This window comes from uncultured Roseobacter sp. (assembly GCF_947495025.1).
GTDB lineage: Bacteria > Pseudomonadota > Alphaproteobacteria > Rhodobacterales > Rhodobacteraceae > Roseobacter.
The window spans coordinates 1010798-1126140 of the sequence record NZ_CANLXG010000002.1 but is presented as its reverse complement, the minus strand read 5'-3'; the positions used below and the strand labels follow the sequence as shown (position 1 = coordinate 1126140).

Annotated in this window: 112 protein-coding genes (2 of these 112 running past the window's edge); 65 read left to right on the top strand and 47 right to left on the bottom strand. The window is 59.7% G+C overall.

Annotation, left to right across the window (positions count from 1 at the left end; translation table 11 throughout):
• The 3 genes from purH to Q0792_RS13680 all read right to left on the bottom strand — a co-directional run.
• On the bottom strand, window positions 1–1338 hold the 5' portion of the coding sequence (gene purH / locus Q0792_RS13690; protein WP_298841520.1) for a bifunctional phosphoribosylaminoimidazolecarboxamide formyltransferase/IMP cyclohydrolase. The gene continues 249 nt to the left of window position 1, outside the view; 1338 of the gene's 1587 nt are visible here — the first part of the coding sequence; its start codon is at window positions 1336–1338; its stop codon lies beyond the left edge, outside the window.
• 12 nt (window positions 1339–1350) lie between these two features.
• Window positions 1351–3120: a heparinase II/III family protein gene (locus Q0792_RS13685; protein ID WP_298841518.1), complete on the bottom strand. Its 1770-nt coding sequence runs from the start codon at window positions 3118–3120 to the stop codon at window positions 1351–1353.
• Window positions 3121–3212: 92 nt separating this feature from the next.
• Window positions 3213–4478 (bottom strand): transcription antitermination factor NusB, encoded by a 1266-nt coding sequence (locus Q0792_RS13680; protein WP_298841516.1) that lies wholly within the window; start codon window positions 4476–4478, stop codon window positions 3213–3215.
• Between the two features lie 84 nt (window positions 4479–4562).
• On the opposite strand from Q0792_RS13680, the gene Q0792_RS13675 reads away from it, so the two are divergent.
• On the top strand, window positions 4563–4751 hold the full coding sequence (locus tag Q0792_RS13675; protein ID WP_298841514.1) for a DUF1674 domain-containing protein: 189 nt from the start codon (window positions 4563–4565) through the stop codon (window positions 4749–4751).
• Between the two features lie 12 nt (window positions 4752–4763).
• On the opposite strand, the gene Q0792_RS13670 is transcribed toward Q0792_RS13675, so the two are convergent.
• Together Q0792_RS13670 and dapB are read right to left on the bottom strand one after the other, a co-directional pair.
• Window positions 4764–5120 carry a dihydrodipicolinate reductase gene (locus Q0792_RS13670; protein ID WP_298841512.1) on the bottom strand — a complete coding sequence of 119 codons (357 nt, stop codon included), beginning with the start codon at window positions 5118–5120 and terminating at the stop codon, window positions 4764–4766.
• Window positions 5121–5198: 78 nt separating this feature from the next.
• Window positions 5199–6017 carry a 4-hydroxy-tetrahydrodipicolinate reductase gene (dapB, locus tag Q0792_RS13665; RefSeq protein ID WP_298841511.1) on the bottom strand — a complete coding sequence of 273 codons (819 nt, stop codon included), beginning with the start codon at window positions 6015–6017 and terminating at the stop codon, window positions 5199–5201.
• A gap of 86 nt (window positions 6018–6103) precedes the next feature.
• Between dapB and rbfA the strand changes: the two genes are divergently transcribed.
• From rbfA to Q0792_RS13605, 12 genes are all read left to right on the top strand, one after another.
• Window positions 6104–6529 carry a 30S ribosome-binding factor RbfA gene (gene rbfA, locus Q0792_RS13660; RefSeq protein WP_298841893.1) on the top strand — a complete coding sequence of 142 codons (426 nt, stop codon included), beginning with the start codon at window positions 6104–6106 and terminating at the stop codon, window positions 6527–6529.
• Window positions 6526–7269: a phosphodiester glycosidase family protein gene (locus tag Q0792_RS13655; protein WP_298841509.1), complete on the top strand. Its 744-nt coding sequence runs from the start codon at window positions 6526–6528 to the stop codon at window positions 7267–7269. Before rbfA ends, Q0792_RS13655 begins: the two co-directional genes overlap by 4 nt.
• 80 nt (window positions 7270–7349) lie before the next feature.
• Window positions 7350–8261 (top strand): tRNA pseudouridine(55) synthase TruB, encoded by a 912-nt coding sequence (truB, locus tag Q0792_RS13650; protein ID WP_298841507.1) that lies wholly within the window; start codon window positions 7350–7352, stop codon window positions 8259–8261.
• 186 nt (window positions 8262–8447) lie between these two features.
• Window positions 8448–8936 (top strand): hypothetical protein, encoded by a 489-nt coding sequence (locus tag Q0792_RS13645; RefSeq protein ID WP_298841505.1) that lies wholly within the window; start codon window positions 8448–8450, stop codon window positions 8934–8936.
• Between the two features lie 96 nt (window positions 8937–9032).
• The gene (locus Q0792_RS13640; RefSeq protein WP_298841503.1) at window positions 9033–9554 is read left to right on the top strand and encodes a DUF1643 domain-containing protein; all 522 of its coding nucleotides are present in this window, start codon (window positions 9033–9035) and stop codon (window positions 9552–9554) included.
• 84 nt (window positions 9555–9638) lie between these two features.
• Entirely contained in the window at window positions 9639–10316 is a 678-nt protein-coding gene (locus tag Q0792_RS13635; protein ID WP_298841502.1) for a hypothetical protein, read from the top strand.
• A 167-nt stretch (window positions 10317–10483) separates the two neighbouring features.
• On the top strand, window positions 10484–10753 hold the full coding sequence (gene rpsO / locus Q0792_RS13630; RefSeq protein WP_298841500.1) for a 30S ribosomal protein S15: 270 nt from the start codon (window positions 10484–10486) through the stop codon (window positions 10751–10753).
• 117 nt (window positions 10754–10870) lie between these two features.
• Window positions 10871–11461, top strand: a complete 591-nt coding sequence (locus Q0792_RS13625) for a LysE family transporter (RefSeq protein ID WP_298841498.1) — start codon at window positions 10871–10873, stop codon at window positions 11459–11461.
• A gap of 64 nt (window positions 11462–11525) precedes the next feature.
• Window positions 11526–11951 (top strand): ion channel, encoded by a 426-nt coding sequence (locus Q0792_RS13620; protein WP_298841497.1) that lies wholly within the window; start codon window positions 11526–11528, stop codon window positions 11949–11951.
• An 82-nt stretch (window positions 11952–12033) separates the two neighbouring features.
• Window positions 12034–12852: a polyhydroxybutyrate depolymerase gene (locus Q0792_RS13615; protein WP_298841494.1), complete on the top strand. Its 819-nt coding sequence runs from the start codon at window positions 12034–12036 to the stop codon at window positions 12850–12852.
• Between the two features lie 179 nt (window positions 12853–13031).
• Window positions 13032–15170 (top strand): polyribonucleotide nucleotidyltransferase, encoded by a 2139-nt coding sequence (gene pnp / locus Q0792_RS13610; protein ID WP_298841492.1) that lies wholly within the window; start codon window positions 13032–13034, stop codon window positions 15168–15170.
• 176 nt (window positions 15171–15346) lie between these two features.
• A complete protein-coding gene (locus Q0792_RS13605) occupies window positions 15347–16600 on the top strand; it encodes an SGNH/GDSL hydrolase family protein (RefSeq protein WP_298841489.1) in 1254 nt (417 codons plus the stop codon).
• 60 nt (window positions 16601–16660) lie between these two features.
• Here the strand turns inward: Q0792_RS13605 and Q0792_RS13600 are convergent, their stop codons facing one another.
• Window positions 16661–17314: a peroxiredoxin gene (locus Q0792_RS13600; RefSeq protein WP_298841486.1), complete on the bottom strand. Its 654-nt coding sequence runs from the start codon at window positions 17312–17314 to the stop codon at window positions 16661–16663.
• Window positions 17315–17464: 150 nt separating this feature from the next.
• On the opposite strand from Q0792_RS13600, the gene Q0792_RS13595 reads away from it, so the two are divergent.
• Complete coding sequence (locus Q0792_RS13595; protein ID WP_298841484.1) at window positions 17465–18892, top strand: aldehyde dehydrogenase family protein; 1428 nt, start codon at window positions 17465–17467, stop codon at window positions 18890–18892.
• A 62-nt stretch (window positions 18893–18954) separates the two neighbouring features.
• Here the strand turns inward: Q0792_RS13595 and Q0792_RS13590 are convergent, their stop codons facing one another.
• The 11 genes from Q0792_RS13590 to Q0792_RS13540 all read right to left on the bottom strand — a co-directional run bounded on the left by Q0792_RS13590 (window position 18955) and on the right by Q0792_RS13540 (window position 29781).
• Window positions 18955–19380 (bottom strand): SRPBCC domain-containing protein, encoded by a 426-nt coding sequence (locus Q0792_RS13590; protein WP_298841482.1) that lies wholly within the window; start codon window positions 19378–19380, stop codon window positions 18955–18957.
• Window positions 19377–19694, bottom strand: coding sequence for a metalloregulator ArsR/SmtB family transcription factor (locus Q0792_RS13585; RefSeq protein ID WP_298841480.1), 318 nt, complete (start codon window positions 19692–19694; stop codon window positions 19377–19379). The genes Q0792_RS13590 and Q0792_RS13585 overlap by 4 nt, the downstream gene beginning before the upstream one ends.
• 270 nt (window positions 19695–19964) lie before the next feature.
• Window positions 19965–20612: an RluA family pseudouridine synthase gene (locus tag Q0792_RS13580; RefSeq protein ID WP_298841478.1), complete on the bottom strand. Its 648-nt coding sequence runs from the start codon at window positions 20610–20612 to the stop codon at window positions 19965–19967.
• Window positions 20613–20663: 51 nt separating this feature from the next.
• On the bottom strand, window positions 20664–23108 hold the full coding sequence (locus Q0792_RS13575; RefSeq protein WP_298841475.1) for an FAD-dependent oxidoreductase: 2445 nt from the start codon (window positions 23106–23108) through the stop codon (window positions 20664–20666).
• Between the two features lie 12 nt (window positions 23109–23120).
• Window positions 23121–24011, bottom strand: coding sequence for a homocysteine S-methyltransferase family protein (locus Q0792_RS13570; RefSeq protein WP_298841891.1), 891 nt, complete (start codon window positions 24009–24011; stop codon window positions 23121–23123).
• Entirely contained in the window at window positions 24008–26455 is a 2448-nt protein-coding gene (locus Q0792_RS13565) for an FAD-dependent oxidoreductase (protein WP_298841473.1), read from the bottom strand. The genes Q0792_RS13570 and Q0792_RS13565 overlap by 4 nt, the downstream gene beginning before the upstream one ends.
• A 2-nt stretch (window positions 26456–26457) precedes the next feature.
• A complete protein-coding gene (locus tag Q0792_RS13560; protein ID WP_298841470.1) occupies window positions 26458–26832 on the bottom strand; it encodes a GFA family protein in 375 nt (124 codons plus the stop codon).
• Window positions 26832–27452 carry a LysE family transporter gene (locus Q0792_RS13555; RefSeq protein ID WP_298841467.1) on the bottom strand — a complete coding sequence of 207 codons (621 nt, stop codon included), beginning with the start codon at window positions 27450–27452 and terminating at the stop codon, window positions 26832–26834. The genes Q0792_RS13560 and Q0792_RS13555 overlap by 1 nt, the downstream gene beginning before the upstream one ends.
• A gap of 2 nt (window positions 27453–27454) precedes the next feature.
• Window positions 27455–28027, bottom strand: coding sequence for a helix-turn-helix domain-containing protein (locus Q0792_RS13550; RefSeq protein ID WP_298841464.1), 573 nt, complete (start codon window positions 28025–28027; stop codon window positions 27455–27457).
• Window positions 28028–28123: 96 nt separating this feature from the next.
• Entirely contained in the window at window positions 28124–28612 is a 489-nt protein-coding gene (locus Q0792_RS13545; protein ID WP_298841461.1) for a GAF domain-containing protein, read from the bottom strand.
• Window positions 28609–29781 carry an acetyl-CoA C-acyltransferase gene (locus tag Q0792_RS13540; protein ID WP_298841458.1) on the bottom strand — a complete coding sequence of 391 codons (1173 nt, stop codon included), beginning with the start codon at window positions 29779–29781 and terminating at the stop codon, window positions 28609–28611. The genes Q0792_RS13545 and Q0792_RS13540 overlap by 4 nt, the downstream gene beginning before the upstream one ends.
• An 83-nt stretch (window positions 29782–29864) precedes the next feature.
• On the opposite strand from Q0792_RS13540, the gene Q0792_RS13535 reads away from it, so the two are divergent.
• The 3 genes from Q0792_RS13535 to Q0792_RS13525 all read left to right on the top strand — a co-directional run bounded on the left by Q0792_RS13535 (window position 29865) and on the right by Q0792_RS13525 (window position 32514).
• On the top strand, window positions 29865–30203 hold the full coding sequence (locus tag Q0792_RS13535; protein WP_298841454.1) for an STAS domain-containing protein: 339 nt from the start codon (window positions 29865–29867) through the stop codon (window positions 30201–30203).
• Between the two features lie 25 nt (window positions 30204–30228).
• The gene (locus Q0792_RS13530; protein WP_298841451.1) at window positions 30229–30678 is read left to right on the top strand and encodes an ATP-binding protein; all 450 of its coding nucleotides are present in this window, start codon (window positions 30229–30231) and stop codon (window positions 30676–30678) included.
• A 258-nt stretch (window positions 30679–30936) separates the two neighbouring features.
• The gene (locus Q0792_RS13525) at window positions 30937–32514 is read left to right on the top strand and encodes a gamma-glutamyltransferase family protein (RefSeq protein WP_298841449.1); all 1578 of its coding nucleotides are present in this window, start codon (window positions 30937–30939) and stop codon (window positions 32512–32514) included.
• A 10-nt stretch (window positions 32515–32524) separates the two neighbouring features.
• Here Q0792_RS13525 and hspQ read toward each other — a convergent pair whose 3' ends face one another.
• Window positions 32525–32851, bottom strand: coding sequence for a heat shock protein HspQ (gene hspQ, locus Q0792_RS13520; protein ID WP_298841447.1), 327 nt, complete (start codon window positions 32849–32851; stop codon window positions 32525–32527).
• 84 nt (window positions 32852–32935) lie between these two features.
• Between hspQ and Q0792_RS13515 the strand changes: the two genes are divergently transcribed.
• Entirely contained in the window at window positions 32936–33817 is an 882-nt protein-coding gene (locus Q0792_RS13515) for an AEC family transporter (protein WP_298841444.1), read from the top strand.
• 72 nt (window positions 33818–33889) lie between these two features.
• Entirely contained in the window at window positions 33890–34477 is a 588-nt protein-coding gene (locus Q0792_RS13510; protein WP_298841442.1) for a lytic transglycosylase, read from the top strand.
• Window positions 34478–34480: 3 nt separating this feature from the next.
• Here Q0792_RS13510 and Q0792_RS13505 read toward each other — a convergent pair whose 3' ends face one another.
• The 4 genes from Q0792_RS13505 to Q0792_RS13490 all read right to left on the bottom strand — a co-directional run bounded on the left by Q0792_RS13505 (window position 34481) and on the right by Q0792_RS13490 (window position 40610).
• Window positions 34481–35080 carry an outer membrane lipoprotein carrier protein LolA gene (locus tag Q0792_RS13505; protein WP_298841889.1) on the bottom strand — a complete coding sequence of 200 codons (600 nt, stop codon included), beginning with the start codon at window positions 35078–35080 and terminating at the stop codon, window positions 34481–34483.
• Between the two features lie 104 nt (window positions 35081–35184).
• Window positions 35185–37971, bottom strand: coding sequence for a DNA translocase FtsK (locus tag Q0792_RS13500; protein ID WP_298841439.1), 2787 nt, complete (start codon window positions 37969–37971; stop codon window positions 35185–35187).
• Between the two features lie 19 nt (window positions 37972–37990).
• Window positions 37991–39175: an aminotransferase class I/II-fold pyridoxal phosphate-dependent enzyme gene (locus tag Q0792_RS13495; RefSeq protein WP_298841436.1), complete on the bottom strand. Its 1185-nt coding sequence runs from the start codon at window positions 39173–39175 to the stop codon at window positions 37991–37993.
• A gap of 106 nt (window positions 39176–39281) precedes the next feature.
• Complete coding sequence (locus Q0792_RS13490; protein ID WP_298841431.1) at window positions 39282–40610, bottom strand: amidase; 1329 nt, start codon at window positions 40608–40610, stop codon at window positions 39282–39284.
• Window positions 40611–40700: 90 nt separating this feature from the next.
• Between Q0792_RS13490 and Q0792_RS13485 the strand changes: the two genes are divergently transcribed.
• On the top strand, window positions 40701–41927 hold the full coding sequence (locus tag Q0792_RS13485) for an FAD-dependent monooxygenase (RefSeq protein ID WP_298841428.1): 1227 nt from the start codon (window positions 40701–40703) through the stop codon (window positions 41925–41927).
• On the opposite strand, the gene Q0792_RS13480 is transcribed toward Q0792_RS13485, so the two are convergent.
• The 5 genes from Q0792_RS13480 to Q0792_RS13460 all read right to left on the bottom strand — a co-directional run bounded on the left by Q0792_RS13480 (window position 41924) and on the right by Q0792_RS13460 (window position 45490).
• Entirely contained in the window at window positions 41924–42109 is a 186-nt protein-coding gene (locus Q0792_RS13480) for a Trm112 family protein (RefSeq protein ID WP_298841425.1), read from the bottom strand. The two genes, Q0792_RS13485 and Q0792_RS13480, sit on opposite strands and share 4 nt — an antisense overlap.
• Window positions 42106–42750 (bottom strand): LON peptidase substrate-binding domain-containing protein, encoded by a 645-nt coding sequence (locus Q0792_RS13475; protein ID WP_298841887.1) that lies wholly within the window; start codon window positions 42748–42750, stop codon window positions 42106–42108. Before Q0792_RS13475 ends, Q0792_RS13480 begins: the two co-directional genes overlap by 4 nt.
• Window positions 42751–42777: 27 nt before the next feature.
• Complete coding sequence (trxA, locus tag Q0792_RS13470) at window positions 42778–43695, bottom strand: thioredoxin (protein WP_298841420.1); 918 nt, start codon at window positions 43693–43695, stop codon at window positions 42778–42780.
• 53 nt (window positions 43696–43748) lie between these two features.
• Window positions 43749–44537, bottom strand: a complete 789-nt coding sequence (locus Q0792_RS13465; RefSeq protein ID WP_298841418.1) for an exodeoxyribonuclease III — start codon at window positions 44535–44537, stop codon at window positions 43749–43751.
• 266 nt (window positions 44538–44803) lie between these two features.
• A complete protein-coding gene (locus tag Q0792_RS13460; protein WP_298841414.1) occupies window positions 44804–45490 on the bottom strand; it encodes a response regulator transcription factor in 687 nt (228 codons plus the stop codon).
• A 162-nt stretch (window positions 45491–45652) separates the two neighbouring features.
• Between Q0792_RS13460 and ribA the strand changes: the two genes are divergently transcribed.
• A complete protein-coding gene (gene ribA / locus Q0792_RS13455) occupies window positions 45653–46741 on the top strand; it encodes a GTP cyclohydrolase II (RefSeq protein ID WP_298841411.1) in 1089 nt (362 codons plus the stop codon).
• Complete coding sequence (locus tag Q0792_RS13450) at window positions 46738–47232, top strand: L,D-transpeptidase family protein (RefSeq protein WP_298841408.1); 495 nt, start codon at window positions 46738–46740, stop codon at window positions 47230–47232. The genes ribA and Q0792_RS13450 overlap by 4 nt, the downstream gene beginning before the upstream one ends.
• On the opposite strand, the gene Q0792_RS13445 is transcribed toward Q0792_RS13450, so the two are convergent.
• Both Q0792_RS13445 and Q0792_RS13440 read right to left on the bottom strand, forming a co-directional pair.
• Complete coding sequence (locus Q0792_RS13445; protein ID WP_298841405.1) at window positions 47229–47882, bottom strand: YggS family pyridoxal phosphate-dependent enzyme; 654 nt, start codon at window positions 47880–47882, stop codon at window positions 47229–47231. The two genes, Q0792_RS13450 and Q0792_RS13445, sit on opposite strands and share 4 nt — an antisense overlap.
• A 104-nt stretch (window positions 47883–47986) precedes the next feature.
• Complete coding sequence (locus Q0792_RS13440) at window positions 47987–48931, bottom strand: porin (RefSeq protein ID WP_298841402.1); 945 nt, start codon at window positions 48929–48931, stop codon at window positions 47987–47989.
• Between the two features lie 245 nt (window positions 48932–49176).
• On the opposite strand from Q0792_RS13440, the gene Q0792_RS13435 reads away from it, so the two are divergent.
• The 4 genes from Q0792_RS13435 to holA all read left to right on the top strand — a co-directional run bounded on the left by Q0792_RS13435 (window position 49177) and on the right by holA (window position 53767).
• Complete coding sequence (locus tag Q0792_RS13435; protein WP_298841400.1) at window positions 49177–49671, top strand: DUF3576 domain-containing protein; 495 nt, start codon at window positions 49177–49179, stop codon at window positions 49669–49671.
• 94 nt (window positions 49672–49765) lie between these two features.
• The gene (gene leuS / locus Q0792_RS13430; RefSeq protein ID WP_298841397.1) at window positions 49766–52303 is read left to right on the top strand and encodes a leucine--tRNA ligase; all 2538 of its coding nucleotides are present in this window, start codon (window positions 49766–49768) and stop codon (window positions 52301–52303) included.
• Window positions 52290–52769, top strand: coding sequence for an LPS assembly lipoprotein LptE (gene lptE / locus Q0792_RS13425; RefSeq protein ID WP_298841394.1), 480 nt, complete (start codon window positions 52290–52292; stop codon window positions 52767–52769). The genes leuS and lptE overlap by 14 nt, the downstream gene beginning before the upstream one ends.
• Entirely contained in the window at window positions 52766–53767 is a 1002-nt protein-coding gene (holA, locus tag Q0792_RS13420; RefSeq protein WP_298841391.1) for a DNA polymerase III subunit delta, read from the top strand. The genes lptE and holA overlap by 4 nt, the downstream gene beginning before the upstream one ends.
• Here the strand turns inward: holA and Q0792_RS13415 are convergent.
• Window positions 53764–54195 carry a GFA family protein gene (locus tag Q0792_RS13415; RefSeq protein WP_298841389.1) on the bottom strand — a complete coding sequence of 144 codons (432 nt, stop codon included), beginning with the start codon at window positions 54193–54195 and terminating at the stop codon, window positions 53764–53766. The two genes, holA and Q0792_RS13415, sit on opposite strands and share 4 nt — an antisense overlap.
• 124 nt (window positions 54196–54319) lie before the next feature.
• Here Q0792_RS13415 and Q0792_RS13410 point away from each other — a divergent pair, with 124 nt between their 5' ends.
• Window positions 54320–54904 (top strand): glutathione S-transferase family protein, encoded by a 585-nt coding sequence (locus Q0792_RS13410; protein WP_298841386.1) that lies wholly within the window; start codon window positions 54320–54322, stop codon window positions 54902–54904.
• Here the strand turns inward: Q0792_RS13410 and Q0792_RS13405 are convergent.
• Together Q0792_RS13405 and Q0792_RS13400 are read right to left on the bottom strand one after the other, a co-directional pair.
• Window positions 54883–56067, bottom strand: a complete 1185-nt coding sequence (locus tag Q0792_RS13405; RefSeq protein ID WP_298841384.1) for a TIGR03862 family flavoprotein — start codon at window positions 56065–56067, stop codon at window positions 54883–54885. The genes Q0792_RS13410 and Q0792_RS13405 overlap by 22 nt on opposite strands.
• Complete coding sequence (locus tag Q0792_RS13400; protein WP_298841382.1) at window positions 56064–57398, bottom strand: mechanosensitive ion channel domain-containing protein; 1335 nt, start codon at window positions 57396–57398, stop codon at window positions 56064–56066. Before Q0792_RS13400 ends, Q0792_RS13405 begins: the two co-directional genes overlap by 4 nt.
• A 72-nt stretch (window positions 57399–57470) precedes the next feature.
• Between Q0792_RS13400 and Q0792_RS13395 the strand changes: the two genes are divergently transcribed.
• A complete protein-coding gene (locus tag Q0792_RS13395) occupies window positions 57471–57764 on the top strand; it encodes an HNH endonuclease (RefSeq protein ID WP_298841379.1) in 294 nt (97 codons plus the stop codon).
• Window positions 57765–57770: 6 nt separating this feature from the next.
• On the opposite strand, the gene Q0792_RS13390 is transcribed toward Q0792_RS13395, so the two are convergent.
• Window positions 57771–58520 (bottom strand): SDR family oxidoreductase, encoded by a 750-nt coding sequence (locus Q0792_RS13390; protein ID WP_298841377.1) that lies wholly within the window; start codon window positions 58518–58520, stop codon window positions 57771–57773.
• 131 nt (window positions 58521–58651) lie between these two features.
• Here Q0792_RS13390 and Q0792_RS13385 point away from each other — a divergent pair, with 131 nt between their 5' ends.
• From Q0792_RS13385 to lpxK, 6 genes are all read left to right on the top strand, one after another.
• The gene (locus tag Q0792_RS13385) at window positions 58652–60154 is read left to right on the top strand and encodes a DUF2125 domain-containing protein (RefSeq protein WP_298841374.1); all 1503 of its coding nucleotides are present in this window, start codon (window positions 58652–58654) and stop codon (window positions 60152–60154) included.
• Between the two features lie 121 nt (window positions 60155–60275).
• Window positions 60276–61622, top strand: a complete 1347-nt coding sequence (locus Q0792_RS13380; RefSeq protein WP_298841371.1) for a TldD/PmbA family protein — start codon at window positions 60276–60278, stop codon at window positions 61620–61622.
• On the top strand, window positions 61609–62385 hold the full coding sequence (locus Q0792_RS13375; RefSeq protein WP_298841367.1) for a 3'(2'),5'-bisphosphate nucleotidase CysQ: 777 nt from the start codon (window positions 61609–61611) through the stop codon (window positions 62383–62385). The genes Q0792_RS13380 and Q0792_RS13375 overlap by 14 nt, the downstream gene beginning before the upstream one ends.
• An 81-nt stretch (window positions 62386–62466) precedes the next feature.
• Window positions 62467–62709 (top strand): DUF4170 domain-containing protein, encoded by a 243-nt coding sequence (locus tag Q0792_RS13370; protein ID WP_298841364.1) that lies wholly within the window; start codon window positions 62467–62469, stop codon window positions 62707–62709.
• A 6-nt stretch (window positions 62710–62715) separates the two neighbouring features.
• Window positions 62716–63963 carry a glycosyltransferase N-terminal domain-containing protein gene (locus Q0792_RS13365; protein WP_298841361.1) on the top strand — a complete coding sequence of 416 codons (1248 nt, stop codon included), beginning with the start codon at window positions 62716–62718 and terminating at the stop codon, window positions 63961–63963.
• The gene (gene lpxK / locus Q0792_RS13360) at window positions 63950–64954 is read left to right on the top strand and encodes a tetraacyldisaccharide 4'-kinase (RefSeq protein ID WP_298841358.1); all 1005 of its coding nucleotides are present in this window, start codon (window positions 63950–63952) and stop codon (window positions 64952–64954) included. The genes Q0792_RS13365 and lpxK overlap by 14 nt, the downstream gene beginning before the upstream one ends.
• Window positions 64955–64959: 5 nt before the next feature.
• On the opposite strand, the gene Q0792_RS13355 is transcribed toward lpxK, so the two are convergent.
• The 3 genes from Q0792_RS13355 to Q0792_RS13345 are packed head-to-tail and all read right to left on the bottom strand — an operon-like array spanning window position 64960 to window position 67276.
• A complete protein-coding gene (locus Q0792_RS13355; protein ID WP_298841353.1) occupies window positions 64960–66078 on the bottom strand; it encodes a CaiB/BaiF CoA-transferase family protein in 1119 nt (372 codons plus the stop codon).
• Window positions 66078–66755, bottom strand: coding sequence for a DsbA family protein (locus Q0792_RS13350; RefSeq protein ID WP_298841351.1), 678 nt, complete (start codon window positions 66753–66755; stop codon window positions 66078–66080). Before Q0792_RS13350 ends, Q0792_RS13355 begins: the two co-directional genes overlap by 1 nt.
• An 11-nt stretch (window positions 66756–66766) precedes the next feature.
• Window positions 66767–67276, bottom strand: a complete 510-nt coding sequence (locus Q0792_RS13345) for a DUF721 domain-containing protein (RefSeq protein ID WP_298841348.1) — start codon at window positions 67274–67276, stop codon at window positions 66767–66769.
• An 87-nt stretch (window positions 67277–67363) separates the two neighbouring features.
• Here Q0792_RS13345 and mutY point away from each other — a divergent pair, with 87 nt between their 5' ends.
• From mutY to Q0792_RS13330, 3 genes are all read left to right on the top strand, one after another.
• Window positions 67364–68431, top strand: a complete 1068-nt coding sequence (gene mutY / locus Q0792_RS13340; protein WP_298841345.1) for an A/G-specific adenine glycosylase — start codon at window positions 67364–67366, stop codon at window positions 68429–68431.
• A gap of 53 nt (window positions 68432–68484) precedes the next feature.
• A complete protein-coding gene (locus Q0792_RS13335; protein ID WP_298841342.1) occupies window positions 68485–69606 on the top strand; it encodes an alkane 1-monooxygenase in 1122 nt (373 codons plus the stop codon).
• Between the two features lie 86 nt (window positions 69607–69692).
• Window positions 69693–70124, top strand: coding sequence for a response regulator (locus Q0792_RS13330; RefSeq protein ID WP_298841336.1), 432 nt, complete (start codon window positions 69693–69695; stop codon window positions 70122–70124).
• A gap of 101 nt (window positions 70125–70225) precedes the next feature.
• On the opposite strand, the gene Q0792_RS13325 is transcribed toward Q0792_RS13330, so the two are convergent.
• The 3 genes from Q0792_RS13325 to Q0792_RS13315 form a co-directional block, all read right to left on the bottom strand.
• A complete protein-coding gene (locus Q0792_RS13325; protein WP_298841335.1) occupies window positions 70226–71326 on the bottom strand; it encodes a site-specific DNA-methyltransferase in 1101 nt (366 codons plus the stop codon).
• An 87-nt stretch (window positions 71327–71413) separates the two neighbouring features.
• On the bottom strand, window positions 71414–72043 hold the full coding sequence (locus Q0792_RS13320) for a ribonuclease HII (RefSeq protein ID WP_298841332.1): 630 nt from the start codon (window positions 72041–72043) through the stop codon (window positions 71414–71416).
• 171 nt (window positions 72044–72214) lie between these two features.
• Window positions 72215–72688, bottom strand: a complete 474-nt coding sequence (locus tag Q0792_RS13315) for a hypothetical protein (protein WP_298841329.1) — start codon at window positions 72686–72688, stop codon at window positions 72215–72217.
• Between the two features lie 175 nt (window positions 72689–72863).
• Between Q0792_RS13315 and Q0792_RS13310 the strand changes: the two genes are divergently transcribed.
• Entirely contained in the window at window positions 72864–73151 is a 288-nt protein-coding gene (locus Q0792_RS13310) for a hypothetical protein (RefSeq protein WP_298841325.1), read from the top strand.
• A 1-nt stretch (window position 73152) separates the two neighbouring features.
• Window positions 73153–73827, top strand: coding sequence for a hypothetical protein (locus Q0792_RS13305; protein WP_298841885.1), 675 nt, complete (start codon window positions 73153–73155; stop codon window positions 73825–73827).
• Between the two features lie 39 nt (window positions 73828–73866).
• Here the strand turns inward: Q0792_RS13305 and Q0792_RS13300 are convergent, their stop codons facing one another.
• From Q0792_RS13300 to Q0792_RS13290, 3 genes are read right to left on the bottom strand one after another with little or no spacing between them, the layout of a single operon-like run.
• Window positions 73867–74598 (bottom strand): DUF4157 domain-containing protein, encoded by a 732-nt coding sequence (locus tag Q0792_RS13300; protein ID WP_298841323.1) that lies wholly within the window; start codon window positions 74596–74598, stop codon window positions 73867–73869.
• A 52-nt stretch (window positions 74599–74650) separates the two neighbouring features.
• Window positions 74651–75184, bottom strand: a complete 534-nt coding sequence (locus tag Q0792_RS13295) for a hypothetical protein (RefSeq protein ID WP_298841320.1) — start codon at window positions 75182–75184, stop codon at window positions 74651–74653.
• Between the two features lie 7 nt (window positions 75185–75191).
• Window positions 75192–77699 carry a hypothetical protein gene (locus tag Q0792_RS13290; RefSeq protein WP_298841317.1) on the bottom strand — a complete coding sequence of 836 codons (2508 nt, stop codon included), beginning with the start codon at window positions 77697–77699 and terminating at the stop codon, window positions 75192–75194.
• A 233-nt stretch (window positions 77700–77932) separates the two neighbouring features.
• Between Q0792_RS13290 and Q0792_RS13285 the strand changes: the two genes are divergently transcribed.
• From Q0792_RS13285 to Q0792_RS13185, 21 genes are all read left to right on the top strand, one after another.
• Window positions 77933–79225 (top strand): transporter substrate-binding domain-containing protein, encoded by a 1293-nt coding sequence (locus tag Q0792_RS13285; protein WP_298841310.1) that lies wholly within the window; start codon window positions 77933–77935, stop codon window positions 79223–79225.
• Window positions 79222–80028 carry a bifunctional 2-polyprenyl-6-hydroxyphenol methylase/3-demethylubiquinol 3-O-methyltransferase UbiG gene (locus tag Q0792_RS13280; protein WP_298841307.1) on the top strand — a complete coding sequence of 269 codons (807 nt, stop codon included), beginning with the start codon at window positions 79222–79224 and terminating at the stop codon, window positions 80026–80028. Before Q0792_RS13285 ends, Q0792_RS13280 begins: the two co-directional genes overlap by 4 nt.
• On the top strand, window positions 80022–81668 hold the full coding sequence (locus tag Q0792_RS13275) for a transporter substrate-binding domain-containing protein (protein WP_298841305.1): 1647 nt from the start codon (window positions 80022–80024) through the stop codon (window positions 81666–81668). Before Q0792_RS13280 ends, Q0792_RS13275 begins: the two co-directional genes overlap by 7 nt.
• Window positions 81665–82279, top strand: a complete 615-nt coding sequence (locus tag Q0792_RS13270) for a hypothetical protein (RefSeq protein WP_298841302.1) — start codon at window positions 81665–81667, stop codon at window positions 82277–82279. Before Q0792_RS13275 ends, Q0792_RS13270 begins: the two co-directional genes overlap by 4 nt.
• Window positions 82280–82452: 173 nt before the next feature.
• Window positions 82453–83028 (top strand): DUF4255 domain-containing protein, encoded by a 576-nt coding sequence (locus tag Q0792_RS13265; protein WP_298841299.1) that lies wholly within the window; start codon window positions 82453–82455, stop codon window positions 83026–83028.
• Entirely contained in the window at window positions 83028–83762 is a 735-nt protein-coding gene (locus Q0792_RS13260; RefSeq protein WP_298841296.1) for a hypothetical protein, read from the top strand. The genes Q0792_RS13265 and Q0792_RS13260 overlap by 1 nt, the downstream gene beginning before the upstream one ends.
• Window positions 83763–83777: 15 nt before the next feature.
• A complete protein-coding gene (locus Q0792_RS13255) occupies window positions 83778–86120 on the top strand; it encodes a phage tail sheath C-terminal domain-containing protein (RefSeq protein ID WP_298841292.1) in 2343 nt (780 codons plus the stop codon).
• Between the two features lie 25 nt (window positions 86121–86145).
• Window positions 86146–86604, top strand: coding sequence for a phage tail protein (locus tag Q0792_RS13250; protein ID WP_298841289.1), 459 nt, complete (start codon window positions 86146–86148; stop codon window positions 86602–86604).
• A 4-nt stretch (window positions 86605–86608) separates the two neighbouring features.
• On the top strand, window positions 86609–87064 hold the full coding sequence (locus Q0792_RS13245; protein ID WP_298841284.1) for a phage tail protein: 456 nt from the start codon (window positions 86609–86611) through the stop codon (window positions 87062–87064).
• Window positions 87064–87243, top strand: a complete 180-nt coding sequence (locus tag Q0792_RS13240) for a hypothetical protein (protein WP_298841282.1) — start codon at window positions 87064–87066, stop codon at window positions 87241–87243. The genes Q0792_RS13245 and Q0792_RS13240 overlap by 1 nt, the downstream gene beginning before the upstream one ends.
• A 3-nt stretch (window positions 87244–87246) precedes the next feature.
• Window positions 87247–87930 carry a peptidoglycan-binding protein gene (locus Q0792_RS13235; RefSeq protein WP_298841279.1) on the top strand — a complete coding sequence of 228 codons (684 nt, stop codon included), beginning with the start codon at window positions 87247–87249 and terminating at the stop codon, window positions 87928–87930.
• 6 nt (window positions 87931–87936) lie between these two features.
• Window positions 87937–89703 (top strand): type VI secretion system tip protein VgrG, encoded by a 1767-nt coding sequence (gene vgrG / locus Q0792_RS13230; RefSeq protein WP_298841276.1) that lies wholly within the window; start codon window positions 87937–87939, stop codon window positions 89701–89703.
• A 32-nt stretch (window positions 89704–89735) separates the two neighbouring features.
• A complete protein-coding gene (locus Q0792_RS13225; protein WP_298841274.1) occupies window positions 89736–90026 on the top strand; it encodes a PAAR domain-containing protein in 291 nt (96 codons plus the stop codon).
• Between the two features lie 3 nt (window positions 90027–90029).
• Complete coding sequence (locus Q0792_RS13220) at window positions 90030–90467, top strand: GPW/gp25 family protein (RefSeq protein ID WP_298841271.1); 438 nt, start codon at window positions 90030–90032, stop codon at window positions 90465–90467.
• Between the two features lie 6 nt (window positions 90468–90473).
• Window positions 90474–91466, top strand: coding sequence for a hypothetical protein (locus Q0792_RS13215; RefSeq protein ID WP_298841270.1), 993 nt, complete (start codon window positions 90474–90476; stop codon window positions 91464–91466).
• 1 nt (window position 91467) lies between these two features.
• The gene (locus Q0792_RS13210; RefSeq protein WP_298841268.1) at window positions 91468–95469 is read left to right on the top strand and encodes a hypothetical protein; all 4002 of its coding nucleotides are present in this window, start codon (window positions 91468–91470) and stop codon (window positions 95467–95469) included.
• Window positions 95466–96329: a hypothetical protein gene (locus Q0792_RS13205; RefSeq protein ID WP_298841265.1), complete on the top strand. Its 864-nt coding sequence runs from the start codon at window positions 95466–95468 to the stop codon at window positions 96327–96329. Before Q0792_RS13210 ends, Q0792_RS13205 begins: the two co-directional genes overlap by 4 nt.
• Window positions 96326–98452 (top strand): hypothetical protein, encoded by a 2127-nt coding sequence (locus tag Q0792_RS13200; RefSeq protein ID WP_298841262.1) that lies wholly within the window; start codon window positions 96326–96328, stop codon window positions 98450–98452. Before Q0792_RS13205 ends, Q0792_RS13200 begins: the two co-directional genes overlap by 4 nt.
• The gene (locus Q0792_RS13195) at window positions 98452–101862 is read left to right on the top strand and encodes a contractile injection system tape measure protein (protein ID WP_298841261.1); all 3411 of its coding nucleotides are present in this window, start codon (window positions 98452–98454) and stop codon (window positions 101860–101862) included. The genes Q0792_RS13200 and Q0792_RS13195 overlap by 1 nt, the downstream gene beginning before the upstream one ends.
• Complete coding sequence (locus Q0792_RS13190) at window positions 101855–103198, top strand: ATP-binding protein (protein WP_298841259.1); 1344 nt, start codon at window positions 101855–101857, stop codon at window positions 103196–103198. Before Q0792_RS13195 ends, Q0792_RS13190 begins: the two co-directional genes overlap by 8 nt.
• The gene (locus Q0792_RS13185; RefSeq protein ID WP_298841256.1) at window positions 103195–106512 is read left to right on the top strand and encodes a hypothetical protein; all 3318 of its coding nucleotides are present in this window, start codon (window positions 103195–103197) and stop codon (window positions 106510–106512) included. The genes Q0792_RS13190 and Q0792_RS13185 overlap by 4 nt, the downstream gene beginning before the upstream one ends.
• A gap of 83 nt (window positions 106513–106595) precedes the next feature.
• Here the strand turns inward: Q0792_RS13185 and Q0792_RS13180 are convergent, their stop codons facing one another.
• Both Q0792_RS13180 and Q0792_RS13175 read right to left on the bottom strand, forming a co-directional pair.
• Window positions 106596–107012 carry a VOC family protein gene (locus tag Q0792_RS13180; protein ID WP_298841254.1) on the bottom strand — a complete coding sequence of 139 codons (417 nt, stop codon included), beginning with the start codon at window positions 107010–107012 and terminating at the stop codon, window positions 106596–106598.
• A gap of 202 nt (window positions 107013–107214) precedes the next feature.
• The gene (locus tag Q0792_RS13175; protein WP_298841252.1) at window positions 107215–107841 is read right to left on the bottom strand and encodes a LysE family translocator; all 627 of its coding nucleotides are present in this window, start codon (window positions 107839–107841) and stop codon (window positions 107215–107217) included.
• A 132-nt stretch (window positions 107842–107973) separates the two neighbouring features.
• Here Q0792_RS13175 and Q0792_RS13170 point away from each other — a divergent pair, with 132 nt between their 5' ends.
• Together Q0792_RS13170 and Q0792_RS13165 are read left to right on the top strand one after the other, a co-directional pair.
• Window positions 107974–108843 (top strand): DMT family transporter, encoded by an 870-nt coding sequence (locus Q0792_RS13170; protein WP_298841249.1) that lies wholly within the window; start codon window positions 107974–107976, stop codon window positions 108841–108843.
• Window positions 108844–108907: 64 nt separating this feature from the next.
• Entirely contained in the window at window positions 108908–109891 is a 984-nt protein-coding gene (locus tag Q0792_RS13165; protein ID WP_298841246.1) for a GlxA family transcriptional regulator, read from the top strand.
• A gap of 3 nt (window positions 109892–109894) precedes the next feature.
• Here Q0792_RS13165 and Q0792_RS13160 read toward each other — a convergent pair whose 3' ends face one another.
• Together Q0792_RS13160 and Q0792_RS13155 are read right to left on the bottom strand one after the other, a co-directional pair.
• Complete coding sequence (locus tag Q0792_RS13160) at window positions 109895–110524, bottom strand: class I SAM-dependent methyltransferase (RefSeq protein WP_298841243.1); 630 nt, start codon at window positions 110522–110524, stop codon at window positions 109895–109897.
• 29 nt (window positions 110525–110553) lie between these two features.
• A complete protein-coding gene (locus Q0792_RS13155) occupies window positions 110554–111081 on the bottom strand; it encodes a glutathione peroxidase (protein WP_298841240.1) in 528 nt (175 codons plus the stop codon).
• Window positions 111082–111215: 134 nt separating this feature from the next.
• Between Q0792_RS13155 and msrB the strand changes: the two genes are divergently transcribed.
• The 3 genes from msrB to Q0792_RS13140 all read left to right on the top strand — a co-directional run bounded on the left by msrB (window position 111216) and on the right by Q0792_RS13140 (window position 114380).
• Window positions 111216–111665, top strand: coding sequence for a peptide-methionine (R)-S-oxide reductase MsrB (msrB, locus tag Q0792_RS13150; protein WP_298841237.1), 450 nt, complete (start codon window positions 111216–111218; stop codon window positions 111663–111665).
• Window positions 111662–112174, top strand: a complete 513-nt coding sequence (gene msrA / locus Q0792_RS13145) for a peptide-methionine (S)-S-oxide reductase MsrA (RefSeq protein ID WP_298841234.1) — start codon at window positions 111662–111664, stop codon at window positions 112172–112174. The genes msrB and msrA overlap by 4 nt, the downstream gene beginning before the upstream one ends.
• Window positions 112175–112310: 136 nt before the next feature.
• Complete coding sequence (locus tag Q0792_RS13140; RefSeq protein WP_298841231.1) at window positions 112311–114380, top strand: PAS domain S-box protein; 2070 nt, start codon at window positions 112311–112313, stop codon at window positions 114378–114380.
• Here Q0792_RS13140 and Q0792_RS13135 read toward each other — a convergent pair.
• A protein-coding gene (locus Q0792_RS13135; RefSeq protein WP_298841229.1) for a hydantoinase/oxoprolinase family protein crosses the window boundary here: on the bottom strand, window positions 114353–115343 show its 3' end. It continues 1049 nt past the right edge of the window; the window shows 991 of its 2040 coding nt (coding positions 1050–2040); its start codon lies beyond the right edge, outside the window; it ends in the stop codon at window positions 114353–114355. The two genes, Q0792_RS13140 and Q0792_RS13135, sit on opposite strands and share 28 nt — an antisense overlap.

The window sequence follows — 115343 nt, the reverse complement described above, 5'->3', positions numbered from 1 at the left end:
TGTGCTGTCGACGCGGCTCATCTGACCTGCGCCCACGCCTACGGTTGCGCCGTCCCTGACGTAAATGATGGCATTGGATTTCACGTGTTTCGCCACCGTCCAGGCAAAGAGCATATCTGCCATTTCCTGCTCGGACGGCGCACGTTCTGTCACCACTTTCAGGTCGTTCATGGTGATCCGGCCGACATCCTTGTCCTGGACCAGGTAACCGCCCGATACCTGCCGGACAGCCGTCTGTGCAACTGATGGATCGGCCAGACCGTCTGTCGTCAGCAACCGCAGGTTTTTCTTTGCCGCGAATACTGCGCGCGCGCCGTCGTCCGCCCCGGGTGCAATGACAACTTCCGTGAATATACCCACGATCTCTTCGGCCGTTGCGGCATCCAGCGGCTGGTTCAGCGCGATAATGCCCCCAAAGGCGGACGTCCGGTCACAGTCAAACGCGCGGGAATAGGCCTCGGCCAGCGTCGCGCCACGCGCAACGCCGCAAGGATTTGCGTGCTTGATAATGGCGCAGGCCGGCCCGTCTGCCGGATCGAACTCACTCACCAGTTCAAAGGCTGCATCCGTATCATTGATGTTGTTGTAGCTCAGTTCCTTGCCCTGATGCTGGGCTGCTGTCGCGACGCCTGGCCGGGCAGAACCGTCGGTGTAGAATGCCGCCTGCTGGTGCGGATTCTCGCCATAGCGCAGGGTCTGCGCGAGCTGACCGCCAAACGTCCGCCGGCGCGGTGTTTCGCCGACCTGTTCTGCCATCCAGGTGCTGACGGCCGTGTCATAGGCAGCGGTCCGCGCATAGGCGGTCCGGGCCAGGCGCTGCCGCAGCGCATAAGAGGTCTTGCCGTCGTTATCTGCCAGCTCTGCCATCAGCGGCGCGTAATCCGCGACATCCACGACGACAGATACGAAACCGTGGTTCTTGGCGGCTGAACGGATCATCGCCGGACCGCCGATGTCTATGTTTTCGATCGCTTCGGCGTATTCTGCACCCTTCGCGACGGTCTCTTCGAACGGATAAAGGTTCACAACCACCAGATCGATGGCGCCGATGTTGTGTGTGTTCATGGCCGCGACATGTTCACCATTGTCCCGCAGGGCCAGAAGGCCACCATGCACCACCGGATGAAGGGTTTTGACCCGACCGTCCATCATTTCGGGAAACCCCGTTGCCTCGGATACGTCCATGACGGTCAGCCCTGCCTCGCGCAGCGCGCGTGCCGTACCGCCGGTCGACAGCAGCTCGACACCTCTGTTAGCCAGCGCCTGCCCCAGTTCAACCAGCCCGGTTTTATCGGATACAGAAAGCAGCGCGCGGCGCAGCGGTACAAGATCGGTCATCGGTCGGGGTCCTTATGGCAGCAGTTCAGTCAGATCGGGCATATCGAGGCTGAGATCCCGCACGCCAATGGCAGTTTCCTGCGCCTTGGACAAGGACCAGCGGATACGCGTCGCATATGACATAGCCCGCCCGGAAAGGACAATCTGATTTGACCCACGTGGCTTGAGACGCCCGGTTTCCAGATAAACCGATGGCTCAAGCGACAGTTTCTGTGTGCCATCATGCCGGAAAACCCAGATTTCGCCGCTCTTGAGCGCCATAGAGACCGCCGCCCCCCCCAGATCAATAGTAACATCGACCTCAGGGTGCAGGTGAAACCGGATGTCAAAGGCGATACCGCTCAGACCCGCGGCATCCATCGTCCGGTCGAAACGGCGCTTTTCACTGTCCTCGAGCGCCAGCAGCATATCCTCGCCGGCCAGGCCCCGGCCATCGAACGTCATCTCAAGGGTGCGCGCATGTGTCAGACCGTGCGTTGGTACGAAACCGTTGTGACCACTCTGAAACCGCAGACCGTCGCTGGCATGACCCACTTCGATCGGGACGCGCGTTGGCCCCTCGATAAGCGGCTCGCGCCCGGTTTCAGCATCCTGCTCGCCCAGCCGCGCGCTGGAATAGCCATCCAGCGCCAGTGTTGAATGAGAGGGGGTCGCCCGCCCCGCACGCCGCCACTCAGCACCAAACGTCCGACCAGAACCACAGTTCACCACAAGCGGTCTGCGCCCGGAGGTCAGCTCGAACGCAAGCGTCGAGGCATGCGCATTATAGGAGGCCGCGCCTGACGGGGGCACCGAAGCATCGACGACAACACTTGTCCGTCCGGCAGACAGACGCGCATAGCCCATCGACAGGCCGTCAGGCTGGCTGTTCCGGATCCGTGCCTGCGCCAGCGCATGGTCCAGCCAGCCCTCTGCACCACGACCGCCTCCATGAAACCGCGCGAGCCCGCCGTCGGCATGCCGCAGGGTTCTGAGTGTCGGTGCGATCCGTTCAATCGCAGCGGTGTGTTCGTCCGGGACAGACTGCCCGGCCTCCTCCAGCGCAGCTGCCGTCCAGCACAGCAGGGTGAACACGTCGAGCAGTTCTTCAGGGTTACGCGTTGGCAGGCCGCCCTGATCGTCGATGCGCGCCCGGCACTCTCTGGCCAGCGCCCGTACCGCAGGCTGCGCCATCGCTTCCATACCCTCCAGCGCCAGGCCCGCATAGACCAGACCACAAAGCGCCTCGATCCTGGGCAGGCCCGGGGCTGCCCCGTGCCAGCGCTTTGCCAGAAAGTGAGTCTGGCGAAAAAGGCTGCCATAAAATGCGTGGCTTTCTTCTGACTCGGCGCCCCGCAGAACAAAAATCGCGTGGTTAATCCAGCGGATCAGCCGGCGACCGGTCAGATCCGGCGTCCAGCCAGGCCCCCGACCCCGGCCATAGCGGTCAATCCAGCTCCACAACCATGTCTGTGCTGCGGCGCGCGCAGGCCCGTCTCCGACGGCAGCCAGATCATCCAGCCATGAAAAACCGTTCAGTTCCTGACCAAATTCTGCAGTGGGAACCGGCAGATCCCAGAGCTCGGCATCCTTTTGCTCCAGCAGGTGGCCTGCGAACAGGAAATTTCCGGCCATAAGCTGGCGCCCACGTGCAAAGCTTCCGATGGTGCGTGGTTCTGGGGAAGAAACGAAGCCAACTGCGCGCGTTTTCATCCGTCCGGCACGCGATGCGTGCCAGCGGTTCAGAAACTGCACCTTTCTTGCGGCGAAACTGCGGGCTCCGGACATATGATACTCTGCCATGGTGCGCTCTGCCGGCGCGTTGCCGCAATGATAGCCTGCGCCCGCCTTTGAGTCACCGGGTTTGTCGCTGCACGATTGCGCGCGTTGTTTGATCAGGCAGTTTTCCGCAGACAAGCAATATAGAACCCGTCCATTCCGCCGGCATCCGCCCAGTAGTCCGGGCGCAGTCTGATACCGCCTTCTTCGGTCTGCCAGGCCGGGTCGATACCCGCCGGGATAGCTGTATCGCATGACATATCAGCGTGACGGGCCAGTGCTTCCTCGACCTGCACTTCGCCTTCGTCTGGCAGCAGAGAACAGGTACAGAAAACCATCCGGCCACCCGGTTTCAGCAACTTCCAGGCGTGGTCAATGAAATGCTCCTGCAATTCGATCAGTTCGCCAAATTCTGATCCGTCCTTTGCGTGCGGCAGGTCGGGGTGCCGGCGGATCGTGCCGGTTGCAGAACAGGGTGCATCAAGCAGTATGGCGTCGTATGTGCCCGTCATTTTCCGCACATCACTGGTAACCAGTTTCGCTTTCAGCCCCGTCCGCTCAAGGTTTTCACTCACCCGCTGCATCCGCGAGGCGGAGTCGTCCACGGCCGTCACAGCAGCACCTGTCGCAGCGATCTGCATCGTCTTGCCGCCAGGGGCGGCACAAAGGTCGAGTACGCTTTCGCCTGCCTGCGGGTCCAGGACGCTGACCGCAACCGACGCGGCGGCATCCTGCACCCACCAGTCACCGTCAGAAAAGCCCGGCATTGCCGAAACCTGACCGGCGTCTTTCACACGCACCGACCCATTGGGCAGCAGCACGCCACCCGTTGCCTCTGCCACCGCTGCCGCGTCTGTTTTAGCTGTCAGATCGAGCGGTGCCCCGGCAAAATGTGCAGCCTCCATCGCAGCCATGGCATCGGCACCCCAGGCCTCTGTGAGCGGGCCGCGCAGCCATTTGGGCAGGCGTGGTGCCCTCAGGGCGTTCCAGGCCTCGGGCCCGTCTGCTGCAACTTTACGCAACACGGCATTGGTCAGCCCTTTGAGGTGCGCGTAGCGGTTATGGCGCGAGACAAGCTCGACCATTGCGTTTACCACCCCGTGCCCCGCGGCACCGTGGCACAGCTCGACAGTAGCGACACGCAAAGCATTGCGCACCGTCAGCGGAGGGTACTTTGAAAGGTGCTTTTGCAGAATGCGGTCCGCGCGTTCGAGGCCGCGCAGCGTGTCCTGGGCCAGGCGCGCAGCACGGGCGCGATCCTCCGGCTCCAGCCTGTCGAGCACGCCCGCGCCAAGCAGTTCTGACATCAGGCGTCCTTCGCCCAGCAGCTGGTCCAGCAGGTAAACTGCGCTTCTGCGCGCGGGAAGGCCGGTCTGTGACATTTATGGGCTCGCATCTGGGAAATCTGACGGGTTGTCTGCGCCAAAGGACGGCGTATATCAAGACCAGTACGAGGAAGATGCTCTATGACTGACAAGAAAGCGTCCAACCAGGACACTCTGCCACCCGCAGCGCAACGTGCGCTTGCAGAGGCGGAAGCGCGCCGCAAGGCTGCCGGAGATCTCGAACTGCCGACCGAGCTTGGCGGACGGGACGGGCCGGAACCAGTGCGTTTTGGCGACTGGGAGAAAAAAGGGATCGCGGTCGATTTCTGATCGCCGAGCGGGTTACCTCAACCGGAACTCGGCCGAATCGCCCTGTCCCTGGTCCGAAGTAAAGCGGATGCGGCCGTCGCTGGCTTTTACTTCCTGACAGTTATAACCCAGCGCATCGCCGCCCCAGTAAAGGTCGCGGCAGAAATACCCGTCTTTCCATGTCCAGTTCCCGGTTACCGGCCATGCGGCACCACGACCCGATATCTGACCGTCCGCAGTCACCTCAAGGTTCACAAACGGTCGCTTCAGTTCTTTGCCGGTGACAAGCTTCATAAACTCCGACTGATCATCGATTTTCGCGAATTCAGCAAAGGCCGGTGCACCCGAAAAGGCGGCAGCGGTCAGCAATGAAACAAAAAAAGCGCGCATGTTTGTCTCCGGTAATCGGGTACTCGTGAGTAATACGCATCAGAAGCGCAAACGGTTTCAAAAAAGTTTTGCCGCGGATTATCCGGACGAAAGCCCGAGAACATCAAGCATATCGTATGCTCCGGGTGGCCGGCCTTTTGTCCAGAGCGCCGCCTTGAGCGCGCCTCTTGCAAAAACCGACCGGTCCGAGGCCACATGGCGCAGCGTGATACGCTCGCCAGTCGCGGCAAACAGCACGTCATGCTCGCCGATGATGTCCCCGCCCCGGATTGCGGAAAAACCGATGTCACCGCGCCGGCGGGCGCCGGTGATGCCATCACGACCCCGGTCGGAAACATCCCGCAGCGATACGCCGCGCCCTTCGGCAGCGGCCTCGCCCAACATCAGGGCCGTGCCGGATGGCGCATCAACTTTCTGATTGTGATGCGCCTCGATCACCTCGATGTCGTAGTCATCATCCAGTGCCGCCGCGACGCGCTTCGTCAGCTGGACCAGCAGATTTACGCCGAGGCTCATGTTGCCGGCGCGTACGGTCACACCACCTGCTCCGGCTGCCGACAGCGCATTGAGCTCCTGCTCCGTCATGCCCGTTGTTCCGATCACATGCGCAGTACCGGCGCGCACGGCCGCTGAAGCAAAGGCGATCGTTGCGGCTGGCGCGGTGAAATCAACCACGACATCGGCAGCGGCAAATGCCGCATCCACATCATCGGTCACTGTAATTCCGGATGGCTGACCGCCTGTGCACAGGCCGAGGTCATTGCCGATCCAGTCATGCCCCGAGCGCTCCAGTGCAGAGACGACCACCGCCTTGTCCGAGCCACCGATTGTCCCGACCAGCATGCGGCCCATGCGGCCTGACACGCCGGTAATTGCGATCTTCAGCTGTTCTGACATCTCTGGCTCCCGGTGGATGATCCGCCGCTCTCATAGCGCGCGCAGGCCTTCTTGGCAAAGGGCAGCGAAGGGCGTACATGATGCGCATGGGAAAGAACAAGTTTCATGATGGTCCGGGGCCGTCGCAACGTCAGCTGCGTGTGGGCGAGCTCATCCGCCGGTCACTGTCCGAAGTGCTGGCCCGTGGTGATGTGCATGATCCGGATCTGAACCGGATGTCCATCACTGTGGGCGAAGTGCGGACATCACCTGACCTGAGGATCGCCACCGCCTATGTACTGCCGCTGGGCGGAACCGGGCGGGACGACGTCATCGGCCTGCTGGCGCGCAACAAGGGCGAGTTGCGACGCCTTGTTTCCAAAAAACTGGCGTTGAAATTCGCCCCGGATCTGCGTTTCCAGCTTGATGAGACTTTTGACCGGATGGATGAGACCCGCCGGATGCTGAACCGTGACGATGTCCGGCGGGACACCGCTGCTGATCCCGACAGCGGGGAAAGCGGGGCGGAATGATCCGGGCAGCATTGCTGGCTCTGGGCCTTGGCGCTGCAGGCACAACTGCAGCAGCGGTCGATTGTGAAAGCGTCGATTTTGACGGTGCGACATATACCGTCTGCGAGGTAGATGCCGCCAGGGATGATCTGCGGCTTTTTCTGCGAAACGAGGACGGCGCAGTTTATGGCCAGTTTTTCGCCATAGACCGTGCCCTGGCGCAAAACGGTGAGCGTCTCGTATTTGCCATGAATGCCGGCATGTATCACGATGACCGCGCGCCGGTCGGTCACTATGTCGAAGACGGTGTCGAACAGATGCGTGTCATTCCCAACGCCGGACCGGGCAATTTCGGTCTTCTGCCAAACGGGGTTTTCTGTCTGCGAGAAGACCGGGCTGATGTCATTGAAACGCTGGCTTATGTGGCGCGTGCGCCGGGATGCCGGGACGCCACGCAGTCCGGTCCGATGCTTGTGACGGACGGTGAACTGCACCCGCGCTTTCTTGCTGACAGCACGTCGCTTTATATCCGCAATGGCGTCGGCACATCGGCGGACGGCCAGCGTGTGGTCTTTGCCATTTCGGACGACCCTGTAAATTTTCATAGCTTTGGCAGGTTGTTCCGCGACGCCCTGCAGCTTCCGAACGCGCTCTTTCTCGATGGCAATATTTCACGGCTTTATGCTCCGTCGATCAGGCGCAATGACCTGGGCTTCAGACTTGGGCCGATTGTCGGTGTTGTGAGCCCCGTCGCGGAATAGGCGCAAAAAGGACTTTCCGGGTCTGGGCAGCAGGACCCGCCTGAGGTAAGAGCCGCGCGACAGTAACCATCGGAGTTTCTATGGGACGCAGGCGCAAAGGACGCGACATTTCGGGATGGCTGGTGGTGGACAAGCCAGCGGGCATCACATCGACCGCCGTCGTGAACAAGGTCCGCTGGGCGATGGATGCGAAAAAGGCAGGTCACGCCGGTACTCTGGATCCCGAAGCGACCGGTGTTCTGGCTGTGGCACTTGGCGAGGCAACCAAGACAGTACCCTACATCACCGATGCGCTGAAGACCTATGAATTCACCGTGCGCCTGGGCCAGGCGACCAATACGGATGACGCCGAGGGAGAAGTTATCCAGGAAGCGGATACGCGCCCGGAAGACAACGCCATCAAAGAAGCCCTGAATGCGTTCATCGGTGACATTGAGCAGGTTCCGCCTCAGTTCTCGGCGGTCAGAATTGACGGAGAGCGCGCATACAAGCGCGCACGGGACGGGGAGGCAATGGACATCGCCGCGCGACCATTATTCGTTGAAAGCCTCCTGATGCTGGAGCGTCCCGATGCCGATCACGTCACACTGGAAATGGTCTGCGGCAAAGGCGGGTATGTCAGGTCAGTTGCCCGCGACCTTGGCGAGGCGCTGGGGTGCTTCGGCCATGTGCGGGAACTGCGCCGCATCTGGTCGGGACCATTTGAGGCAGCCGACGGGTTGAGTATTGCCGAGATCGACAGGATGGCAAAGTCGCCGGAGCTGGACGAACATCTCATTCCACTGGAGGAGGCGCTGGCAGATCTGCCGGAACTGCGTGCCACTGCCGAGGGTGCCACGCGGCTCCGGAACGGCAATCCCGGCATGGTCATGGCGGGAGACGCGGAATACGGAGACGAGGCCTGGGCCTCATATGACGGGCGCGCAGTCGCGATCGGCATCTACAGATCCGGGGAACTGCATCCATCCCGCGTACTGAATATTGGGAACTGACCGGTTTCTAATGTTACAGGACGTTGCAATTCTCTCGGTTACGTCATCGGTGACGCGGGGTTTATTACAGGAATTGTTACGGTTTCGGTGCGCGGGGTAAGACCGGCGTGATATATCTGGCGCGCCGCAACGCGCACCTTCATATCGGGGTCAGACGCAATTCTGATCCAGCATGGAGACCCTGATATGAAACGCACCGCACTCACCATTCTTACGGCAGGCGCATTCGCAACGATTGCATTCGATACATTCGGCCAGTCGCTGAGCCCACTCTTCGGATATGCAAAGCTCGCGCCGGTCGGCCTCGCCGGGGCAACTCTGAAATCTGTCTTTGGCGCCAGCCCTTCCGGGGCCGCGCATCTGCTGCATGTTCTGACCGGCCTGGTCTTTTACGTGGTCGGCTATTACGCCGTCGCACGTCCGCTTCAGCGCGCCGTCCTGCCGCAGCTGCCCTGGGTCATAACGGCCACAGTTTATGGCGCGGCGCTCTGGGTATTCGCGCTCTACGGCATGGCACACCTGGTGGCTGGCATGAAACCGTTTCTGGGGTTCACCGGCATCACCTGGGTCGCCCTGTGGGGGCACATTCTTTATGCGCTCGTCGCAGCAGCCATTCTCGAGGTCCGCGGTGAAGTTATGGATCTGCCCCGCCGGCGGATTGCCGCTGCCGCCTGATCCACCCGCGTGAAAGATGAACTGCCGCCCTTCCCACGGGGCGGCAGTTTTGTTATTCTGGGCGAATAAAAGTTAACATTTATAAAAGGTTAACACGTGTTTATCCGCACACACAACACCGAGGACACACATTCCGAAGCAGCCTATTCGGACTGCGGTGCCTACCGGTACAAACTGAAACGCACATGGGACAGTGACGGCCGGACGGTGAACTTTATCATGCTTAATCCATCGGTTGCCGATGAGATGCACAACGACCCGACAGTGGCCCGCTGCGAGGCCCGTGCGCGCGCGCTTGGGTATGGCGCCTTCTGCGTTACCAATATCTTCGCATGGCGCGACACAGATCCACAGAAAATGCGCAAAGCGAAACATCCGGTCGGGCCGGAAAACGACGAAACCCTGATCTCGGTAGCAGAATGGGCCGATAACGTCATCGCCGCATGGGGAGTACACGGCGCGCACCGGGAACGCGGCACAGAAGTCGCACGCATGCTCACCGGTGCCGGCATCACACTGCACCACCTGGGCCTGACCCAGCAGGGTCACCCGCGGCATCCACTTTATCTGCCCTATTCGGAGCAGCCCCGTCTCTGGGTGTCCGAGGCCAGAAGTTAACAATCAGGTAGCCTTTTCCCGTTAAACCCGGTTCGGTGGCAGCTCTTTGCGGGCTGTAGTTAAACAGTCCGGGAATGTACCGATATGCTCTGGTTGGCAGGTCTGATGGGAATGGTCGGTGTTGGCGCCGCAGCCTTCGTGGTCACACAGGACGACCTCGAGGATGACACAGACGACAGCCTGCCCGAAGACGAAAGCCCGTATATTACCGGCGAGGGACTGAACCAGCAGATCGACGACATCTTTTCCGGACGCACTGTCGGTGAGGAAGTTCTGGGATACGGCGACGATGATGGCGACGACTATCTCTACGACTTTATCTCGGACAATGATCATGACGACCCCGCGGTTACGATCAGCGGCTTTCCCGGCGATGCTGATGTATTTGAGGACAGTGACGGTTTCAGCACCTGGCCTGGCGATATCGAATTCGCAACCGACAGCTATGCCGAGCTGCCCGCGGATAATGCGCTCCCCCCCTGGCTGGCACTGGCCGAGTGGGTCAGTGAAGGTCCCGCCTCAGAACCGATGGACTATGACGCCACCCGCGACAGTCTCGTACTTGTATGGGACGACACCGACGCCAGCGCGACTGAACCCGAAGTGACCGTGGCACCGGACGGGCATGACCCCGAGGTGATGCACGTCATGATGAACGGCGAGAGCGTTGCCGAAGTGTACGGCGATACCGGACTGAGTGCGGCCGATCTGACAGTTGTGCCCCTGAGCTCAGCAATGATTGTGGGACTTGAGCCTGCCTGAGCGCTGACCGGGCATGAGCCCGCTGAATTCTGTATTTGCCATTCCCAGACAGGATGATTATACGCGCGCAGCGCAACAGAGAATCTGTCTGCGCTTTCTCCATGGGCCTGAGCTGGACGACATCCCGGCCTGCGCCATTCTGAAACCCTTTTGAAAAGGAGCCCCCGATGTCGATCACGCTTGAAGAAAAAGCACGCATCATGAAGGAATTCGCGATCAAGGAAGGCGACACAGGGTCGCCCGAAGTACAGGTCGCCATTCTCAGCTCGCGCATCGCAACGCTGACCGAGCACTTCAAAACACACAAAAAAGACAACCACGGTCGCCGTGGTCTGCTGAAGATGGTGGCCAACCGCCGCAAGCTTCTGGACTATGTCAAAGGCAAGGATGAGGCCCGTTATCAGGACCTGATCAAACGCCTGGGCCTGCGGAGGTAATCCGCACCTTCCCGCAGCGCCGGGACCGGAAAACAGGAAACCGCGCCCTTATCGGCGCGGTTTTTTGTTATGTCGCAAGCTGCTTTACCCGCTGCAACCGGCAGATATGATAGCCCGATGCTGACTTTTGCCGCTGCTGTCTTCTTTCTGATCATAACGCCGGGCCCGGGTGTCCTGTCCACTGCGGGTGTCGGAGCTGCATTCGGTGCCGCTGCGGGGACGCGCTATGTTCTGGGGCTCTTTATCGGTACCAACCTGGTATGCCTCGCGATTGTGAGCGGTCTTACGGCCGTTCTGTTCGCCGACGAACGCCTGCGTGTTGTCCTGTTCTTTGCGTCTCTTGCCTATCTGGCATGGATTGCACTCAGCATCGCATTCGCAGGCAGTCGCCTTGCATTTATCGAACGCACCCGCCCTCCCGGCATTACCGGCGGCATTATGCTTCAGGCCATCAATCCGAAAGCCTACGCAGTAAACACGACTTTGTTCACCGGCTTCGGCTTCCTGCCATCGGATATTGCAACAGAAATTGCGCTGAAGTTTCTGATCGTCAATGCGATCTGGATACCCATCCACTTCGCCTGGCTGTGGATGGGTATCTCGCTTCAGCGTATGAACCTGCCAGACCGTGTCCAGCGTCGGATCAACATTGCCATGGCGGTATCGATGATGCTGGTTGTTCTGCTCGCCGCGACTGCCAGCGCCTGAAACATTGGACATCGCCCGGACCGGTTTATACACCTGAGGCAGACGCGATGGCTTTGGAGTTCAGATGCCCGTTATCCTCCAGATCACCCTCGGCAGTATTGTACTGCTGGCCTGTGCGATGATCCACATTCTGATTATCGCCCGCATGATCACCCACCTGCGTGGCCATGACCATTTCGCAGCGCACAAATCCGGACGGCATCAGCTGATTTCGATCTGCGGGCTTTTTCTGGTCACTCTGATTTCGCATACGATCCAGCTTTATGTCTGTGCCTTCATTCTGTGGCTGGTTGGTGCACTGCAGGGCTATGAAGAGCCGATATACTTCGCTCTCGTAACCTATACGACACTCGGCTACGGCGACGTTGTACTCAGCCCGGACTTCCGCATTCTGGGTGCGATGATTTCTGTGACCGGTATTGTGATGTTCGGGATGACCACCGCCTTTCTCGTGGGCCTGTTTGGCAGGATACTGGGCGAAAGTGACTGATAGCGCGGGGCAGAGGCGCACAGGAATGTGACTTGCCGTTTCGCCTGCCACATCGGAGCTTTGCGGCAGCGGAGAATTTTCAATGCGGTTTTTCCTTATCCTCCTTTTCTGTACGGCACTCCCGCTGATTCTGGCCGGCAAGGCGCAAGCCTGTGGCGAAGACACCCGCTGCATGATCGGCGACCGCCACTATTACATTGCGATGCCCGCCGGTCATGACGGCCGGTCCAGAATTCCTGCGCTGATCTTTGCACATGGCCTGCAGGGCACAGCCGAAGGCACGATGCAGAACCCGCGGCTGCGCAGGATAGCCGATGATCTTGGCGTTGCCTTTATTGCGGTAAAGTCAGCCGGGGTCTCATGGTCGCAGGAAAACGCGCCACGCACGGCACGTGGCGACGGAGTGAAAGCCCTCGCGTATTTCGATGCCGTCCGCAAAGACGCGATCAGACGCTTTGCGATTGATCCGGACCGAATTGTCGTCAGTGGAGCCTCTACCGGCGGGATGATGACCTGGGGTCTCGCATGTCACCGGAGCGGCGATTACGCGGGCTTCATTCCGATGTCCGGCACGTTCTGGGCGCCGGTTCCCCGGACCTGTTCAAGGCCCGTTGCCAGCATCATTCACTTCCACGGCGACAAGGACCAGACCGTGCCGCTGGAGGGGCGTGCGGTCGCCGGTACGCGTCAGGGCAGCGTGCCTGATGCACTGGAGATGTACCGGCAGTTCGGGCGGTTCAAGGCTGCGAAAACAGTCGCCAGCGCAGACCTGCGCTGTCAGAACAGGCGCAATAACGGCGGAGATATTCTCGGTTTCTGCCTCTATGACGGGCGGCATTCTTTCCGGTCCGAAAACATACGGATTGCCTGGGAAATGCTGCGGGCCGCTGGCCGCCTCTGAGCCTTAAATTACAGGGACCAGCAACAGTCACAGCGGCCTTTCCAAATCACCCCATCTCGTGTATGCCCCGGCAATCTGAAAGCCGGCGCCCGGACCTCAGCGCCGCCAAAAGAAGATACCGGGGTCAGGGGGAATTCGCCCTCTATGAAATGGCCAAAGGGCCGAAACAGGAAACGTAGATGTTTAACGAAACGAAAAAGTCGATGCAGTGGGGCGAAGAGACGCTCACGCTGGAAACAGGAAAAGTGGCCCGTCAGGCGGACGGGTCGGTGATTGCAACGCTGGGTGAAACCAGTGTCATGGCAAACGTCACCTTTGCCAAAAAACAAAAACCCGGTCAGGATTTCTTTCCGCTGACCGTCCACTATCAGGAAAAATACTATGCCGCGGGTAAAGTGCCCGGCGGTTTCTTCAAGCGCGAGGCGCGCCCGACCGAAAAAGAAACGCTGACCGCGCGTCTCATTGACCGTCCGATCCGCCCGCTGTTCGTCCCCGGCTTCAAAAACGAAGTGCTGGTTATGTGTACCGTTCTGTCGCACGACCTGGTCAACGACCCCGATATGGTTGCGATGATCGCAGCCTCTGCGGCGCTCACCATTTCCGGTGCTCCTTTCATGGGCCCGATTGCCGGTGCCCGCGTTGGTTTTGAGGATGGCGAATACATCCTGAACCCGACCGTGGACGACATGCAGGACCTGCGCCTGAACCCGGACCAGCGTCTGGACCTGGTTGTTGCCGGCACCAAAGACGCCGTGATGATGGTCGAATCCGAAGCCTACGAGCTGACCGAAGAGGAAATGCTGGGCGCGGTGAAATTCGCGCATGAGCAGATCCAGCCGGTGATCGACCTGATCATTTCGCTGGCCGAGGATGCCGCGAAAGAGCCGTTCGACTTCCAGCCAGCGGACTACTCCGAGCTTTCCGCTGCCGTGAAAGCCGCCGGTGAGACCGAGATGCGCGCCGCTTTCGCCATCACGGACAAGCAGGAACGCACCAGTGCCGTTTCCGCAGCCCGTGAGACCATCATGGCCGCACTGTCAGACGAGCAGAAAGAAGACTCAAATCTGGGCTCTGCGATGAAAGGTCTTGAGGCCTCCATCCTGCGCGGCGACGTTGTGAAAACCGGCAAGCGTATCGATGGCCGCAAAACGGACGAGATCCGCGATATTGTCTGTGAGACCGGCATGCTGCCGCGGACACACGGTTCGGCACTCTTTACCCGTGGTGAAACACAGGGCCTCGTGGTCACGACGCTGGGCACCGGTGACGATGAACAGTTCATTGACGCGCTGCACGGCAACTTCAAATCCAACTTTCTGCTGCACTATAACTTCCCGCCCTATTCGGTCGGCGAAGCCGGTCGTGTGGGCCCTCCCGGACGTCGTGAAATCGGTCACGGCAAGCTGGCATGGCGCGCACTCCAGGCCGTTCTGCCCGCAGCAACGGATTTCCCCTACACCATCCGCGTGGTCTCCGAGATCACCGAATCCAACGGCTCTTCGTCGATGGCATCGGTCTGCGGTGGGTCGCTGTCCATGATGGACGCAGGTGTCCCGCTCAAGAATGCGGTGGCTGGTGTCGCCATGGGTCTGATCCTCGAAGACGACGGCTCCTATGCGATCCTGTCGGACATTCTGGGTGACGAAGACCACCTGGGCGATATGGACTTCAAAGTGGCTGGTACCGAAAACGGCATCACGTCGCTGCAGATGGACATCAAAGTCGCGGGCATCACGCCCGAGATCATGGAGAAAGCCCTGGCACAGGCGAAAGACGGCCGGATGCACATCCTTGGTGAGATGAACAAATCGATCACCGGTGCGGCAGACTTCTCTGTGCACGCGCCACGTATCGAGACAATGCAGATCCCGACGGACAAAATCCGCGAAGTCATCGGCTCCGGCGGCAAGGTTATCCGCGAGATCGTCGAGGTGTCCGGCGCCAAGGTCGACATCAACGACGAGGGCACGATCAAAATCGCGTCCCCGAACGGCGACTCGATCCAGAAGGCCTATGACATGATCCACGCCATCGTGGCCGAGCCCGAAGAAGGCGCGATCTACACCGGTACGGTTGTGAAAATCGTCGACTTTGGTGCCTTCGTGAACTTCTTTGGCAAGCGCGACGGCCTGGTGCACGTCTCCCAGATCGAAAACCGCCGCCTGAACCATCCGTCGGATGTTCTGAAAGAAGGTCAGGAAGTGAAAGTCAAACTTCTGGGCTTTGACGACCGCGGCAAGGTGCGCCTGTCGATGAAAGTCGTCGATCAGGAGACCGGCGAGGAAGTCAAAAAAGAACAGGCACCCGCAGAAGAGTAAGTCTCAGAAGCAACTGCTGATTCGGGCCCCGGGAGTGTTTCCGGGGCCCTTTTTCGTGTCCGGGCTGAATTTTCGCCACCTGCCGCTGGGTAACCCGATTAACCGTCGCCACGTCACAGGCCGAAAAACCGATCAGAAGGCTAGGGTGTCGCAATATCTTTGGGAGGAGAGTAACAATGATCAGAACGCTGGCCGTCACCTTCAGTATCGGTGTCGCATCTGTCGCCGCAGCTGACCCTGGCGCAGAACCATTCACCAGCTATTACGCTTTTGGCGACAGTCTGAGCGACGATGGCAAGCTGGGCACCCTGACGCCGCCAAGCCTCGGTGGCCGGTTTTCAACCGGACGCGTCTGGACCGAGCTGCTGGCAGATCGCTTTGCGGCCGCTGGTCGTGAAACGCAGAACTTTGCGCTGGGTGGTTCAACAGCAGGGCCGGTAAACACGACGGATTACCGCGCCAGGCTTCCGGAAGATCCAGGCCCGGAGCAACTGGCAGCTGTCGCTCAGCTGGAGGCCATTTCCACATTTGGCGGTCAGGTCGCTGTATCCCAGGCTGTTGTACGGGATCCCGGTGAGAACCCGCTTGTTTCGGTCCTCTTTGGTGCCAACGATCTGTTTCAGCAACTGCCGGCACTTGTCGGGGGTGTTTTTGGCACGTCCGAGCCTTCCAACCTGCTTCCGAACCTGCAGCAAACCGTAACAGAGCTGGCGGAAAGGACAGCAGCGGCAATTGCAGACAACATTACCGCGCTGAATGCCGGCAACAGCAGCTTTGATGATTTTCTGGTCGTAAACCTCGCAGATTTCAGCCAGACGCCCGCTTTTGGCCCATGGGGTATTGCCGCGGCTGAGGCACAGCTGAACGCGCTTCTCGCGCAGGTAACCGATCCTGATAACATTCCTCAGGAGCTTGCGGACCAGATCGCTCTTGCAGAATTTCAGCGGCTGTATCTGACATTTGATCCAACACCCGGTGTGGACGGCGCGGACAGCTTTGCTCAGCTGGCCACGCTCGAATTCAATAGTGCGCTGGAGAATGAACTGGCGTCACTCAGCGGTGATATACACACAACGCTGTTCCGTCAGGATCTCTTCTTCGAAGAACTCCTCGCTTCCGCAGCGGCGGATGGCATCAATATATTCGAGCCCTGTACCCCGTCATTCACCACCAACACAGGGATCAGCTGTGCTTTTGTCCGGAATGATGCAGGCCAGATCATCGGAATCGATCCGTCCGCGGCCGATGGCTTTTTCTTTGGCGACAGCGTGCACCCGACCGGTTTCGTACAGCGCGCATTTGCCGGGAGTGTGATCGAAACACTTGTGGATCAGTTACCGCCCGTACCTGTCCCGGCGGGTTTCCCGCTGCTTGCTGCAGGACTGGGCGCGCTGGGTCTCATTGCGAGACGCAAAAAACGCCAGGCCTGAAAATCAAAGCCCCGGGAAACACCCGGGGCTTTTCTTTATTGTTTGCAGGATCGGGCCCTGTCAGCCCGGCGCTTTTGTTTTGCGCAGATAGGGCAGTACCGTCTCAAACTCTCCGAATTTTGCCGCGGCATCTTCGTTTGAAACGGTTGGCGGGATGATCACATCTTCACCCGGAACCCAGTTGGCCGGTGTTGCAACACCGTTGCCCACAGACATCTGTAAGCCATCCAGCGCGCGCAGCACCTCTGCAAAGTTACGCCCTACCGTCATCGGATAGGTCATCGACAGTTTCAGCTGTTTGTCCGGCCCGATGATAAAGACCGAGCGCACGGTGGCACTGTCGGCCGGTGTGCGGCCATCGGGCAGGTAGGCTTCGGCCGGCAGCATGTCAAAGGCCTTGGAGACTTCAAGGCCCGTGTCCGCGATAATCGGGAAACCCGCTGTGGTACCGGCGACCATTTCGATGTCGCCCTTCCACTTTTTGTGATCCTCTACGCCGTCGACTGAAACGCCAATCACCTTGGTGCCGCGTTTTTCCCACTCATCCGCCAGCTGCGCCACTGCGCCGAATTCGGTCGTGCAGACGGGCGTAAAGTCCTTGGGGTGGGAAAACAGAATGGCCCAGCTGTCGCCGATCCAGTCATGAAAACTGATCGTGCCGTGGTCTGTTTCGGCGGAAAAGTCGGGAACAGTGTCGTTGATGCGCAAGCCCATAATGCACTCCTGAGCGATCTTGGTTGAGATTCGGATGAACCTTAACGATTAACATCCTCGCTGACATCCCCTCTCTTGTCCCCTGTCACGGCTGGTGACACATTGCACGCGACGGCACGACAGGCCCACAGATACATACGGAGACACCACATGCTCGACCACCGCAATTTCTATATCAACGGGCAGTGGGTCAAACCTGCTGCTGCCAACGACTTTCCGGTCATCGACCCATCGACCGAAGAGCAGTGCTCTGTCATCTCTCTGGGAGATCAGGCAGACACGGACGCAGCAGTTGCAGCTGCCCGCGCCGCCTTTGACAGCTGGTCCCAGACACCACGCGAAGAACGTGTGGCGCTGATTGAAAAACTGCTCGAAGTGTACAAAGCGCGCGCAGACGAAATGGCAGAGGCGATTTCTCTGGAAATGGGTGCCCCGGCAGAGCTGAGCAGAGCGCAACAGGTCGGTGCCGGAACCTGGCACATGAACGGCTTTCTGAAGGCTTTCGAAGGCTTTTCCTTTGAGCGCGACTTTACAGCGACCGAAAAGACACTGCTGGAGCCAATCGGCGTCTGCGCGCTTATCACGCCGTGGAACTGGCCAATGAACCAGATCATTCTCAAGGTCATTCCGGCGATTGCCACAGGCTGTACCGTAATTCTCAAACCGTCTGAAGTTGCACCGCTTTCCGGCCTGCTGTTTGCAGATTTCATGCACGAAGCGGGGTTCCCGGCCGGCGTCTTTAACATGGTCAACGGAGACGGAGCGGGCGTGGGCAGCCAGCTGTCCGCCCATCCCGGCGTCGACATGGTCAGTTTTACGGGTTCAACGCGTGCCGGTATCGCAATCTCCAAGGCAGCGGCAGACACGCTCAAGCGCGTCAGCCTGGAACTTGGGGGCAAAGGTGCCAACATTATCTTCGAGGACGCGCACCCCAAGGCAGCAAAGGCGGGTGCGATCCGCTGTTTCCGCAACTCGGGCCAGTCGTGCAACGCACCGACGCGGATGCTCGTACACCGTTCGCGCTATGACGAGGCCGTGGAAATGGCAGCGGAAACCGCGAATGCCACTCATGTTGGCCCTGCGTCAGAAGAGGGCAAACATATGGGCCCTGTCGTTTCTGAGCTGCAGTTCAACAAGATCCAGAAGCTGATCGAAGTGGGCATGGGCGAAGCGCGCCTCGTTGCCGGCGGTACGGGCCGTCCGGATGGCCTGAACCGTGGCTACTACGTGAAACCCACCGTCTTTGCGGATGTCACCAACGACATGACCATCGCACGCGAGGAAATCTTTGGACCGGTCCTGTCGATCATCCCCTTCGATACCGAAGAAGAAGCCATCGCGATCACCAATGACACGCCTTACGGTCTGACCAATTATATCCAGACCGAAGATGACGACAAACGCCGCCGGGTGGCCCGCCGTCTGCGCTCTGGCATGGTGGAAACCAACGGCCAGGGGTTTGCCATGGGCTCCCCGTTTGGCGGGTACAAGCAGTCAGGCAATGGCCGCGAGGGCGGCGTTTTCGGTCTCGAGGAATTCCTCGAAATCAAAGCTGTCTCCGGATGGGCGGCTGAATAACCCGCACGGAAAACCACTGCCACCCGGGCGAAACCGGGTGGCAGATCATGATCACCGAAAGATCACGCAGGCACAGGATCGTGCAATGCGTCGCGCATCTGCATAAAGTGATTGTCCCAGCCTTTATCCAGCGCCAGCACCAGATCAAAGGCCTCTGCCACTTCGGGCAGTCCGCTGTGCTCAAGACAGAGCTCTGTGCCGCCGGGCACCTCTTTCAGCGTCCATTTCACCAGGCTTGATGCCTCCCCCATCGGTTTGACGGTAAAGGTATATTCCAGATACTCGGGAGCCCGTGCCTCGATCACATCGCCCCAGATCAGAAGGTCGCCGCTGGTGGTGCCATACATTTTCAGATCCTTCCCGGTTGCGAGCGTCTCGCGCGGCGCGTGAAACCATTCAGCCAGCCGGTCAGGTTCTGTCAGAAACGCCCAGACCTTCTGCCGTGGCGCTTTGAGGAAAATCGTTTTGTTCAGAGTACGTCCCGTCATTCTGTGTCCTTTTCAATTGCATCTTTGAGTGCGGCAAGGCGGGTGTCCCAGAAGCCTTCGAAAAAGGCGAACCAGTCACAGACCGGTGCGATACCTTCGGGATTGAGGCTGCTGATCCGCTCGCGGCCACGGGTCACGGTTGTGATCAACCCGCCATCAGACAGCACCGTCAGGTGCTTTTTGACCGCCGCCCGCGTCATATCGAAATTTTCTGCCACCTCTCCGATCGACAGATCACGGCCGCGCAGCATGACAAGGATGTCGCGGCGCGTCGGGTCGGCCAGAGCGCGGAAGGCAGATTGGGGTGTGTGCATATCAGATCCTTATAATACCATATGGTATCACTTTTATAAAACCACATGGTATCATGTCAAGCCTGTCCTCAATGCCGCAAAGAAATGCAGAACGTCAGGGTCATCCCTGCACGGGACACGCGCCGGAAAACGGGTCTGGGTTTTACCAAGCCTTAAATCGTCATGCGAAACCCGGGATCACGTAACGCTACTAAAATTCATATATTTCAAAATATTACGTGATGTTTGTTGCTGCGGACATTTCGTCAGACGCTATCGCAGGCCCGTTCGTCAGAACGGCGCTTTGGCCCGCACCTTAACCGACCGGCCACCCTGCGGATGTTTAAACCGCAACTCTTCGCTGTGCAGCATCAGGCGGGGAAAGTCCCGCGCGGGGCCCGTGGCATAAAAGGGATCGCCCAGAATCGGATGCCCCAGAGACAGCATATGAACACGCAGCTGGTGGCTGCGCCCTGTGCGCGGCTGCAGGCGCATGCGCGACGTCTGACCGTCCGTTTTCAGCATGCGCCAGTCGGTTTGCGCAGGCTTGCCATTCTCGTGATCCACCATCTGGCGTGGACGGTTCGGCCAGTCCACGATCAACGGCAGGTCGACCGTTCCCGTTTTTTCAGGCGGTACACCCCAGACCCGCGCGACATAGGTTTTTTGTGTCATACGCTTTTCAAACTGCAGACCCAGGTGCCGCTGGGCGTGCGGGGTCAGGGCAAAGATCATCACGCCCGATGTGTCCCGGTCCAGCCGGTGCACCAGCAACGCGTCCGGAAACGCGGCCTGTATCCGGCTCAGCAGACAGTCGGCCAGATGCGGCCCCTTGCCCGGCACAGACAACAGCCCTGCCGGTTTATCGACCAGCAGGACCTCTGCATCCTCGTGCAGAATGACCAGGGGTTCCCGGGGCGGGCAGTAAGCATTATCCATGCGCTCACGTGGCAGATGCCCGCCCGGGTTTCAAGCCGGACGCTGCAGTGATCAGGCCTTCACACGCTCGGATTTTGGGTCATACATGGGCCGCAGCGAGGCCTCGGCCTCTACGCGGACGCCCGCAACGTCGATGTGATACTCTGACGCCAGCACCTCGGCAGCAGTTTCCCCCGCACAGGGCACATAGCCCAGGCCCATTGCTGCGCCCAGGCTGTGGCCATAAGCGCCTGACGACAGATAGCCCACGATCTCGCCGTCCCGGATCACCGGTTCGTTGTGATAGAGCAGCGGCTCGGATTCCGTCAGCCTGAACTGCAACAGACGGTTCTTCAGCCCTTCTTCCTTCTTGCGCAACACCGCGTCGCGCCCGATGAAATCCGGTTTGTCCGTCTTGACGGCAAAGCCCAGGCCCGCCTCCAGCACGTGATCCTCGCAGGTGATGTCGTGGCCAAAGTGGCGGAAGCCTTTTTCAATGCGTGCGCTGTCCATCATATGCATGCCGCACAGCTTCAGATCCATCTCCTGACCCGCCGCATGCAGCACCTCGAACGCATGTGCTGCCATGTCCGAACTGACATAAACCTCCCAGCCCAGCTCGCCCACATAGGTCACCCGGTGTACCCGGGCCATCCCCATGCCCAGCTCGATCTCCTGCGCGGTGCCAAAGGGGTTCACATCGTTGGTAAAATCGTTGGGCGACACCGACTGCAACAGTTTCCGCGCGTTCGGCCCCATGATCGCCAGCACGCCCTCGCCCGCGGTGACATCCGTTATGACAACATTGAAATCGCCCACATGGCGCATCATCCACGTCTGATCTGCCAGACGCGTCGCCGCCGGGGTCACAACCAGATAGGCGGTTTCCGACAGACGCGTCACAGTGACATCCGCCTCGATCCCGCCAGTGTTGTTCAGAAACTGGGTGTAGACAATCTTGCCCACCGGCACGTCATACTGACCACCGCCGATATAGTTCATAAAGGCGGTCGCATCGCGCCCCTCGACCCGGATTTTGCCGAACGACGACATGTCGTACATGCCCACATTGGTGCGGATCGCGTTAACCTCTTCGGCCACGTTGTCAAAAAAGTTCTGGCGCTTCCATGAATACGCATAGGCCGCGTCCTGGCCCGGTTTCGCAAACCAGTTGGCCCGCTCCCAGCCTGCCAGTTCCCCCATGACCCCGCCATGATCAAGCAGGTGCTGATGGAACGGCGTGCGCCGCACGCCCCGCGCCGTCTCTTTCTGGCGGAACGGGAAGTGATCGGCATAAAGAAGGCCCAGCGTCTCTTTTGAGCGCTCAAAGAGATAGGTTTTGTTGCCCTGGAATGGCTGCATGCGGCTGATGTCCACATCGCCGAGATCAAAGGGTTTGTCACCGTCCTCCATCCATTGTGCGAGCGCCATACCGGCACCCCCCGCAGACTGGATACCGATGGAGTTAAAGCCCGCAGCGACCCAGAAATTATCCATCTCCGGTGCCAGACCCAGATGATAGGCATCATCGGGGGTGAAACTCTCGGGACCGTTGAAAAACGTATGGATGCCCGCTTCCGCCAGCATGGGCAGGCGCTCGACAGCGGCCTCCAGGATGGGCTCGAAATGGTCGAAATCCTCGGGCAGCTGGTCGAATTCGAAATCCGCCGGAATACCGTTCATCGCCCAGGGTTTTGCATTGGGCTCAAACGCGCCCAGCAGCATCTTGCCCGCGTCTTCCTTGTAGTAGGCGCATTCGTCCGGCACCCGCAGCACCGGCAATTGGGTCAGCCCGGCAATCGCCTCGGTCACAATGTAGAAGTGCTCGCAGGCATGCAGCGGCACATTCACACCGGCCATGCGGCCAACCTCGTGGCCCCACATCCCTCCACAGTTCACCACCATATCCGCTTCGGTGAAACCGCGCTCATCGCCCTGCTCCCAGTCAACACCAGTGACTTTGCGACCCTCCTTACGGATGCCCGTAACGCGCGTGCGCTCGATCACCTGCGCACCGCGCTGACGGGCCCCCTTGGCCAGTGCCAGGGCGATGTTCGCCGGATCGCCCTGCCCGTCCTTGTCCAGATAGACCGCACCGGTCACACCATTGATGTTCAGATGCTCATAGCGTTCCTTGACCTCAGTGGGCGAAATCTCCTCGACCTCAACACCAAAGGCACGGGCCATCGCGGCCTGGCGGTAAATCTCTTCGCGGCGTTCCCCGGTCAGCGCCACGGTGATCGACCCACAGCGTTTAAAGCCTGTCGCGACACCGGTTTCGGCCTCGAGGCTGCCATAGAGCTCCTGACTGTATTTCGCCAGTTTCGTCATGTTGGCGGTCGCACGCAGTTGCGCGATCAGGCCCGCAGCATGCCATGTTGTACCGGATGTCAACTGCTTGCGCTCCAGCAGCACCACGTCTTTCCATCCCAGTTTCGTCAGGTGATAGGCGACCGAACAGCCGATGACGCCACCACCGATGATGACGACGCGCGCGTGAGAGGGAGGCAAAGCCATGTGCGTTTTCCTTTAAACGATTGTGTGTCCGGCGGCCCGCAGCCGCCGTGCGATTTCTGCGATGTGTCCGGGGCTGACCTCACAGCAACCACCGACAATCGTGGCACCCTTGCCAACCCATTCCATGACGTAGCCGGCATAGGCGCGTGGCCCCATATCCCGCCGCATACGCAAAGCATCGACTGTGGGTTTTGATTTCAGAAAGCCTTCTGTGATCTGCTCGAAAGCATTGGCATAGCCGCCAAACGGCTTCCCAAAATCCCTGACGATATCAAGGCCGAGGGTCACAGCTTCAGGCGCGGAACAGTTTATCAGTACCGCATCCGCTTCCGCCGCCACAGCGCGCGCTTCTGCGACAGGTTCGCCGGAGCGCAGACGTGTGCCATCCGTGTCAGATACAGTCAGCGACAGCCATACCGGCAGGTCGCTGGTCCGCGCAGCTGCCAGAGCGTCGCGGGCATGCGCAACACTGGAAACTGTTTCGAGCAGCAGCAGGTCGCATGTGCCGGTGAGTTGTTGCACAACCTCGGTAAACAGCGGTACCGCAACATCGGCAGTGGGATGCAGATCGGGCCGGTAGCTGGCACGTAACGGACCAACCGACCCCGCAATAAGGCCGGAACCGTGTTGCGCCCGGGCCGCGGTGGCTTCCGAGAGCGCGGCCGCATGGAGTTCTGAAAACCGACTCTCCATTCCCGTGCCTTCCAGCCTGTCGCGGTGAATGGCATAGGTATTGGTCGTCGCAATGGTTGCACCGGCGTCGAAAAAATCCGCATGCACCCGTCCGACCAGCCCGGGATGATCGACCATGACCTGCGTGGACCACAGCGGCGTCGGGCGGTCACCGGCGCGGTGCACCAGTTCCTGCCCCATGCCTCCATCGAGAAGGGTGACGTCCATCAGGCACGGATCCTTTCGTTGGCCGGATCCCAGAGCGGCTGATCTTCCTGAACGACCGCCGTGCAGCGCGTACCAAAGATTTCAACCTCGACCTCGGTGCCAGCCACCGTCAGGTCTTTGCGCAGCATGCCAAGGGCGATGGATTTGTTCACCCGGTAACCCCAGTCGCCCGAGGTGGTCTCGCCCACGACCTCACCATTGTGATAGATCGGGGCCATATAGGGCGCGTCCTGGTCACCCGCATTCACAACCAGCGTCACGAACTGCTTTTTCACGCCCTGCTGCTTTTCATTCAGCAGCGCCTGTTTGCCGGGGAAGTCCTGCGGTTTGTCGAACCGGATGAACCGCTCCATACCGCCTTCCAGCAGCGAATAATCCGTCGACAGATCACCCTTCCAGGCGCGATAGCCCTTTTCGATGCGCATGGAATTCAGCGCGAACATCCCAAAGGGCACAGCCCCGCCGCCACGCACAGCGTCATAAAGGGCGGGGATGGCGTCGTTGGTTGCATGGATTTCCCAGCCCAGCTCGCCGGCAAAGGAGACCCGTGCCAGCATACAGTCGAGACCGGCAACCTTTGCGGGCTGAATGGACAGCCAGCTGGCACTCAGGTCTGCCTCTGTGCCCATGCTTTCAAACAGCGCGCGCACTTTGGGGCCAGTGACGATCAGGGTGCTGTATTCGGTCGTGTGATCGGTGAGGCTCAGCCCTTCGGGCAGATCTTTGCTCAGAACCTCGAAATCATGCCACTGCGCCGGGGCGGCGGTGATCAGCGTGAATTCATCCTCGCCGTGACGCATGACAGACATCTCGGTCAGGATGCGCCCGCGGCTGTCCGGGAAATAGGCGAGGTTCATGCGGCCCGCTTTAGGCAACGCACCTGCGATCATACCGCGCAGGTATTCTGCAGCTCCCTCGCCGGACAGGCGGAACCGGGAAAAGCCGGGCAGGTCCAGCACGCCAACACCATCGCGCACGGCCTCGACCTCTTCTTTGACACGCTGTGTCCAGGGGCCCTGGCGCCCCCATGTGTGCGTTGCCTCCTCGGAGGTGTCATCGCCCGGTACGGCGAACCAGTTGGCGCGCTCCCAGCCGTTATAGGCGCCCATCTGACCGCCCTGCTCGCGGATTTTCGCGTCCACCGGCGACAGTTTCTTGTCACGGCCTGCAGGCCATTCGTGATGCGGGAAATGCATCGCATATTCGTGGCCATAGGTTTCCAGCGCCTTGGACAGGCAATAGTCGTGATCGGTGTAATCGGTATAGCGACGCGGATCGACGGCCCACATATCCAGCTCGGTCTCGCCGTGCATGATCCATTCCGAAAGCACCTTGCCCGCGCCGCCGCCCTGGGCGATGCCAAAGGTAAAGGAATGCCCCTCAAACGCGTTTTTCACACCCGGCATCGGGCCGATCATCGGCAGACCATCGGGCGCATAAGGAATAGGACCGTTGATATTGCGCCCGACACCGGAAGTGCCGAGCAACGGCAACCGCTCCATCGCATCCTCGATGTAGAATTCCAGCCGCTCCAGATCGTCCGGATACAGCTGAAAGGAGAAATCCTCGGGCATCGGATCATCCGGTGTGACCCAGTGGGCCTTGCAGTTCCGCTCATAGGGGCCAAGGTTCAGGCCGGTTTTCTCCTGGCGCAGATAGTAGGAAATATCCACGTCGCGGATCATCGCAACCTTTTTGCCGTTCTCCTTTGTCCAGGCTTCCAGCTCGGCGATCGGCTCGGTCAGGAAGTACTGGTGCGACATCACAACCATCGGCACGGTACGTCCGCCAAAGGGTTTGAACATCTCGCCCACGCGCTGCGCATAGTAGCCCGCACAGTTCACGACCTTTTCGCAGCGGATGTCGCCTTTTTCAGTTTTTACGATCCATTCATCGCCATCACGGTCGATGCCTGTGACGGGGCAGAACCGCTCAATCCGCCCACCGGCATCGCGCGCACCCTTGGCCAGGGCCTGGGTCAGCTGCGCGGGGTCAATATCGCCATCGAGCGGATCCCACATGCCACCCGCCAGATCGTGCGTCGACATAAAGGGGTTGTACTGCAGCAGTTCCTCGGGTGTGCAGATGTCCATCTGCAGCCCCTGTGCATGGCCCATGGCAGCCACTTTCTCAAACTCCTGCATCCGCTCTTTTGAATGCGCCAGACGCACAGCACCGGTAACGTGGTAGTTCATCGGATAGTCCACGTCTTCGCCCAGCGTACGGTACATCGAAGCCGAGTAGCGCTGCATGTTCATAACGGCCCAGGACCCGGCAAAGTTTGGCACGTTGCCCGCCGCATGCCATGTGGATCCGGCGGTCAGTTCGTTCTTTTCGACCAGCACACAGTCTTTCCAGCCCGCTTTGGCGAGGTGATAGAGTGTCGAGGTGCCGACGACCCCACCGCCAATAATGACGACCCGCGCCGTTGTTGGAAAATCAGCCATGTTCAGTTCTCCCTTTGCGGCTCGTCGGCCGAGATTGTGTAGTAGTCGCCTTTTTCAGCGGTATGGATATGGCCGCGCAGGCGCAGCCCCGTCGGCCCGTCAATCGAGCCGGTTGAAAAACAGATGAACGGATCATCCTCATGATCCCAGAAAAGCGCCGAGCCACAGGCAGGGCAAAAGCCACGCCGCGCCTTTTCAGATGACTGAAACCAGCGCACCGGCCCGGCGATCTCCAGGTTGCCGTCTTTGACATATGACGATGCCCAGACGTGACCTGACTGTTTCCGACATTGTCCGCAGTGGCAGGCCGCCGGTGCACCGGGGTCTCCGTGGGCCGTGTATGTGACAGCACCGCAAAGGCAGCTTCCTCTGACCATCATGTCCTCCCCGGGGTCGAAGAGGCGCCCAGAAGCACGCCATAGATTACAAAACAGGTCGCAAGCGCACGCCGCACCCAGACATTGAACACAGCCCCCAGCGCCGCACGCCCGAGGCCGGCACCGAGTGCGGTGAACCCTGTGTAGCTGAGCGCGGTCAGGGTCAGCGCTGTCGGGACAATAACAATCATCTGCTGCATCACCGGCACATCCGGCTGCACAAACTGTGAAAAGGCGGCCAGATATCCGGCGACGCTTTTGGGGTTTATCGTCGCGACAGCCAGCGCCCGCATGTAGACAGACCGGGCGGGCTGCGGCGCAAGCCTTACGGGCTTTGTCGCATGCATCCACCCGCGTACGCCCATCCAGATCAGAAATGCGGCCCCGAGCAGTTTTGCCACGAAAAACCCTGTCGGTGAGGCCGCAATCAGTGCCGTGATGCCGAAAGCGGACAGAGTCAGAAACAGACCGGCCTGGGTCAGGATAGCCAGGACACCGACGAGTGACTTCCGAAACCCCAGCGTCATTCCGTTGTTGATACAGTTAACGGCGTTGGGTCCCGGCGTCGTAACAAAGACAATCCAGAACAGGGCGAAGATGGTCCAGGCCTCAAAACTCATGGTCAGTACACCGGTGGGGCGATCACCCAGATCGCCTCTGCGGGTTCGGTATAAGGGTTCGACCAGCGAAAGGGTTCTCCGCGGATGCGAAAGCTGTCTCCCGGACAGACTGTGTGTGTCTGCCCGGCGATCCACAGGTCCAGCCTGCCGGAGATCATATAGCCAACTTCCTGCGTCGGCCGTGTGACAGTTTCCGTGATCCCGCTGGCTGGCTGAAAGGTCGAGTGAACCATCTCAAAATCATCTGTGAGGTCGGGGGACAGGAGTTCCTCGACCAGCCCTGCAACAGAAGATCCGATGGGCCGCCGCGCATTGCGGCGGACGATATGTCCGGCCTCATGTGCTGGCGCAGCCGAGTGTCGGAACAGCATCGACACTGAAACTCCGAGCACGGCAGCAATAAGCCGCAGGTCTGATATCGACGGCTCGGATTTGTCGCGTTCCACCTGGCTGAGCCAGCCAACGGATCGGCCAAGCGCCCCTGCCAGGTCAACAATCGTCATGCCGCGCGACTTGCGCAGGGCTCTCAGATCGGCGCCCAATGTATCTGGTTGAGTTGGCAGGCTGTGACGCATCGGTGATTCATGAAATTCTGTCGGATTTTTTCACCATGTCGGAACAAAATGAAAAAAGCCAGAAATTTTTCACGACCTGATCCGGAAAACTCCGGCCTACAGGCGGCGGAATACACTGTCCAGCAGAGCTTCAATCGCCGCTGCGTCCTCATGGGAAAAAGCGTCGGGCAGATCACTATCGATGTCAAATACTGCGATGATATCGCCAGAGCCGTTGCGCACCGGTATCACAAGTTCCGAACGGGTCGACGACGCGCAGGCTATATGATCCGGAAAGGCATCGACATCCGCGACCAGCTGCGTCTCACCACTGCGCGCTGCTGCACCGCATACGCCCCGCGAAAACGGGATCACAAGGCACCCGTGCCCGCCCTGATACGGGCCGATCTTCAGCAGCTCCGGTTCGGTGACCCGATAAAAGCCTGTCCAGTCAAAGCGACTGTCCGAATGATGCACCTCGCAGACAACTGTCGCCATCAGCGCGATCTCATCCGTCTCCCCTTCGGTCAGTGCGGCGACAGATCGTGCAAGCTCTTTATAGTCCGCGCGACCCGGAATTTTCCTGTCAGAAACAGACGTGGTCATACCCGTTCAATCGCAATTGCGGTGCCCTCGCCCCCCCCGATGCAGATTGCTGCGATTCCACGGTTCAGGTTCCGTTTCTCAAGCGCATTCAGCAGCGTGACGATGATCCGCGCACCCGACGCGCCGATCGGATGCCCCAGCGCGCAGGCACCGCCGTTCACATTAACGATGTCATGGCTCAGGCCCATTTCCCGCATAAAGGCAAGCGGCACCACAGCAAAGGCCTCGTTTACTTCCCACAGGTCAACGCTGTCCGCAGACCATCCGATCCGGTCCATCAGGCGCTTTGCAGCGGGCACCGGCGCTGTGGTAAACAGTCCCGGATGCTGTGCGTGGCTTGCATGGCCGATGATGCGGGCGCGAACGTTCAGGCCCTGATCCCTGGCCGCTGTGCCGGAAGCTACGATCAGCGCCGCGGCCCCGTCCGAGATAGAAGATGAATTCGCCGCTGTCACGCTGCCACCCTCACGGAAAGCAGGTTTCAGGTGCGGAATCTTCCCGGGCTTCGCCGTGCCTGGCTGCTCATCTGCAGAAATGGTGATGGTACCTTTGCGAGATTTCACGTCGACGGGTGTGATTTCGCCATCAAACGCGCCTGATTCCGCAGCCTTAAGCGCCCGAGACAGCGAAGACAGCGCGTATTCATCCTGAATTTCGCGGGTGAACTGAAAAGTTTCGGCGCAGTCTTCGGCAAATGTGCCCATCAGCCTGCCTTTGTCATAGGCATCTTCAAGGCCGTCCAGGAACATATGATCAACAACCTGCGTGTGCCCGAGGCGCGCGCCGCCCCGCATTTTGGGCAGCACATAAGGCGCATTCGTCATGCTTTCCATGCCACCCGCAGCGATCACGTCACTCTGTCCCAGTGCAATCTGGTCAAAGGCTGTCATGGTCGCCTTCATGCCCGATCCGCACATCTTGTTCAGGGTTGTCGCCGGAACCTCTTCCCCCAGTCCGGCCAGAAAACCAGCCTGACGCGCGGGCGCCTGGCCCTGGCCTGCGGGCAGGACGCAGCCCATCAGAATTTCCTGAACGGTCGTGGTACCCGCATCCTTCAGAGCTGCTGCGACAGCCGCGCCGCCGAGGTCTGCGGCCGTCAGATCGGACAGCACACCCTGAAACCCGCCCATCGGAGTCCGTGCCGCCCCGGCAATCACCACTTCGCGCATCCCTGAACCTCCTCGCGGCCTAAAGGGTTTCGTAAGACTTCACGACTACACAACAAGCCGATCATATTTCCGGGGACTTTACTATGGAACTCTCCACAAAAACAGAAGATCAGTTGCGCATAGTGTCCGTACAGGATGCCAGGATTGACGCCGCTGTGGCGCTGGAATTCAAGGACGCCATGCGGTCCGAGACGGACGACGGGCCAGACCTGGTTGTACTTGACCTCAGCAAAGTGGAATTCATCGACTCCAGTGGCCTCGGCGCAATTGTTGCCGCAATGAAGAACATGGGGGCAGACCGCAAACTGGCACTGGCCGGGCTGACCCCGACGGTCCAGCGCGTGTTCCAGCTGACCAGGATGGATTCTGTCTTCAGCGTATTCCCGACCCTTGACGGCGCTCTCGCCGAACTGCGTAACTGACGAGCCTACGGAAAGGACCGAGCCAATGGCTGCGGAAATCCTCCCCCCCTTTGAAGTTTCGATCATGAGCAGCGAAATGGCTGTGCGCGAAGCGCTGAGCCGGTTCCTTTCTGCCCTTGGCCCGATCGGGCTTGATGTCGAGGAATCCGGAACGATCGAACTGGTTCTGGCAGAAGTTCTGAACAACATCGTCGAGCATGCGTATCCCGAAGGCAGTCCCTCAGGGCCGATCGATATCCGCTGTGTACACAAAAAAGACGGGCTGCATGTGAGCATCACCGATGCAGGACTGGCGATGCCTGACGGGCAGCTGCCCCTGGGCAACCAGGTTTCCGTTGATGTTGACCTGGGCGATCTGCCCGAGGGTGGATTTGGCTGGTTCCTTATCCAGGACCTGGCCAAGGACGTTCATTATGCCCGCAACGCAACGCAGAACCGGCTCACGCTGCGTCTGCCGGTTGGAATTATCATGTAAAGACCCTGTTAAGACCTGAGGCGGCCGGTCTTACTTTCTTCTCAATTATTCCCCAAACGAACAAAATCACTTCATAATGCGGCCTTGTTCGACCGGCATAACTGCTCCTGTAGCTGCATATAGCTTCCCTCGGCGCCGCGTCTAATAGCCCCCACCCAGTGCGCGGCGTCGAGGAATTCCTCCCCTATCCCTGTTCTGGCTCGTGGACATCCGGCATCATCGCACTAATGTGCACTGTGCCTGTCGACGGGGGAATATATGCGCGATTTTCACTTTCCGGGCCGGTCCCCGGTCCTTGCCACCAACGGTATGTGCGCAACGTCGCACCCGCTGGCCACAAAAACAGCCATCGATATTCTGGAACGCGGTGGAAACGCCATGGATGCGGCAGTTTCCGCATCGGTCCTGCTGGGCATCTGCGAACCCCAGATGACAGGAATAGGCGGCGACTGCTTTGTGCTGTGGTCTGAAACGCCAGACAGTGAGGTCAAAGCTTTGAACGGTTCGGGCCGCGCGCCCGCTGCATCCGACGCCGCCCTGCTGCGACAGGCCGGTCACAGCAGGGTGCCGGTAAACAGCGCGCACGCCGTAACCATTCCGGGAGCCGTCGACGCATTCTGTTACCTGTCAGAAAATGTGGGTCGCATCGGCCTCGACGCGATACTGGAACCCGCAATCAGATATGCAGAGTCCGGTGTGCCGGTCGCTGACCGCGTCGCATTCGACTGGGAAAGAGATGCCTGGGTACTGCAGGGCGTCGCAAAAGACCGCTTTATGATCAACGGCGCTGTCCCCAAGGGCGGTGAAATTTTTGCAGCACCCGGTCAGGCCGACGTTCTGCGCCGTATCGCACGGGACGGGCGCGACGCCTTTTATACCGGCGAAATCGCGGAAGACATGGTCAGTGCACTGACCGCGCTTGGCGGCACACATACGCTCGATGACTTTGCCAGGGTGTCTTGCACGCCGACAATACCTGTTTCCGGAACGTACAGGGATCTGGAGGTTGTCGAACATCCGCCAAACGGTCACGGCGCCACCGCGATTCTGATGATGAACATCCTGGCGCAGTTCGACATTTCAGCAATGGATCCGTTTGGAACGGAAAGAACGCATATCGAGGCCGAGGCCGCCAAACTGGCATATGACGCACGTAACCGCTTTGTCGCGGATGCGGACTACATGACGCGGCTGGATCACATGCTCAGTATGGATACTGCCCGTCAGCTTGCCGATCTGATTGACCCGCGCACGGCGATGGCATCGGCGATGACACTCAGCGAAACGGTGCACAAAGAAACCATCTATATCACGGTGGTCGACCGCGACGGCATGTCGGTTTCGCTGATCTATTCGATTTTTAACGGGTTCGGTTCGGGGATTGCATCGGACAAATACGGGATACTGCTGCAGAACCGTGGTGCAGGTTTCACGCTTGAAGAGGGCCACCCGAACGAAATGAAGGGTGGCAAGCGACCGCTGCATACCATCATTCCGGGCATGATCCGCAAGGGTGGCCGCGTCGTCATGCCCTTTGGGGTCATGGGGGGCGCATACCAGCCCCACGGACATGCGCGTTTTGCGTCCAATCTGTCCGACTTCGGAATGGACCCGCAAACGGCGATCGATGCTCCGCGCTCGTTCCCGGACCAGGGGAATATGAAGGTCGAGCGCGGTTTCTCTGATACTGTCCGACAGGAACTCACCGATATGGGCCACAACGTCACAATCCCCGACACTGCCATTGGCGGCGCCCAGGCGATTCTGATCCGTGACGATGGTGTGCTCGAAGGGGCCAGCGATCCGCGCAAAGATGGATGCGCGCTCGGATACTGAGCCCCCTGGCTCAGTTCATCTGGAAGTGCAGTGGATATGTGCCGTTCTGAAACGGACCAAAGAGATCAGGGATGTCCGGATGATCAACAGGTTCGCCTGAATAGTCCGCGACAAGGTTCTGCTCCGACACGTATGCTACGTAATAGCTCTGCTCATTTTCAGCCAGAAGGTGATAGAACGGCTGTTCTTTTGCAGGGCGGCTGTCCTCGGGAATTGCCTCGTACCATTCGTCGGTATTTGCAAATTCGGGATCCACGTCAAAAATCACACCGCGGAACGGATGTTTCCGGTGCCGGACGACCTGTCCAAGGTGGTATTTCGCGCGTGTACCATTCATAACAATGCTGCCTCTACCGCCCGTTATTAAACGGTTCAATAGCCATTTGTCCATTTCCTGGACCGCAATTTCGGGAAACAGATTGTGAACCTTGCACTTACAGTGCTGGAAATTGTTGCTCCGGTCTTTTTGCTGGCGGCTATCGGCTATACGTGGGTGCGGTGCGGGCTGGAATATCGCCTGCAGTTTGTCACTCAGCTGGCCATGACACTGTCTTTGCCTTGTCTGATTTTTGTTTCGCTTATGGAAACAGAGATTGACGCACAGGCACTGACGGCGCTGTCGCTGGCGTCCGCGGCTGCCTATGGGGCGGTAACGCTGGTGGTTCTGGTCCTTGTCCGGGTTATGCGCCTCGACAACCGGACGTTTACCAGCCCTCTTATCTTTGGAAATACCGGCAATCTGGGGTTACCGCTGGCGCTTTTTGCCTTTGGAAACGAAGGGCTGAGCTATGCGATTATCGTGTTTGCTGTCATGCTGGTCTGGAATTTCACTTTCGGGATCTGGATGGTTGCCGGCCAGGGTTCGTTGACCAAAATTCTGCGCGAACCTCTGTTTGGCGGTACGGTACTTGGACTTCTGTTCATGTGGCAGGGCTGGCGCACACCGGAATTTCTGACCAACACGCTGAGCCTGGTGGGGCAGATCGGCATTCCTCTGATGCTGATCACCCTTGGTGTCGCCGTGGCGCGGCTTCGTGCCGGCGGGATGCTGCGCGCAGTGTTCCTCAGCGCAGTCAAACTTATCATCTGCACCGGTATCGCATGGGTCGCAGCCCGTGGTTTTGACCTTGATCCGGTTGCCTTCGCGGTGCTTGTTCTGCAGGTGGCAACCCCGGTTGCTGTGACCTCTTATATGCTCGCCGAAAAGTATGGTGCGAAATCTGATGAGGTCGCGGGGCTTGTCGTCGCCTCAACCCTGATGTCGGTGGCAGCGCTGCCTGTTCTGCTGGCAGCTCTTCTGTAGAAAACGTGATTTCCCTGAGCACTTTTTTCAGCTACAGTAGGCTCAATAAAAATATAAAAAAGCGAGAGGCAGATGAGCAGAACTCTTCGCGCTTTGGGACTGATTTTACTGGTGGCCTCGTGTGGGGGTGGCCAGTCGTCGGCGCCGCGTAATCTGGATAACGCGTGCCGTCTGGTTCAGGAGCGCCCGCAGTACATGAAGGCATTCCAGGAAACGGAACGCAAATGGGGCGTGCCCGTGCATGTTCAGATGGCTACGATTCATCAGGAGAGCCGTTTTGTGTCCAATGCGCGCACGCCACACAAATACGCGCTGGGTGTGATTCCGATGGGGCGTCAGTCCAGCGCTTATGGCTATGCACAGGCGCTTGATGGCACGTGGGAGGACTACCAGCGTGCCACTGGTAAGCGCTTTGCCCGGCGAGACCGCATTCGCGATGCCAGTGACTTTATGGGCTGGTATATGAACATCAGCCGCGAGCGAAACGGCATTTCCCTTTATGACACGCGCAACCAGTACCTTGCCTATCACGAGGGCCACACAGGCTATGCCAGAGGGTCCTATAACCGTAAGTCCTGGCTGCTGAACGTGGCGAACAGGGTAGACGCCCGTGCGGACACCTATCAGGCGCAGCTGGCGGCCTGCAGCGTCGGACGATAAGGCTCAGCGATCGCGCTGGGTGACAGCGCGATCAGCACTGAACAGGGATGACGCAAGGTTCATCCCTGTTTCGAATTCACCCAGAATAACCGTTGTCGTCCCACCGTTAGCGTCGTTCACAATCCACTGGCGCAGCTGGACCGGGTTCTCGGTGAAACTCATCTGTATGTTGCCGTATTCCGGATTTTCCGGGTCCCGTGCCGTCACGATTGTGGCGGTGCCATCAAAAGTATGGTTTGTGACCATGCTGGCGCGCGCCAGATTGATATTGCGGGCAAGGATCAGTGACAGCGGGGTGCGCCTCAGCGGATAAGTCTCCGGCGGCTGATTGGATTTCTTGTCGATAATAAAGACAGCGTTGGCCTCGGCAATGACCAGCGCCTGCTCGGGCGGGTCATATTCAAAGCGCATCTTGCCCGGGCGGCTGATGTACAGCCGGCCGGTGCTCAGCGACCCGTCATCATTGATCTGCGTGAACGATCCCTGCGCCGTTTTCAGACCATTCAGGTAGTTTGAAATCGCATTCAGCGACAGCTGATCTGCTGCTGCCGGACCAATGCCTGCCGCCATCAGGCAAATGGCCAGAAAACTCCGTCGGATCATCGTCATCGCGGCTTCCTTATTGCGTCATTTCTGCCCTGTGATGTAGGGCGCCGGGCTCTGCTATGCGATAGCAAACACCCGTTATGCGCAAATTGTTCCGCAGATCAGCCCTGCTCCGGCACCAGAATTTCGCGTTTACCCACGTGATTGGCCGCCGAGACAAGACCCTGCTCCTCCATCTGCTCAACGAGGCGCGCCGCCTTGTTGTAGCCAATGGCCAGTTTCCGCTGGATGTAGCTGGTGGAGCACTTGCGATCGTTGATCACCACCTGCACGGCGGTATCATAAAGCGCGTCTTCACCATCTGTGTTGCCACCCAGACCCAGAACCGCGTCAATGCTGCTTTCGGTGTCCTCAGACGGCCCCTCGACCACGCCCTTGACGTAGTCTGGTTCGCCAAAGGCTTTGAGGTGGTTGACGATTTCCTCGACTTCCTCATCGGACACGAACGGGCCATGGCAGCGCGTGATCTTGGCGCCACCGGCCATGTAAAGCATGTCGCCCATACCCAGCAGCTGTTCAGCGCCCATTTCACCCAGGATCGTCCGGCTGTCGATTTTCGATGTCACCTGGAAGGAAATCCGCGTCGGGAAGTTCGCTTTGATCGTACCGGTAATTACGTCAACAGACGGACGTTGCGTGGCCATAATCAGGTGGATACCGCTGGCACGCGCCATCTGTGCCAGACGCTGGATGCAGGCTTCGATTTCTTTGCCCGCAACCATCATCAGGTCGGCCATTTCATCGACGATCACCACGATATAGGGCAGCGTTTCGGGCGTGTTCTCTTCTGTTTCAAAAACCGGCTCGCCCGTGTCCTCGTCAAACCCTGTCTGCACTGTCCGGCTGAACAGTTCGCCTTTGGCCAGAGCCTCGCGCACGCGGCCGTTGTAACCTTCGATGTTACGCACGCCCATTTTGGACATCTTGCGATACCGTTCCTCCATTTCACCTACGACCCATTTCAGCGCAACCAGCGCCTTTTTGGGGTCTGTCACCACCGGAGACAGCAGGTGCGGAATACCGTCGTAAACGCTCAGTTCGAGCATTTTGGGGTCGATCATGATCATCCGGCATTCTTCGGGTGTCAGCTTGTAGAGCAGCGACAGGATCATGGTGTTGATCGCAACGGACTTACCCGAACCGGTCGTTCCCGCGATCAGAAGGTGTGGCATCTTGGCCAGGTTGGCGACCACCGGATCGCCGCCGATGTCCTTGCCCAGCGCCAGCGGCAAACGGTGATTGCCGTCCCCGAAATCGCGCGCGGAAAGGATTTCTCTGAGCACAACCTTTTCGCGGTTTTCATTGGGCAGTTCGATACCGATCACAGACCGGCCCGGCACCGTAGAGACACGTGCGGAAAGTGCTGCCATTGACCGTGCGATATCATCTGCGAGACCAATAACACGGCTCGCTTTGAGGCCGGGCGCGGGTTCAAGCTCGTACATGGTCACAACCGGACCGGGGCGCACGGCCACGATCTCGCCCTTAACCCCGTAATCGTCCAGCACGGATTCGAGCATGCGGGCGTTTTCTTCGAGTGCCTCATCACTGAGGTGCAGGCGCGGGATTTCCACCGGGTTCTCAAGCAGGCTGAGCGGTGGCAGCTCAAAGCCCGGGTGAGATTCGTCGAAAGACAGTGTGGGTTGCGCCTCTGCCTGTGCACGGCGCGATGGCTGAACAGGTTTGCGGGCGGGCTGCTGTACAACCCGGCGCGGTTCGGCTGCCGGGACGACAGGTGTCTGGACAGGTGGTTCCGGCGCGATGTCAGTTTCCTGAAGTGCGACCTCAGGAGCTGGTGGCACAGCCGGAGCCGCGGCCGTCAATGGCGGTTCTGCACGCGCTCCGGAAGTGTCCAGAACCAGCGGGTCCGGGCCACGTCCGCGACCACGCGTCAGAGGTGCTGTCGTCGGAGTGTGCACAGCGCTGCCCGTGCGGACCCTCGATTTGATCACATCAGCAATACGGGCTTTGATGCGGTCCTCGCCCGGCGCCTCGACGTCGTCCGAAAACGCATCGGGGTCGACCAGCTCCTGCTCGGGCATGGTTTCAGGGCGGCGCACCAGCCCGGGCATCCGGGAAAAGAGACCCGGTTTGCTGGTCTCCGGATCATGAAAAGCAGGCGCTTCGGGGGCGGGTGCCACGCGTGTTGCGTCAGCCCCGGCAGCCTCTCGCGCTCTGGCACGGCGGTCTGCTGCCCGGGCTGAAAGCACCTGTGCCGCATTTACCGTTCCGCTGGCACTTTTGCCGAGCAGCGTCATCAGGCCGGCATACATCATGACCAGCCCCAGCAGCAGAAAGCGCCCGATGCGCAAAAGCTCATCCTTTGTGAAGCCAAGCACAAAGGCACCAAGTGCGAGAATTCCAAGCGCCATAAGCAACGACATCAGTTTGACCGTCAGAACAGATCCGATCGGCAGCAGCGTCAGCAACGCGCCCATTACGGTATCGCCGAAAAGCCCGCCAAGGCCAAAGCTGTGCGTGTCCAGCCAGTTGCCGGCAGGCGTCAGGGTTGCAGCATAAATTGAGCCCGCCGCAATCGCGATGGGGGCAAAGATCAACCGTCCCACGGCACGATCAGCACCTTTGTGCAGCGCAAAGCGCAACCCCCACACCAGCAGAACGATTCCAAGGCCCCAGGACCCCCAGCCCACGATCATGAACAGCGGTGCCGCTATAGACGCGCCAGTACGCCCCATCCAGTTCTGCGTTGGCGCATCGGTTGAAACCATCCAGTTGGGATCGTCAGGCGTATAGGATGCAATCATCGCACAGGCCATCAACCCCAGTGCGATCAGGAACAGTCCAAAGAGCTCTTTGCCCCTTTTCTCCATCGCCTGCGCCATGTTGCTGTCAAACAGCGGGTCACGACCTCTAGTCTGATATGCCATTGCTCTGATCCCTCGTCATTTATTGCGGATAAAGGCAGTCACGGATCAGTTCGATCCCCCGTGCCGTTTCCGCTTTTGGAGCCACCATGGCGGCCCGTATGTATCCCTGCCCCGGATTTTCACCGTTCCAGTCCTGTGCCAGATATCCCCCCGGCAGAACCCGGACCCCGGTTTCGCGCCAGAGTTTCACAGCGGCTTCTTCGTCGCTTTTCACTGGCAGCCAGAGAAAGAAGCCAGCCTCGGGGCTGGCATAGCCGGGCACATTACCCAGAACCCGGTCAGCGATGTCGTATTTCTCAACATACATTGCCCGGTTTTCGATCACGTGTTCCTCGTCGTTCCAGACAGCGGCTGATGCCAGTTGTATCGGAAGTGGCAGCGGCGATCCGGCGTAGTTTCGCAACTGTTTGATCTGTGTAATATTTTCAGCGCTGCTGGCGACGAATCCAGACCGCAGACCCGGCAAATTCGAACGTTTGGACAGCGAATGAAAAATCACAACCCGATCAGGGTCAGCGCCCGTCTCGTGCGCAACCTGAAGCGCCCCTACCGGCGCTTCATTGCGGTAAATTTCCGAATAGCACTCATCGGCAAAAATCCTGAAGTCGTATTTTTCCGCAAGTTCGATCAGACCACGCCAGTATTCATAACTGGCGACAGCACCCTGCGGGTTTGCTGGCGAGCAGATGAATGCAGCAGTTGTCCTGTTCAGAATGCCATCAGGCAGGCTGTGATAGTCCGGCAGATGTCCGCTTTCCGTCGTCGCCGGAACCATTACCGGGTCGGCCGCTACGGACAGCGAGGCAATCATGTAGACCTGGTAAAAGGGGTTCGGCATCAGGATGGCCGGTTTTCCACCTGCTTTGGTTTCAGGACATAAGGCCATGACTGCATTGTACAGCCCTTCGCGCGTGCCGTTCAGAGCCATCACCTGGCTCTCAGCGTCGAGCGGCACGCCGTACCGGCGCGAGACAAAACCGCAGATCGCCTCTTTCAGCGCAGGGGCCCCATCGTTTGGCGGATAGCTGTTAAAGCCTGCGGCATGTTCGGTTATTTTATCGGTGACCCACGCCGGAAACGCATGTTTCGGCTCGCCAATTGTCATGTGGATGGGCTCACCACCGCCTTCATGCACGTCCAGAAGAGCGCGCAGACGCGGCCATGCGTGAGCCGGAAGGTTCGAAAACCGCTCGGGGTACACCATTAAAACTGCCTCAGGTCGGGATCATTAGCGTCCCGTTTCTCCTAAGGTACCTGTGGCACGCGCCTGCGTCCACAAAAACGCGCAGCTTTATCGAAATTTGTGGCTTTTAGGCCAAAGCTGCTTCGACAGCGGCACCGGTGCGCAGCAAAGCCTCTTCGTGGCCCGGCGCACCCATCAGCATCAAACCGCAGCTTGCCACACCCGCTGGCAGGCTCAGCGCGCAGAGCCCCATCAGGTTTCCGATCCGGGTGTTGCGCAGCGACAGCAGGTTTTCGGTCACATAGTAATCGTGGTCCGTGTTCAGTCGCCCGAGGTTCGGCGGCAGGATTGGCGCAGTTGGCAGAATGACCGCATCGAAACCGGCGGTCGCTCTGTCATAGGCAACCCGCGCTGTTTCAAGTGCGGCCCAGGCAGCCACATAGTCTGGACCGGAATGGTTTTTACCAAGGCGGAACCGTTCCAGAATTTCGGCATACATGGCTTCCGGATTGGCCTCGATCACATCTCGCCACAGACCATAGGCCTCTGAGGTATACAGGCAGGTCGTGAGCGCCATTGCATCATTGATTTCAGGGATATGGAGTCGCGAAATCTGCGCCCCGGCATTGCCGAGCCGTTCTGTCGCCTCTTGAAAAGCCGCAAGCGGCTCCTCGCGGACATCCTCGAGAGCAACTGTTTCGAGAATGGCAAAACGCTTACCTTCGAGTGTAACACCGGTCAGGTCAGCGGGCCTGCGGCCTTCGAGCAGGGCAAGCAGATGCGCAGCATCCCCGACGGACCGGCAGAGCGGACCTACTGTGTCAAACTTCAGCGCGAGCGGTACCACCCCTTCCAGGCTCAGGCGTCCCGCCGTTGTCTTCAGGCCCACAAGGTCGTTCCATGCAGAGGGTATGCGCACCGATCCCCCTGTATCAGACCCGATCCCCGCAGCGGCCAGATCAAATGCAACTGAAGCTGCCGCCCCGGAAGAGGATCCACCCGGCACCGCATCCGCATCATTGACACAGGGCGGTGTAGCGGTGCTTGGATTGTGCCCCAGGCCCGAGAAAGCCAGTTCGCTCATATGTGTTTTGCCAAGGCAGACGAGGCCAGCAGATGTCGCGTTCTCAAGGACACGCGCATCCCGCGACGGCACCCGACCAGTCAGCAGCTTCGATCCTGCCTCGGTTGCGATACCCGCCGTATCGAACAGGTCTTTCCAGCTGATTGGCACACCATCCAGAAGCGATCTTCTCTGGCCCAGCCTGGCCCGGTCTGCCGCTGCCCTGGCTTCTGCCAGCGCACGATCGGCGGTTACGCGGGCATAAATCCTGTCCCGCAACGGATGCCTGTCAATCGCATCGAGATACGTTGTAGTCAGCGCAACAGCATCGATTTCGCCTGTACCGATACCGCGCCCCAGTGCGGTCGCCGTCATACCAAGCCATTCCTGCATCCTGTACCCCCGGGGTCTGACAGTTCTGGCGGGACGGTAGCGACGCAAGCGCGCATGGACAATCCCCTGCCAGCCGTGCAGGAAAAGGGCATGGAAACCGATTGCGACATCATTATCGTAGGGGGCGGGCTGAACGGGCCTGCACTGGCGCTGGCATGCGCCTGTGCTGGCCTGACATCCACCGTGATCGACACGCTGCCTGCCAGCCCGATGAAAAAGAAGGGTTTTGACGGGCGCTCTTATGCGGTGGCCCTGTCGTCAGCGCGGCTTTTGCAGGCCATTGGTCTTTGGGAACAGCTGGCGCCTGACGCACAGCCGATGCTGGACATCAAGGTAACGGACGGACGTGCCGGAGAGGGGCCGTCTCCGTTCTTTATGCATTTTGATCATGCCGAGATCGAAGAAGGCCCCATGGGATATATGATTGAGGACCGCCATCTGCGCCCTGCGCTGCACAGGGCGATGGAAGCCTCCGAACAGATCTCTCAGATCAATGGTGCGACAGTCGTCGCTCAGCAGGCCACCGCAGCGGGCGTAACGGTCACGCTGGACGACGGACGGCAGATCCGTGGCCGGTTGCTGGCCGGATGTGACGGGCGCGCGTCGGGAACCGCGTCACGGGCAGGCATAGGGCGCACAGGCTGGCCTTATAAACAAACGGCGCTGGTCTGCGCCATCTCGCACGACCGCCCGCACAACGGGGTGGCGCATCAGTTCTTTATGCCAGCCGGTCCGCTGGCCATTCTGCCGTTGAAAGGCAACCGGAGCTCGATTGTCTGGAGCGAGACAGCGGCAGATGCCGCACGTATCCATGCGATGAACGATGCCGATTATCTCGCTGTTCTCCGCCCACGGTTTGGCAGTTTTCTGGGTGAAATCGATCTGGCGGGCGCGCGGTACACCTACCCGCTGTCGCTTTCGCTGGCCAACAGTATGATCGCGCCGCGCACCGCTCTGGTCGGTGATGCCGCCCATGGAGTCCACCCGATCGCAGGGCAGGGTCTGAATGCGGGTTTTCGGGATATTGCGGCGCTGGCCGAAGTTTTGGCTGATGCCCGTCGCCGTGGGGATGACATCGGTTCCGACATCACGCTGGGCAGTTACAAGACCTGGCGGCGGTTCGACAATACAACGCTGGCCATGGCGACTGATACATTCAACCGTCTGTTTTCAAACGATAACGCTCTGCTGCGCGCCACGCGTGATATCGGGATGGGAATTGTCGGCAGATGGCCGGGCCTGCGCCGTGGTTTCATCCGGGAGGCCGCCGGACTGACCGGAGATCTGCCGCGCCTGCTCAAAGGTCAGCCGCTTTAGTCGAGCGGGCGCGCCTCGTCGCTCAGCATGACCGGGATCCCATTGCGAATGGGAAACGCGAGATTCGCCGCGCGCGAAACAAGCTCCTGGCGTTCTGCGTCATATTCCAGCGTTGTGTGCGTCTGCGGACAGATCAGCGCCTCAAGCATCCGGCGGTCTGCAGTATTGTTGGTATCACTCACTGAATCATCTCACTTTCTGTACCACCCCGCAGGGTGTATTCGATCAGCGTCACCAGCGTTTCACGGCGCGTCGAAAGGCTGGGAGCTTCGAGCAGCGCCTGTTTATCCTCGGGATCGAAATCCAGCATCATGGACAGCGAATTGATCAGCAGTTCGTCATCCGCGTCGCGCAGTGTGTCCCAGTCTGCCGAAAGTTCACGCGCATCAAAATAGCGCTCGAGCAAAACAAGAAACTCGTCGCGGTCAAATCGCTGATCTTCCTCATCAGGCCCAAGATCACGGTCAAATCCGTCCCACAGCACATCGCACCGGCGGTAGGGCGTAAACCCCTCAACCTCGCGTTTCACCCGGAAACGGCAGACACCGCCAAGCGTGATCAGGTACCTTCCGTCTTCTGTCTCGGAGAACTGTGTAATGCGCCCTGCACATCCGATTGTATGCAGACCGCTGCCGGAACGCCCGGGTATCTCATTGGGTTGGATCATACCGATCAGACGGGTCGGCGTTTTCAGCGCGTCCTCGAACATCTGCAGATACCGTGGTTCAAAGATGTGAAGCGGCAATCGCGCCCGTGGCAGCAAAAGAGCACCGGGCAGCGGGAAGATCGCAATCGTTTCGGGAAGCTCTGCGGCGTTTATCATACCCACGGACGTAGCCCGCAATGACGGTCAGGCAAATATCATCGAGCTCAGCCTGCGACGGCCGTTCAGCATGATGGGATCGTTCGGCTTGAGCGCTTCAAAAATGGTAAAGAGCTGGGTTTTAGCGGCTCCATCGTTCCATTCCCGGTCCCGCCTGAAGAGGTCCAGAAGTGCGTCAACAGCGGCCTCCACGTCACCGCTTGCATGCAGTGCCTGGGCGAGGTCGAAGCGCGCCTGCATGTCCTCGGGATCAGCTTCAACAGCCGATCGCAGAACATCAAGCGGTCCAGCGCCTTCAGCCTGACGGGCCAGCTCCAGCTGTGCATGCGCGGCTTCAAGCTCAGGAGATTTGGAAATTTCCGCCGGTGCGCCGTTCAGGATCGCTTCGGCCTGATCGAGCTCACCCAGGGCGATATGCGAACGCACGAGGCCGGCGTAAGCAGCCGCGTTGTTCTGGTCTTCGCCCAGGATCGCGGCGAAGGTCTGCGCAGCGTCGGTCGCCGCGCCCTCGTTCAGCATTTCTTCCGCGGCTGCGATTGCTTCGGCAAGTGTATCTCCCGGAGCCTCGCCGCCCGCAGCTTTCACCACGCGGTCAATAAATGCTCTGATCTCCGACTGCGGCACAGCGCCCTGAAAACCGTCAACCGGCTGACCTTTATGGAAGGCATATACGGTCGGAATGGACTGAATCTGCAGCTGACCCGCAATCATCTGCGCTTCGTCAACGTTAACCTTGACCATCCGAACAGCGCCCTTCGCGCCGCGCACAGCCTCTTCAAGCTGTGGCCCGAGCGTCTTGCAGGGTCCGCACCACGGCGCCCAGAAGTCGACAATTACCGGAACCGTCTGTGAGGCCTCGACCACGTCGGCCATAAAGGTTGCCTCAGTGCTGTCTTTGATCAGGTCATCCGCAGCGGGTGCCGCACCAAGGTTCAGATCCATCATGTTGTCCGTCCTGTTGTGTCGCGTCTGCGTTATATGGGACCGCTGAGCCGAATTCAAAGGTCAAAAGAAGCGAAAACCGGTGCGTGGTCGCTGGGCTTTTCCCATCCGCGCACATTCCGCAGGACCCGGCTGGAATGACCGGACTGCGCAATATCGGATGTTGCCCAGATATGGTCCAGCCTGCGGCCCTTGTCCGCGCCATCCCAGTCCGGCGAACGATAGGACCACCAGCTGAAAAGCTGTCCTGCAGGAATATCCTGACGGGTGATATCGACCCAGTGCCCGGCGTCCTGGGTTGCGGCAAGGTGCTCAACTTCGATCGGCGTGTGGCTGACAACCTTGAGCAGTTTTTTGTGATCCCAGACATCGTCCTCGCGCGGTGCGATGTTCAGATCACCGACCAGGATGGATCTGGTGGGCCGGTCTGCGCGGAACCAGTCCCGCATGTCCGTCAGGTAGTCCAGCTTCTGGCCAAACTTTTCGTTGATATTCCGGTCAGGTTTGTCCCCGCCTGCCGGTACGTAGAAATTGTGGATTGTCACGCCGTTCTCAAGCTCTCCGGCAATGTGCCGGGCATGCCCGAGTGCGGCAAAATCCATCGAGCCCGCCTCCCGGATTGGCAGTTTGGACAGAATTGCGACACCGTTGTACCCTTTCTGGCCCCGCGCAACGTAATGCGCATATCCGGCGGCGGCGAAGGCCTCGAGCGGGATCTTGTCGACCGGGCTTTTACACTCCTGCAGGCAAAGGACGTCTGGTCCTTCCTCTGTCATCAGTTTTACAACAAGTTCCTCGCGAAGGCGTACGGAATTGATGTTCCAGGTGGCAAGAGTAAACGGCATCTGTATCGCTCCCAAATCAGACGTGCCGGCACCCTAACGCGCCGGGCCGGCCTTCACCATGCCCGGTCCGGGCTGTACTGTCAGAAAATGGCTGCAGGGGCCGTCCCCCTGCCCACCGGTGTCAGGACAAAAAAAGACCGGGCACGAAGCCCGGCCAAGTCCAACAGGGAGGTGCATGTCATAACCCGGACATGCGCGGGGTTCTTAACAGGTAGGCCGTTTTGGTTAACGTTTCATTGACGCAGGTCAAAAAACCAAAGAACAGCCTATGCCATCAGTCTGTAACCGCCTGATTCGGTCACAAGAAGGCGCGCATTGGACGGATCTGGTTCTATTTTCTGGCGGAGACGGTAAATATGCGTCTCAAGCGTGTGCGTTGTCACCCCGGCGTTGTAACCCCAGACTTCGTGCAGCAGGACATCGCGCGGTACGACACCATCCGTAGAGCGATAGAGAAACTTCAGGATATTCGTCTCTTTTTCCGTCAGGCGTACCTTGCGCTCGTCCTCGGTGATCAACATCTTCATCGACGGTTTGAAGGTATAGTGACCAAGCTGGAATACCGCGTCCTCAGACTGTTCGTGCTGGCGCAGCTGTGCGCGGATCCGCGCGAGCAGGACCGGAAACTTGAACGGCTTGCTGACATAGTCGTTTGCGCCGGCATCCAGACCCAGAATGGTGTCTGCGTCGCTGTCATGTCCGGTGAGCATCAGGATCGGGCTTTTGACGCCCTGTTTGCGCATCAGCCGGCAGAGTTCGCGACCGTCGGTATCGGGCAGCCCGACATCAAGAATGACAAGGTCGTAGAGCGCTTCTTTCGCCCTGACCATAGCATCCGCGCCATTCGCGGCCTCGAAAACATCGAAGTCCTCTGTCATGATCAGCTGCTCGCTGAGCGCCTCACGCAGATCATCGTCGTCGTCAACTAGCAGTATCTTTTTCAGCTGTGCCATGGATCTCTCCCTCGTGTTGCAACAACATTTGTGGTTTTGTGCCGCTGCAGACAAGCGTGGTGTGATTTCTCTCACAGCCTCGTGTTACATCGGTGGTGAATTGTTTCAATTCCGGCCTGTTTGCCCTAGATCAGCGCAGGAAAAGACAGGCACTGTAACATCATGACTATTGCTCCAAACGTCCATGAACGCCTTGCAAGGGCCCGCGCAGACCTGCGGATGGGCGTTCCTGTGGTGCTGGATTCCGGCAGTCCTGCGATTCTTGCGGCAGCAGAAACGCTGGATGCCAACAGATTACGCAGCCTGATCAGCGCCGGAACGGGTGGGGTTCTGGCCATAACGGCACGGCGGGCGGACACTCTGCGCGCCAGAGCTTACGACGGTGACATTGCCCGGATTTCTCTGCCACCGGATGCAGATGCGGCCTGGGTCAGGGCCATAGCTGATCCTGCGGGTGATCTCATGAACCCGATGAAAGGGCCTCTCGCAAGCCACCGCTCCGGTGATCCGGACCCGGCCCGTATCGCCGTCCGTCTTGCCAAATCCGCAAGACTTCTTCCGGCCGCCATAGTGGTTCCGGTGCCTGACGCTGCCTCTTTTGCGGCCGGGCACGGTCTGACGCTCCTGAATACGGATGCAGTATCGGATGCTCTGAACGACCGGAGCCCTTTACACAGTGTTGTCAGCGCCCGGCTGCCACTGGAAGTCTCCGAGGCAGGGCGCCTGCATGTTTTCAGACCCGAAGATGGTGGAGAAGAGCATTACGCGATCGAGATCGGGCGCCCGGACAGAACGAAACCGGTACTGTCCCGCCTGCATTCGGCCTGCTTTACCGGCGACCTTATGGGATCATTGAAATGTGACTGCGGTCCCCAACTGCGCGCGGCCCTCGCGCAGATGGGCGCAGAGGGCCATGGCGTTCTGCTCTACATGAATCAGGAAGGGCGCGGCATCGGTCTGGCCAACAAGATGCGGGCCTACTCGCTGCAGGACCAGGGTTTCGACACGGTCGAGGCGAACCACAGACTGGGGTTCGAGGACGACGAGCGGGATTTCCGTCTGGGTGCTGACATTCTGAAGTTACTGGGATTTAACGCGGTCCGCCTGATGACCAATAACCCGGCGAAAACACGAATGATGCAGAGCTGCGGGATAGATGTGACCGAGCGGGTGCCGCTGCACGTTGGCGAAAACCCACATAACAAAGCCTACCTCGAAACCAAACAGCGTAAATCCGGCCATCTTGAATGAAACCCTCTGACCTTGTCCTGACCCCACGCGGTGTGCGCTTTTTCGGTCGCTACTGGCCCTGTACAATCGGAAAGGGCGGCGTAAGCGGGCGAAAGAAAGAGGGGGACGGTGCCACACCGCGCGGCACCCACCGCATAGTCGGCATGCTATACCGTCCGGACAGAATGGCACGCCCCACAGACTGGGCGCTGCCGATCCGACCGGGTGATCTGTGGTCAGATGACGTCACGCATGAAGACTATAACATGATGGTCCGTGCGCCCTGTCCCTACAGTCACGAAGTACTGCGCCGCTCTGATCCGCTGTATGATCTGATTCTGCTGACGGACTGGAACTGGCCATATGCAGTGAAAGGGCGCGGTTCGGCGATCTTTATCCACCAGCAACGGCGTCCCGGTTATCCGACAGAAGGATGTATCGCTTTTTCACGCGCGCATCTGCGCCGCATCGCGCCGCTGATCACTCTGCAGACAAGGCTGATCGTACCCTAGGACGTCGTACGTTCTCCGAAAATTGCGGAACCGACGCGCACATGCGTCGCACCCAGTGCAATGGCTGTCTCGAAATCGCCGCTCATGCCCATACTGAGACCCTCAAGTCCGTTGCGGGCAGCAATTTTCGCAAGCAGCGCAAAATGAAGAGATGGTTCTTCGTCGGCTGGTGGAATGCACATCAGACCTTTGACCGGCAGATCCAACGCAACGCAGTCCTGCACAAATTTGTCTGCGTCGGCAGGCAGAACGCCCGCTTTCTGCGGCTCTTCACCTGTATTGACCTGTATAAACAACTCCGGACATGACCCGGTTTCGTCGGCAAGGCGCGCAAATGTCTTTGCCAGTTTCTGGCGGTCCAGAGAATGGATACTCTGGAAAAGGTCAAAGGCCTGCCGTGCCTTGTTGGTCTGTAATGGTCCGATCAGGTGCAGGTCGATGTCTTTGAATGTCTCGCGAAAGCCCGGCCACTTTCCGGCGGCTTCCTGTACGCGGTTCTCGCCAAAACAGCGATGTCCCTGCTCCAGTACCGCCTCAACCCTTGCGTCGGGCTGCACTTTGGAAACAGCGATCAGATGTACCGACCCGGCAGGGCGGCCGGCCCTGGCCTCTGCCGCAGCAATACGACCGGATATGTCTTCAAGAGGCATGCAGTCTTCTCCTGTCAGTGTTCAGTTACACAGATAAGAAAGATGCAGAAAAGAAAAGGGGCGAACCGAAAGGTCCGCCCCAGATATCATGCGATGTGTTCAACTCAGAAGTTGAAGATCACACCCAGGTCAGCCTGTGTGTTGTCGGAGTTGTTGCTGCCGATACCACCGCGCAGGGAGACGCCGCCGCCGAGGTCGTGGCGGAAGCCAACGCCGTAAGCTGTGTCGTCACCGTCGATACCGTTGTCGGAAACAACAGCCTGGATGCTTGTCGCCGCGCCAACCGGAACGGAGATGGATGCACCGTAGGATACGTCGTCCTGAACGTCGCTGTCTGCAACCAGGAAGGAGAAGTCAACGTTGCTGAACGCGCCGGAAACCGATGCCGCCCAGAAGTCGTTGTCTGTTACGCCTTCTTCGCTACCGAATGCGATACCAACTGCGTATGCGCTGAACACATAGCCCAGACCGATTTGCCATTCGGAGTCGAAGCTGTCTTCTGCGTTGTCTGTGTAAGACGCTGCAACAGTCAGATCACCCATGGCGTAGCGGATTTTTACAGTCGGTGCTTCTTCGATTTCGTCACCGATGCCGGATGCCGGCAGGCTGAAGCCGCTGGACTGCTCGAGGAACGATGTCAGACCTACGCCGAAGCCGTAGTAGTTAACAACGTCGCCGGAGTCGATCACGTCGGAAGTGTTACCAACGTCGAGGCGGAAACCACCGGCCTGTACGTTGAATTCCGGGTTACGGATCGCGTTCTCGTTGTCTTCGAACGCTGCGCCTTCGTCACCAGTGGCGGAGTTGCCGTTGGATTCGTCGTTTGTTTCGATACGCAGACGTGCGCCGAACTTAACGCCACCATCTGTTTCGGCTGTGCCGACGATGTTCAGGCGGAAGCGCTGCTCCAGACGTGTGTCGCTGAGACCAGCTGCACTGTCTTCGTTGTAAAGCAGACCGAAACGACCGAAGCCGTTGAATGTGATATCCGCCGCAGCCATGCCGGCTGTCGCGACGAGCATCGTGGATGCAAGAAGAACTTTTTTCATGTTGTTGTCCCTAGTGTACGAATGTTTCCCGGGATGACAAGCAACCCAAGTGTGAATGTGTAATGTCTTACAAGCCGCATGACCTCAAGCTTTGAAAGAATTCGCACGCCCGGATTTCAGGAATATGGTGCTTTGATGCCACACCCGCCCTAATGCCGCCATAATCACCGCAAAGCGGCATGCGGCTTGCGATGCACGGACTCCTGCAGTAAACGGTTCAGAGACAACATTTGGGCAGGTTTTTCATGAAAAAGAGCACGTCGGCGCGTTGGATCGGAGCAGCATTGTGTTGTGGGTTGCTGGCTGCCTGTGGAGGGCGTTCGACGAACAGTATCGATACGGGCCCAAGGGATTTCACTGACCCTACCAGTCAGCGCGACAGGAATTTTCAGACGGGCACGACCATCTGGGATGCCTTCCGCAATTCGGGCGCGGTTGAAACCCGCACCAGCGTCAACAAATACCTGTGGGCCGCATCGCTCGAGGTACTGGAATTCCTGCCCGTTGAGTCGGTCGACCCCTTCACCGGTGTGATTATTACAGGATATGGCACGCCACCCGGCAGCGGCCGTGCCTATCGCGCGACTGTGCTTATCGATGATCCCGCGCTCGAAGCAAGATCGCTGAATCTCTCGCTGCAGACGCGGAACGGTCCGGCCAGTGCGGCAACCATCCGTGCTGTCGAAGACGCGATTCTGACGCGGGCCCGTCAGATCCGGAACCTGGACGGAAGCCTCTGACAGGTCTCTGCCCCCGACAGTAAACACTCTTTCCCGCGCCGGGCACCGATCACAAACCGGGTCCCGGCGCTGATACGTTAAAAAGGACGCAGAAATGGCGCGTTACACCCCGGCAGAGATCGAAAGCCGCTGGCAGGACGTCTGGAACCGCAACGAAATTTTCAGGGCCGTCCGGTCTGCAGACAAGCCGAAGTACTATGTGTTGGAGATGTTCCCCTATCCGTCCGGACGCATTCACATGGGTCATGTACGCAACTACACCATGGGCGACGTAATCGCGCGTTATAAAATGGCCACCGGACACAACGTGCTGCACCCGATGGGCTGGGACGCCTTTGGCATGCCTGCAGAGAACGCTGCTATGGCGATCGGCGGGCACCCCAAAGACTGGACCTACGGCAATATTGCCGACATGCGGGACCAGATGAAACCGCTGGGTCTTTCGATTGACTGGACGCGCGAGTTCGCCACCTGTGATCCTGAATACTACGGCCAGCAGCAGGCATTGTTCCTCGATTTTCTTGAGGCGGGCCTCGTTTACCGCAAGAACGCGCAGGTGAACTGGGACCCGGTTGATATGACGGTTCTGGCCAATGAGCAGGTCATCGACGGCAAAGGCTGGCGGTCGGGCGCCGATGTAGAACGGCGCGAGCTGACACAATGGTTCTTTAAAATCAGCGACATGGCCGGAGAGCTCAAAGAGGCACTGAACGGTCTGGAACACTGGCCTGCCAAGGTTCGGCTGATGCAGGAAAACTGGATCGGCGAAAGCCGGGGCATCGAAATACCTTTCCGCCGGACCGACGGCGGCGATAACATTCTGTGCTATTCGACCCGGCCTGATACGATGCGTGGGGCGTCCTTTATCGCTGTCTCGCCCGACCACCCGGTATCAAGGGCACTCGAGGACGATAACCCGCAGCTTGCCGCCTTTATTGATGAATGCCGCAAGATGGATACCACCGAGGCGGCCATGGAAAAGGCCGAAAAGAAAGGGATCGACACCGGTCTGCGCGTCTGGCACCCGGTGTACCCGGACACGGAACTGCCGGTCTGGATCGGCAACTTCGTTCTGATGGACTATGGCACCGGCGCCGTTTTCGGCTGCCCGGCACATGACCAGCGCGACCTCGACTTTGCGCGCAAATACGGGCTGCCTGTGCGCAACGCCTTTTACCTGCCGGGCGACGAAACCGAAGTTGAGAATGTAGCGCTGGTCCCTGCCAAAACCGAGAAAGTGGTTTTCATTGACCATTTTGCAGGTATCGGTGAAGCGACCAGCCAGCAGGGTATCGACGCGACCATCGACTGGTTCGAAGCCAACAACCTGGGCACCGGGCAGACAAAATACCGCCTGCGGGACTGGGGTCTTTCGCGCCAGCGCTACTGGGGTTGTCCGATTCCCGTGGTCCACTGTGACGCGTGCGGCGTTGTCCCTGAAAAGAAGGAAAACCTGCCGGTCGAACTGCCCTATGACGTCGATTTCGACACGCCCGGCAATCCGCTCGACAGGCATCCGACATGGCGCAACTGCGCCTGTCCTTCCTGCGGGAGGGATGCACTGCGTGAAACGGACACCATGGACACCTTTGTGGACAGCTCATGGTACTTCGCACGTTTTACGGCACCCTCGGCGGATACGCCGACAGTCTCCGACGATGCGAACTACTGGATGAATGTGGACCAGTATATCGGTGGCATTGAACACGCGATTCTGCATCTGCTGTATTCGCGTTTCTTCGCCCGGGCGATGCATATCACCGGTCATCTGCCCGAAACGGCGATTGAACCTTTTGACGCGCTCTTCACGCAGGGGATGGTGACACACGAGATTTACCAGACCCGGGATGAAAAGGGCCGCCCGGTTTACCACCTGCCCGAGGATGTCACCGACGGGAAACTGGCAGATGGCACCGAGGTGGAGATCGTCCCTTCGGCAAAGATGTCAAAATCGAAAAAGAATGTCGTCGACCCGATAAATATCATTTCGGCTTACGGCGCAGACACAGCACGCTGGTTTGTGCTGAGCGACAGCCCGCCGGAACGGGATGTTGAGTGGACGGCCTCGGGAGCTGAGGCCGCCTATAAGCACCTGTCCCGGGTCTGGAACCTCTGCGACAGAATCGGGCAGATGGACCGCGATGCCCCCGGCACCGGCGATGACGACCTTCTCCGGGCGATGCATGGCTGCATCCACGATGTCACCATGGGGATCGAGAGCTTTGGGTTTAACGCTGCAATTGCAAAGCTTTATGCGTTTACTGCGACACTGCAGAAATCCAGGGCCGGCTACGCTGCCCAGCGTGAGGCAATCATGACGCTGGCACAGCTGATGTCTCCGATGACACCGCACCTGTCAGAAGATATCTGGCAGAACCAGGGGGGCGAGGGTCTGATCACAACAGCCCCCTGGCCGGCGGCGGACGAGGCGATGCTGGTTTCTGACACGGTGACGCTGCCTGTTCAGGTCAATGGCAAACGCCGCGCTGAGATCACCGTGCCTGCCGATACGAGCAAGGAAGAGGTTGAAAAAATCGCCCTCGCGGATCAGGCTGTCATCCGGACCCTCGACGGTGCAACACCCAGAAAGGTCGTCGTAGTCCCGGGACGTATTGTGAATGTTGTCGTTTAACCGCCGCGCTCTGATCTGCCTGCCGCTTGCCCTGGCTGCCTGCGGGTTTACGCCAGTGTACAGCACAGGTGGGAACGGTACCCGCCTGCAGAACAACATTTTGATCGATGATCCCACCACGGAAAGCGGCTATCTGATAACGCGACGGATCGAGGAGAGGCTCGGGCGGTCCGTGGCCGGGGGCTATCGCATGGCGGTCAGCGTCACGACGGCGCAGGAAGACCTGGCCGTTGATCGCGAGGGCGACATTACGCGGTTCAACCTGCTCGGCAACGCAGATTACACGCTGATCGACAACACCACCGGTCGGATTGTACTGTCCGGAACAGTTGATAACTTCACAGGTTATTCTGCCGCTGATACCACCGTTGCGACGCTGGCCGCTGAACAGGACGCGCTGCGTCGCCTGATGGTCCTGCTGGGCGATCAGATCATTGTCAGGCTGCTCACCGCTGACCTGACATGAAGCTGTCTACACGCGATGCCACCGGCTATTTTGCCAGGCCCGACCCGGGCAGAACCGGTATTCTGATCTTTGGCCGCGACGGCATGCGTGTCGCACTGAAGCGTCAGCAGATGCTCGCAGCGCTGCTTGGCCCGACCGCAGAAGAAGAGATGCGCCTGACGCGCATGAACGGGAACGAACTGCGCAAGGATCCGGCGCTTCTGACTGATGCGGTAAAGGCGGTCGGTTTTTTTCCCGGCCAGCGGGCCGTCTTTGTAGAGGACGCAAATGAGAACTCAGCACCTGCAATCCTGACAGCGCTGGCAGACTGGCAGGATGGCGACGCGCAGATTGTCGTCACCGCAGGTGATCTCAAGCCGACATCGAAACTGCGTAAGGCCTTTGAGGCACATCCGAACGCCTATGCCACCGGTATCTATGACAATCCGCCCACGCGTGCCGAAATTGAGCAATCCCTGCGCGACGCGGGGCTCGAACTGCCCACGGGTGACGTGATGGCCGCACTCACCGATCTGGCGCAGGCGCTTGATCCGGGCGACTTCCGTCAGACGGTGGAAAAACTCTCGCTCTACAAAATCGGGGACTCTGCAGCGGTCAGCGAGGCTGACGTAGCAGCCTGTGCGCCGACATCAACTGAGGCGGATATCGACGACATTCTGATGGTCGTTGCAGAAGCACGCGCGCAGGAAATCGGTCCGGTCATGCAAAAGCTGACGGCACAGGGGGCGACACCGGTGGGACTATGCATCGGAGCCATGCGGCATTTCCGGGCGCTGCACCGCGCCGCCAGCGATTCGTCGGGCAGACCGACTATCTTTGGCCCCAACCGTGACCGGATGCTTGCCCAGTCACGTCGCTGGGGTGCGGCACGGCTGGAAACGGCGCTGACTGTTCTGACGGACACTGACCTTCAGCTGCGATCTGCAGGGCAACACGCACCGGGTATGGCTCTTGTGGAACGCGCCTTTATCCGCCTCGCCATGCTGGGCGCGCGCTAGCCTTCTGCACCGCCAAACATCGCCATAACCTCGGCTTCTGTCATCTGGTGCGTTTTCTCTGCAAATGTGTAACCGGCCGGCTTTTTGTCGATGTAGATCTCGCCTGTCAGAGTAACGCCGTCCTGCGTATCAAAGGTGCCAAACCCGATGTGATGGGCGTTATGGTGTGGGCCAGGTGCCGTAACGCGGTACCACATGCTGCTTCCGCACGTTTTGCAAAAGCTTCTCTCGGCCCAAGGCGAAGAGGAATAAGTGGTGAGGTTTTCGGCGCCGGAAATGCTGAGCTGATCACCTGGCACCTCGACGCCAAGGAATACTCCACCGCTCCATTTTCGGCACATGCCACAGTGGCAGGCACCGGTTTCTGCGATGTCTTTCGCAACTTCAAAACTTACAGCACCACACAGGCAGCTTCCGGTCCGGGACATGACATTCTCCTAAGTCTGTTTCTCTCAGAATACAGATAACTGCTGACAGTTTCCGACAGCAGTTGCCAGCGATCGGGCCGCGTGACAGGGTCAGCAAAACGGAACTCACCTGAAAGAACACACTATGTATACCGTCATCGGACCGCAAAAATCACGTGCTATGCGCGTTCTCTGGATGCTTGAGGAACTGGGCGAGCCGTATGAGCATATTCCCGCTCCCCCAAGGTCGGATGAAGCGACGCGCTATAACCCGACCGGCAAAGTACCGGCGCTGACGGACGGCGACGCGGTGCTCACCGATTCGATGGCAATAATCACCTACCTCGCGGACAAACACGGCAAGCTGACAGCGCCGGCAGGCACCGTTGCGCGCGCGCGGCAGGATGCGCTGACCTTCTGGTTGATTGACGAGATGGACGCCGTGCTCTGGGCAGCAGCAAAACACAGTTTTGTCCTGCCTCAGGATCTGCGGATGCCCGAGATCAAGGAAACACTGAAGGCCGAATTCGTCGCTTCGGCCGACCGGCTGTCATCTATGATTGACGGTCCGTTTCTGATGGGAGACGAGATCAGCATACCTGATATTCTTGCCTGTCACTGCATCAACTGGTCCGTCGGCGCAAAGTTTCCGCGGGTAGATGACAGGTTGTTTGCCTATGCGAAAAACCTGCGCGAAAGACCCGCCTATCAGGCCGCTGCCGCAAGATAGCGCAGCGCACCAAGGCCTGCGTGGCGTCCGGTGGCAAGGCAGGCCGTTATCAGATATCCGCCGGTGGGGGCGTCCCAGTCCAGCATCTCACCGGCACAGAATACCCCGGGGACTGCGCTGAGCATCAGATCGCCGGTCACGGCCGCGCGCGAAACACCGCCAACCGTCGAAATGGCCTCGTCCGCCGGCAGAAATCCGTTGTGCCGCACTGGCAGTTCTTTAATCAAAGATGCCCAGTTCTGCGGGTCCGCGCGCTGCCCCCCGGCCATTTCGAAAACCAGCGCCGCTTTCACCGGCGACAGGCGCAGTGTGCTTTTCATCCAATGCGACAGCGTTCTGCCCCTTGCAGGCGCTTTGGGACCGGTCAGTTGCTCTGGTGTGAGGTCCGGAACCAGATCGATACGCAGCGCAGCACCCTGCCTCAGGGCCGGCGAAAGAGTATAAATACCGCCGCCTTCAAGACCCCTTGCCGACAGAACCGCCTCGCCGCGCGATGTCTGAGCGCCTGCCGACCAGCGAACAGATTTGAGTGCTGCGCCAAAATGCCCTCGCATGTGATCGGTCCAGTCGACGGCCAGGCCCGCGTTTGAGGGCGCAAAAGGGGCGGTTTGCACCCCCCTGCGTTCAAGGATGGCGGCCCAGCGTCCGTCCGCGCCCAGTTTTGACCAGCTGTTGCCGCCCAGCGCCAGAACAGTGACATCCGCGGTAACGCTTTCAGATCCCGATGGCGTGTCAAACAGGGCATTGCCGTTGTCGTCCCAACCCTGCCAACGCATTCTGGTCCGCAACAAAACACCGTTTGCGGCAAGACGCGCGAGCCATGCGCGCAGCAAAGGCGATGCTTTCATTGCCCTGGGAAACACCCGACCCGTCGAGCCGGTAAAAATCTCCTGATCCAGTCCCTGCGCCCAGTCCCTGACCGCCGATGCATCGAACTCCTCTACAAACGGCGAGAGCCAGTCCGTACTTTCACGGTAATTTGTCAGGAACTGCGCCAGAGGTTCGTCCATCGTCAGGTTAAGACCCGACTTTCCGGCCATCAGGAATTTCCGCCCGGCAGAGGGCAACGCGTCGCAAAGCGTCACACGCAGACCTGCGGCGGAAAGGGTTTCGGCCGCCATCAGACCTGCCGGGCCTGCCCCGACGATCAGTGCATGTTTCACGCGTCGTCCTGCGGAAGCCCGCCCTTAATCTCCACAACACGCTGCGGATAGGGGATTTCGATGTCGTGCTCTTTAAGCGCGTTCCAGATCAGAAACAGCACATCAGACGTGTACTTGTTCGGCCCGTCATCCAGACCGTTCACCCAGAACTCGACGGCAAAATCGATGCCGCTGTCCCCGAACCCGCGCAGCTCGCAGTCGGGCGGGTACGGGGCATCAAGGACATCCGGGTGTCTGGCAACCGCAGCCTCGATGATTCCGGGCACAAGGTTGATGTCGGTGTCGTAGCTGACCGAAAACGGGGCCTCATACCGGTTCGCAGAGCCACTGTCAGAATAATTGACAACCCGCGTTGTGATGAAATCCTCATTCGGCACCACAATCCAGCGACCGTCAAAGGTTTCGAGAATCGCCGCACGGGCAGTCATTTTGACAATCTGACCGGATTCCCCGCCGTCCAGTTCGACGTAATCCCCGACTGTTGCCTGCCCCTCGATCAGAAGGATCACGCCAGAGATAAAATTCGACGCGATTTTCTGAAGCCCGAAGCCCAGGCCGACACCAATCGCACCACCGATCACAGCGAGTGCCGACAGGTTGATACCCATAATGTTCAGAAGCAGCAGGAAAGCGATGCCAAAGATGCTGAATTCCACCACCTTGGCGAGCAGTTGTCGCAGAGAGGGACGCATCTCTTCCTGTTTTTCGATGAACTGCGAAGTCTGCCTGTTGGACCAGCCCCCCAGCCAGAACAGGACACCACCGGCGATAATCCCCCGTACCAGAGACATGGCGGAGAAGGAGATATTGCCAAGGCTGACGGTCATTTCGTTCAGCCGGTCAACGAGCAGGTCAAGAAGGCCCAGCGCATAGAGCGCAGCCACAGGGATCAGCACGTAGCGCCCCAGCAGCTTCAGCAGCGGGTCAGTGAGAATCTCCCGCGCGAGCGTTCTTGCCGCAAGAAACATGAAAACGCGTTTGCCGAAGGCGATCACAGCACCGCTGTCAAAGAGGGACCGTACAACGCTTTCACCGATGGCCGTAAAGACATAGGCCAGCAGCGGCAAAAGAAGCGGCAACAGGGTGAGCGCAAAGCGCCGGGTCTGCGCCAGCATGCTTTCAGCTGTTTCCTCGGGCGTCAGAATTCGCGTCAGCCCTCCGCGCAGGCGTCTGGCGGTAAAAACGGCCAGCAACCAAGCAACGAGAAGCAGCGCAAACTGGGACCAGGCCGCAGGGCTGAGCACCCAGGACATAGCCAGTTCCCAGACCTGCAGGGCATATCCTGCTGCCTGCTGTACGATCTCCGGCTGGCTGGAAAGATCAAATTCCACGGCCGCTCCCTCTTTTCATGTGCGCCTGTGCATCTAGGTTCATGCCTGCGCCCGCCAGCCAGAGCAAGCCTTATGTCAGACCCTGTGTGCCCCCTCTGCCACAGACCCATTCCGCCGGATGTCAGCCAGAGCCTGCATCACCTGATCCCGAAGCTTAAAGGCGGCAGGGGAGGTCCGGTGGTGCTGCTTCACCACATATGTCACAGGGAAATACACGCCACGCTGACCGAATCAGAACTGGCGCGCAGTTACAACACACCCGACGCCCTGCGCGCGCATCCCAGGCTGGCCGGATTTATAAAGTGGGTCAGCAGACGCCCGCCGGGTTTCCAGTCAAAAATCCCTGGCAGGCGGCGGAAACGCTGAACAGGTTCAGATCAGCCCGACGGCTTTGCGGATATCCGTGTCGCGCAGCGAAATCTCGCCACCCTTCCAGTCATCCGCCTCCGGACCACACATCCACAGTAACGCGCGCGCAGGCCAGTCCGCCGGAATGTGGTCTTCCCATGCCAGCTGGCTCACCCGGTTGATGCCCGACGCTTTGATTTCCCGCTGCATTTGCGTGGCAACAGTGCCGGGCGACAAACCGATGGCGCGGATACCGTGGTCGGCCTCCTCCAGGTGCAGGCACCGGTTCAGCATGTTTACCGCAGCCTTGGACGAGCAATAGTGGCTCCAGCCTTCTATCGCATTGTGCGCAGCTCCCGAACTGATCGTCAGAACAGATCCCCCGCCGCCTGCCTTCATCACCGGCAGGGCCGCATGAATGCAGTTGAAAACACCCTTGAGATTGATATCGATCACATCGCCCCAGCCGTCGGGGTCCATCCCGCTCATCCGCGAGATAGGCTCGATCGCACCTGCATTATTGATCAGCACGTCAATGCTGCCGAACTGTTCTGCAGCCGTTGCCACAGCGGCAGCGACCTCGCTATAGCGGGCAACGTTGCAGGGAATCGCGATTGCTTTCTCGCCGATCTCGCCAGCGAGATCCGCAATGGCCCCCTGGCTGCGGGCCAGCAGCACCACACTGGCACCCGCCCGGGCAAAGATCCGCGCTGTTTCGGCGCCGATACCACGGCTTGCGCCGGTAATCACAACGGTTCTGTTACTCATATCCATAGCGAGGCTCTCCCAAAATACCTGATGATGGTGGTAGTGTCAGGGCGCGGCACCGTCCAGACCCGGCGCCCCTTGACCATCATACGACCATAACAGACGATGCGCCCAAAGGTTTCCCAGAGGATCGAAGCATGTTTCATTTAAAGAATTGTACCGCTGTTGTTGCAGCGATCGCAGGCCTGGCCGGACCAGCCGCCGCAGATGTCACCGCGGACGACGTATGGAATGATATCGGCGCCTATATGGCAGGCATCGGGTACCGGATCTCCGGTCAGGAAAACCGGTCCGGCGATACCCTGAGCATCAGTGACATCCGCATCACCGGATCTTTTGGACCGGACACCGGGTCGATGATCATGCAGCTCGACAATATTACACTGACGGAAACGGGCGACGGGGCCGTCGACATCGGTATGCCCACCGTCGTGCCGGTAGTTTCCGAGTTTACCGGCCCGGACGGTGAGGTGTTTACAAGCACCGTCGAATACCGGCTGTCAGGGCTTGAGGCGCTGGCCAGCGGCTCACCGGCCGAGATGCTGTATACCTACGCGGCGGATACGGTTTCATTCCTGACCAGTGGTCCGGACATTGATGGAGCATCTCTGTACACTGCAGAGGGCAGCATCAGCGGTGTCGCAGGGACAACCACGATGATCCTCGGTGGCTCACGGGTCTATGACCAGCAGATGACCGCCGGCGATGCGACCTATCAGATCAGTTTCTCCGACCCCGAGGGGGACGGCGCGGGGCGTATGTCCGGTGAGATCAGCGGTCTTTCTTTTGAGGGAACATCGGACCTGCCCGTGCTGGTCACCGAACAGCTCAACATGAGTGAAATGCTCTCGGCCGGTTTTGCGGCCAGCGGTGAATTCCGGATGGGGATCGCCACGCACCAGGTGACCTCGAGCGGGGAAGAAACCGATTTCAGCCTCAATATGACATCGGATGAAACGGTTGTAGATGTCCGGATGGGCAAGGACGGGCTGTTGTACGGCGGCACTCAGCGTGAAGTCGCGGCAACTTACGAATCCAGTGCGCTGCCCTTCCCCATTGCTTTCGCCGCGGAGACGTCCGGCTTTGAGCTGGGCATGCCCCTGCGAAAAACGGACACGCCTGCAGATTTCTCGCTGGCGCTGTCACTGGAAGATTTCACAATGGATGATTTCCTGTGGAACATGATCGACAGTGGCAGCAAGCTGCCCCGCGATCCGGCCACGCTCATCATTGATCTGGCGGGTAAGGCGACCGTTCTCTTTGATTTTCTTGATCCGGCGTCCATGGCCGCAGCCGGCGAAACCGGCGAAACGCCCGCAGACATCGAAAGTCTTGATGTCCGTGAACTGCGCCTCGAGCTGGCCGGTGCCAAACTGCAGGGCGAAGGCGCTTTCACCTTTGCGGAATCAGATGCTCCGTTTCCCCGACCAGTGGGTGGCGTCGATCTCAGCCTGACCGGCGGGAACGGCCTGATCGACAATCTCGTCAGCATCGGCCTTCTGCCCGAGGAACAGGCGATGGCCGCGCGTATGATGATGGGGCTGCTTGCGGTGCCCGGCAATGCGCCCGATACGCTGAACTCGCGGATCGAGATCAACGAACAGGGCCACATCATCGCCAACGGTCAGCGCATCCAGTAACCCGGCGCAACACCCGGGTGCCTGCCTTTTTTCCGGTGCCCCTTGCAGCAGGGGCACCGCACAGCTACGTCGTGGCGCAACCACGAGGCGGTAACACGACACGCAGGTACAGAGGTATCCAATGACCCAAGCCATCGAAGACCTTTCCGGCAGGCTTCTGGACGCCGCGCGCAAAGCCGGCGCAGAGGCCGCGGATGCAATCGTTGTGCGCGGAACCTCTGTGAACATCGATGTGCGCAACGGCGCGCTGGAACAGGCAGAACGCTCTGAGGGTACGGACCTTGGTCTGCGCGTCTTTTTAGGGCATCGGAGCGCCACAGTTTCGGCCTCGGATACCAGCGACCGCACGATCGCGGAAATGGCGGATCGCGCTGTTGCCATGGCAGGTGAGGCACCCGAAGACCCTTACAGCGGACTGGCCGACCCCGAACAGCTCGCAACAATGCGTGACGCGTCCGCGCTGGAACTGTCAGACCCCACCGATGAGCCCCTGCCCGCTGCTCTTCAGGATGATGCACTGGCTGCCGAGGCTGCAGCACATGCAGTTGACGGGATTACCCAGGTCCAGTCCGCCTCTGCGGGGTATTCCGCGCGGGAAATACATCTGGCCGCAACAAATGGATTTTCCGGCGGTTACCAGCGCACCGACCGAGGGCTTTCGTGTGTGGCGATTGCCGGTACAGGCACCGGCATGGAACGCGACTACGATGCCGACAGCCGCATTTTCCAGGCTGACCTGCGTGATGCGGCAGAGATCGGGCAGCGGGCCGCGACACGCGCCCTGGCCAGACTGGATGCGCGCAAGCCGCCTACCGGAACCTACCCGGTTCTCTTCGATGAGCGTATTTCTTCGTCGCTGATCGGGCATCTGCTTGCAGCACTCAACGGGAGCGCGGTTGCGCGCGGGGCGTCCTGGCTGCGGAACGCCCTCGGGGAGCAGGTGCTGCCGGATGCTCTCAGCCTGCTCGAGGAGCCACACCGGCCCCGGGCGCCGGGATCGCGCCCGTTCGATGCCGAGGGTCTGCCGACAAAAGCCCGCAGCATCATTGAAAACGGCACACTGACAGGCTGGACGCTTGATCTCGCCACCGGCCGGAAACTGGAGATGCCGTCGACCGCCAATGCCACGCGGGGCACCTCCTCCGCACCCTCACCCGGCACGTGGAACGTCACGCTGACACCCGGAGAGGCGAGCCGCGAGGACCTGATCCGGGATATGGGCACGGGCCTGCTCGTCACATCGATGATCGGGTCGACAATCAATCCCAACACCGGTGACTATTCCCGTGGTGCTGCAGGCCTCTGGGTCGAAAACGGTGAAATCACCGGCGCCGTGAATGAATGCACGATCGCCGGAAACCTGCGTGATATGCTTTTGGCGGTTGTCCCCGCCAATGACGCCCGCCAGCACCTCAGCCGGCGGGTACCGTCACTTCTGGTGCCGGGGATGACCCTTGCAGGAAACTGATCTGGCGCTCATCTCTGACGCAGTCAGGATCGCCGGCAGGATCGCAACAAGTTACGCCGTCGACAGCACGCAGCGCTGGGACAAGCCAGGCGGTGCTGGCCCGGTCACCGAGGCCGATCTTGCCGTCAACGCGTATCTGGAGAATGTGTTGCGCACAGCACGTCCCGAATACGGCTGGCTGTCAGAAGAAACCGAAGACAATGACACGCGCCTTGGTCAGGAAACACTGTTTGTTGTGGATCCGATCGACGGGACACGCAGTTTTGTCGAAGGGTCCCGTACCTGGGCGCATTCGGTGGCAGTGGTACATCAGGGAAGGGTTACGGCCGGCGCTGTCTGTCTGCCACGCCGCGATATGCTCTACACTGCAGCCGAGGGAGGCGGCGCGTTTCTGAACGGCAATGCGATCACCACGTCAACCCGTCACGATCCGGGTGAGGCCGACATACTGGCAACAAAGCCTGCGGTAGAACCCGGTCACTGGCACAGTGGCGTCCCGTCTTTTCGCAGGGCGCACCGCCCGTCACTGGCCTATCGGCTCAGTCTCGTCGGCGAGGGTCGCTTTGACGCAATGCTGACGTTCCGGCCCGCATGGGAATGGGATATCGCAGCCGGTGCGCTTATTGTGACCGAAGCCGGCGGCACCTGCACGGATCGCAGGGGCAATCCGTTGCGGTTCAACAATCCCGGCGCTCGTCTTGACGGCGTTGTGGCGGCCGGACAGGCAATGCACGCCGGACTGATGCGTGCGCTGCAGCGCTGAGATACTGGGCGTGCACGTCTTGACCCCGGCGGGCATATACGCAACCTAAGGCTCAGTTACCCCGTACAAAGGAAATGTCCCATGACACAGCGGCTCCATCTCGTCTTTGGCGGAGAGTTGGTCGATCCGACCCGCAACACCTTCAAAAACGTGGATGACATACACGTGGTCGGTATTTTTCCGAATTACGAAGAAGCATTCAACGCCTGGAAATCAGAGGCGCAGCGCACCGTGGACAATGCCCATATGCGCTACTTCATTGCGCACCTGCACCGTCTGAGGGACGAAGAGGCCGCAGCTTCTGCAACCGAAGAGCTGGGATAACAGGACATGGGCCGCTCTCTCGGGCTGGCGGCCTGGCGCGCGCTGTCGCGTCACACAGCCGAGCGCGCCTTTGCGCCATCTGCCTCCAGGTTACGCGATGAGCTTGTCTGGATTCACGCGGCCGAGCCCGGGAACTATCTGGCCGTACAGGACATTGCGCTCCGTATCCGCAATGCGCGCCACGGCGTCCAGGTTCTGCTTACACTGCCTGACGATGAAACACTGCGGGATGTCCGAACCAGCTGGACACCTCCCGACGGCGTAACGCTGGAGCGGTTACCTTCTGAACACCCTGACGCCATCGACAGTTTCCTGACCCATTACCAGCCGGACTTTGGTATCTGGGTCTGGGGCAGACTGCGGCCTGCGCTGATAGACAGTGTGCTGCAGTCGGGACGAAGCATGATCCTGATCGATGCCGGCAACGACGGTTTTGACACACGGCATGATCGCTGGCTGCCGGATGTTACGCGTCGCATTCTGTCAGGCTTTGACGCGATCCTGGTGCGCTCTGCCGGTGCGGCAGAACGCATCGAGGCGCTTGGTGTAGACCGCAGACTGATACAACGCGCGCCACCTCTTCAGGCCGGTGGGCAGGCACTGGCCTGCGATGACGGAGACATTGCGGATCTGTCTGCTTTGCTGGGTGGCCGCCCGGTCTGGCTGGCCGCACGCCTGCAGGCGGAGGAAGCCGGTCCCGTGCTGGCCGCGCACCGCGCCGCTTCGCGTATGTCCCACCGTCTCCTCCTCATCATGAACCCGCGTCAGGCAACTGATACCAGTTCTGTCGCCGACAAAGTCCGCGCCGAGGGCATGCGCCTTTGTGACTGGTCAGCCGGCGAGGAACCGGATGACAATACACAGGTACTGCTGTCGGACGATCCGCAGGATCTGGGCCTGTTTTACCGCGTTGCACCGGTGTCGTTTCTTGGCAGTTCACTGGTACCCGGTTACGGGGGCTGCAACCCGTTTGAGGCGGCGGCTCTGGGATCCGCTGTTCTCTATGGACCAAACGTACGCCGGTATCTGCCATTCTACTCGCGGCTTGCCAGCGCGGGTGCTGCACGTATCGTCAATGATGCCGACAGCCTGAGTGCAGCTGTGCAGCAGCTTATTTCACCCGATCAGGCCGCCGCGATGGCTCATGCAGGCTGGGACGTGATCAGCAAGGGCGCAGCTCTGACGGACCGCGTGATCGGGCTGGTCGAAACCGCCCTGGACGCGCGGGAAGGTGGGACACATGCGACCACCTGATTTCTGGCACACACCGGCGGATGCGCCCGCCGCACGCGCACGGCTTCTGGCACCGCTGGGGTGGATCTATGGGCATCTGACCGCCCGGCGTCTCGCAGGGACAGATGGTGTCCGTCTGGGTGTGCCTGTTGTCTGCGTTGGCAATCTGAATGCAGGCGGTACCGGCAAGACGCCGACAGTCATCGCCGTGCTCGGAGCGCTGACGGATGCCTTTCACACACCGCACGTTGTAACCCGTGGATATGGCGGGAAACTGAAAGGACCGGTCCGCGTGGATCCGGCCCGCCACAGCGCAGCGGATGTCGGGGATGAACCGTTACTGCTCGCCGCATTTGCAGAAGTCTGGGTTTCCGAAGACAGGGCGGCCGGCGGACGCGCTGCCGAAAACGCCGGTGCGACTGTTGTGGTTCTGGACGATGGTTTTCAGAATCCTGCGCTGCAAAAGGATGTATCGATTATTGTCGTCGACGCTGAAAAAGGGTTCGGCAATGGCAGGTGCCTGCCGGCGGGGCCACTGCGCGAGCCGGTCGCGACCGGTCTGGCGCGCGCAGACGTGTTGTTGTCTGTCGGAAATGCCGCGGCTCAGTCGGCTTTTGACAGGCACTATCACCCGCCGGAACATGCCGCACCGCCTCACGTCAGAGCGGCCCTGCAGCCACTCAGGACAGGGATGGACTGGTCGGACATGCGCGCTGTTGCTTTCGCCGGGATAGGCCATCCTGAGAAGTTCTTTGCAACACTCCGTCAGCTGGGTGCCGATCTCGTTCACGCAGAACCGCTGGATGACCACCAGCCTCTGACCGCAGGTCTGATGGGACGGCTGGAGGCAGATGCCAAAGCGCGTGGCGCACAACTGGTTACAACGGAGAAAGATGCAGTCCGCCTGCCGGCAGCCTTCCGGATGAAGGTGATAACACTGCCGGTTCGTCTGCATTTTGAAGAGACGCCAAACGCACTGCTGGACCTGCTCGCGACGCTCAAAGCACCCTGAGCGCCTCAGTCGTCGTTGTTCTCGCCAAGGCGCGGCGCAGGTCTGTGCAGTGCAAGGTCTGCGTCTGAAAAGGAAAACGGCGCGCGAATGCCGGGAACGTCTTCCAGCGACAGCTCCATCTGCCGGGCAACAACCTGGGGGTCAGCCATAACATCCGCCATATCGTTGATGGGTCCGGCCGGAACGCCCTGTTGCTCACAGGCCGCAAGCAGATCGTCACGGGTCCGTTTCACCGTGGCACCGGACAGACGGCGGATCATCTCCGCACGGTTGGCCAGCCTGTTTTCGTTCTTCAGAAACGCCGGCGCAGTCGCCATGTCATCCAGCCCCAGCAACCGGCAAAGGCGCTGATACTGGCCATCGTTGCCTGTGGCGATAATGATATGGCCGTCCGCACAGTCAAAAACCTGGTAGGGCGCCAGATTCACATGTGCATTGCCCATGCGTTGCGGCGGCTTTCCGGTGGTCAGGTAATTCAGGGCCTGGTTCGACGTTACAGCGACCGCTACATCCATCAGCGACATGTCAATGTGCTGGCCCCGTCCGGTCTGGTGGCGCTGGTGCACGGCAGCCAGAATACCGGTGGTCGCATAAATTCCGGTCAGGATATCCGTTATGGCCACACCATACTTCTGCGGTTGCCCGTCCGGTTCGCCGGTCAGCGACATCAGACCTGACATACCCTGAATAATGAAATCGTATCCCGCCCTTGATGCATAGGGTCCGGTGTGCCCGAAACCGGTAATCGAACAATAGATCAGACGGGGAAAATCCTGGACTAGGCTTTCGTAATCCAGCCCGTACTTTGCCAGCCCGCCGGTTTTGAAGTTCTCGATGAGGATGTCAGCATCCGCCAGCTGTTCCCGGACCCGGGCCTGACCTTCCGGCGTTCTGAAATCTGCTGTAACAGACTTCTTTCCGCGGTTTGTCGAATGGAAATAGGCGGCCGAGACATCCTCGCCGCGTGTGACAAAGGGCGGACCCCACTGTCGGGTATCATCCCCCGCCGGGCTCTCGATCTTGACGACATCACATCCCAGATCAGAGAGAGTCTGACCTGCCCAGGGGCCCGCAAGCACCCGGGCAAGTTCGACAACCTTTAACCCCTGCAGGGGAGCTGACATTACTCTGCAGCGGCGTCGATGATGGCCGCCATGTCAGAATACGCCATGTTGGAGTACTTTTCGCCGTTGATCACAAAGCTCGGGGTGCTGTCGATACCATCGGCCTGAGCATTTTCCTGGTACCATGCCACCAGCGTCCGGGCGTTGTCTGCATCCTGCAGGCAGGCCTCCATCGTGTCACCGTCGAGCCCTGCCAGACGGCCGATCCGGCGCAGTTCATCAACGATGGAAACCATGTCGCCGGCGCGCGCCCAGGTCGACTGACCCTCGTAGATCAGGTCAGCCATGCCAAAAAAGGCCGTTGGGGTGCCGGCACAGCGCGCGATCATGGAGGCCCAGAGGCCGGGCCGGTCAAAATAGACCTCGCGGTAGACAAAATTTATTTTGCCCGTGTCGATATAGTCAGCCTTGAGCTGCTTGTAGGCACCGGCGTGAAAGCTGGCGCAGTGCGGGCAGGTAAAGCTCGCATACTCGATAACCGTAACCGGGGCATCCGGATTGCCCAGGGACATTTCCTGAACCCCCGAGGTATCGATGTCGCTTTCCTGCGCACTGGCAGCGCCAATCGGGTCAATCCGGGTGACCTCGGTTGCCTGATTGCCAGAGGGACTGGTCACAAACCAGGCTCCGAGACCAATAACTGCCACCGCAGCAGAGATAATCATCATACGCGACATGGGTTTTCCTTTTACCGGTTTGTTCTGTTCAGAATGTTTTCGCCAAGGCGTGTCAGCGCCGCGCGCAGCCCCTCATCCTCCACAGGGCTGGCAGTTGCAAGGGCCGCTTCCCGGACAGAGGGATCCACGACCTTCGGTTCGGAATCCTGGCGCCTGTGTGTAAAATCGACCTGGCCTTCTGCAAAGCCCCTCGCAGCCGTCTGGGTGACGCGGATACGGGCAATCGCATTGTAGCCGTAGACGGCATTCACACGTGTGCGCAGTTGCTCTTTCTGCATCTCCAGAACCGGGGCGTTGGCACCGGTTGTCAGCAGCGTCAGCGTGGCGCCCATGCCTCCACGACCATAGCTCACCTCGACAGGTCGGGAGATTGCGGCCACATCTGCACCCGCGATCTCTTCCCAGTGCGTAAGAAGCCGGCTCTGAGCAAAGCCGCGGCTCTCGCTGGCACTGCGAATCCGGCTTTGCAGCAGGCTGGACGTCTGCCTGAACCCTTTTGTACTGGCGCGGCGCGGCGGCATCGCTATCTTCCCTCAGAAATCTGTGAGGTAACATAGCCCGTGATCCACGTGGCAACCAGCCCGCGACTGAGCGGAGGACGATAAACATTGCGTTACGAGCAAGCAGCCCGCCCCGGGCTGAGTGATACCCTGCTGGACTGGTACGATGTGCACGCACGCGAAATGCCGTGGCGTGTCCCCCCCGGTGAACGCAAGGCAGGCACTCTGCCGGATCCCTACCGGGTGTGGCTGTCTGAGGTGATGCTTCAGCAAACGACTGTCGTGACGGTCAGAGACTACTTTCAGCGCTTTACCGGGCGATGGCCAACGGTAGGCGATCTGGCTGCCGCCGAAGACTCCGAAGTGATGGGTGAATGGGCCGGGCTGGGCTATTATGCAAGGGCACGCAACCTGCTGAAATGCGCCCGGGCGGTCGTGGCAGACCACGGCGGGGCTTTCCCGGCGGACTATGACGCCCTGGTGAAACTGCCCGGCATCGGGCCTTACACAGCTGCCGCTGTGTCCTCGATCGCTTTCGACCTGCCGCACGCCGTTCTGGACGGCAATGTCGAACGCGTTATGGCCAGACTGCACAATATCCACACGCCGCTGCCTGACGCCAAACCGGAACTGATGCGGGAAGCCAAGGCACTGACGCCGGACAGACGCCCGGGCGATTATGCCCAGGCGGTAATGGATCTCGGGGCAACTGTCTGTACGCCGAGATCACCGGCCTGTGGCATCTGTCCCTGGCGCGAACCCTGCGAGGCCAGGCGACTCGGCACGGCACCGGACCTGCCGCGCAAACAACCCAAAAAGGCGAAACCTGTGCGCCACGGGATCATCTTTGTGGGGCAACGCCGGGATGGCGCCTGGCTGCTTGAGACCCGCCCTGACAAAGGCCTGCTGGGCGGGATGCTCGGCTGGCCCGGATCGGACTGGATTGACGTCTCTGAACCACTCCCCGAAACGCCGCCGCCCTGCCCGGCAGACTGGCAACCGGTTGATGCCGAGATACGTCACACCTTCACCCACTTTCATCTGCTGCTCAGGGTCCGGACGGCTCAGATCGATTCCGGAACGCAATGTGACAGGGGGGCATTTGTTGCTCCGGAAAACTTCCGGCCTTCGGATCTGCCGACTGTCATGCGCAAAGCTTTCGATCTTATCCGGTGAGCGTCGTCGCGTCATGCTTGGCGCAGCAATGCGGCGCGGCTTAGGATTGCGCCATGCCAGCTGAAACAGCCATACCAGAAACCCGGCCACCCAGTGCCGCACCTTTCTGGGTCTCGCTCGCTCTGCCGCCGCTCGCCGTTGTGGGCGCGCTGCAGGGGGGCTGGACGATCGCGCTTCTGCCCCTTGTGACATGGTATCTGTTTTCCGGCCTGGATCTGGCGATCGGCCGCAACACTGATAATGCCGATCCGATGACCCCGGCGCATGCGCTGCGATGGCACACGCTGATCACTCTGATCTGGACACCGCTGCAGTTCGTGATGCTTTTCTGGCTTGTGTGGTACGTCCCGCAGGCCGGCCATCTCAGCACGCCGGAACGGATCGGGCTGTTCTTTGGCGTTGGGGTCATTACCGGCACGATCGGCATCAACTACAGCCATGAGCTGATGCATCAGCGCAGCCGGGCTGAACGCTGGATGGCCGATATTCTGCTGGCCATGGTACTTTATTCCCATTTCCGGTCCGAACACCTGCTGGTGCACCATCGTTGGGTGGGCACACCGCGGGATGCAGTCACAGCGCGGTATAACGAAGGTTTCCATCGGTTTTATCCGCGCGTTCTGCGCCAGTCGTTTGTGTCTGCATGGCGTGCAGAGACGCGGATGCTGGCGCGTCGGGGACTGGCCTGGAAGACGCCGGCCAACCCGTTCCTGCGGTATCTGATCCTGCAGTCGGGCATGATCACGCTGGCTTTGATGCTCGGTGGCTGGTCGGGCCTGGGGCTCTTTGCTGTTCAGGCGGGTACTGCCGTGTGGCAGCTGGAGCTGGTGAACTATATCGAACACTACGGCCTTACCCGCAGGCAGCTCGACGATAACCGGTTTGAACCTGTTCAGCCGCATCACTCCTGGAACTCGGATCAGCGCGCGTCGAACTGGCTGCTGATCAATCTGCAACGGCATTCTGACCACCATTTCAAGCCTGACAGACGTTTTCCGGTGCTGCAGACCTATCCGGAAGCCGAAGCACCCCAGCTGCCCTACGGATATCCTGTGATGACAATGGCGGCGATGTTTCCTCCGCTCTGGCGGCGGATCATGAACCCGCGCGTCCGGCAATGGCGCGCCCGGCACTATCCGGATATTGACGACTGGACCCCGTACAACGGCACCTGAACACCCCGGATCATAACAGCGCAAACCAATTGTTAGTGGTTCTCTGCCATGGTGCCTGATCAGGTGGAGAGGCGTGAGAGTTTATTATGTATGTTCAGGCAATGAGCGCTGTCGGCGGCGGGAACAACGGGACCTGTCTGGTCGTCGAGGACAGCGCATTCGATCAGGAAAAATTTCGCCGTATCATGGCCCGCAGTTTCAGCAACATGAAGGTCGTTATGGCCGCGACCCTTGCCGAAGCGCGCGACCGTGTAAAGCAGATGCGCACCGATCTGATCCTGCTGGACAACAGTCTGCCGGACGGTATCGGTGCGAATTTCGCTGTCGAACTGTCCGAGGACCCTGCGCATGCAGATATTCCGGTGATCATGGTCAGTGATTTTCCGACACCGTTTATGTATCAGAAGGCACAAATTGCGGGGGTTCGCCATGTCGTGGACAAGTCTGACTTTGGTGCCCGTTTCATTCATGATGCGCTCAAGGCCCGTCAGAAAAGGAAACCCCGGTACGGGCTGTAAAAAAACCCCGCCATAAATGGCGGGGTCTGAGGTGTGTGCCTTTACAGGCAGCCTCGTTCAGAAGGCCACAGGCACCGGCGGTGTTCGTGAATTTCGTATGTTCAGCCGTCCATTTCCGAGCGGATCTGCTGGCGCAGGACGTCGATCGGAACGGTTTTACCGTCGCGTCGGAAACACCAGTAGGTCCAGCCATTGCAGCTGGGCGCTTTTTCAAGCGCGGCGCCAACCTGATGGATCGACCCTTTGACATCATCACCAATAAGCGTTCCGTCTGCGCGGACTTTGGCTTTGTGACGCTTGTTCATCGAATAAAGCTCTTCGCCCGGTCGCAGCATGCCTCGTTCCACCAGCTGGCCAAATGGCACACGAGGCTCTGACCGTTTTGACGCGCTGACCTGAAGCGCTTCGCGATCAAACTTGCGGACCTTGCTGATGCGCTTTTCCGCAACTTTACGATAGGCTGCCTCACGCTCGATCCCGATGAAGTCCCGGCCCAGCATTTTGGCCACGGCACCCGTGGTTCCGGTGCCGAAAAACGGATCAAGGATGACATCGCCGGGATTTGTCGACCCGACAAGCACACGGTGCAGCAGGCTTTCGGGTTTCTGCGTCGGATGGGCCTTGTCGCCTTTTTCATCCTTGAGCCGCTCGTGCCCGTTACAAATGGGCAGAACCCAGTCTGACCGCATCTGGATACCTTCGTTCAGCGCCTTGAGCGCTTCATAGTTAAAGGTGTACTTACTGGCCTCGTTTTTCCCAGCCCAGATCATCGTTTCATGCGCGTTGGTGAAGCGCTTTCCGCGGAAATTCGGCATCGGGTTTGATTTGCGCCAGACAACGTCATTCAGGATCCAGAACCCCTGGTCCTGCAGTGCAGCGCCAACACGGAAGATGTTATGATAACTCCCGATCACCCAAATCGCCCCGTTGGGTTTGAGCAGGCGACGCGCAGCTTTCAGCCAGGCGCGGGTAAAATCGTCGTAGGCCTTGAAGCTGGAGAACTGGTCCCAGTGATCATCCACCGCATCAACCCGGCTGTTGTCCGGCCGGTGAAGGTCACCCTTGAGCTGCAGGTTATATGGCGGGTCTGCGAAGATCAGATCAACGGATTCTTCAGGCAGGCTGTTCATCATTTCGATGCAGTCACCGTCCAGAATCGTGTTCAGGGGGAGCGCCGCCGCGCTCTTGGTTTTTGTTTTCATCTTTCTGCCTCTGTCCCGGTGCTTTTGCACTCGTTGGTTGAGACCAAGATGAGTCAAACCTGATTCGCGGTCAAATTCTTTTTTGAATCAACTGCTTACGATTTTCTCTTGATACAACATATTGTGGACCGGCCGGAAAGTACGTCTATGGTGTGGGGTCGGCCCAAGATTTTGAAGCGCCTCCATGTGACTTTTTGATCCATATCCCATGTTGGTTTCCCATCCATAGCCGGGATGCTGTTGCGCCAAATCCACCATGATCCTGTCACGGGCAATTTTCGCGACAATCGACGCAGCCGAAATGGACAGGCACCGGGTGTCTCCCTTTACAACCGGCGTCGCGGGCAGATTGAGCCCCCGCGGGATCATGGACCCGTCGATCAGCACGTGATCCGGTGCTGACCTTAGACCGGCCAGAGCCCGCTGCATGGCAATATGACTGGCCCGCAGGATATTCATCTGCTCGATCTCGGCAACAGACGCATGCCCGACCGAGACCTCCGCACATGCCATCAGCAGGTCCGCCAGGTGTTCCCGGCGCTTTTTCGACAACTGCTTTGAATCGTTCAGGCCGTCGGGGATATTGTCAGGGTCAAGGATGACGGCCGCGGCCGTAACCGGCCCGGCGAGGGGCCCCCTCCCCACTTCATCCACGCCGGCCACCCGCTCGGTGCCGATCGCCATGACAGCGCGTTCCATGTCAAAATCCGGTTTCATCCCCCTGTGATTGACCGAACACAGCAACAGTTCAACCCGCAGGCACAAAAAAACGCGCGTCCCCTTCCCGGAACGCGCGCCGCACTGGTTAAATTGGGAGGAAGTGCCCGAACACCCCCTCCCCAGGTGTGGCACCGGCCGGGGTCGGGCGGCGCCAGCGATGACCCGTCCTCAGCGGCGGGCCAACTGGTACCCCTCACGGCGCAGGCAGCGGGCATCCCAGCCTCTGCGCTTGCCGTTCGGGCCTTTGAACTTCACCTTGCAGGAATGGGGAAGTTCGTTGGTATAGCTGTAGTGTTTCTCGAGGCAGCGCTTACCGAAAACGCGGTATGTTCTGTCGCGCGTCGGAATGCTGCGCAGGCAGTCGCCCGGCAACAGGCGTCGCTGGGCGCGACGGGGCAGTGGACGTGGCTCCAGCCGGTAAACCGGATCAAGACTGCGCTGCACCGGTTTATACGTGTTACGGGTTACAGCTTTATTGCGCTTACGGTCGTTCCGGTCGCTGATCACTTTGGCGACGATCGCAACACCGGCAATCGCCGCCAGTGCCCTCAGTACATCCTCATCGGCTTTGGCCGGCGCGGCACCAACAGCGGTGATGCAGACGGCGGCGGCGGCGACTGTGGCAATGAATTTCCTGTACATGAGGCTGGTCCTTTCGAGTTTTCTGCGGGCCATCCGCTGACCGGCGGCCTGTTGTGCAATCAAACTGGCCCCACTCCCCGCCGACAGGCAATATCGCCCGGCTGCTATCTGATAACAGCGGCGCTAAACCCCCTTTGTTATTGAATATCCCGGTATGCAGGCGCAAAGTCGGGGTATGAAACAGACCGCTCTCATCTTTGTGCTGACCATCGCGATATGCATCGGCAACGTCGTTCAGGCTGCCGACTGCTATGCTGATTACAAAGCCAAACAGGATAACCCGCTGCGGCTGCACTATGGCGTGGCCGAGATCTCACAGTGTTCGAAGCAGGCCGCAAGAGCAGAGCTTTCTGCGCGTCTTTCCGCGCAGGGCTGGACCTTGCTGAACATCGTGTCAGTGTTTAATGCCGACGGGCTGGCTGAAAGGAAACAGAGTGCAGGACCAAACTACCTCCGCTTCTGACATGCGCCGCTCTGGCGGGCGGATCGCGGTTTTTGGTATTGTGGGTATTGTCCTGATACTGGCCGTTGCCGCGGCAATGCTGTTCTGGGCACTGCCCGATGCAAATGCTTTCAATGCCCGTGTTGAACGGCTGTTTATCGAAAACGACAACCTGACGGCACAGGCCGAGATAAAGCTGCTTGAGATACTGGCCCAGTCAGGCACAGCGTTTTCCGATACGCTGGCCAGTTACCGGCTGGTGATTTTTGTGCTGCTGGTTTTTGCGACGGCAATGCTCGTCGCAGCACTGGTGTTTCTGGTGCTGCTTGTCGGCTTTAATCGCCGTATGGCTCAGATCGAACGTGCCGGTATCCAGGTCAGTTCACTGTTGATCAGCCGCGAGGAAAACACCGTCTATCTGAATAACCTTGGCTTCCGCCTGACTGATGCAGCCATGGAGACAATGTCGGTACTGGCTGAAGCCCGGATGGACGATGACGTTTTGTCGGGGTCAGAAATCGAAGGGATGATCTCGGGCCGCAGCCCGGCAGATTGCGAAGAAGCCGCCGGTGCTACCCGTATCAAACGTCTTCGGGATACGCTTGGCAACCAGATCGTATCTGAACTGCTCGTCAAGAATATCGCGCGGCGCGGTTACATGCTGGCCATCGACAAAGACGTGATCAAGGTGATCTGAGTCCGCCTGGGGCGAAGTGTTCGGGTGGGCAGCGTGAGATCAGGTCTCCGGATCCTTTGACGCCATCTGAGCGGCTTTGGCACCCATCGTGTCGGCCTCGCTTTCCAGACCCGCATCATCATTCACAGGCGTGCCGCCCATTTCCATCGTGGGTTTGACCCGGCCCTGTTTCTGCTGAGCGACGTGCCAGGCTTCATGGCCCAGGTGTTTCTCCTGCCCGGGGCCGAGGTGAATATCGGTGCCCTGCGCATAGGCATGCGCCTGCAGCGCCGCGGGCTTTGACGAGTTATAATGTACTTTTACGTCGTCCATCGCCATCCCGGAAAGGCTTTCAACACCTGCCTTCAGACCCGCAGGCATCCCGCCGCCGTCCTCTGTGCGCTGAACGGGTGCTGCGGCGAACTTACCCTGGAGCGCTTCTTCTTCGTCCATCCGCTGGGCCGGCTTTTCAGCAAACCTGCCCTGCAGTTCCTCTTCTTCCATCCGCTGGACCGTGTCGCCGGTAAACTTACCCTGCAAAGCCTCTTCTTCCTCCATTCGCTGGGCCGGCTCACCAATAAATTTGCCCTGCAGCTCTTCCTCCTCCATACGCTGTGCCGGACCACGCTCGCGGCTCTGCATCTGCGCAAGACGCCCTGTTGCGGCACTCCGGTCCGCATCGCTCTGAAGATCAGCAAGCACCAGTTCGGGAGCAGTGTCGCCACTTCCTCTGCCGGATTTGGCGGCAGAGGTGCTGACCTGACTGCGTTCCGATGCGAATATCTGAGCCATAGTTACGTCCTTTTCGGTATGCGAGCTATCCTGGCACATTTCAGAGAGCTTTTCACCTCTCAGTTGAAATTGCCTCTGCGAGTTCGCTCAAAGCCTTGTGCGTTTCATCCAACACCCTTTCTGCAGCGCCGAAATCAGGCGGCGGATCGGTACTCAGCGCGTCAACCAGCGCCGGAGTAAGCACCACCAGATTCTCCAGAATAAAGTGCGCCACTGGCGGGCCGCTCTTCAGTGCGCTGTCTCCGGGCGGGGCCAGATGATTGCAGCTGAAATAGATCATCTGTTCGTCTTCGATCGCCAGCACTTTGCCAACTGTCAGTGACAGGTTCACCGTGTTCAGCATGTTGCGCACCAGCGCCCACGCCCGGTCGGACACCGCCTGCGCCGGGATGACCGAAATAAACTGCCACAGTTCAAGATCCCCATCTGCGGAAGCAAGCAGGTTGATCCGCAGAACCGGCTCTTCCTCGACACTCTGATCGGGGAACGGAACCGCGATATGATAGGGCTCCGGCGCGCAGTCTGTCAGCACGGGGCGCAATCCTGCCCTGTCCAGTGCATCTGCCATCTCTTCGGGCGTTGCCACTGATGGTCTACCTTTCCTTGAGGCTTTTGATGATCAGCGCCATTTTGGCCTGTTCTTTGTTAAAGCCAGGTGTGTCGTTGTTTTCGATCCGCTGAACATCCCGACGTATGTTCAGTGCATCAAAGAACCATTTGCGCTCTTCTTCCGGTGCACGGAGGATTTCCATCGCCGCAAAATTATACCGGAACTCTTTGTTGGCGGTGGTCTTGTCGAGGTTATAGCGTCCGCGCTTTTTCTTGCCGGCCAGTTTTTCCTGAGTGAGCAACAGCGCGTGATTGACGAATTCTTCGCCATCCGCTGTTGCTGCGGCCTTTTCCAGGTTGGTTTCTTCGCCGCCTTTTTTATCACGTCGATGCTGTTTAAATTTGCGGATACCGGTCTGTGTCAGTTTGGCCGCGAGAGATACCATTCCGATGGCCGCACCGATCCCGGCACCCAGTCCACTGACCGACAGAGCACCGGATGTAATAGAGGCGGCCGCGTGGATGAGATCAATGATTGCCCGGTTGATCTGCTTTACGAATTTGTCTCTGGTGACAACAAACGCAAGGTAAAGCGGTTCACTGAACTGTGCGGTGAGCTTTTTGCCCATCGCTTTGGCCTTGTGCGCAGCGTGACCGGTGCGGGCCAGTTTGATGCCCTCGCTCACAAAATCCATACAGCCTTTGATCAGGCCGAGCACGGGGATAACAGGCACATTATTGACAGTGCCGCGCACTACATCGGACACAGCACCGGCATTTTCAGAGGCAATCTGTCCGCCCGCCGCGATCTGCTCGTAGAGTTTGCGCACGGCCGAATAGGATTTCGCCACGCTGTTGGTCGCACCGGCAATCTCGTGCACGGAATCGAACAGATCCTGACCATGCTCACCCAGCGATTTACTGTCGTTTTTGACCGGCTTCGCACGGGCAAAGATATTCTTGCACATGTTTACAATGTCTTTGACGCTGTTCACGGCGCCGAGGACCACGCCCGCGGCATCACCCGTCAGCTTCATGTCGGTGCTGACATCCGTGCTGTCACTGCTGAACATGTTGGAGTCGAATTTGTGCCCGTCCCCCCGCATCGCGGTGAAGGCGCCGCCCAGGTACTTTCCCAGCATTTCGGTGGTGCCAACAGTCGACAGAAAGGTCAGTTCTGCGATGGCCTTTCGGCGCTTTGCCTTCAGCTTGCTGTTCCCGGGGTCTGTTTTCAGCCGCCGGTTACAGTCAGAGACAATGGCAAACAGCCGGCCCAGTTCGGCCCCCAGCCTGACGCTCATCACCGCGCTCGCACCGATATCCGCGCCGCCCGATACCTTGTCCATGGCACCGGGGTCGTCCTCAATGGCACTGTGCAACCCGCCCATGATGGTAGCCGCCATCTGTTTGGCTGCGGTCTTCTGTTCGGATTCACCTTCTGGAATTGTGGTCTTCCAGTAGTCTTCAAGGCCCTCGTTTCCGACGCCGCCCGTGCCCTGCATGCCCAGCGCGTTCATGGCCTCACCAGCGAGGTCCATCGAGTCCTCGAACCCTTCGGGCAGATCAAAATCCGCCTCTGCGCCATCACCCTTGCCCGCGACAGAAGAATAAAGAGCCACATCCTCACGCGTCTTCTGCATTGAGGCCAGCACGTGCGGCGCAACGGTATGGCCCGTATCGTTCTGGGCAGCGATCTGCGCTTCGGCGCGGGCATAATGACGGCGGTACCGTGACTTATAACGCTCCAGCGGGACGGGGCGGGGATGCCTCCTGCGCGTCTTCGCCGCCACCGCGACATTCAGACGTGTTTCCCCCAGCGCGATCATGACAGAACAGGCATCCCAGATCGCCGTTACAGGGTCGTGGTAGCCGTCGATATCGCGCACCTGCTCACGCATCTCTGCAAGGCCCGACACCATCTTTTCAGCCGTCGCGGTTTCAATATCCCTCGGCGGGACAGACATGATCTGCTGCACGCGCAGGCGGATGCGGTTGTAAACGTCGAATGTAAAAATCGTTCTTTTGCCAACATCCGGGTTGTCGTCCGGCACATTGTTCAGCTCAATCTGTTTGGCATCCACCTGATCTTTAAGGTCCTGCACCTCTTTCATGCGGCGCGAATTACGCTTCTTGCTGGCATATTTCGCGTTCTTCGATCCGATCCAGGCGTTGATCCTTCTGCTCAGCGCCTGCAGCCGGGTCTTTTGCGTTTTGACGTCAAGAAACACAGAGGCCTGATACAGGATGAGTGCCTCATCGATCCGCAACAGCAGTTCCGAACGCTTCATGCCGGCCTTGGTGCTGCGTGACTTCCACGTGTCATAGGGGATCACGGCGGCGCGTTGCATAACCGGTACTGCAGGCCGGGCGCCGGTGGCATTGTGCCCGCGCGCGCGCGCCTGAAGCGCTGACGTTTGCTGGCGGGGGTGGCTGAGATCTGCCGCGGCCCGCAGACCGGACAGACCTGGTCCATCCTGCGGGACCGGCGCGGGTCGGGCGGCTGAGGGACCCGCAGACTGCTGCCGGTATCTCTGAGCCTCACGTATTCTCATCCGGGGCCAGCTCCTGCAAAAGCGCAACGGGGATTGAACATAATCCGTTCCCGCAAGGGTAGAGATGACCTTACGTCATATCAAGAGTATAGGTTGTTGCCGAATTCCAGGTTCCCGCATGAATTGTTTCTTGCATATCGGCGGATTGTTGCCTTAGGGTTGATAAAAATTACCCGTTTCTCGTTTAAATAGTTGAATTGAAGCCATAAAACTCCGGAAAAGAGCAAAGACTGATGATCCGCGCATTGCTCCTGTTCTCAGTGCTCGTCAGCGCAGTCACCGGCTTTGCACCTTCCGCACACGCATGCCCGCAGGTCCGTCCGGGCGGAGATATTGTGGTAGCGTTGCGCGACAACGCGGAACCTTTTTCCTTCTTTGACAGTTCCGGCGCACCGGCCGGTTTTGCCTATGACCTCTGGCGCCGTGTCGAGAGATCGCTGTTTGTGCTGGACGATGTAGGCCGCTCGGTAGCACCCGAAGTGACCTTTGTTGCGTGCAACACAATCGACGGTCAGGAAGTCGGGCTGGTATCCGGCCGGATAGACGTCGTCATAGCACCTCTGACAATCACGTCCCAGCGCATGGAATCCTATGATTTCTCCCAGCAGTACCTGTCATCGGGGCTGGCTCTGGCTTTGCCGCCGTCGAATGCAATCGATTTTACGCAGGCCAGGAAGATTGTGTCTGAAACCATTCTGCACCCTACGGTCGCCCAGGCGGTTCTGCTCTTTCTGACCTTTAACCTGATCATGGCGTTCCTCATCCGCTGGCTGCTGTTTGCAAAGGAAAACGATCCCGGCGGGCGCACGTCTCTGTGGCTGCGATCGCTGCTGGAGTCGATCATCCGGACCATCGGGCTGCGGGGCGTCGGAGACGGATATTCGACCGCGGTCGCCAAAGTGCTGGAAATCTTTCTGGCCGTCGTCGGTACGGCACTCTCGGCAACCCTGCTGGGCGTTCTGACCTCGGCCTTTGTAGGTTCTGTCGGCGCGCAGCAAAAAGTTCCCGCATCTGAACTTACCAATATGACCATCGCCACGCTGGATTGCTCGACGGCTCAGGCGTTGTTGCTGACCGAATACGGCAAACTCAAAAGCGACACTGAACCCGGGTCAGACGTGGCGTCCGCGCTGGATCGTCGTGTCAACCAGCTGGTCTGCAATCCGGAAGACCCCGAGCGGGAAGACATTACCGTCGACGATGATCCTGCACTGGCCGGCGGTGTGCGCCTCGTCAGCAGCTGGCGGCAGGCTGCCAACCTTCTGGCCAAAGATGAGGTGGACGCCGTGCTGGGTGACTGGATCGCCCTGACTTACCTGAGCCGTCAGGATACTTACGAAGGCAAGATCGCCGTCCTGCCAAATGTCTATCGCAATGAGCCTTATGGCTGGGGTATTTCGCATACGTCCGTGTCCGAAGATCTGCGACGCCAGATTGACCGGGCGCTCATTCGACAGATGCGGAACCGCGACTGGCGCAAGCGGCTGGAGGACGTGTTGGGTACCGGCAGCGTCAGCCCGAATTGACCGTCCACGAGACAGAAAAACCCGACGCGGACACGCCGCCGGTGACCCCGGGCGACGCGACCACACGCGCGTCGTATCAGCTCTATTTTACATCCGGATTCTATGACAGACGCTATCCCAGCCCGAACAGGACAATGTGGCGCCGGATCACGCATCTGCTCGGCCCCGACGCGGCGGTGCTGGATTTCGGTTGCGGCAGCGGGCGCTATCTGCTGCGCCTCCAGGGCCTTGTCTCACGGGCGGCGGGGTTTGACGTCAGCCCGGCGGCACTGGAAACAGTACGCGCCCGGGCCGCTGCTTCGGGCTGGACCGACCTGGCGGTCATCGGACCGGAAACGACCGACCTTGATCACTATATCGAGGTGTCTGGCCGGGTCGATCTGGTGCTCTGCCTTTTCGGCGTTCTGGGGCACATAACGGACCCGGCAGCACGCGCTGACGCGCTTGGCCGGATGCGGGCCGCGCTGAAACCAGGGGCGGGTCGCCTGCTCATTTCTGTTCCAAATCGCGCACGACGTTTCCGCTCGGAACAGACAGACAGCGCGCGCGACGGGCTGGTCCATTACCGCCGTCGCACGGACGACGGACAGGACGTGGTGTTGCACTACCAGCTTTTTGATCCACAGAAACTGACACGCGAGCTGACAGCAGCCGGTTTTGCGCTGGAGCGCCTGAGTTGTGAAAGCGTATTGCCCGAAAGCTGGTTACTGCACAACGGACTGGCACGCTGGATCGATCGTTTGCTGACGCCCGTCTGCCCGGTGCGCTGGGGCTACGGAATATGTGCAGAGGCCTCATGCTGAGAGTGCTGGCCCCCATTCTGGCATTGCTCCTGACGCTGCAGGTTCAGGGCGCCCTGGCTCAGAATGTTTCTCCGGATATGGTCGCCAGGATGCCCGATGACCCGACGGGGCGGCTGGCTCATATCCTGCAGCGCGGAACACTGATTGCAGGGGTCAAGGACGACTATCCTCCCTGGGGTATGCGCGATGCGAACGGCGCGATTGTTGGGCTGGAACCCGACCTTGCACGGGATCTGGCGCGCCGTATGGGCGTAGAACTCGAGCTTCAGGCGGTAACTTCGGGCAACCGCATGGGACGCGTGAATCAGGGCGTTGTGGATGTGGTGATTGCGACGACCGGTGATACAGCCGAGCGGCGCAGGCAATCGGGATTGCTGCAACCCAACTACTACTCCAGCGGGGTCGTCGTGCTGACCCGCAGGGAATATGATTTCAGGTCATGGGCGGATCTGCGCGGCGAAAAACTGTGCCTGAACCGCGGCGCATATTATAACCGGGCGCTCGAAGAGGAGTACGGGATTGATGGCGAGTATTTCTCGTCCAACCGGGACTCGCGGCTGGCGCTGCAGCAGGAGCGCTGCGTTGGCTGGGCCTTTGACGACACAGCCTTGGCCCAGCTGATACTGGCCCAGCCCGACCCGGCCCTTCGCATCATGGACGAGGCCATTCTGGTAACCCCCTGGGCCATTCTCGTCGCAAAGGGGACCGAACAGGAAGACCTTGGCCGTTTTGTCTCCGACATGATTGGCGAATGGCATGCTTCGGGCCGCATCCTGGAACTGCAGGACAAATGGAGCATACCGCGCAGCGATTTCGTGCTTGGCAAACATGCGCTCTGGCGGGCCACACAGAATGGCAAAGGGGTCTGTGCACGGGACCCTCAGACCGGCCAGCACCGCGACAGATGCCTGAATGAGGCGCCGCTGCAGTCTTCGCCCGACCCTGATCCGCCTGGCTGGATCGTTACGCTCTATGACATCACCGGCATTGATCTGCGCGCCGCCGCCAGCCCGTATAACCGCGCGCGTCTGGCCAGAGGTCTGGCTCTGACACTGGGTCTCAGCGCGCTTGCAATCGTCGGGTCGCTGACTGTGGGTGTGACCCTGTCGCTGCTGAATGCCACGCTTTCCCGGTTTGGCCTGCTGGGTCGGATCCTGCTCCTGCCCCAGAAGGCGCTGATCACCGTGGCCCGGATGACCCCTCCGATCCTTCAGCTTTATATCGTTTTCTTCGGTCTTGGCGGTATCCTCGGGAACTCAGGTGGCTTTGTGCCCGGATCCTTCGGGATCGCGGCGGTGATCCTGTCGCTTTATGCCGGCGCAACAAATACGATCATCCTCAGCCACGCCCTCACGGCAGAACAGGGAGAACGACCTGGGACACCGCTACTGTCTCTGCTGCCCGGCGCAATCTCCCGCGGGTTTGACGGGCTGGTGGCCGCCTGCGTGAACATCGTAAAGGCAGCGGGCATGGCAAGTGCCATCGCGGTTGGTGAGCTGATCTCGACCATCAATCTTCTGGTCTCAGAGGGTGCGGACACCGCCACGATGATGAATGGTCTGCTGGTGTTTTACTTTCTGCTGGTGCTCGGCCTGTTGTGGGTCTTCAGGGCGTTGCGGCGCAGGCTGGTGCGCGCATGATTGCAGAGGTTCTCCCACACACCAGCTATCTGGCCGCAGGTTTCGCGATGAACCTGATCATTTCCGCTATCGCAATGGGCGTCGGCACGATCATCGGTATGGGCTTCGGGCGGCTCCGCCACGGCGGGGTGACACTGCTCGATGCGCCATCCAGACTCGCGACCAACATCTGCCGGAATGTCCCGAGTTTTGTTCTGCTTTTCTATATGGCCTCGATGATCCCCAGCGAGCTTGACCTGGGCGGTAATATCTATCCTGTCCCGCTCTGGATAAAAGCATCGCTGGCGCTGATCTTTCCTGTGATCGGTTTTTGTTCGGATCAGTCGCTGGGGTATTTCCAGCAGCGGGCGGCGGGCAGTCCGGGGGCCCGCGAAACCTTTGTGATCGCCTGGACACAGTACTTTCTCATCATCATCATGGCTTCGGCTACCGCCTCGGTCATTGGCGCAAACGAAATCGTCGGGCGGGCCAATACCGTGATTTCACAGCAAAGCGACGACCGGCTGATGCTGGGTATCTATCTCTATGTTTCTCTGTGGTTTCTTGCGAGCGGCCTGCTTGTGTCGGGCGTCGTGAAAGCCGTTCTGAAGTATGGACCAAAAGTAGAATAATGATGCGCTCCACCCGGAAAAATTGAAAAAATCAGGCGAACGATATTGCTTTTGAACAACTCATGGTTACGCTGCGGAAAGCTGTTAAAGAAAGGTGAAGCTGCTGCCACGCTCTGCGATTCCCTTTGCGCCGGCTTTTCTTACCTGTCTGAAACAGGAGGTGGAGCGACGCTGTGATTGATCACGCCCTAACCCTCGTGAGCGACCGGCTGAACGCGCATCTGTCCGCGTTGTTCGCTGTGTCAGAGGATCTGGTCGCCGTGGGCCCGCTGTCGGATGCGGAGGGCAAACCCACAGCAGAATCGCGCAACCGCCTGACGCTTTTTCTGACCAATATTGCACAGGATTCGGTTCCGCGCGGAAGCCGGCCACGTTCAGCGGTGCAGATGGGTATGGCACCGCCAGTCCATCTGGACATCTATTTTATGCTCGCTTCGGGCCACGATCCGGAAATCTACGGCGAGGGGCTCAAGCTCATATCCGCGGCGCTGATGTTTTTCCAGGCCAATCCGGTGATGACCCCCCAGCTGGTGCCAGAAATGCCCGCAGGTATCGCACAGCTGACCGTCGAAATCTCGAACCTGAAGGTCGAGGAAGTCGGACAGCTCTGGGGCAACCTTGGGGGTCGTTACGTACCATCTGTTATGTTCAAGATGCGCTCGGTCATGATCGACGCAGGCGCGGTGCGGTCGATCACACCGCTGATCCGGGCGCCGGGTGGCGAAGCCAGACCATCGGAGGCGAGCTGATGACCTGGGGGGCAATTGCGCAGCTGAGACTGGAACACGATTACTACGCACCAAACATGCCCCCGGTTACCGTTCGCCCGAGTGATGCTGCCGGTTTTGACAAAGCGGGTCTGCTGCTGCGGCAAATGGGCCCGAAGGTGCTGATCGTTGCAGAAGAAGATAACACCGATCTTCCCGAAAGCGTGTCACTCGATCTGGATGTACAGAACACGGATGTAATCGCACTGACCGAAGGGGCGGACTGGACGTATGTACCGCAGATCGGCCTGCCCGGGCATCTTGATCACGCGCTGCTCAGTGCCGCAGGACCCTCTGAGGTGCCGCAGCCGGCGGCAAGCCGCAAACTTGCTCAGGTCAGCATCGGTCTGGTGCCCGGCAGTCTGCGCCGCATGACGCTGCGTTGCGAAGCTGTCGCCTCTCACTGGGCTTATCATGTGACAGGTCCCGGCAGTGACGAAGTGATTATCGAAGACAGCGAGGGTGAAGTGGAATTTGACCCGCTGGGCACGGTCGATCTGCCCGATGGAACACCCGCCCACGTCATCCGCACGCGCAGCGCCCTGCCAGCACGGGCCAGGCCGCTGCAGCGTTTCAGCCTCTCGCGCCCGGGACCGTTTGGCCCCCGCACACTCATTCCTGTGCTGCCCGCACCGCAGCCGCTTTTCACCTCAGTGCCTGCGCCCGACGGGGCCGGCGCGCTGATCCAATCCGACATTTACGTATCGATCTTTTAAAGGAGGACCCGAAGCATGGTCATGAAAACCCCCGGCGTCTACATTGTCGAAAAGAGCGCCTTTCCCAACTCTGTCGTGCAGGTCGCAACGGCAGTTCCGGCCTTTATCGGCTATACTGAAAAAGCGGTGAACGGGAACGTTTCCCTGCACGAGACGCCGATGAAGATCACTTCGGTCTCGGAGTATCATGGCTATTTCGGCGGCGCTCCGGAGCCGGTGTTCAGAATGCAGCCTTTCGAGGAGCGAACCGGCCAGCCCTATGGCGAAGATGCAGACATGGCCGCAGCCGCCGAGCTGCCACAGGCAGTTTTTACAGCCAACGGACCTGCGGGTCCTGAAAAATTCGAACTGATCCAGACGAACACCGCCTATACGCTTTACTCGGCGATGCGGGCATTCTTTCTCAATGGTGGCGGCACCTGCTACGTCACTTCAATCGGGTCCTACAGCGACCCCATTGACGCCGATGCAATGCTCAAAGCGATCAAGCGGCTGGAAAAAGAACCAGAGCCGACGATGGTTGTGATCCCCGAGACAACGCGCCTGAACCGCCAGAACGGTGCCAAGGTTCAGCAACAGATGCTCGCGCACTGCGGTTACACGATGAAAAACCGTTTCGCCATTCTGGACGTACATGGCGGTTACCTCGATGAACGCAGCCCGCGTGGCGACCCGATCGCACGGTTCCGCATGGATGTTGGCGCAAATTACCTCGACTACGGTGCGGCTTACTATCCCTGGCTCGACAGCGCGGTATACCAGTCGCGCGACTTTACCTTTGAAAACATAGAGCTGGGCAGCCGCAACAAGTTTATCTCGCTGCTCAAACGCTCGGTAAATATGGACAAGGCGCTGGTGCCTGAAATCCTCAAGGTCGGCACTGCAGTGGTGACAGGGGACTTTACCATCTCGGTGACCAGGGGCGGCATCTCCGTGCTGAAAGGTACTGATATCAACGCAGCCGACGACCTCGCAGAGGCCTCCGAGCTTCAGTACAAGATCGAGGGCGATCCGGCGGATGTTCTGGCACAGATGAAAGGCAAGATCGTCACCGGCGCCAAAAACGCCGGCGCAGAAGCGCTCGCAGGTGCCGATGCGGTCTTTGCCTTTACGCAAAAAGACATCGACGACGGAAAGATCCGTTTCGTGCATAATGGCAGCGACGGGTCCGGCGGTTTCTTTGAGCTCGTGGTCACCGACAACGAAGGTGTCAAAACCTCCGCGCGGACAATCGTTGTCTCTGTCGGCTCTGACGTGATCGGCCTGCCCGATGTGGTCAAGGAAAAGCCGGTAAAGATCTCGGTCGCCGAAGAAGGCACAACCATTGATGACGTGGTTCTGCTGGGCGCCGATGCTGTTGACGAAGTGGCCGTCAAGAACGCCTCGGACGCGGTACAGACCGCGCGCACTGCACTGAATGACGCGGCTGACGATGCGGATCTTGCTCCGCTGCAGACCGCCGTAGCAGAGGCAGAGGCCGCTGCTGTGGCTGCCGTGAAAGACAAAACCGTAACCCGCAAGGGTGTGGGTGTCTGGACGGTTGATGGCACCGATATCGTGCTTGCCCCCAACGCAGAGTTCCGCGGCGCTGAAACCGCCGTCCGTTACAAACTGGTTGTCGGCGGCGAACTGTCCGAGGCGAAAGAGATCAAGATCCTCGTCGATGGCGTCGTGGACGAAAATCCACCGCCAGACCCGATGACCAGCACGATCGATAAAACCATGCGGGCCACCGTGCCGCTCTATACGGACGTGATGAATGCCATCGCCGCCTATATGAACGTCATGCCACCCGCGGCAGCCATGGCCGGCGTCTATACGGCCGTCGACAACACGCGGGGTGTCTGGAAAGCGCCCGCAAACGTTTCGGTAGCCGGCGTCACCGGGCCGATGGTCAACATCGATCACGGCCAGCAGGAAAACCTCAACGTTTCCACAACGGGCAAATCGATCAACGCGATCAGGCCGTTCGTTGGTGAGGGGACCCTCGTCTGGGGCGCGCGTACGCTCGATGGCAACAGCCTGGACTGGCGTTACATCAACGTGCGCCGCACCATGATCATGATCGAGGAATCGATCCGGCTCGCGGCCAAGGCCTATGTCTTTGAACCGAACACAGCCCAGACCTGGGTCACGATCCGGTCGATGATCGAAAACTTCCTGACCTCGGTCTGGAAAGCGGGCGGTCTGGCGGGTGCCGTGCCTACCGATGCGTTCAGCGTGCATGTCGGCCTCGGCGAGACGATGACGCCGGTGGATATTCTTGAGGGCAAGCTGCTGATCACCGTCCTGGTGGCCGTGACACGTCCGGCGGAATTCATCGAGATCACGTTCCAGCAACAAATGCAGAAATCATAAGTTTTGAACAGGAAGGACATTTAACATGGCAGATGATGGCTCCGCCCAGACAACGGCGGTCTGGCCGCTTCCCAAGTTCCACTTTCAGGTAAAGTGGGACGACACGGAACTGGCTTTTCAGGAAGTCTCCGGTCTGGATATCGAAAGCGAGGTACTGGAGTACCGCGCAGGCAACAGTCCGGTGTTCTCCAAGGTGAAAATGCCCGGGATGCTCAAATCAGGGAATATCACCATGAAGAAGGGTGTGTTCATTCAGGATAACGCGATCTGGGACTGGTTCGCCGAGATCCAGATGAACGTGATCAAGCGCAAGGCGATCACTATTTCGCTGCTCGATGAAACCCAGGCGCCCACGATGGTCTGGAAGGTGCAGAATGCCTTCCCGGTCAAGGTGACCAGCACCGATCTCAAGGCCGAAGGCAATGAGGTTGCGGTGGAGAGCATCGAGATCGCACACGAAGGTTTCGTGATCGAGAACGCGTAACCATATGGACCTGCTCAGCCCTCCTGTTGCGTTTCATTTTTCGGTCATGTTCGTGGGAATGGTCCCACCGGTGCCCGACATGGCGTTTCAGGAGGTTTCCGGGCTCGAAAGCAGCCTGGAAACCGAGCCGGTGGTCGAGGGTGGCGAAAACCGTTTCGTGCATCAGCTTCCGAAACCTGCAAAGCGCGGGAATCTCAAGCTGAAACGCGGAATGACCACCCAGGCCAGTGGTCTCGTGCAGTGGTGCAAATCGACCATCGAGGGCGATTTTGCCGAGGCCATCGTGCCCAAGGACATCACGGTGTCGTTGCTGAATGAAAAGCGTATTCCGGTGGCCGTGTGGACCGTCGGAAACGCGTATCCGGTCAAATGGACGGTTGGGGGATTTGACGCAATGAAAAATGAACTGGCGGTTGAGACAATTGAACTGGCCTATACCACACTGGTGAGGTCAGTCTGATGGCGGTCGAGATCGGTACGCTTGTGCTGAAAGGGCGCTTTGGTCCGGCGCGGGATGACACACGGCCCGCGGAGCAACGCGAAGACCTGGAGACGGCGCTTGAGATGATGCGTCGTGATCTGCTGCGCGAAATGGACGATCGGCTGGCGGATGCGGCTCGCCGCGGCAGGGAGCGCTGAGCCGTGGCCAAGCTGAAAATTGTGCGCTGTGCGATCCAGTCGGGTAAAATCGAGCCTAAAAGTGGTGATGCCAACACCTTTGAGGCAACGATCAACCCTGAAAACTACAGCCATAACTATTCGCTGAAGTACACCGGTACGATGGGCAAGGGTGACAGCGCTGTCGGCAAGTCCGGCGCAATTCCCAAGTATTCCATGGCCGATCCGGAGAAGCTCAACTTTTCACTGACCATCGACGGAACGGGCGTCGTGCCCGGCTCCACTGAGCCCGTAGCGGATCAGATCGATAAACTGCGCACCGTCTGCTATGATTATGACGGAGATGAACACGAACCGACGGCCGTCAAAATTATCTGGGGCAACGGACTGAAAGAATTCTTTGGCCGGCTTACGGAAATGTCGGTTGACTACACACTGTTTCATCCCGATGGCACCGCCCTGCGGGCAAAAATAAAGCTGAACTTCATCGAAGCGCGCACTGCCGCCCAGGAAGCCCTGGAAGCAAAGCGACGCTCGCCCGACCTCACGCACCTCGTTCGTGTTCAGACCGGCGACACGCTGCCGCTGCTGTGCCACCGCATCTACAAGGATGCAGGCAAATACCTCGAAATCGCCGCCCACAACGATCTCGATAATTTCCGGGACCTTGAGCCGAATACGCTCCTGCGGTTCCCGCCGATGAGGTGAGGGATCATGGCTGACAGTCCGGAAACAGGTTCAACAGGATCCGTCGGGGTCACCGTCAAGATCGAAGGGGCGCAGATCTCTGACGACATACTCATCGCCTCCGTGCGGGTCCGCAGCGGTCTGAACCGTATCCCCGAGGCACAGGTCACCATTTTGTCCGGTTCGCTGCAGACGGATGACTTTGATGAGCTCGACGCTGCGGACTTTGTGGCGGGCAAGGAAATAGAGATCGCCGCCTTCTACGGCGACGGGGCGGATCAGACGCTGTTCAAGGGGCTGATTATTTCGAGCCGTGCCAGGATCGACAGCAATACAGGTCTGCGCCTTGAGCTTTATTGCCGCGACAAGGCCATCGGGATGACCGAAATCCGCAAGTCGGTGCGCTATGAGGAGAAAAAGGACAGTGACGTCATATCTGACATCATCGGCGATGCCGGTCTGACGGCGGATGTGGAGGCCACGACGGATACCGCAGCAGACAAGCTGCGCGCAGGCACAACCGACTGGGATTATCTGCGCCTGCTGGCGGACCGCAACGGCCTGGTGGTCAATGTCATTGCAGGCAAGGTTTCTGTCAAAGCACCGGATACCTCGGCGGCGGTGTCACTGGAGGTCACCGTGGGCGCTGATGTTCTGGAGCTCGACATCGAGATCGATTCCCAGCGCATGATCAAATCGGCCAGCGCGACATCCTGGGACGACACCACACAGGAAACTGTGTCGGGCACCTCTGCGACTGTGACCGGGCTGACACCGGACAATGTCACGGCCGCAAATCTCGCCGAAGTTCTCAGCGACCGCGAGCATACCGCCTTTACCGCCGCAACGGTTGCATCTGCCGAGCTGACCACGCGGAGCAAGGCGCGGACCACGCGGGCAGGTCTGGGGGCAGTTTCGGGCTCTGTCACCTATCAGGGAAACAACATGATCGAACCAGGCAAAACCCTTGAAATCAAGGGTTTTGGCGAACGCTACAGCGGCACAGGATATGCTGTCTCTGTCGAGCACAGGATCGAGGCGGGCACCTGGCTGACGGTGTGCAGGCTGGGCCTGCCGCCGGACTGGACGTCAGACAGCACGGGCTTTGCCAGCCCTGCCGCTGAGGCGATGAATGCGCCGATACACGGGTTGCAGATCGGCAAGGTCCTTACCGTGGCCGAAGACCCCGATACCCGGCTGCGCATCCAGATCGAACTGCCCCTCGTCGGTGATCCGCCGGCAAAGGTCTGGGCGCGCTATGCACAGCCTTATGCCTCGTCAGCGGCAGGTATCCAGTTTCTGCCCGAAACGGGCGACGAGGTGGTTGTGGCCTTTCTGAACGCTGATCCGGAAGCGCCGGTCATTGTCGGCTCACTGCACAACGGAACCGCGGCACGGCCGATTGACGCCGAAGAGGACAATAACCTCAAGACAATCACCACCCGCTCGGAACTCAGGATGACCTTTGACGACGACAAAAAGATCATCACGGTCAGCACGCCGGGCGGGCATACGCTGACGCTGGATGACGACGCCAGCACGTTTTCCATGGAGGACATGAACGGCAATTCCATCGTCATGGATGACAGCGGTATCGCCATCACGTCCGACAAGGACATTTCCATTACGGCGACGCAGAACATCACCGCAGAGGCCACGCAGGATGCAACCATCGAAGGCATGAACATCACCTGCACGGCACAGACCGAACTGACGGTCGAGGGCAACGCGACCGCCAAACTGTCGTCCGGAGGGCAGACCACGGTCGAGGGCTCGATTGTGATGATTAACTGAAACGACAAGACAACAAGAGGGGGTCCGGGGGGATGCCACCAGCAGCAAGACTGACCGATATGCACACCTGTCCCGCAGTGAACGGTGTAGTGCCTCATGTAGGCGGACCGATCGTGGGACCCGGCGAGGCAACTGTACTGATTGTCGGCCTTCCGGCGGCGGTCCAGGGCGATAACTGTGTCTGTGTGGGACCAACGGCTTCAATCACCAAAGGTTCGGCCACGGTGATGATCGGCGGCAGCCCGGCAGCCCGGATGGGGGACACAACCGCACATGGCGGTGTGATCGTCGCGGGCGCGCCAACTGTGATCATCGGGGGATGAACCATGGCAGAGCGTGATCCGGGATTTCTTGGCCGCGGGTGGCATTTCCCGCCTGAATTTGATCCGGCAACCGGCGAGATCCGCATGGCAGAAGCAGAAGAGGACGTGGCCGAAAGTCTGCGCATTCTGATGAACACAAGGCCCGGCGAACGGATCATGCAACCTGCCTATGGATGTCGCATCCACGACTACGTTTTTGAACCGAACAACGCAGAAACACAGGCGGGGATCGAAACGGCAGTGCGCCAGGCCATCCTCTTTTTTGAGCCCCGCGTCACACTGCACCGCGTTGAGGTGATTATGCGGGACTGGCTCGAAGGACGCATCGGAGTTGCGCTTGACTACACCGTCGATCAGTCAAACTCGCGTTCGAATATGGTTTACCCCTTCTATATCCGCGAAGGCACGCTTGTGTCTGATACGCCGGTTCTGGCGATCTGAGGACGCATGGCAGGGTTCCACATATCAGCAGCTGGCCGGGTCGCCGGTCTTGGGGTCGCACTGACCCTTGGCAGCTGTTCAGTGCTGGAAGAAATACCGCTGCCTGAGCTGCCGGAACTGGCCCTGCCCGAATTTCTGCGGTCGACCGAGACGACACGTATTATCGGTATCGCCCCGGCTGCCGGACCCTGCCTGGCAGAAGACGCTGATGACAAGGAAATGGCGGGCTCGCTTCTGCGCCGGTCCGCTACCGCAGGCTATGACTATGATACCGTTCTGCTGATCGGGAGCAGTTCGACCCTGGGACTTGCGCCACGGTTTTCCTTTATTGACCGGTCTGCGCAGGTCGAGGACCGGCCCGGCGACAGCACGCCGGGTGTTGGGTCGCGCAAGGCGGATGCAACCGAACGTGGCGGGTTTGGCACAACCGGCGCGCTGCCCAACGTCTATGATGTTTCCTACAATATTTTTGATCTGGCTTTCAGCGGGCCGATGGTCATCGGGCCGGGTGCGGCCGAGGTGGAAATTCCATCGACCGGCTCGGTGACCTTTTCGGGGCCAATTGCGCTGGAACTGATCACCCCTGATACCGACGGCGGTGTTACTGTCACAAAGGCCAGGGGCCGTTTTTCACTTCAGGCGGGGTACGGTTCAGGCCGGGGTGCTTTTGCAGCCAGTGGATTTGACGCAGATCTGCCATTTGACAGACTGACGTGGACCAACCTGTTTCAGTGCGGCGGACGGTTCGTCAGCAGCGGCAAAGGCGTGGTTTCCGTGCAGGACGGCGATGGCCCGCTACTGCCGCCCTTTAAAACGGGGCGTGACGCCGTGCCTTTCCGGGCAGTTTTTGAGTCCGCACAGTTCGCGCCCGAAGAACGCCCCGCACCGCCTGTTTCTGCCGGTGGGACGTTCCTGATCGAGAGCGACGCGGGAACCCTGACGGGTGTTTTCCTGTCAGACCTGCCCCCGGCAGCCGAAGACGATGCGGAGGCCGAATGATATGAGCCACCGCTGGCAGGATATCAGGGTGACACCCGGCTCACTGGCCACGCGGCGCCTGCCCCGTCCACTCGCGCCACGCCGGTTCGAGGTGCGCCCGGACGACCTTGCACAGGCTTTTGCTGCGGCGGGCGAGCGTCTGGGCGCAGCAGATGTTGCCGTAGCGTCAGAAGATCGCCGGGCGGGACCATGGGCGCGGCTTTTTCAGAATGAACCCGCATGGCTCTACGCACAGCTGCTTTCCTTCAGGGCAGACGATGCGGGCTTTGAATTTGCCGAGGCACTCGAGCAGGAACCTGCCAGCGCGCTGTCGCAGATCAGTGCACTCGCCGCACGACTAGACGGATGGCTCCGCCGCATAAGGTTGCAAAAGCCGGTCGTTTTCTCGCGCCAGCTTGAGCAGATGGATAAGGAAGTCGCTCTGACGACACTTGTTCAGTCACTTGCCGGAGTGCAGCCATCCGTGGTGCTGCGCCGCGCGGGCGAGCACAGGACTGTGCGCGAGGCTGAGCGGTCGGCCGGCGCTCTGGCCGCTGCGCGCGCTACGCGCGAACGGCTGCGTGCCATCCACACCATTCTGCGCAACGCCGTCAGCGCACTGCAGCCCATGGCCCGCAAAGCCTTTGATGCAAGGATTGTGTCCGGCGGAATAGATCCGGGCCTCGGCCTGCTGATAGCCGAATTGCGGACAGCAGGCCACGTGGATGCGGTGATCAATCAGCTGCCCGCACGGCACACCCAACACTACTATCGCGACATTATCGGGCAGAAACCTGCAGATGCCAGTCCGGAGATGGTTCTCCTGGATCTCGGCAAGGTCCCGCGGCCGGGCGTTCTGAAGCAGGGTGCAGGTCTGGAGGCGCTGTTACCGGACGGTACTGTACAACAGTTCAGTACAGAAGCCGCTGTGCCACTCAGCACCGCACGGATCAGCGACATCTGCGTGCTGAGTTACGAGACGAACCCGGATATCTCCTACAATCGTGCTCTGGCAGGGATCACCGGCCTGCGTGCCGCACGCATCGGCGCTGACCCTCGGCCCGATGGATCGACGTTGTTTGCCAGCGGATCCGAACTGCCACTCGACACTGGCCTCGATATTGCCTCGCCTGTGCTTTCGCTGGCGGAGGGGACCCGGCGGATAGAAGTCACCCTGCACATGAGGCGGGCCTCAAACCTGCCCGCCGGATCCCGGCCCCTGACACGCGCCGAGATCAGAGAGCGCGCCGAGCGGCGAAAGGCCTCGGTACGGGCGAGCGTAATACCAGACCTGCGGCGGAACCTGACCACAACACCCGAATGGGCAGATCCGGAAGTCCGGCTTGCGCTCGCGGCAGATACTGCGCTGGTCAGGGCGTTCTGCACAGGAAAAACGGAAACCGCCGCTGAAGAGCTGACGCACGGGGTGACAGAATTCGCTGCTGAAACGAACCAGACGACCTCCCTGTCACTTGTCTATCGCTATCTGATGAACCGGGTTGAAAGACCAGGACAACTGCGCCTCCTGCTGGGGCGCATTGTGACGCTGTCGCTCATCGAGCAGTATGACTTTCCGGCAGGTGACTACTGGGACCAGATCTATGCACTGGTGCAGCGGTTTCGCCCCGAGCTTACAGGACGCAGCACGGAAACCGATACAGACCACGGCCAGAGCTCGATGATCTTTGCGGCTTTCTCCCAGAAACCCGACGGTACAATCGACTACCCGCCCGAAGATGTGTTTCAGAGCCTGCTCGGCGACGCTTTTGACATCACAGTCACCACCGAAGATGGCCCTCTGCGACCGGACATCATGCAGGTTCTGCCGATCCGGCATGCCCAGGCCGCTGGAGGCATCACGCTGAGCCTGCGCTATGACGAAAGCGCACCGGCGCTGACCGGTCCGGAGCATGCCCCTGTGCTGGCCCTGCGGTACGCCACCGACTCGCGGCTTTGCCCGGTTTCGTTCTTCGAGAGCTACACGATCGAAACCGTCGCGATACGCACGCAGGTCACCGGTCTGCGGAGGCTGGCTGCTTTTTCGGACACCGGGCCCGTCGTGACCGATCAGACGTTCAGACCTTTTGGCCCTCGACCCCGCGATGGCGCGACCTTCCAGGTAGGTTGCGCTGAAATGGGACGTAAGCCGGTCACCCGGGTCAGTATCAGCCTCAGCTGGAGCGGTATGCCCGATCCGCTTGGTGGCTTTGACGCCCACTATGAAGCATATGGTCGTAACATAGAGGTGCCTGCGCCTGAACTGACCGTCGAATATCTCAGCGGGGACGGATGGAAGCCGGTCAGCGATGCACCGCTTCCGCTGTTTCAGACCGAGGGCGTCACGGGTGCGCTGCTGCCGGCGTGGGAATTCACCGGACAGGTGTCCGGCCACTCTATCCCCGCGACGGGCGTCGTGACAGCAGCCGAATACCAGTCACGCCAGACCGTACGTGCAGGCATGATTCGGATGCGGCTTGCCGGCACGGCCGATGGTTTTCTGGCAGGGCAGTATCCGGTTGCCCTCGTGAACGCGATGCGCCCGCGTCTTCTCCCGCTGGGCACCCGGAAAATTCCACCAGCGCCCTATGTGCCCGAAATCAGCCGTTTCTCACTGGCATACACCGCAGAAGCGACGATCGAGCTGAATGCTCCGGACACCGCCCGTCCTGGGGAAACAGTACACCAGGTCGGGCCTTTTGGCCGTGTCGGGGTCTTTCCACAGCGTATGTTGCGCGGCATCCGGCTGTTTCCCGAACGTATGGGTTATGGACATGTGGCCTTTCAGCTGACGGGTGCTGATGCCACCGGCCCCGTAACACTGGCCTTCGATATGGCCCAGTCGGGGCATCTGCGCCTGGTGCCTGATGCAAACCCGATACGGTGGAAATACCTGTCCGCGCACGGATGGGCCGACCTGCCGGAAACGGCACTTTCCTCTGATACCACCGCCGGGCTGATGCGGTCCGGCCTTGTGGTGATCGACCTGCCCGACGATGCAACGGATCATTCGCCCGAAATGCCCGCTGGCGGTGTCTGGCTGGCCGCCGTAGCAACGCGCCCACACCTCGAAATCTTCCCCGCGCTGAGCAGGGTTTCCGTCAACGGTGTCTGGGTCTGCAGGCGTGATGACACCTGGAAGAACCATGGAACACCACGCACATGGTCCTTTTCTCAGGCGCAGCCGGGCCTCTCTCCGCCGTCCGAAATCGTGACACCCGCGGAAATACGACCGCCGGAACCTCCCGATGCGTTTACCGCCCGCGTGGGCGAAAGGCTGCGTCACCGTCGTCGCGGTGTGCGCCCCTGGGACATGGAGCGGATGGTGCTCGAAAAATTCCCTGAGGTCTGGATGGCAAAATGTCTGCCGCATCTCAGCCGGAAAACTCCGGCGCCTGCTCCGGGAACTGTCACTCTGGTTGTGACCCGGAAACCCACAGCAGATCCTGCACTGCATACGCCTGCGCCCGCCCTGTTTGACGTGGCCACCCTTGAACGCATCCGTGACTGGCTGAGCGACTATGTGAGTGAAGAGGCGCAGCTGGATGTTGTTAATCCAACCTTTGAACGGCTGCAGGTACGTGCCAAGCTTTCGGTCACCGCAGATCGTGAAAACGGGGCGATGGCGCAGATGCTGCGTCGCGACCTGGCCCGGTACCTCTCTGTCTGGACTGCCGACGATTCTCTTGCGCGCTTCGGCTGGTCGCTGAACGTACACATGCTGCGCGCCCATATCGCAGCACTGCCATATGTCGATGACATCACCGATTTTTCTGTTCTGCACCTCGTGGGTGATGATGCCCGGAGCTATCAGCTTCTGGACACGGCTCAGGAGGTAAACGACCCGCGCGGCGGCACCTATGGCCCTGTGCTGACCCCCAGATTTCCATGGAGCCTGCCGCTGTCGACGGCGGACCATATCCTGACAATCCTGCCAGAAATTGATGATGAAGCCCCCTCAGCTGCCGGCATCGGCAACCTGACTGTCGGCGACATGCTCATCGTCGGCCAGAGGAATATCCCGTGACAAAACAAGATCGCGCTACTCTCAAATCCTTTTTCCGCAGCGGCGCTCTGCCCACGGCGGCTGAATACCGGGACCTGATCGACAGCACCGTTAATCAGGTTGATGACGGCTTTGCCAAAACGGACGCAGACGGGTTGCGGCTGAACTCGGTTGGTTCCTCCCTGCGTGTTCTAAGCCTGTATCAGGGTCTGGGAACACCCAAACCGTCCTGGGTGCTGGAACACGGTGATGCGCCCGGCGCACTGCATTTCCGGCCGGACCAGGGCAAGTCAGCGCTCGAGTTCGCGCCAGGCGCTGCAGAGGAAGAAAACACCGCCGACGGACCGGGCCCGGCGGGGCTCAGTATCACGCGGGACGGGCGCGTCGGGGTTGCACACGAAGCACCGGACTGGCGCCTCGATGTCGATGGTGTGGCACGGATGCGTGGCAGGATCGGGGTGACCAGCCACCGCATTCCGCATGTCAGAGCGGATGGCAAATGGCACGACATCACCCAACCGCTGACCGGCTGTCAGTGTTTTGAGGTCACCGCTGGTACGGGGGGTGAGCCGCGCAAGGGGCGATATTCAATGATGCACGCCATCGCCATGAATGCCTATCATCCGCGCAACCCCATCCTGAACTGGCTGTTCCGGCGTCGTTCTATCAAAACGCAGACGGCGATGTATGGCTCCTATGCGGACCGGCTGCGCCTGCGCTGGGTTGCAGACACACAGCAACACCACTTCCGGCTGCAGCTGCGCACCAATGCGAATTTCGGCGAAGGCAAAGTGGTGCGCTACTACCTGACCCAGCTTTGGTTTGACAGTATGATGACCGGCGCACGTGAAGACAGTGATCGCGATGCGGGGCTGCTGTGACCAGGTCGCCTGATCCCCTCACTGCCTTTGCTGATCTGCGGCGCGCGGCCGTTGAATATGCACAAGAAGCCTCCGGCGATATCTGGACGGATTACAACCTGCATGATCCGGGCGTAACGCTGCTCGAACAGACCTGTTTTGCGCTCAGCCAGGTGGCGTGGCAGGCCGGGCTGCCGGTGCGCGATCTGCTGACCAATCCGCGCGGGCACTTCTGTTTTCACGATCTTGCGCTGTTCCGCCCGCGCAAAGTGCTGGGCAGCATGCCGGTCCGCCGCGAGGATCTGCAGACATGGATAGGGACATGCCCCGGTATCGAACGGGTCGTTATCGCGCCGCATGATCCCGCGAGACCTGGAAGACTGGACGTCATACTGGTTCCCTCTGGCGAGGAAGACGCCGGCGTGGACGCTGTCGGCACTTTCCGCGCTTTGTTCAGACGCGCCCGACCACTCTGTACCGATCTGGGGTCAGTGGTGATTGCCCGACCCCTGCGGGTTGTTTTGCACGGTGAGGTCGAAATCACAGAGGCCGCCCTGCCTGAGACAGTGGCCGCGGCTCTCTATCATCAGGTGTCCGATATCCTCAGCGGCGCGTCCCGTGCAGATCACGCGGCCCGGCGTGCGGATGTCTGGGAAGCGCCGGAGAGGCTGCTCGCACCGGCGCGGTCCGATGTCGGCAAGCCCGGAGACATCAGCGAGCACCTCAATGATCTGCGTGCACTGCCCGGCGTTCGGGATATCGGCGCGTTCAGCCTGCGACAGCCCGGCACACGGGAAATGCCCGCAGCCGGCGACGCCGTTTTCTACCGCTCTGTCCTGCCCCGGACACGCGACCAGATCGGGCTGACACTGACGCTGAACGGCGCGGCGGTGGCGCTTGACCCGGCGCGTATCCGCGAAGAGTACAACCGCATTGCTGCAGAAACGATTGCTGCTGCAGTGCACCATGTCGACGGTCCGGACTGGGATGTCATGCGGCCCGGCAGGCGGCGGCAGTTTGGTCAGTCACACGTGGACAGCCTTTTGCCCGGGCTGTACCGCGCCGAGGGTTATTCAATGCACGACCCAGGTGATCTGATTTCGGAATATCGGGAGGCGATCGACGGTGTTCTGCGCGACATGATCGCGGATCTGGATGCCCTGCCCCGGATATTCACGGCCCGGCCGCATCAGAAGACAGATGATCCGGTGGCACACAGGATGCGCGTGAAACTGCTGGATTACCTCATTGCGCTCCAGGGTGCCGAAATGCCTGCCACGCGTCACAGTGGACTGCATCACTATATGTCAGTTCGCGCCCGGCACCGGTTTGCGATTGAATGGCGGCTGGAATATCTCTTTGCCCTGCCCTGGCTGAACAGTGCACGGGCGACAGGTCCGGGGCCCGAAGGGCCGGGTGGATTTCTTGCTGAACTTGCCATTCTGGCCGACCTGAACCTGACCGAGAACAGCGATCAGACTTCGGTGCTGCGCCGGTTTGGTCTGCATCTTGATGATTCCGCTGACCCGGTTGCACAGGACGATGACCGGATCATCATGGTTGGTGCCCTCAACCCTTTCGATATGCTCGTGCCTCTGAGGGACCATGCGGAACGGCTCTCACCGGAGCGCCTTGCGGAACTGTCGCCTTTTGTCACAGACGGGGCATTGTGCAGCGCGGATTTCCGGCGGCTTGCAGACGCAGACAGCCTTGCCATCGTCCCGTATCCCGGTGGCAGCTGGCAGGTCCTGTATGACCCTGGCAATGGCACGGGCCTGCAGCGTTGTGCGGTTATCAGAGACAAGGACGAAGCGATGGAAACGGTGGCGCGCCTGCGTGCGACGTGGAATTACCTGCATCGTGCATCCGAGGCCGCCCATCTGTCGGAGCGGATTATACTGGAAGAGGATGGCAGTGGCAGCGCGCATACCGCTGATCTGATGCTGCCCGGCTGGACAGCGCGTTGCGCGATGCAGAGCTTTCGTAACTATGTCGAAGGTCTGGTCGCGCAGCTCGCACCGGCGCATATCCATGTCCGCGTCCACTGGCAGGACTTTGACGCCAGTGAAAGAACCGATGCGGACAGGGACAGCCCCAATTCCGCAGAACCGGAACAGGCATCCGATACAGAGCAGGTCGCCTGATGCCGTCTGCCGCTCCCATATCACCCCCTCAACAGGTGAACGCGGTCATTGCATCGGTCGATGCAGCCTTTGAGATTACTGCCGCACAGGGTCCGCTTTCATCGCCAGAGCAACTTCTGGCGGCAGTCCGTAAGGAAATACTGCCTGCATTGTCAGAGGTGCTCGACCACCCCCGCTGGTCTGAGGTGACGCTTTATGCGCCACAGATTGACATTGATCTGGGCGACTGGCCTGATGATCCTGTGTGGTCTGAAGTTCGCTGGATTCTGGCGCATAAACTGGAGGCCGCGCTCAGCCGGTTTCTCAATGCAGATCCTGAACAGGCTTCGCCTTCCGAGAAAAAACTGGCATCGCCGGTGTCCTCGGCCTCACCGGTTGTCTCTGCGCCCAGCGATAATCGGTCAACGCCGGTCGGCTGGGACGATGCACGCCACAACGTTCTCATCGCCCGGGCCCGGGGATTTTTTGACTGGGCAAATCGCTTCGGGGCCACGCCTTCTCAGGAAACCATACGCTTGCGTTTGGAAGAGTATCCGGAAGAGGCCGGTGCACTAGCTGCCCTGCGCATCGCCGGACTTTCCCCGCTCGCAACCGACCCGGCTTTGCAGTCCGAGCTGATCAGTGTTCTGGACACTGCTGATCGCGAAAGAAAAAGCGTGATCCCGTCAGATACCCGGGCAGATGTGCCTGATCCAACTTTCGGGTCCGAAAGAGTGCCGGGGAACTCTGATGAAGGTACTTTGTTTGCTGACGAGATCGACCGTCTGGCTAAAACTTCCGCTGGTGTGTCTGTGTTACTGCGCCGTCTGGCGGACAAAGCGCTTTCCACATCTCTGCCGGGTCAACGGTTAAAGGGCCGGACTGTCTCTGACAGTATCGACTGGCAGAACATCCTGAGTGCAGACAAACTGACTGACCTCAAGTTCGCAGAAAAGCGCATCATCGAAGGTCTGGTTCATCGCGGAACGAGCCGGGAAGACGCACAGAAAACGGCATCGCGTCTGATCGCCCGGCTGATAACGTTGCTGCCTGTGGTCAGTACTGCACCCCCGGCCACAGGAAATGCTGCCACACCTTCCGAGCGCAATGGAGGGAGCTTGTCCGATGCGCACGGGCGACAAGCCTCGGGCAAGCTGAGTCAGGCCGCGGATGGCTCTCCATGGGACGTTCCGGGCGATGAGAGCCGCCGGCGCTCCGCGAATAATGACACAGACACAAAACGCGTCTCAAACCCGCTGCAAGAAAACCCGGAAATCCGGAATGCTGGCAAAAGCGGCCGTGTCGCTCCGGATCCGCTGACCGCGCTCTCTTCCCGGAACAGACAATTTTCTGACCCCGCGTCTGACCACACGGCGATGCTGCGCGGAAACGATCTTGATTCCGAAACGCTGCGTGCTTTTCAGGCGTCAGAACCGGATGCATTCACGGCATCGCTGGCCCTGCTTGATACACCGGAACTCCTGGTTCTTGCGCACGGACTTCTGTCGCCGGCAGCCAGATTGCTGAGGGACCGACTGAGCGACCTGTCCGAAGAAGCCGATCACCCGGCCGAAGCTCTCCGCAAAGCCACGCTGCTGCTTCTTGCAGACAGGACACTCGATTTCGAAAAACTTGCCCGCGCCGAACCCGAAACAGGCTTCACGACTGAAAACGCCCGTTTCAACGACCTTGCCAGTCTGGCGGTGGAAGATGCAGATGATCCGGATGCCGGTGAAACACCGGACGCCCTGGCGATCGACCCGTTGACCGAAGTCCTGCGCATCGCTGGACTGACCCGGAGCGAAATACTGCGCGTTCTCGGCGCTGCCAATGCGCAAACGCAGGTTTCCGGGCGTTCCCTGACCCTGCCCGTGGGCGGGGAATCCGGCCGTGAGGCGGATGCGGCCCGGGGCAACAACCATGAAAATTCAGGCGACATACCGTCGACCCGGGAAGGTTCATCCGACGTTTGGGATAACCACACGCACCGATCAGTGCATGACCACGAGGATCGGGAAATTTCCGGTGCACGCCAGAACGCCGGCGAAGACACAACAATCCAGCGTGCTGCACCTGCTGAACAGCCAGGACAAAAGAGCAAGAAACATACGAATCCGTATGTTTCTGACGAAGCATCTGATCCGCCAGATCAGGATTTAACACGGGCAGGGGAACAGGATACCACTTCGGGGCGTTCGGACGACCTCAGGATCGCAACAGCTGAGGCGCATTTTTCTGATCGTAAAAACCCGGATGCCAAAACCCCGGTACGAGCGCACGGCGCAGTGTCGGAGACTGCAGTGTCACGTTCCGGCACCGGGGCCCTCGCCAGCGAAAACAGCACAGAAGATCATATCACCCAACCGGTTGCGACACGGGACGGACACGTTCCGGATACGCCGGGTTATCGTGCCGCGACGCGGAAAGTACCTGTTACAGCCGACGAACCTGAAAGCACAGAACGCACCGACGAGGAACTCATCAGTCAGCTTGAACAGATCGCCAGAGTCACACTGCCCGCATCTGACAGCACTGTGGTGGCAGCCTTGCGCCTCGTGGAACAGCTCTGGCCGGGCCGTGCGCACGACGACCCGCAGTCGCGTTTTGCGGTCATGTGCGCCCTGTTGCACAATGCGACAAGCGCGCCTCCGCCCGGTTTGCCGCTGAGCCGTCGACTGGACGATCTGCTTGCGCAGCTGGAGCCTGATGAGAACCGCCGGACTCTTGCCCTGCGCACGGTCTCCGCGCGCCTTGGTACTGCTCCGGGTCCGGACGCCACCGGGCTGCATCGACAGACACGGGCTGCGCTGGAAACACTTTTGACCAGCACCCCGGACACTGCCGCACCCTCTGGCCAGGAAAGTGCACGGCCCGTCGCGATACCCGCTCAGGCGACAAACGAAACGGACGGTGAAACGCTGCTGGTTTCTGAAACGGCCGGACTGGTGCTGCTGCATCCGTTCTATGCATTGCTGTTTGACCGGACGGGCATAGAACGACAGGGGCGCGCCTTGGAAACCGGTGATCTGCCGCTTGCGCGTGGTCTTCTGCTGGCTCTTGCCGGCACTCCGGACACGACCGTGCCCGCGCCCGACCCGCTGCACAATATCCTGCTGGGGGTCGATCCGGCGGCTCCGCTGCCCCTTCCAACCAAACCCGATGCTGATGCCGATGCTCTGATGGATGGGTTGTTGCGCTCGGTGATTGAAAGATGGTCCCGGCTGGGGGCTACGTCTCCGGACGGGTTGCGCGAAGCATTCCTGCGCCGCGCCGGTACGCTGCGGCTCGATGCCACCGGTGCGCATCTGCGGGTCACGCCCGGCCCGTTCGACATGCTTCTCGACAGCCTGCCCTGGAGTCCGGGGCCGGTAACTCTGCCGTGGATGCCTCTGCCCTGTCATGTGACCTGGCGGGAGGACAGCGATGAATGACTCCTCCCCTCCCGGCACAGCACAGGCAACACATGCCGATGCTGTCTCGCATGAGATCCGCTGGCTTGAACAGGTGATCGAAGCCCGCCTGGGACATTTCTTCGATGGCACGACGGCACCTTTCACTGTGCCGCCTGCACCAGAGCAGCCACGGGGAACTGCACTGGGTGATCTGATCGCGCGCACTGGCATGAATGCTACGGCGCGGCTGGTGCTGGCCCTGGCCGTCGCCCCGCATGTCAACTCAGCAGTACTCGACCCGTTCTATGTGAAAAACTCTGCCATTGACCGCGCATTTTCGCAGTTTGGCGGGCACCCGGACGCGGGTACCGCCTTTGTGCCCTCGGTTGAAACGGCGCTCTTTCTGATCGCGGGCACGGATACTGCCGCACGGATCGCCGCCATGCGGCTGTTTGAACCTGATAATCCGCTGCGGGTCAGTGCGGGCGTCACGCTCACCCAGACACCGCCCTCCCACGTCAGCCGCCTCGACATCCCGGTACACCGCGTTGTCGCACTCTGTGACGGGAAACCACCCCGGCCCGATTTCTCGCCGAATTTTCCCGCCAGACGGCTGACGACGAAACTCGGCTGGGAGGACCTCATTCTGCCCGCCGGCGTGCGGGACCAGTTGCAGCACATCCTCGCATGGCTCGAAAACCGCGATACGATCCTGCAGGACTGGGGGCTCGAACGACAGTTCGGGAGAGGCTACAAGGCGCTTTTCTACGGCCCCCCGGGCACAGGCAAGACACTGACAGCAACCCTGCTGGGTCAGCGCACAGGTCTCGATGTTTACCGCGTCGACCTGTCGATGGTTGTATCCAAATATATTGGCGAAACGGAAAAGAACCTCGGTCTGATTTTCGACATGGCCGCTGAACGGGACTGGATTCTGTTTTTTGATGAGGCCGACGCGCTCTTTGGCACCCGCACGGCAACTGCATCATCAAATGACCGTCACGCAAACCAGGAAGTCTCTTACCTGCTGCAGCGCATTGAGGAGTGCCAGAGCCTTGTGATCCTTGCGAGTAACCTGCGCAGCAACATAGATGATGCCTTCTTCCGGAGGTTCCAGAGTGCCATCGGGTTTGCCCGGCCGACCGTACCCGAAAGACTTCAGCTGTGGCAAAACACCCTTTCTGGTGTGCCCGTTGCGGAGGACATCGACCTCAGGGCACTCGCGCGCACCCATGATCTGTCCGGTGCGGCCATCACCAATGTGGTGCGCCATGCGGCCGTGGGCGCGCTGCGACGCGGCGCATCTTCCGTTGCCGCAGAAGATATCAAATCCGCCGTTACCGCTGAAATGCGCAAAGAAGGACGCACGTCATGACCCGTCTCAGCCGTTTTCTGTCTGCAATAATCCTGTATTTTTCGATGAGTACAGTCCTCGCTGCCGCCTGCAGCGACCTGATGGACCTGACAGAGGACAAACTGGTTCCCGCGAGTATCGGCGAAGTTCAGCTGGGTCTGCGAACAGCCTACAATGACAATAACGCCCTGCTGACAGACGGACGGCTTGGCACCTATACGCGTCAGAAACTGCAACAGCTTTGCGAGGATGTACCGCGCCCGGCGGGGCTGGATGACGTGCGCTCGACGCTGCAACTGGCGGTGCAGTATGCACGCCTGCAGCAAAATTTCCCAGGCTGGTCAGAGCAGCTCTTTGAACTTGATCTCACGGCCGGTGGCGATGCCCTGGCACGCAGCACACTGGGTCTGCGGCTTGCAGGTACCACAGCAATGAAGACCCTTGCACTGGGACGGAGTGCTGTAACCTTCACCTGCGAAGATCCGGGGGGTGCGCTGGCACAATACCCCGACGGAGCGCGGGCACTTGCCACCCTGACCAGGCTCTTCAAGGACAAAACCGAGGCCGACATCTGTGCGATGTTGCCCGTCGCCGGAGGTATCGACGCCTGGCAACAGGCCATGGAGCGTCTGGGCCGTCTGGGTTCCAGCCGCGTCGGCGCTCTGCGTGTGCTGCAGAGTGACGATTTCCTCGGCTGGATCGCGGCAGGTGACACACAGGAAGACGAGGGCACCAGAAAACGCCTGCGCCGTCTCGCAGGGACGCTGCCTGCGGTGCTCACCCTGATTGATGACTACAACGCACAGAACGAAGGCGGCGATGGTTCTACCGTGTACACAGGTGGCCCCTGCTCGCCACGCCCGCAGGAACAGACGCTTACCTGGTATGCGCTCAACGATGAAGACATTGCATCGCTCGAATTTTTCGTCTCCCTGTCTCCCAAGCTGGACGCTTTTGCCGGGGAGAACGGTGGTTTTGACAGTCCACAGGCGCTCTGGCGCCAGTTGCGGCCGGCACTGGCGAGCGACCTTGACGACTGCGTACTGGCCGAGATCGAAGAGCTGGTCACCGGGCCTGAGACTCTGCCGCTGACTTTCCTGCTGAAACCGGATGCGACTGACGCCCTGCTGGCACGCGCAGAGCTTGAGACTGCAGTCCCCGTACTGACAGAGCTGGCCCCCGCCCGCACTCCGACACGCGCAGAGCTGGTAAACCGCATCCGCGCAGGTCTCGTCAGCGCACAGGAAGCTCTGGTCGGAGAGGAGATCACCGCCGCCGCCGACACCCTGGCTGCCGCCTCCGAGCCCGTACCGCCGCCCACGGATACGGCGCTGATCGAACTGGAGGATGAAGAAGAGGGCGCGCCCGATCCGACTCCAAAGATCACGGTGACCGAGGCTACAGACGACGCTGTGGAAAGCGCCATCGACAACCCCGAACTGTCGGACGCCATCAAATCCACACCGATTGCCGATGCTACCGTGCCCGAGCTGATGCGGGCCCAGGTACGCTCAGCACTTGAGGCGACCGCCGCCCGACAGGTGGCGCGCACCGTCGACACCCAGATTGCGATCATAGAACCCGCCGTATCGTCGGAATGGTCTCTTACACCTGCTCTGCGCGACGAAATTCTGGCTTTGCCCTATGTGCGAGCGGCTGTTGCCGACGCCACCGCGCAGGATCTGCCCGACCGGCTCCGGACACTGAACGGCGTTGCTTACCCCAGCTATCGGCTGTTCGAGGAAGCGCTTGCCAATATTCCGGTGATCGACGGCCAGGTGCCATTTTCCCAGTTCGTGACAGAACGCATTATCCAGAAGGCGCAGAAAAACATCACGGATCCCGAGATTACCCGGGTGTTCGGCGATTTTGCGGTGCCGGACTGTAAATGTGTCCCGGAACGACGCGAAGCAGATCTGCAGGTATACGGCTTTTACCCGTTCTGGTTTGCGCCGACGCCCGTACGTGCAGGTACAGAACCCGCGGCGGGCGCGGACGGAGAAGATGCACCACCCGCGCCACCGGCCCGAACGCAGATCGATTTCAGCCTCACAGGGCAGGTCGCATTTTACGGGCTGGAGTTCTCGGATGCGGGCAGTACCCGGGTGACCCTGCGCAACCGCGAACAGTGGCGGGCAGCGAAACGTGACTTTGTGAATTCAGCACACCAGTTCCGGGCGCGCGCAGACCTCGCGTTTGATCTGCGGGACTGGACACAGTGGGACGATGCGACAATCGAGGATGTGATCGACGACATTGCCACCGAAATGGCCCCTTTCGAACGGTTCGAGAGTTATGAACTCGGACATATCCGGGACGCTGTCCCGACGCTCTTTGATCCGGTTCAGCCCGATGGTGTGACGCTCATTTTCCACGGTTATCAGGGCAACGATCTGGGCGGGGATGAAATGAAAATCCTCATCAGCATCGTCAAGGATCTGTACGAAGCGCTGCCGAACCGGGACCGTCTGCGCATCAATGTGGCGTTTGACTTCCCGCTCGTCGGTGAAAGTCTCGACCAGCCGCTCTTTGATGAACTCTATGAATTGCTGATACCCAGCCCACTGGTACTTGCTGACGAGAATGCAGACACCTCGCAGACGGATGGCCCCAGAGACCTTGGCCGTGAAACCACGAGGATTATCGACAAAATTCTGCTCTTTCTCGAGCGCCCCACCACAGACGCCAAGAAGGGCCTGCGCTACCGCATGGAACAGGGTTTGTTTCAGGGCGAGTTGCGCGCCAGCGTGCTGCGCAGCATCATACCGGTGCTGCCCCCGGGGGGGCATGAATTTGTCCTGACATCGGTCAAGGCAAACGCGGTCGATACGCGCACGCCTGCGCCCTTCTCACAGTTTGAGGATGACGTGGTCTATTTCAAGGACAACTTCTCGGGTGTGGGTTTCTGGCCGGTGCCGGACCCGGCGGGTGTCGAGACGGCGGCCATTGCAGGTATCATTGCCAGGCATTTCAACACACCGCGTCTGCCACCTCTGCTGGCCAGTTTCGAGGGGCCCGTCAGCCGGGTGTGCGACTTTTCCTGCCCCAACCGCGCGGCGATTACACTGGCAGCCATGGCACTTTTCGCAATTGTTGTACTTCTGACCTGGCGGTCTTTCTACAGCGGTATCGTCGATCGTATCGCGTTTCGCTTCCTGACCATCGGGCTGGTGTGGATCGGCAACCTGGTGCTTGTCGCCACGCTGCTGGTGCTCAGTTTCTGCGACCCGCGCGCGGTCTGGCCGGGCATTCTTATGTGGATCCTGATCGCCCTGCTGGGCAGCATCATGATTTACAATTTCGTCCAGAGAATAAAAAACGGGCCGATGCCATAGAGCTGCTCCTTTCCCTGCGAACAGGCGGCCTTTCCTTCCGCCTGTTGCTGAAGACAATATCCGGGGCGTGGTTGAACGCGGTGTTAACCGTCCCGCCCCGGTTCATCCGGATTGTCAGAGAACAGCGCGATTTTGTTGCCCTGAGGGTCGCGCAGATAGCCCACATAAAACTGAGGTCCATACGATGCACGAAAGCCCGGCTGCCCGTCGTCTGAGCCGCCGGCTGCCACCGCCGCTGCATGAAGCTCGCGGACCTGTTTCTGACTGCTGACCTCAAAAGCAACCATTGCCCCGTTTCCGGCGCTCGCGGGACCACCGTTAAACGGCGATTTGACATAGAAATCCGGTGAAGCTGAAATCTGGTCAGGCTGTACGGACGGTATGTAACTCAGGTCGCCATGGTACTTTTCCAGCCTGTAACCAAGAACAGGCAGTATAGCAGAGTAGAACTGTTCCGCCCGGGCGATGTCATCTGCTCCTACGGTGACATATGCAATCATAAGGTTCTGTCCTTTCCGGAAATCAGCCCATGACAGGAGGGCTGCTTTGTATGGGTAAGTTCCGCCAGGCCGCACCTCAACAGATATTCCCTTCGGGATCTGCACATCACGCCTGACCGGCAGGGCTGAAATCTGTGGCTACCCCGGGCCGGGCAGTTATCCATCGCGGCATTGACGCCAAAAAAGCGACGATGTCAGCAGATCAGCGCTGAGCGGTCAGCAGCCGCAGCGCGAGGCCCGCAAAGACAATTCCTGCGATCCGGTTCAGTGCGACCTGCGCGCGAGGGCTTGCCCCGAGCCACTGGCCGAGGAACCCGGCCGCCCAGGCAACCGCGCTGAAGATCACAAGCGCACACAGAGCAAAGACCGCACCGAACAGAAAAATCTGCACAGTGACCGACCCCCGCGCCGGGTCCGCAAACTGCGGCAGGAATGCGAGGAAAAAGATCGCTACTTTGGGGTTAGTCAGGTTCATGATCACCCCACGAGTGTAGAGCTGGCTTGCGGGGAGACGCCGCACGCCCCTGCCCGCCACATCCGCGGCACCTGCGCGAAATGACTTCCATGCAAGCCACAGAAGATACCCGGCCCCTGCAATCTTGAGAGCGGTAAATGCTGCCTGTGAGGTCTGGAAGATCACCGCAACGCCCAGCGCTACGAGGGTTGTATGCACCATCACGCCGGTTGCCAGGCCAAGGGTCACCAGCACGCCCGCCATCCGGCCGCTGAGCGCAGACTGCGTCAGAACAAAAATATTGTCCGGTCCGGGTGCCAGGGCCAGCGCAACCGAGGCTGCTGCAAAGACAAACAGTACGTCGGGTGGGATCATGGTGCCTCTCCGTCAGATTGCCCCGATGAACGCCCCGACCGGGGTCCGTGTCAACTGCTCATGCCGCTTGCAGCGCTGCGCGATTTCCCCGATGGTCGCGGCACGGCAACCACAGGGTAAAACAGCAGCCATATGGACATCCGCGCAATTCTGATGGGGCTGGCCTTTGCTGTCATGTGGTCCTCTGCCTTCACCTCCGCCCGAATTATCGTTGCTGATGCCTCGCCCATGGCAGCGCTGACCCTGCGCTACGCCATCTCGGGCCTGCTGGGTGTCGGAATCGCGATGGCGCTGGGTCAGTCCTGGCGGCTGACACCGGCACAGTGGCGCGCGACCATCGTGTTCGGCGTTTTGCAGAATGCGGTGTATCTGGGACTGAACTTTGTGGCGATGCAGACAATCCAGGCGTCGGTCGCGGCAATCATCGCTTCGACCATGCCACTGCTGGTGGCACTTGCGGGCTGGATGTTTCTGGGCGAACGCCTGCGCCCTCTGGGCATTGCGGGCCTGATCGCCGGTGTGGCCGGGGTCGGCATGATCATGGGCGCACGTATCGATGGCGGGGTCGATATCACCGGGCTGGTTCTGTGCGGGATTGCCGTCGTTGCCCTTACCATCGCGACGCTGTCGGTAAGGGGTGCTACGTCCGGCGGGAATTTTCTGATGATTGTCGGCCTGCAGATGCTGGTAGGGTGCCTTGCCTGCGGGCTCGCGACGCTTCTATTCGAAACACCTCGGCTGAACCCGAGCTGGACGCTTGCGGCGGCATTTGCCTACACCACCCTCGTTCCGGGCCTTGCAGCGACACTCGTGTGGTTCTGGCTGGTCAACCGGATCGGGGCAACCCGCGCAGCGACGTTCCACTTTCTCAATCCGTTTCTGGGTGTGGCCGTTGCGGCGCTTTTGCTGTCCGAACCGCTGGGCGCGCGTGACCTGCTGGGTGTGGTTGTGATCGCGCTGGGAATTCTGGCGGTGCAGATTTCGCGACAAACTGTGTCGTAAACGCGGTTTTGGGGGCCACTCAAAGCCGCTATTCTGGTGCGTACCCAAAAGGGACGCCACACCGATGCGCGACGAACCAGCTGCCAGATCCTATGCCTTTGTCCTGATCCCGGGGTTTTCGCAGCTGGGTTTCTCCTGCGCACTCGAAGCGCTGAGCCTTGCCAACCGCTACCCTTCGGGCGGCCCGTATTACGCGTGGCGGATACTGTCAGAAACCGGCGCGCCGGTACCGGCCTATAATGGCGTCTGCGTGGGTGTGGACGGTCCCCTGGATGAACTGAGCCGCCATGAGACGATTGTCGTCTGTGCGGGCGAAGATGCAGGGCAGGCAACCAGCCGCAAAATGCTGAACTGGCTGCGACGCGAGACGCGCAAGGGCATGGACTATGGCGCGCTTTCATCGGGCACTTACGTGCTCGCACTGGCCGGTCTGGTGTCAGGCAAACGGGTCACGACCCACTGGGAGTACCGCGCAGCCCTGACCGAAGTGTTGCCGGACGTTATTATGGAGGACAGCATCTTCTCCGTCGATGGGCGGGTCTTCACGACCGCCGGAGGCGCGGCATCAATGGACATGATGCTCGACCGGATCCGGCGGGACTACGGCGATGATCTGGCAACATGGGTCGCCGACCAGATGGTTTATACCGATCCGCGACTGCCGGATCATGCCCAGCGCATGGCCCTGCAGCCCCGCACCAGAGTACGCAACGCGAAACTGGCGCTCGCCATGCAGATCATGCAGAACAACACAGAGGACCCGCTGACACCTGATGAGATCTCTGGTCTTGTTGGCCTGTCCACCCGGCAGCTGGAAAGACTTTTCGCGCGGTATGTGGGCAATTCCCCCAAACGGCACTATCTGCGGCTGCGCCTGGAAAAGGCGCGGGACCTGCTGCGACAGACCGATTTCTCGGTCACTGATGTCTGTGTGACCTGCGGGTTCAGATCCCTGTCGCATTTCTCCAAAAGCTATCGCGCTGCCTATGGGATCAGCCCGGGCCTTGAGGGCGGCAGCGCCCGGTTGATGTGGCGCGACGATACCTGACCCTCAGGACTTGCGGAAGCTGACCACCAGCCCCTTGTCATCACGGTGATCGCCGGTGGCCGCCGGGCCATAGATTGGCAGTTCGACACTCTCCAGGCCTTTGATCTTGCCCCCGAAACCTGCGAATTTGGCGCCAAAACCTGCGCTGTCGAAAAGCTCTGTCTTGATGGTCACAACGAACAGCGCACCGGGTGCGGCCACACGCATCAGCTCGTCGAAAGCGTCCGGGCCGACATGACCGTGGGTGAAAGTACCCGAACTGACGATGCCATACCAGGTGGCATCAGGCAGCGGCAAAGGCCTGGTCATATCCCCAACGACAAGATCGCGGTAGACGTTCTTGCGCCGTGCAACATCCAGCATTTCGGGCGACAGATCCAGACCATCGATATCCGGGATGCCGGCATCATGCAGCGCCTGCCCCAGCAGCCCTGTGCCTGCGCCCGCATCCAGCACGGGGCCCTGTCCACCGGTTTCCACAAACTTTTGTGCCACGTGGCCAGGCATCCGGAAATCCATCGCCCGGGCAAAGGTCTCTTCATAGGTCTCTGCCCAGCCGGCATAGAGCGCCCTGTTGTCTTCGGGCGTCTCCAGCGCGTAGGCGGTGTCGAGATCAGGCTTGTCGGCTGGCATCGCGGATCCTCCCGCCGCCAGTCTGTCATTCAGGACCCGTCGAGCAAAGCCTCAATTGCGCCGGTAATCTCACGCGAGAGAGGTTTCGTGCGTGACCCCCACGTGTCAACGACGGCACCATCCGGACCAATCAGCACCTTGTTGAAATTCCAGCGCGGCACGAAACCGGTCTCTTCGCGGACCTCGCGGTAAAAGGGATGCGCATCGCGTCCTTTGACACGGGTGATGTCTGCCATCGGCAGATCCAGCGCAAAGTTCAGCTCGCAGAATTCCTTGACCTCTTCGGCGCTGTCCAGTTCCTGGCTGAAATCATCCGAAGGGACCGCCATGACGACCAGACCCTCGTCGCGGTAGCGGTCATAGAGCGCCTGCAGGCCATCATACTGGCCGGTAAAACCACACTGTGACGCAGTATTCACCACCAGTACCGGCTGCCCGGCCCAGTCTGCAGTTTCAAGCGTTCCGCCATCAATAGACGCAAAGCTGTGGGGTCCGACACCGGCAAGCGCCGTTCCCGTCGACAGTATGAATGCCAGTACAGTTGCAGGTCGTCTCATCGTCGCCTCCTGATCCGTTGGGGGTCATATAGTCCGCGTTTCCCCTCAGACACGTGATCCGTTCCGGAATAGTTTCCTCTTTTCATCGGGCCGCGCGCTCTTATCTTAAGAACAAAGGAAAACGGGAGCCCTTTATGCCCAGATATGAAAAGACCGACGAGGCGATCAGGAAACTGTCGCTGGAAGAATACCGCGTCACTCAACAGAACGGCACCGAACGCCCGGGCACGGGCAAGCTGCTTGGTAACAAAGACCCTGGAATTTACGTGGATATCGTTTCGGGCGAGCCACTCTTTGCCTCGGCCGACAAATACGAGAGCGGCTGCGGCTGGCCCAGTTTCACCAAACCCATCGAACCTGCCCATGTTCAGGAACTGCGCGACGCATCCCTAGGCATGATACGGACCGAAGTCCGCTCGACCCATGGTGACAGCCATCTTGGCCATGTTTTTCCGGACGGCCCGGCGGATCGGGGCGGCCTGCGCTACTGCATCAATTCGGCGTCTCTGCGGTTTGTACACCGCGACGATATGGAAGCCGAAGGATATGGCGAATACCTCAACCAGGTGGAGGACGTCGCATGAGCACTGAACGCGCCGTACTGGCAGGCGGATGCTTCTGGGGCATGCAGGATCTGATCCGCAAACGTGCGGGCGTGATTTCCACACGGGTGGGCTATACCGGTGGCGATGTGGCCAACGCGACTTACCGTAATCACGGCACCCACGCCGAAGGGATCGAGGTCATCTTTGATCCCAAGCTGATCAGTTATCGGGGTCTGCTGGAGCTGTTTTTCCAGGTTCACGACCCTACCACGCTGAACCGGCAGGGTAACGACGTCGGTCTCAGCTACCGTTCTGCAATCTACTACGTGGACGAAACGCAGAAACAGGTGGCTCTGGACACAATTGCTGACGTGGAAGCCTCTGGAATCTGGCCTGGAAAAGTGGTGACAGAAGTTGAGGCGGCAGGTCCTTTCTGGGAAGCCGAGCCCGAGCACCAGGACTACCTGGAGCGGATTCCGAACGGGTACACCTGCCACTTTCCCAGAGCGGAGTGGGTACTGCCAAAGCGCAAAGAAGCCGCAGAATAAACAGACGGTCCCGGCAGGCACCACCCGGTCGGGACCATCCGGTGTTTTTCATCCCTGAAGCGGTATTCGCTGTTTGGGATAAAGAAGATTTTAAGTTCCTGATGGGTAAAAGGCCGGAAACCATCAGGAGCTTTTTATGCCATTTTTCGCGCAGAAGACTGATCGCAAAAAAAACGCTGTGCCGCCTGCGGACGCCCTGCTCGACGCGCTGAGCACAAACCACGGTCTGGTCTGGTTTGACCGCACAGGCAAAATCGTACGTGTCAATGATCAGTTCTGCCGGATTATGGGGTATACGCCGGAAGAAGCCCTGGGTGTGCAACACGACGAACTGATTGACCATACCCAGGCAGAGGCAGGCAGCGATACGTCGTTTGCAGACGCGCTGGAACGGGGCACTTCGGCCACGGACATTCTCCCGCGTGCCACGCGCGATGGCAGGTCTCTGTGGGTGTCAGCCACTTACTTGCCGCTCGCCGAAAAAGATCACAACGGCGCGTGCCTTGTAAAAATCATGCGTGACGTGACGCAGCGGGAAAATGACGCTAGAAACACGCGCAGTCAGTTCGAGGCAATTTCGCGGGAACAGGCAAAAGTCTATTTCGGCAGGGACGGCACGGTGCTGGAAGCGAATGACCGGTTTCTCGAAATTACAGGTTATGCGGCCGAAGATGTTATCGGGAAACATCACACGATGTTCGTTCACGAGGAATATGAGGGAACGGAAAAATATGCCCGCTTCTGGCAACAGATTAACGGCGGCGAGCTGAAATCAGGAATTTTCAAACGGTTTGGCCGGAACCAGCGCCCGATGTGGCTGCAGTGCGTCTATGCACCTGTGCTGGATTCTCATGGTGTGCAGATCGGTATCCTGAAAATCGCCGATGACGTTACCAACCGCGAAGAAGCTGCAGATCAGGTCAAGGCCATCGCCCGGGTTCAGGCCGTGATCGAATTCGATATGGACGGCCGTATCCGCACGGCCAACGATCTGTTTCTGAATGCGATGGGCTACACGCTAGAAGAAGTGAAGGGCAGGCATCACAGCATGTTCATGCCCCGCGGGGAGGCAGAAAAGAAGGAATACAAGGATCACTGGGAACTGCTCCGGTCGGGCAAATTCCATGCCGGTGAATACCGCCGCAAACACAAAGATGGCTCAGACGTCTGGATCGAGGCCACCTACAATCCGGTGTTCGGACCAAACGGTGATCCTGTCAAGGTCGTCAAATTCGCAACCGACATCACGCCCCGGATTTTCGCTGTTGGACGGCTGAGCGAGGGTCTTGCCGAACTTGCAACCGGCAATCTGGATGTTGAGATCAACGAAGGTTTCTCTCAGGAATACGAGCAGCTGCGCCTTGACTTCAATTCAACGCAAAAGCGGTTACGGGATCTGGTACGTAGCGTGATTCACTCCTCAAACCAGATCCACGCCGGCGTTACTGAAATTTCAAACGCCTCGTCCAGCCTGAGCCAGCGTACAGAAAGCCAGGCCGCCGCGCTGGAACAGACCGCCGGTGCGATCACCGAGATGTCCGCGTCTGTAAAATCCACCGCCGAAACGGCCCGCTCCACCGCCTCAGAAGTTCGGAAAACAAGAACATATGCTGAAGACGGAAGCTCGATCATGTCCGAAGCCCGCTCTGCAATGGACGCAATCTCCGACAGCTCGTCAGAGATTTCCAAAATCACTTCAGTCATTGACGACATTGCCTTTCAGACCAATCTGCTGGCGCTCAATGCAGGCGTCGAAGCCGCACGGGCAGGCGAAGCTGGCCGCGGTTTTGCCGTTGTCGCCTCCGAAGTGCGTGCACTTGCTCAGAGATCGTCAGAGGCAGCGACGCAGATCGCGTCGCTGATCGCTACATCATCCGGACAGGTCGGCCAGGGTGTGGAACTTGTTTCAAAAACCGGCGATGCGCTGGCTGAAATAGAACGGGCCGTCAGCAATGTTTCAGACATGGTCAGTGACATGGCGTCGGCGGCAACCGAGCAGGCGGGCGGTCTGTCGGAAATCTCCACCGCGATCGGCAACCTTGACGGTGTCACACAGAAGAACGCCGCAATGTTCGAGGAAACCAACGCAGCAACTCAGTTGCTGGTCGACGAGGTATCCTCACTCAGCGAACTGACACTGTCCTTCCAGACCGGTGACCACACAACAGCACGGAACATTCAGACCCCGGCCCGCCTCGCGTCCTGATCCCGTGAAACCGGAGCCACACGTGGGCGCCCGGTTGCTTCGACGGTCAGAACGGCTTCCACGAAAACACTTCGTCCGTCGATTTCAGCTGTACGGATATCACGCGTGGTATTTGTGCTGATGTCACCGGCGCCAGCGCGCTGCGCCCGGGAAACGGCATCCTCGCGCAGGCGACCCTCAAGCACTCTCAGCGCTTCATCCTGGCAGGAAAAATCCTCTGGTTCACCAGAGCCATGGACACGGTAAAGGTTTTCTCCGGCAGATGTCACATGGCCTGTTTCACGCATCGTGACACGACCCGCAACTGCGCCAATCGCATTGGCCACCCCGCCATGTTCCGGCAGTATCATCTCCGAACCCACCATCCTGCCGACCTCGGGGTAATAGAACCGCGCCGATGCGCCCAGCCCGACCACCGGCAGGTTCAGCCCTGCCTCGAGGCGCACCATGTTTCGGTGCCCTCTCAGCCCATGATGCACAAGCAGGTGACGCGCCAGTGCCTCCGGCGCTTCTCCGAGCGCTCCATCCTCTTCCGCGAAGCCGGCTTCCAGAAGTGCGGTCGTTGTCTGCAACGTCATCTGTCGGATAATCATCCGCGCCATTTCAGGCGCATCAGACGCATAAACAGATCCTGACCCCGATCGTCGGCGTGCCAGAAGCGTCAGCGCTTTCTCCGCCGCGGCACCGTCCCAGTCAGACAATCCGCCAACTACATGGCTGGCGTCTGAGGGTGTCGCACCGCTGATCTGCACCAGCCCCCGGTCCACCAGTCGGCGCAGCGCCTCATGCTCAACCCGCATGCGCAGCACTGGCCCAAGTGGCTGCATCTGCGTGTCGATTCGTTCGAGAAGCGCGGCTTCCCGCGCGCCCAGACCTTCGGCGTTCTGTCCTTCAAGTCTTCGCAGGAAACGTCCGTCAAACTCTCCGGGCACGGTGCTCCGCAACTGCTGATCCAGCGCGGCA

Coding starts and splice junctions, on each gene's coding strand:
- Q0792_RS13685 (WP_298841518.1), bottom strand. CDS start 3,120: ATGGCAGAGTATCATATGTCCGGAGCCCGCAGTTTCGCCGCAAGAAAG.
- Q0792_RS13680 (WP_298841516.1), bottom strand. CDS start 4,478: ATGTCACAGACCGGCCTTCCCGCGCGCAGAAGCGCAGTTTACCTGCTG.
- Q0792_RS13675 (WP_298841514.1), top strand. CDS start 4,563: ATGACTGACAAGAAAGCGTCCAACCAGGACACTCTGCCACCCGCAGCG.
- Q0792_RS13670 (WP_298841512.1), bottom strand. CDS start 5,120: ATGCGCGCTTTTTTTGTTTCATTGCTGACCGCTGCCGCCTTTTCGGGT.
- dapB (WP_298841511.1), bottom strand. CDS start 6,017: ATGTCAGAACAGCTGAAGATCGCAATTACCGGCGTGTCAGGCCGCATG.
- rbfA (WP_298841893.1), top strand. CDS start 6,104: ATGGGAAAGAACAAGTTTCATGATGGTCCGGGGCCGTCGCAACGTCAG.
- Q0792_RS13655 (WP_298841509.1), top strand. CDS start 6,526: ATGATCCGGGCAGCATTGCTGGCTCTGGGCCTTGGCGCTGCAGGCACA.
- truB (WP_298841507.1), top strand. CDS start 7,350: ATGGGACGCAGGCGCAAAGGACGCGACATTTCGGGATGGCTGGTGGTG.
- Q0792_RS13645 (WP_298841505.1), top strand. CDS start 8,448: ATGAAACGCACCGCACTCACCATTCTTACGGCAGGCGCATTCGCAACG.
- Q0792_RS13635 (WP_298841502.1), top strand. CDS start 9,639: ATGCTCTGGTTGGCAGGTCTGATGGGAATGGTCGGTGTTGGCGCCGCA.
- rpsO (WP_298841500.1), top strand. CDS start 10,484: ATGTCGATCACGCTTGAAGAAAAAGCACGCATCATGAAGGAATTCGCG.
- Q0792_RS13625 (WP_298841498.1), top strand. CDS start 10,871: ATGCTGACTTTTGCCGCTGCTGTCTTCTTTCTGATCATAACGCCGGGC.
- Q0792_RS13620 (WP_298841497.1), top strand. CDS start 11,526: ATGCCCGTTATCCTCCAGATCACCCTCGGCAGTATTGTACTGCTGGCC.
- Q0792_RS13615 (WP_298841494.1), top strand. CDS start 12,034: ATGCGGTTTTTCCTTATCCTCCTTTTCTGTACGGCACTCCCGCTGATT.
- pnp (WP_298841492.1), top strand. CDS start 13,032: ATGTTTAACGAAACGAAAAAGTCGATGCAGTGGGGCGAAGAGACGCTC.
- Q0792_RS13605 (WP_298841489.1), top strand. CDS start 15,347: ATGATCAGAACGCTGGCCGTCACCTTCAGTATCGGTGTCGCATCTGTC.
- Q0792_RS13600 (WP_298841486.1), bottom strand. CDS start 17,314: ATGGGCTTGCGCATCAACGACACTGTTCCCGACTTTTCCGCCGAAACA.
- Q0792_RS13595 (WP_298841484.1), top strand. CDS start 17,465: ATGCTCGACCACCGCAATTTCTATATCAACGGGCAGTGGGTCAAACCT.
- Q0792_RS13590 (WP_298841482.1), bottom strand. CDS start 19,380: ATGACGGGACGTACTCTGAACAAAACGATTTTCCTCAAAGCGCCACGG.
- Q0792_RS13585 (WP_298841480.1), bottom strand. CDS start 19,694: ATGCACACACCCCAATCTGCCTTCCGCGCTCTGGCCGACCCGACGCGC.
- Q0792_RS13580 (WP_298841478.1), bottom strand. CDS start 20,612: ATGGATAATGCTTACTGCCCGCCCCGGGAACCCCTGGTCATTCTGCAC.
- Q0792_RS13575 (WP_298841475.1), bottom strand. CDS start 23,108: ATGGCTTTGCCTCCCTCTCACGCGCGCGTCGTCATCATCGGTGGTGGC.
- Q0792_RS13565 (WP_298841473.1), bottom strand. CDS start 26,455: ATGGCTGATTTTCCAACAACGGCGCGGGTCGTCATTATTGGCGGTGGG.
- Q0792_RS13560 (WP_298841470.1), bottom strand. CDS start 26,832: ATGGTCAGAGGAAGCTGCCTTTGCGGTGCTGTCACATACACGGCCCAC.
- Q0792_RS13555 (WP_298841467.1), bottom strand. CDS start 27,452: ATGAGTTTTGAGGCCTGGACCATCTTCGCCCTGTTCTGGATTGTCTTT.
- Q0792_RS13550 (WP_298841464.1), bottom strand. CDS start 28,027: ATGCGTCACAGCCTGCCAACTCAACCAGATACATTGGGCGCCGATCTG.
- Q0792_RS13545 (WP_298841461.1), bottom strand. CDS start 28,612: ATGACCACGTCTGTTTCTGACAGGAAAATTCCGGGTCGCGCGGACTAT.
- Q0792_RS13540 (WP_298841458.1), bottom strand. CDS start 29,781: ATGCGCGAAGTGGTGATTGCCGGGGCGGCACGGACTCCGATGGGCGGG.
- Q0792_RS13535 (WP_298841454.1), top strand. CDS start 29,865: ATGGAACTCTCCACAAAAACAGAAGATCAGTTGCGCATAGTGTCCGTA.
- Q0792_RS13530 (WP_298841451.1), top strand. CDS start 30,229: ATGGCTGCGGAAATCCTCCCCCCCTTTGAAGTTTCGATCATGAGCAGC.
- Q0792_RS13525 (WP_298841449.1), top strand. CDS start 30,937: ATGCGCGATTTTCACTTTCCGGGCCGGTCCCCGGTCCTTGCCACCAAC.
- hspQ (WP_298841447.1), bottom strand. CDS start 32,851: ATGAATGGTACACGCGCGAAATACCACCTTGGACAGGTCGTCCGGCAC.
- Q0792_RS13510 (WP_298841442.1), top strand. CDS start 33,890: ATGAGCAGAACTCTTCGCGCTTTGGGACTGATTTTACTGGTGGCCTCG.
- Q0792_RS13505 (WP_298841889.1), bottom strand. CDS start 35,080: ATGATCCGACGGAGTTTTCTGGCCATTTGCCTGATGGCGGCAGGCATT.
- Q0792_RS13500 (WP_298841439.1), bottom strand. CDS start 37,971: ATGGCATATCAGACTAGAGGTCGTGACCCGCTGTTTGACAGCAACATG.
- Q0792_RS13495 (WP_298841436.1), bottom strand. CDS start 39,175: ATGGTGTACCCCGAGCGGTTTTCGAACCTTCCGGCTCACGCATGGCCG.
- Q0792_RS13490 (WP_298841431.1), bottom strand. CDS start 40,610: ATGCAGGAATGGCTTGGTATGACGGCGACCGCACTGGGGCGCGGTATC.
- Q0792_RS13485 (WP_298841428.1), top strand. CDS start 40,701: ATGGAAACCGATTGCGACATCATTATCGTAGGGGGCGGGCTGAACGGG.
- Q0792_RS13475 (WP_298841887.1), bottom strand. CDS start 42,750: ATGATAAACGCCGCAGAGCTTCCCGAAACGATTGCGATCTTCCCGCTG.
- trxA (WP_298841420.1), bottom strand. CDS start 43,695: ATGATGGATCTGAACCTTGGTGCGGCACCCGCTGCGGATGACCTGATC.
- Q0792_RS13465 (WP_298841418.1), bottom strand. CDS start 44,537: ATGCCGTTTACTCTTGCCACCTGGAACATCAATTCCGTACGCCTTCGC.
- Q0792_RS13460 (WP_298841414.1), bottom strand. CDS start 45,490: ATGGCACAGCTGAAAAAGATACTGCTAGTTGACGACGACGATGATCTG.
- ribA (WP_298841411.1), top strand. CDS start 45,653: ATGACTATTGCTCCAAACGTCCATGAACGCCTTGCAAGGGCCCGCGCA.
- Q0792_RS13450 (WP_298841408.1), top strand. CDS start 46,738: ATGAAACCCTCTGACCTTGTCCTGACCCCACGCGGTGTGCGCTTTTTC.
- Q0792_RS13445 (WP_298841405.1), bottom strand. CDS start 47,882: ATGCCTCTTGAAGACATATCCGGTCGTATTGCTGCGGCAGAGGCCAGG.
- Q0792_RS13440 (WP_298841402.1), bottom strand. CDS start 48,931: ATGAAAAAAGTTCTTCTTGCATCCACGATGCTCGTCGCGACAGCCGGC.
- Q0792_RS13435 (WP_298841400.1), top strand. CDS start 49,177: ATGAAAAAGAGCACGTCGGCGCGTTGGATCGGAGCAGCATTGTGTTGT.
- leuS (WP_298841397.1), top strand. CDS start 49,766: ATGGCGCGTTACACCCCGGCAGAGATCGAAAGCCGCTGGCAGGACGTC.
- lptE (WP_298841394.1), top strand. CDS start 52,290: ATGTTGTCGTTTAACCGCCGCGCTCTGATCTGCCTGCCGCTTGCCCTG.
- holA (WP_298841391.1), top strand. CDS start 52,766: ATGAAGCTGTCTACACGCGATGCCACCGGCTATTTTGCCAGGCCCGAC.
- Q0792_RS13415 (WP_298841389.1), bottom strand. CDS start 54,195: ATGTCCCGGACCGGAAGCTGCCTGTGTGGTGCTGTAAGTTTTGAAGTT.
- Q0792_RS13410 (WP_298841386.1), top strand. CDS start 54,320: ATGTATACCGTCATCGGACCGCAAAAATCACGTGCTATGCGCGTTCTC.
- Q0792_RS13395 (WP_298841379.1), top strand. CDS start 57,471: ATGTCAGACCCTGTGTGCCCCCTCTGCCACAGACCCATTCCGCCGGAT.
- Q0792_RS13390 (WP_298841377.1), bottom strand. CDS start 58,520: ATGGATATGAGTAACAGAACCGTTGTGATTACCGGCGCAAGCCGTGGT.
- Q0792_RS13385 (WP_298841374.1), top strand. CDS start 58,652: ATGTTTCATTTAAAGAATTGTACCGCTGTTGTTGCAGCGATCGCAGGC.
- Q0792_RS13380 (WP_298841371.1), top strand. CDS start 60,276: ATGACCCAAGCCATCGAAGACCTTTCCGGCAGGCTTCTGGACGCCGCG.
- Q0792_RS13370 (WP_298841364.1), top strand. CDS start 62,467: ATGACACAGCGGCTCCATCTCGTCTTTGGCGGAGAGTTGGTCGATCCG.
- Q0792_RS13365 (WP_298841361.1), top strand. CDS start 62,716: ATGGGCCGCTCTCTCGGGCTGGCGGCCTGGCGCGCGCTGTCGCGTCAC.
- lpxK (WP_298841358.1), top strand. CDS start 63,950: ATGCGACCACCTGATTTCTGGCACACACCGGCGGATGCGCCCGCCGCA.
- Q0792_RS13355 (WP_298841353.1), bottom strand. CDS start 66,078: ATGTCAGCTCCCCTGCAGGGGTTAAAGGTTGTCGAACTTGCCCGGGTG.
- Q0792_RS13350 (WP_298841351.1), bottom strand. CDS start 66,755: ATGTCGCGTATGATGATTATCTCTGCTGCGGTGGCAGTTATTGGTCTC.
- Q0792_RS13345 (WP_298841348.1), bottom strand. CDS start 67,276: ATGCCGCCGCGCCGCGCCAGTACAAAAGGGTTCAGGCAGACGTCCAGC.
- Q0792_RS13335 (WP_298841342.1), top strand. CDS start 68,485: ATGCCAGCTGAAACAGCCATACCAGAAACCCGGCCACCCAGTGCCGCA.
- Q0792_RS13330 (WP_298841336.1), top strand. CDS start 69,693: ATGTATGTTCAGGCAATGAGCGCTGTCGGCGGCGGGAACAACGGGACC.
- Q0792_RS13325 (WP_298841335.1), bottom strand. CDS start 71,326: ATGAAAACAAAAACCAAGAGCGCGGCGGCGCTCCCCCTGAACACGATT.
- Q0792_RS13320 (WP_298841332.1), bottom strand. CDS start 72,043: ATGAAACCGGATTTTGACATGGAACGCGCTGTCATGGCGATCGGCACC.
- Q0792_RS13315 (WP_298841329.1), bottom strand. CDS start 72,688: ATGTACAGGAAATTCATTGCCACAGTCGCCGCCGCCGCCGTCTGCATC.
- Q0792_RS13310 (WP_298841325.1), top strand. CDS start 72,864: ATGAAACAGACCGCTCTCATCTTTGTGCTGACCATCGCGATATGCATC.
- Q0792_RS13305 (WP_298841885.1), top strand. CDS start 73,153: ATGCGCCGCTCTGGCGGGCGGATCGCGGTTTTTGGTATTGTGGGTATT.
- Q0792_RS13300 (WP_298841323.1), bottom strand. CDS start 74,598: ATGGCTCAGATATTCGCATCGGAACGCAGTCAGGTCAGCACCTCTGCC.
- Q0792_RS13290 (WP_298841317.1), bottom strand. CDS start 77,699: ATGAGAATACGTGAGGCTCAGAGATACCGGCAGCAGTCTGCGGGTCCC.
- Q0792_RS13285 (WP_298841310.1), top strand. CDS start 77,933: ATGATCCGCGCATTGCTCCTGTTCTCAGTGCTCGTCAGCGCAGTCACC.
- Q0792_RS13275 (WP_298841305.1), top strand. CDS start 80,022: ATGCTGAGAGTGCTGGCCCCCATTCTGGCATTGCTCCTGACGCTGCAG.
- Q0792_RS13270 (WP_298841302.1), top strand. CDS start 81,665: ATGATTGCAGAGGTTCTCCCACACACCAGCTATCTGGCCGCAGGTTTC.
- Q0792_RS13260 (WP_298841296.1), top strand. CDS start 83,028: ATGACCTGGGGGGCAATTGCGCAGCTGAGACTGGAACACGATTACTAC.
- Q0792_RS13255 (WP_298841292.1), top strand. CDS start 83,778: ATGGTCATGAAAACCCCCGGCGTCTACATTGTCGAAAAGAGCGCCTTT.
- Q0792_RS13250 (WP_298841289.1), top strand. CDS start 86,146: ATGGCAGATGATGGCTCCGCCCAGACAACGGCGGTCTGGCCGCTTCCC.
- Q0792_RS13245 (WP_298841284.1), top strand. CDS start 86,609: ATGGACCTGCTCAGCCCTCCTGTTGCGTTTCATTTTTCGGTCATGTTC.
- Q0792_RS13240 (WP_298841282.1), top strand. CDS start 87,064: ATGGCGGTCGAGATCGGTACGCTTGTGCTGAAAGGGCGCTTTGGTCCG.
- vgrG (WP_298841276.1), top strand. CDS start 87,937: ATGGCTGACAGTCCGGAAACAGGTTCAACAGGATCCGTCGGGGTCACC.
- Q0792_RS13225 (WP_298841274.1), top strand. CDS start 89,736: ATGCCACCAGCAGCAAGACTGACCGATATGCACACCTGTCCCGCAGTG.
- Q0792_RS13220 (WP_298841271.1), top strand. CDS start 90,030: ATGGCAGAGCGTGATCCGGGATTTCTTGGCCGCGGGTGGCATTTCCCG.
- Q0792_RS13215 (WP_298841270.1), top strand. CDS start 90,474: ATGGCAGGGTTCCACATATCAGCAGCTGGCCGGGTCGCCGGTCTTGGG.
- Q0792_RS13210 (WP_298841268.1), top strand. CDS start 91,468: ATGAGCCACCGCTGGCAGGATATCAGGGTGACACCCGGCTCACTGGCC.
- Q0792_RS13195 (WP_298841261.1), top strand. CDS start 98,452: ATGCCGTCTGCCGCTCCCATATCACCCCCTCAACAGGTGAACGCGGTC.
- Q0792_RS13190 (WP_298841259.1), top strand. CDS start 101,855: ATGAATGACTCCTCCCCTCCCGGCACAGCACAGGCAACACATGCCGAT.
- Q0792_RS13185 (WP_298841256.1), top strand. CDS start 103,195: ATGACCCGTCTCAGCCGTTTTCTGTCTGCAATAATCCTGTATTTTTCG.
- Q0792_RS13180 (WP_298841254.1), bottom strand. CDS start 107,012: ATGATTGCATATGTCACCGTAGGAGCAGATGACATCGCCCGGGCGGAA.
- Q0792_RS13175 (WP_298841252.1), bottom strand. CDS start 107,841: ATGATCCCACCCGACGTACTGTTTGTCTTTGCAGCAGCCTCGGTTGCG.
- Q0792_RS13170 (WP_298841249.1), top strand. CDS start 107,974: ATGGACATCCGCGCAATTCTGATGGGGCTGGCCTTTGCTGTCATGTGG.
- Q0792_RS13165 (WP_298841246.1), top strand. CDS start 108,908: ATGCGCGACGAACCAGCTGCCAGATCCTATGCCTTTGTCCTGATCCCG.
- Q0792_RS13160 (WP_298841243.1), bottom strand. CDS start 110,524: ATGCCAGCCGACAAGCCTGATCTCGACACCGCCTACGCGCTGGAGACG.
- Q0792_RS13155 (WP_298841240.1), bottom strand. CDS start 111,081: ATGAGACGACCTGCAACTGTACTGGCATTCATACTGTCGACGGGAACG.
- msrB (WP_298841237.1), top strand. CDS start 111,216: ATGCCCAGATATGAAAAGACCGACGAGGCGATCAGGAAACTGTCGCTG.
- msrA (WP_298841234.1), top strand. CDS start 111,662: ATGAGCACTGAACGCGCCGTACTGGCAGGCGGATGCTTCTGGGGCATG.
- Q0792_RS13140 (WP_298841231.1), top strand. CDS start 112,311: ATGCCATTTTTCGCGCAGAAGACTGATCGCAAAAAAAACGCTGTGCCG.